The sequence below is a fragment of the Paraburkholderia sp. 22098 genome (genome assembly GCF_052045935.1).
Taxonomy (GTDB): Bacteria; Pseudomonadota; Gammaproteobacteria; order Burkholderiales; family Burkholderiaceae; genus Paraburkholderia; species Paraburkholderia caledonica.
Map to the genome: position 1 here is coordinate 515953 of NZ_JBQEPV010000002.1, position 114961 is coordinate 630913.

General features: G+C 63.3%; 98 protein-coding genes (1 of these 98 cut by a window edge). 63 read left to right on the forward strand and 35 right to left on the reverse strand.

Translation table 11 applies throughout. The features are described from left to right. The 5 genes from ACTJLB_RS05660 to ACTJLB_RS05680 all read left to right on the forward strand — a co-directional run. Positions 1-34, forward strand: the 3' portion of a protein-coding gene (locus ACTJLB_RS05660) for an MFS transporter (RefSeq protein WP_440782713.1). The gene continues 1256 nt to the left of window position 1, outside the view; only the last 34 of its 1290 coding nucleotides appear in the window; the start codon falls outside the window, past its left edge; it ends in the stop codon at positions 32-34. Between the two features lie 4 nt (positions 35-38). Further along, complete coding sequence (locus ACTJLB_RS05665; protein WP_440782714.1) at positions 39-1004, forward strand: 2-hydroxyacid dehydrogenase; 966 nt, start codon at positions 39-41, stop codon at positions 1002-1004. A 64-nt stretch (positions 1005-1068) separates the two neighbouring features. Then, positions 1069-2151 carry a LacI family DNA-binding transcriptional regulator gene (locus ACTJLB_RS05670; protein WP_440782715.1) on the forward strand — a complete coding sequence of 361 codons (1083 nt, stop codon included), beginning with the start codon at positions 1069-1071 and terminating at the stop codon, positions 2149-2151. 119 nt (positions 2152-2270) lie between these two features. After that, the gene (locus ACTJLB_RS05675; RefSeq protein WP_440782716.1) at positions 2271-3176 is read left to right on the forward strand and encodes a YhfC family intramembrane metalloprotease; all 906 of its coding nucleotides are present in this window, start codon (positions 2271-2273) and stop codon (positions 3174-3176) included. A 100-nt stretch (positions 3177-3276) separates the two neighbouring features. Continuing rightward, positions 3277-3642: a DUF3022 domain-containing protein gene (locus ACTJLB_RS05680; protein WP_020070234.1), complete on the forward strand. Its 366-nt coding sequence runs from the start codon at positions 3277-3279 to the stop codon at positions 3640-3642. A 5-nt stretch (positions 3643-3647) separates the two neighbouring features. On the opposite strand, the gene ACTJLB_RS05685 is transcribed toward ACTJLB_RS05680, so the two are convergent. Beyond that, on the reverse strand, positions 3648-4085 hold the full coding sequence (locus tag ACTJLB_RS05685) for a PGDYG domain-containing protein (protein ID WP_440782717.1): 438 nt from the start codon (positions 4083-4085) through the stop codon (positions 3648-3650). A 187-nt stretch (positions 4086-4272) separates the two neighbouring features. Beyond that, positions 4273-4791, reverse strand: a complete 519-nt coding sequence (locus ACTJLB_RS05690; RefSeq protein WP_131318955.1) for a Spy/CpxP family protein refolding chaperone — start codon at positions 4789-4791, stop codon at positions 4273-4275. A 199-nt stretch (positions 4792-4990) separates the two neighbouring features. Here ACTJLB_RS05690 and ACTJLB_RS05695 point away from each other — a divergent pair, with 199 nt between their 5' ends. From ACTJLB_RS05695 to ACTJLB_RS05705, 3 genes are all read left to right on the forward strand, one after another. Further along, positions 4991-5875, forward strand: coding sequence for a LysR family transcriptional regulator (locus ACTJLB_RS05695; RefSeq protein ID WP_110405112.1), 885 nt, complete (start codon positions 4991-4993; stop codon positions 5873-5875). 66 nt (positions 5876-5941) lie between these two features. Continuing rightward, positions 5942-6400 (forward strand): Lrp/AsnC family transcriptional regulator, encoded by a 459-nt coding sequence (locus tag ACTJLB_RS05700; protein WP_440782718.1) that lies wholly within the window; start codon positions 5942-5944, stop codon positions 6398-6400. A 506-nt stretch (positions 6401-6906) separates the two neighbouring features. Beyond that, on the forward strand, positions 6907-8013 hold the full coding sequence (locus ACTJLB_RS05705) for a saccharopine dehydrogenase family protein (protein WP_110405111.1): 1107 nt from the start codon (positions 6907-6909) through the stop codon (positions 8011-8013). Between the two features lie 102 nt (positions 8014-8115). Here ACTJLB_RS05705 and ACTJLB_RS05710 read toward each other — a convergent pair whose 3' ends face one another. Together ACTJLB_RS05710 and ACTJLB_RS05715 are read right to left on the reverse strand one after the other, a co-directional pair. Continuing rightward, positions 8116-8736, reverse strand: a complete 621-nt coding sequence (locus ACTJLB_RS05710) for an AAA family ATPase (RefSeq protein WP_408202323.1) — start codon at positions 8734-8736, stop codon at positions 8116-8118. Beyond that, on the reverse strand, positions 8733-8873 hold the full coding sequence (locus tag ACTJLB_RS05715) for a cytochrome bd-I oxidase subunit CydX (protein ID WP_204520943.1): 141 nt from the start codon (positions 8871-8873) through the stop codon (positions 8733-8735). The genes ACTJLB_RS05710 and ACTJLB_RS05715 overlap by 4 nt, the downstream gene beginning before the upstream one ends. 228 nt (positions 8874-9101) lie before the next feature. Between ACTJLB_RS05715 and corA the strand changes: the two genes are divergently transcribed. The 11 genes from corA to ACTJLB_RS05770 all read left to right on the forward strand — a co-directional run bounded on the left by corA (position 9102) and on the right by ACTJLB_RS05770 (position 26207). Next, on the forward strand, positions 9102-10079 hold the full coding sequence (gene corA, locus ACTJLB_RS05720; protein WP_027777171.1) for a magnesium/cobalt transporter CorA: 978 nt from the start codon (positions 9102-9104) through the stop codon (positions 10077-10079). Between the two features lie 352 nt (positions 10080-10431). Then, a complete protein-coding gene (locus tag ACTJLB_RS05725) occupies positions 10432-11394 on the forward strand; it encodes a sugar ABC transporter substrate-binding protein (RefSeq protein WP_020070243.1) in 963 nt (320 codons plus the stop codon). 532 nt (positions 11395-11926) lie between these two features. Next, positions 11927-13522 (forward strand): sugar ABC transporter ATP-binding protein, encoded by a 1596-nt coding sequence (locus ACTJLB_RS05730; protein ID WP_440782719.1) that lies wholly within the window; start codon positions 11927-11929, stop codon positions 13520-13522. After that, positions 13519-14595 (forward strand): ABC transporter permease, encoded by a 1077-nt coding sequence (locus ACTJLB_RS05735; protein WP_020070245.1) that lies wholly within the window; start codon positions 13519-13521, stop codon positions 14593-14595. The genes ACTJLB_RS05730 and ACTJLB_RS05735 overlap by 4 nt, the downstream gene beginning before the upstream one ends. Before the next feature lie 150 nt (positions 14596-14745). After that, positions 14746-15786 (forward strand): LacI family DNA-binding transcriptional regulator, encoded by a 1041-nt coding sequence (locus tag ACTJLB_RS05740; RefSeq protein ID WP_020070246.1) that lies wholly within the window; start codon positions 14746-14748, stop codon positions 15784-15786. 79 nt (positions 15787-15865) lie between these two features. Then, complete coding sequence (rbsK, locus tag ACTJLB_RS05745) at positions 15866-16789, forward strand: ribokinase (RefSeq protein WP_392393327.1); 924 nt, start codon at positions 15866-15868, stop codon at positions 16787-16789. A 480-nt stretch (positions 16790-17269) separates the two neighbouring features. Further along, complete coding sequence (locus ACTJLB_RS05750) at positions 17270-19084, forward strand: methyl-accepting chemotaxis protein (protein ID WP_440782720.1); 1815 nt, start codon at positions 17270-17272, stop codon at positions 19082-19084. Positions 19085-19526: 442 nt separating this feature from the next. Further along, positions 19527-20288: a 2-keto-4-pentenoate hydratase gene (locus tag ACTJLB_RS05755; protein ID WP_440782721.1), complete on the forward strand. Its 762-nt coding sequence runs from the start codon at positions 19527-19529 to the stop codon at positions 20286-20288. An 889-nt stretch (positions 20289-21177) separates the two neighbouring features. Continuing rightward, on the forward strand, positions 21178-23100 hold the full coding sequence (locus ACTJLB_RS05760) for a PrkA family serine protein kinase (RefSeq protein ID WP_013339422.1): 1923 nt from the start codon (positions 21178-21180) through the stop codon (positions 23098-23100). Between the two features lie 123 nt (positions 23101-23223). After that, positions 23224-24495 carry a YeaH/YhbH family protein gene (locus tag ACTJLB_RS05765; RefSeq protein WP_020070250.1) on the forward strand — a complete coding sequence of 424 codons (1272 nt, stop codon included), beginning with the start codon at positions 23224-23226 and terminating at the stop codon, positions 24493-24495. Further along, positions 24492-26207, forward strand: a complete 1716-nt coding sequence (locus tag ACTJLB_RS05770; protein ID WP_020070251.1) for a SpoVR family protein — start codon at positions 24492-24494, stop codon at positions 26205-26207. Before ACTJLB_RS05765 ends, ACTJLB_RS05770 begins: the two co-directional genes overlap by 4 nt. Positions 26208-26370: 163 nt before the next feature. On the opposite strand, the gene ACTJLB_RS05775 is transcribed toward ACTJLB_RS05770, so the two are convergent. Next, positions 26371-27408, reverse strand: a complete 1038-nt coding sequence (locus ACTJLB_RS05775) for a GSU2403 family nucleotidyltransferase fold protein (protein ID WP_440782724.1) — start codon at positions 27406-27408, stop codon at positions 26371-26373. Between the two features lie 269 nt (positions 27409-27677). Here ACTJLB_RS05775 and ACTJLB_RS05780 point away from each other — a divergent pair, with 269 nt between their 5' ends. Then, on the forward strand, positions 27678-28982 hold the full coding sequence (locus ACTJLB_RS05780; protein WP_020070253.1) for an MFS family transporter: 1305 nt from the start codon (positions 27678-27680) through the stop codon (positions 28980-28982). Positions 28983-29030: 48 nt separating this feature from the next. On the opposite strand, the gene ACTJLB_RS05785 is transcribed toward ACTJLB_RS05780, so the two are convergent. The 5 genes from ACTJLB_RS05785 to mdtD all read right to left on the reverse strand — a co-directional run bounded on the left by ACTJLB_RS05785 (position 29031) and on the right by mdtD (position 33511). Next, the gene (locus ACTJLB_RS05785) at positions 29031-29252 is read right to left on the reverse strand and encodes a hypothetical protein (protein WP_020070254.1); all 222 of its coding nucleotides are present in this window, start codon (positions 29250-29252) and stop codon (positions 29031-29033) included. Positions 29253-29396: 144 nt separating this feature from the next. Then, positions 29397-30560 carry a glycosyltransferase family 2 protein gene (locus tag ACTJLB_RS05790; protein ID WP_440782725.1) on the reverse strand — a complete coding sequence of 388 codons (1164 nt, stop codon included), beginning with the start codon at positions 30558-30560 and terminating at the stop codon, positions 29397-29399. A gap of 212 nt (positions 30561-30772) precedes the next feature. Further along, a complete protein-coding gene (locus ACTJLB_RS05795; protein ID WP_020070256.1) occupies positions 30773-30952 on the reverse strand; it encodes a hypothetical protein in 180 nt (59 codons plus the stop codon). Positions 30953-31007: 55 nt separating this feature from the next. After that, on the reverse strand, positions 31008-31928 hold the full coding sequence (locus tag ACTJLB_RS05800; RefSeq protein WP_440782727.1) for a LysR family transcriptional regulator: 921 nt from the start codon (positions 31926-31928) through the stop codon (positions 31008-31010). A 191-nt stretch (positions 31929-32119) separates the two neighbouring features. Beyond that, positions 32120-33511, reverse strand: a complete 1392-nt coding sequence (gene mdtD / locus ACTJLB_RS05805) for a multidrug transporter subunit MdtD (protein WP_020070258.1) — start codon at positions 33509-33511, stop codon at positions 32120-32122. 280 nt (positions 33512-33791) lie between these two features. Here mdtD and ACTJLB_RS05810 point away from each other — a divergent pair, with 280 nt between their 5' ends. Beyond that, positions 33792-35342, forward strand: a complete 1551-nt coding sequence (locus ACTJLB_RS05810) for a methyl-accepting chemotaxis protein (protein WP_440782729.1) — start codon at positions 33792-33794, stop codon at positions 35340-35342. A gap of 181 nt (positions 35343-35523) precedes the next feature. Here the strand turns inward: ACTJLB_RS05810 and ACTJLB_RS05815 are convergent, their stop codons facing one another. Further along, on the reverse strand, positions 35524-35961 hold the full coding sequence (locus ACTJLB_RS05815; protein WP_020070260.1) for a carboxymuconolactone decarboxylase family protein: 438 nt from the start codon (positions 35959-35961) through the stop codon (positions 35524-35526). Between the two features lie 359 nt (positions 35962-36320). Between ACTJLB_RS05815 and ACTJLB_RS05820 the strand changes: the two genes are divergently transcribed. Then, positions 36321-37337, forward strand: coding sequence for an NAD(P)/FAD-dependent oxidoreductase (locus tag ACTJLB_RS05820; RefSeq protein WP_440782730.1), 1017 nt, complete (start codon positions 36321-36323; stop codon positions 37335-37337). Positions 37338-37411: 74 nt separating this feature from the next. Here ACTJLB_RS05820 and ACTJLB_RS05825 read toward each other — a convergent pair whose 3' ends face one another. Next, positions 37412-37648, reverse strand: coding sequence for a hypothetical protein (locus ACTJLB_RS05825; RefSeq protein ID WP_020070262.1), 237 nt, complete (start codon positions 37646-37648; stop codon positions 37412-37414). Between the two features lie 379 nt (positions 37649-38027). Between ACTJLB_RS05825 and ACTJLB_RS05830 the strand changes: the two genes are divergently transcribed. Further along, positions 38028-38522, forward strand: a complete 495-nt coding sequence (locus ACTJLB_RS05830; protein WP_310065096.1) for a DUF421 domain-containing protein — start codon at positions 38028-38030, stop codon at positions 38520-38522. Between the two features lie 21 nt (positions 38523-38543). On the opposite strand, the gene ACTJLB_RS05835 is transcribed toward ACTJLB_RS05830, so the two are convergent. After that, on the reverse strand, positions 38544-39941 hold the full coding sequence (locus tag ACTJLB_RS05835) for an MFS transporter (RefSeq protein WP_204520929.1): 1398 nt from the start codon (positions 39939-39941) through the stop codon (positions 38544-38546). Between the two features lie 232 nt (positions 39942-40173). On the opposite strand from ACTJLB_RS05835, the gene ACTJLB_RS05840 reads away from it, so the two are divergent. Continuing rightward, the gene (locus ACTJLB_RS05840) at positions 40174-40326 is read left to right on the forward strand and encodes a hypothetical protein (RefSeq protein ID WP_164853511.1); all 153 of its coding nucleotides are present in this window, start codon (positions 40174-40176) and stop codon (positions 40324-40326) included. Positions 40327-40518: 192 nt separating this feature from the next. Here ACTJLB_RS05840 and ACTJLB_RS05845 read toward each other — a convergent pair whose 3' ends face one another. Next, entirely contained in the window at positions 40519-40659 is a 141-nt protein-coding gene (locus ACTJLB_RS05845; protein WP_440782731.1) for a hypothetical protein, read from the reverse strand. Positions 40660-41171: 512 nt separating this feature from the next. On the opposite strand from ACTJLB_RS05845, the gene mprF reads away from it, so the two are divergent. From mprF to ACTJLB_RS05885, 8 genes are all read left to right on the forward strand, one after another. Further along, positions 41172-43724: a bifunctional lysylphosphatidylglycerol flippase/synthetase MprF gene (gene mprF / locus ACTJLB_RS05850; RefSeq protein WP_440782843.1), complete on the forward strand. Its 2553-nt coding sequence runs from the start codon at positions 41172-41174 to the stop codon at positions 43722-43724. After that, positions 43721-44998 (forward strand): virulence factor family protein, encoded by a 1278-nt coding sequence (locus ACTJLB_RS05855; RefSeq protein ID WP_440782732.1) that lies wholly within the window; start codon positions 43721-43723, stop codon positions 44996-44998. The genes mprF and ACTJLB_RS05855 overlap by 4 nt, the downstream gene beginning before the upstream one ends. Positions 44999-45549: 551 nt before the next feature. Further along, positions 45550-47223: an amino acid adenylation domain-containing protein gene (locus tag ACTJLB_RS05860; RefSeq protein WP_440782733.1), complete on the forward strand. Its 1674-nt coding sequence runs from the start codon at positions 45550-45552 to the stop codon at positions 47221-47223. Beyond that, entirely contained in the window at positions 47224-47484 is a 261-nt protein-coding gene (locus ACTJLB_RS05865) for an acyl carrier protein (RefSeq protein WP_214883230.1), read from the forward strand. A 40-nt stretch (positions 47485-47524) separates the two neighbouring features. Next, on the forward strand, positions 47525-49384 hold the full coding sequence (locus tag ACTJLB_RS05870; protein WP_440782734.1) for an alpha/beta hydrolase family protein: 1860 nt from the start codon (positions 47525-47527) through the stop codon (positions 49382-49384). A gap of 249 nt (positions 49385-49633) precedes the next feature. Beyond that, the gene (ilvA, locus tag ACTJLB_RS05875) at positions 49634-51205 is read left to right on the forward strand and encodes a threonine ammonia-lyase, biosynthetic (protein ID WP_392393317.1); all 1572 of its coding nucleotides are present in this window, start codon (positions 49634-49636) and stop codon (positions 51203-51205) included. A gap of 253 nt (positions 51206-51458) precedes the next feature. Continuing rightward, positions 51459-52637 (forward strand): 4-hydroxybenzoate 3-monooxygenase, encoded by a 1179-nt coding sequence (locus tag ACTJLB_RS05880; RefSeq protein ID WP_440782736.1) that lies wholly within the window; start codon positions 51459-51461, stop codon positions 52635-52637. Positions 52638-52793: 156 nt separating this feature from the next. Continuing rightward, positions 52794-53045, forward strand: a complete 252-nt coding sequence (locus tag ACTJLB_RS05885; protein ID WP_288824770.1) for a hypothetical protein — start codon at positions 52794-52796, stop codon at positions 53043-53045. Between the two features lie 120 nt (positions 53046-53165). On the opposite strand, the gene ACTJLB_RS05890 is transcribed toward ACTJLB_RS05885, so the two are convergent. From ACTJLB_RS05890 to ACTJLB_RS05900, 3 genes are all read right to left on the reverse strand, one after another. Further along, positions 53166-53435 carry a hypothetical protein gene (locus ACTJLB_RS05890; protein ID WP_440782738.1) on the reverse strand — a complete coding sequence of 90 codons (270 nt, stop codon included), beginning with the start codon at positions 53433-53435 and terminating at the stop codon, positions 53166-53168. An 83-nt stretch (positions 53436-53518) separates the two neighbouring features. After that, positions 53519-53887: a hypothetical protein gene (locus tag ACTJLB_RS05895; protein ID WP_392393315.1), complete on the reverse strand. Its 369-nt coding sequence runs from the start codon at positions 53885-53887 to the stop codon at positions 53519-53521. A 54-nt stretch (positions 53888-53941) separates the two neighbouring features. After that, the gene (locus ACTJLB_RS05900) at positions 53942-54064 is read right to left on the reverse strand and encodes a hypothetical protein (RefSeq protein ID WP_020066184.1); all 123 of its coding nucleotides are present in this window, start codon (positions 54062-54064) and stop codon (positions 53942-53944) included. Between the two features lie 476 nt (positions 54065-54540). On the opposite strand from ACTJLB_RS05900, the gene ACTJLB_RS05905 reads away from it, so the two are divergent. Next, the gene (locus tag ACTJLB_RS05905) at positions 54541-55095 is read left to right on the forward strand and encodes a cytochrome b (protein ID WP_440782740.1); all 555 of its coding nucleotides are present in this window, start codon (positions 54541-54543) and stop codon (positions 55093-55095) included. A 265-nt stretch (positions 55096-55360) separates the two neighbouring features. On the opposite strand, the gene kdgR is transcribed toward ACTJLB_RS05905, so the two are convergent. The 3 genes from kdgR to kduI form a co-directional block, all read right to left on the reverse strand. Then, a complete protein-coding gene (gene kdgR, locus ACTJLB_RS05910; protein WP_440782844.1) occupies positions 55361-56236 on the reverse strand; it encodes a DNA-binding transcriptional regulator KdgR in 876 nt (291 codons plus the stop codon). Between the two features lie 85 nt (positions 56237-56321). Beyond that, positions 56322-57122, reverse strand: coding sequence for a 2-dehydro-3-deoxy-D-gluconate 5-dehydrogenase KduD (gene kduD, locus ACTJLB_RS05915; protein ID WP_408417481.1), 801 nt, complete (start codon positions 57120-57122; stop codon positions 56322-56324). A gap of 63 nt (positions 57123-57185) precedes the next feature. Next, complete coding sequence (kduI, locus tag ACTJLB_RS05920) at positions 57186-58022, reverse strand: 5-dehydro-4-deoxy-D-glucuronate isomerase (protein WP_408163603.1); 837 nt, start codon at positions 58020-58022, stop codon at positions 57186-57188. A gap of 311 nt (positions 58023-58333) precedes the next feature. Here kduI and kdgT point away from each other — a divergent pair, with 311 nt between their 5' ends. Beyond that, positions 58334-59350 (forward strand): 2-keto-3-deoxygluconate transporter, encoded by a 1017-nt coding sequence (kdgT, locus tag ACTJLB_RS05925; RefSeq protein WP_020066177.1) that lies wholly within the window; start codon positions 58334-58336, stop codon positions 59348-59350. A gap of 228 nt (positions 59351-59578) precedes the next feature. Here the strand turns inward: kdgT and ACTJLB_RS05930 are convergent, their stop codons facing one another. Further along, positions 59579-61024 carry an NAD-dependent succinate-semialdehyde dehydrogenase gene (locus ACTJLB_RS05930; protein ID WP_440782742.1) on the reverse strand — a complete coding sequence of 482 codons (1446 nt, stop codon included), beginning with the start codon at positions 61022-61024 and terminating at the stop codon, positions 59579-59581. 326 nt (positions 61025-61350) lie between these two features. On the opposite strand from ACTJLB_RS05930, the gene ACTJLB_RS05935 reads away from it, so the two are divergent. From ACTJLB_RS05935 to ACTJLB_RS05955, 5 genes are all read left to right on the forward strand, one after another. Continuing rightward, the gene (locus tag ACTJLB_RS05935) at positions 61351-61554 is read left to right on the forward strand and encodes a cold-shock protein (RefSeq protein WP_006052818.1); all 204 of its coding nucleotides are present in this window, start codon (positions 61351-61353) and stop codon (positions 61552-61554) included. Positions 61555-61665: 111 nt separating this feature from the next. Next, positions 61666-62046 (forward strand): hypothetical protein, encoded by a 381-nt coding sequence (locus tag ACTJLB_RS05940; RefSeq protein ID WP_440782743.1) that lies wholly within the window; start codon positions 61666-61668, stop codon positions 62044-62046. Positions 62047-62273: 227 nt separating this feature from the next. Further along, the gene (gene hpnJ, locus ACTJLB_RS05945; RefSeq protein ID WP_408128060.1) at positions 62274-63695 is read left to right on the forward strand and encodes a hopanoid biosynthesis associated radical SAM protein HpnJ; all 1422 of its coding nucleotides are present in this window, start codon (positions 62274-62276) and stop codon (positions 63693-63695) included. Next, complete coding sequence (gene hpnI, locus ACTJLB_RS05950; RefSeq protein WP_288824748.1) at positions 63692-64858, forward strand: bacteriohopanetetrol glucosamine biosynthesis glycosyltransferase HpnI; 1167 nt, start codon at positions 63692-63694, stop codon at positions 64856-64858. Before hpnJ ends, hpnI (ACTJLB_RS05950) begins: the two co-directional genes overlap by 4 nt. Before the next feature lie 134 nt (positions 64859-64992). Continuing rightward, a complete protein-coding gene (locus ACTJLB_RS05955) occupies positions 64993-66090 on the forward strand; it encodes a flippase-like domain-containing protein (RefSeq protein WP_440782745.1) in 1098 nt (365 codons plus the stop codon). Here ACTJLB_RS05955 and ACTJLB_RS05960 read toward each other — a convergent pair. Continuing rightward, complete coding sequence (locus tag ACTJLB_RS05960; RefSeq protein WP_440782747.1) at positions 66087-67583, reverse strand: ATP-binding protein; 1497 nt, start codon at positions 67581-67583, stop codon at positions 66087-66089. The two genes, ACTJLB_RS05955 and ACTJLB_RS05960, sit on opposite strands and share 4 nt — an antisense overlap. Further along, the gene (locus ACTJLB_RS05965; RefSeq protein WP_020066169.1) at positions 67584-68243 is read right to left on the reverse strand and encodes a response regulator; all 660 of its coding nucleotides are present in this window, start codon (positions 68241-68243) and stop codon (positions 67584-67586) included. Positions 68244-68652: 409 nt separating this feature from the next. Here ACTJLB_RS05965 and ACTJLB_RS05970 point away from each other — a divergent pair, with 409 nt between their 5' ends. From ACTJLB_RS05970 to hpnK, 3 genes are read left to right on the forward strand one after another with little or no spacing between them, the layout of a single operon-like run. Beyond that, the gene (locus ACTJLB_RS05970; RefSeq protein ID WP_027804334.1) at positions 68653-69003 is read left to right on the forward strand and encodes a hypothetical protein; all 351 of its coding nucleotides are present in this window, start codon (positions 68653-68655) and stop codon (positions 69001-69003) included. A 12-nt stretch (positions 69004-69015) separates the two neighbouring features. Then, the gene (gene hpnI, locus ACTJLB_RS05975) at positions 69016-70389 is read left to right on the forward strand and encodes a bacteriohopanetetrol glucosamine biosynthesis glycosyltransferase HpnI (protein WP_440782749.1); all 1374 of its coding nucleotides are present in this window, start codon (positions 69016-69018) and stop codon (positions 70387-70389) included. Next, positions 70379-71275: a hopanoid biosynthesis-associated protein HpnK gene (gene hpnK / locus ACTJLB_RS05980; protein ID WP_440782750.1), complete on the forward strand. Its 897-nt coding sequence runs from the start codon at positions 70379-70381 to the stop codon at positions 71273-71275. The genes hpnI (ACTJLB_RS05975) and hpnK overlap by 11 nt, the downstream gene beginning before the upstream one ends. 23 nt (positions 71276-71298) lie before the next feature. Here hpnK and ACTJLB_RS05985 read toward each other — a convergent pair whose 3' ends face one another. After that, positions 71299-72222 carry a LysR family transcriptional regulator gene (locus ACTJLB_RS05985; RefSeq protein WP_440782752.1) on the reverse strand — a complete coding sequence of 308 codons (924 nt, stop codon included), beginning with the start codon at positions 72220-72222 and terminating at the stop codon, positions 71299-71301. A 325-nt stretch (positions 72223-72547) separates the two neighbouring features. Between ACTJLB_RS05985 and ACTJLB_RS05990 the strand changes: the two genes are divergently transcribed. The 9 genes from ACTJLB_RS05990 to ACTJLB_RS06030 all read left to right on the forward strand — a co-directional run bounded on the left by ACTJLB_RS05990 (position 72548) and on the right by ACTJLB_RS06030 (position 84784). Continuing rightward, positions 72548-74032 carry a UbiD family decarboxylase gene (locus ACTJLB_RS05990; protein ID WP_440782753.1) on the forward strand — a complete coding sequence of 495 codons (1485 nt, stop codon included), beginning with the start codon at positions 72548-72550 and terminating at the stop codon, positions 74030-74032. After that, complete coding sequence (locus ACTJLB_RS05995; protein ID WP_440782754.1) at positions 74025-74681, forward strand: UbiX family flavin prenyltransferase; 657 nt, start codon at positions 74025-74027, stop codon at positions 74679-74681. Before ACTJLB_RS05990 ends, ACTJLB_RS05995 begins: the two co-directional genes overlap by 8 nt. Continuing rightward, positions 74678-77743, forward strand: coding sequence for a xanthine dehydrogenase family protein molybdopterin-binding subunit (locus ACTJLB_RS06000; RefSeq protein WP_440782756.1), 3066 nt, complete (start codon positions 74678-74680; stop codon positions 77741-77743). The genes ACTJLB_RS05995 and ACTJLB_RS06000 overlap by 4 nt, the downstream gene beginning before the upstream one ends. Then, positions 77740-78561: an FAD binding domain-containing protein gene (locus ACTJLB_RS06005; protein ID WP_392393302.1), complete on the forward strand. Its 822-nt coding sequence runs from the start codon at positions 77740-77742 to the stop codon at positions 78559-78561. Before ACTJLB_RS06000 ends, ACTJLB_RS06005 begins: the two co-directional genes overlap by 4 nt. 20 nt (positions 78562-78581) lie before the next feature. Further along, entirely contained in the window at positions 78582-79127 is a 546-nt protein-coding gene (locus ACTJLB_RS06010) for a (2Fe-2S)-binding protein (protein ID WP_088174380.1), read from the forward strand. Next, on the forward strand, positions 79120-80712 hold the full coding sequence (locus ACTJLB_RS06015) for an AMP-binding protein (protein ID WP_408415270.1): 1593 nt from the start codon (positions 79120-79122) through the stop codon (positions 80710-80712). Before ACTJLB_RS06010 ends, ACTJLB_RS06015 begins: the two co-directional genes overlap by 8 nt. A 5-nt stretch (positions 80713-80717) precedes the next feature. Beyond that, positions 80718-81524 (forward strand): enoyl-CoA hydratase/isomerase family protein, encoded by an 807-nt coding sequence (locus ACTJLB_RS06020; RefSeq protein WP_020066157.1) that lies wholly within the window; start codon positions 80718-80720, stop codon positions 81522-81524. A 46-nt stretch (positions 81525-81570) separates the two neighbouring features. After that, complete coding sequence (locus tag ACTJLB_RS06025) at positions 81571-83319, forward strand: GMC family oxidoreductase (protein ID WP_440782757.1); 1749 nt, start codon at positions 81571-81573, stop codon at positions 83317-83319. A gap of 79 nt (positions 83320-83398) precedes the next feature. Next, positions 83399-84784, forward strand: coding sequence for an MFS transporter (locus ACTJLB_RS06030; protein WP_440782758.1), 1386 nt, complete (start codon positions 83399-83401; stop codon positions 84782-84784). Between the two features lie 48 nt (positions 84785-84832). On the opposite strand, the gene ACTJLB_RS06035 is transcribed toward ACTJLB_RS06030, so the two are convergent. Further along, positions 84833-85744, reverse strand: a complete 912-nt coding sequence (locus ACTJLB_RS06035) for a LysR family transcriptional regulator (RefSeq protein WP_027804331.1) — start codon at positions 85742-85744, stop codon at positions 84833-84835. 159 nt (positions 85745-85903) lie between these two features. Here ACTJLB_RS06035 and ACTJLB_RS06040 point away from each other — a divergent pair, with 159 nt between their 5' ends. Continuing rightward, on the forward strand, positions 85904-86788 hold the full coding sequence (locus ACTJLB_RS06040) for a ProQ/FINO family protein (protein ID WP_440782759.1): 885 nt from the start codon (positions 85904-85906) through the stop codon (positions 86786-86788). A 59-nt stretch (positions 86789-86847) separates the two neighbouring features. Here ACTJLB_RS06040 and ACTJLB_RS06045 read toward each other — a convergent pair whose 3' ends face one another. After that, the gene (locus ACTJLB_RS06045) at positions 86848-88188 is read right to left on the reverse strand and encodes a TAXI family TRAP transporter solute-binding subunit (protein WP_392393297.1); all 1341 of its coding nucleotides are present in this window, start codon (positions 88186-88188) and stop codon (positions 86848-86850) included. Positions 88189-88749: 561 nt separating this feature from the next. Between ACTJLB_RS06045 and ACTJLB_RS06050 the strand changes: the two genes are divergently transcribed. Continuing rightward, a complete protein-coding gene (locus tag ACTJLB_RS06050; protein WP_087754567.1) occupies positions 88750-89496 on the forward strand; it encodes a glucose 1-dehydrogenase in 747 nt (248 codons plus the stop codon). A gap of 160 nt (positions 89497-89656) precedes the next feature. Here ACTJLB_RS06050 and ACTJLB_RS06055 read toward each other — a convergent pair whose 3' ends face one another. Further along, positions 89657-90535: a LysR substrate-binding domain-containing protein gene (locus tag ACTJLB_RS06055; RefSeq protein ID WP_440782760.1), complete on the reverse strand. Its 879-nt coding sequence runs from the start codon at positions 90533-90535 to the stop codon at positions 89657-89659. 211 nt (positions 90536-90746) lie between these two features. Between ACTJLB_RS06055 and ACTJLB_RS06060 the strand changes: the two genes are divergently transcribed. Together ACTJLB_RS06060 and phnX are read left to right on the forward strand one after the other, a co-directional pair. After that, positions 90747-91919, forward strand: a complete 1173-nt coding sequence (locus ACTJLB_RS06060; protein ID WP_440782761.1) for a 2-aminoethylphosphonate--pyruvate transaminase — start codon at positions 90747-90749, stop codon at positions 91917-91919. Between the two features lie 74 nt (positions 91920-91993). Then, the gene (gene phnX, locus ACTJLB_RS06065) at positions 91994-92797 is read left to right on the forward strand and encodes a phosphonoacetaldehyde hydrolase (RefSeq protein WP_392393295.1); all 804 of its coding nucleotides are present in this window, start codon (positions 91994-91996) and stop codon (positions 92795-92797) included. 6 nt (positions 92798-92803) lie between these two features. On the opposite strand, the gene ACTJLB_RS06070 is transcribed toward phnX, so the two are convergent. The 4 genes from ACTJLB_RS06070 to ACTJLB_RS06085 all read right to left on the reverse strand — a co-directional run bounded on the left by ACTJLB_RS06070 (position 92804) and on the right by ACTJLB_RS06085 (position 99489). Beyond that, positions 92804-95770: an Hsp70 family protein gene (locus ACTJLB_RS06070; RefSeq protein WP_440782762.1), complete on the reverse strand. Its 2967-nt coding sequence runs from the start codon at positions 95768-95770 to the stop codon at positions 92804-92806. Continuing rightward, positions 95767-97626 (reverse strand): Hsp70 family protein, encoded by a 1860-nt coding sequence (locus ACTJLB_RS06075; protein ID WP_440782763.1) that lies wholly within the window; start codon positions 97624-97626, stop codon positions 95767-95769. Before ACTJLB_RS06075 ends, ACTJLB_RS06070 begins: the two co-directional genes overlap by 4 nt. Then, on the reverse strand, positions 97623-98186 hold the full coding sequence (locus ACTJLB_RS06080) for a DUF2760 domain-containing protein (protein ID WP_408171534.1): 564 nt from the start codon (positions 98184-98186) through the stop codon (positions 97623-97625). The genes ACTJLB_RS06075 and ACTJLB_RS06080 overlap by 4 nt, the downstream gene beginning before the upstream one ends. A gap of 403 nt (positions 98187-98589) precedes the next feature. Beyond that, the gene (locus ACTJLB_RS06085) at positions 98590-99489 is read right to left on the reverse strand and encodes a LysR family transcriptional regulator (RefSeq protein WP_440782764.1); all 900 of its coding nucleotides are present in this window, start codon (positions 99487-99489) and stop codon (positions 98590-98592) included. A gap of 118 nt (positions 99490-99607) precedes the next feature. Between ACTJLB_RS06085 and ACTJLB_RS06090 the strand changes: the two genes are divergently transcribed. Next, entirely contained in the window at positions 99608-100285 is a 678-nt protein-coding gene (locus tag ACTJLB_RS06090) for an NADPH-dependent F420 reductase (protein WP_440782765.1), read from the forward strand. 120 nt (positions 100286-100405) lie between these two features. Here the strand turns inward: ACTJLB_RS06090 and ACTJLB_RS06095 are convergent, their stop codons facing one another. The 3 genes from ACTJLB_RS06095 to ACTJLB_RS06105 all read right to left on the reverse strand — a co-directional run bounded on the left by ACTJLB_RS06095 (position 100406) and on the right by ACTJLB_RS06105 (position 104330). Beyond that, on the reverse strand, positions 100406-101581 hold the full coding sequence (locus ACTJLB_RS06095; RefSeq protein ID WP_020066141.1) for a substrate-binding domain-containing protein: 1176 nt from the start codon (positions 101579-101581) through the stop codon (positions 100406-100408). 119 nt (positions 101582-101700) lie between these two features. Continuing rightward, a complete protein-coding gene (locus ACTJLB_RS06100) occupies positions 101701-102702 on the reverse strand; it encodes an ABC transporter permease (protein WP_440782766.1) in 1002 nt (333 codons plus the stop codon). Further along, positions 102699-104330 carry a sugar ABC transporter ATP-binding protein gene (locus ACTJLB_RS06105; RefSeq protein ID WP_440782768.1) on the reverse strand — a complete coding sequence of 544 codons (1632 nt, stop codon included), beginning with the start codon at positions 104328-104330 and terminating at the stop codon, positions 102699-102701. Before ACTJLB_RS06105 ends, ACTJLB_RS06100 begins: the two co-directional genes overlap by 4 nt. Before the next feature lie 249 nt (positions 104331-104579). On the opposite strand from ACTJLB_RS06105, the gene deoC reads away from it, so the two are divergent. The 7 genes from deoC to ACTJLB_RS06140 all read left to right on the forward strand — a co-directional run bounded on the left by deoC (position 104580) and on the right by ACTJLB_RS06140 (position 114025). Continuing rightward, entirely contained in the window at positions 104580-105593 is a 1014-nt protein-coding gene (deoC, locus tag ACTJLB_RS06110) for a deoxyribose-phosphate aldolase (RefSeq protein ID WP_408128093.1), read from the forward strand. An 11-nt stretch (positions 105594-105604) separates the two neighbouring features. After that, the gene (locus tag ACTJLB_RS06115) at positions 105605-107992 is read left to right on the forward strand and encodes an aldehyde dehydrogenase family protein (RefSeq protein ID WP_440782769.1); all 2388 of its coding nucleotides are present in this window, start codon (positions 105605-105607) and stop codon (positions 107990-107992) included. 138 nt (positions 107993-108130) lie between these two features. Next, positions 108131-109093, forward strand: a complete 963-nt coding sequence (rbsK, locus tag ACTJLB_RS06120; RefSeq protein ID WP_020066135.1) for a ribokinase — start codon at positions 108131-108133, stop codon at positions 109091-109093. A 34-nt stretch (positions 109094-109127) separates the two neighbouring features. After that, on the forward strand, positions 109128-110201 hold the full coding sequence (locus ACTJLB_RS06125; protein ID WP_204520894.1) for an ABC transporter permease: 1074 nt from the start codon (positions 109128-109130) through the stop codon (positions 110199-110201). A gap of 101 nt (positions 110202-110302) precedes the next feature. Continuing rightward, positions 110303-111307 carry an autoinducer 2 ABC transporter substrate-binding protein gene (locus ACTJLB_RS06130; protein WP_020066133.1) on the forward strand — a complete coding sequence of 335 codons (1005 nt, stop codon included), beginning with the start codon at positions 110303-110305 and terminating at the stop codon, positions 111305-111307. A gap of 60 nt (positions 111308-111367) precedes the next feature. Continuing rightward, the gene (locus ACTJLB_RS06135) at positions 111368-112915 is read left to right on the forward strand and encodes a sugar ABC transporter ATP-binding protein (RefSeq protein WP_204520893.1); all 1548 of its coding nucleotides are present in this window, start codon (positions 111368-111370) and stop codon (positions 112913-112915) included. A gap of 15 nt (positions 112916-112930) precedes the next feature. Further along, positions 112931-114025 carry an ABC transporter permease gene (locus tag ACTJLB_RS06140; RefSeq protein WP_088174397.1) on the forward strand — a complete coding sequence of 365 codons (1095 nt, stop codon included), beginning with the start codon at positions 112931-112933 and terminating at the stop codon, positions 114023-114025. A 111-nt stretch (positions 114026-114136) separates the two neighbouring features. Here the strand turns inward: ACTJLB_RS06140 and ACTJLB_RS06145 are convergent, their stop codons facing one another. Then, positions 114137-114862: a DeoR/GlpR family DNA-binding transcription regulator gene (locus tag ACTJLB_RS06145; RefSeq protein WP_020066130.1), complete on the reverse strand. Its 726-nt coding sequence runs from the start codon at positions 114860-114862 to the stop codon at positions 114137-114139. Between the last annotated feature and the right edge of the window lie 99 nt (positions 114863-114961).

The window sequence follows — 114961 nt, forward strand, 5'->3', positions numbered from 1 at the left end:
GCACAAGCTCGCCACACCGTTGCAAGGAAAATAAGCCGATGAAGAAGATCGTCGCCTGGAAGTCACTGCCTGAAGATGTGCTCGCGTACCTGCAACAGCACGTGGAAGTCGTGCAGGTGGATCCCGCCCAGCATGACGCGTTCGTCGCCGCTTTGCGCGACGCGGACGGCGGCATCGGCGCGAGCGTGAAGATCACGCCGGCGATGCTGGAAGGCGCGACGCGGTTAGAGGCGCTGTCGACGATCTCCGTCGGCTTCGATCAGTTCGACGTCGCCGATCTCACGCGGCGCGGCATCGTGCTCGCGCATACGCCGGACGTGTTGACGGAATCGACCGCCGACACGGTCTTTTCGCTGATTCTCGCGTCAGCGCGCCGCGTGGTCGAACTTGCCGCATGGGTCAAGGCGGGGCATTGGCAGCAGAGCATTGGGCCTGCGCAATTCGGCGTGGACGTGCAGGGCAAGACGCTCGGCATCGTGGGACTCGGACGCATTGGCGGCGCGGTCGCGCGGCGCGCGGCGCTCGGCTTCAACATGAAGGTGCTCTACACGAACCGCAGTGCGAACCGCGAGGCGGAAGAGGCTTACGGCGCGCGGCGCGTCGAGTTGCCGGAACTGCTCGCCAACGCCGACTTCGTCTGTCTGCAGGTGCCGCTCACGCCGCAAACGCGGCACATGATCGGCGCGAAGGAACTTAGCTCGATGAAGAAGAGCGCGATTCTTATCAATGCGTCGCGCGGTGCGACCGTCGACGAAAAGGCGCTGATCGAGGCGCTGCAAAACGGCACGATTCACGGCGCGGGTCTCGATGTGTTCGAGACCGAGCCGCTGCCGGCCGATTCGCCGCTCCTCAAGCTGGCGAACGTGGTGGCGTTGCCGCATATCGGTTCGGCGACGCATGAGACGCGGCATGCGATGGCGCGCAACGCTGCAGAAAATCTCGTTGCCGCGCTGAACGGCACGCTCGCGACCAACATTGTCAATCGCGAAGTGCTGCAAAAGTGAAGAGCGCCGTGAACAAGCGATTGCCTGCCGGCGCATGCGTCTCGTGCTGCACTGCGTGGCTCCAATGAGCACTGCGCCGACCCGCCAGGCCGCACCGCGCCGCGCAACGATCACCGATGTCGCGCGCGAAGCGGGCACCGGCAAAACCAGCATCTCGCGTTATCTGAACGGCGAGATGAGTGTGCTGTCGCCGGAGTTGCGCGCGCGTATCGAGGCCGCTATCGAACGGCTCGACTATCAGCCCAACCAGATGGCGCGCGGGCTGAAGCGTGGCCGCAACCGGCTGATCGGCATGCTGCTCGCCGACCTCACGAATCCCTATACCGTCGAGGTGCTGCAAGGCGTCGAAGCCGCGTGCCACGCGCTCGGCCTGATGCCGCTCATCTGCCACGCGGCCAACGAAGTGGAAATGGAGCGGCGCTATCTGCAATTGCTTACCACGTACCGCGTCGAAGGCGTGATCGTGAATGCGCTCGGCGTGCGCGAGGAAACGCTGCGTCCCGTGGGCGGCGGCGGAATTCCGGCGGTGCTGGTGGACCGCTCCGTCGAAGGACTCGTCGCCGATATCGTCGGGCTCGACAATCGGGCGGCGGCGGAACTCGGCACACGTCATCTGCTCGACGGTGGGTTTCGCGACATCTGGTTCGTCGTGCAGCCGTTCGAGCAGGTCAGCTCGCGGCGGCTGCGCGAGGCGGCGTTCCGCGAGGCCATGGCCGCTCATGACGCGACGGGCCCGCACGCCGCGCGCGGCCATACGCTCGTGCTCGATCTCGCGGACACACAGCAGGCAGATCAAAGCCTCGCGGCGCTGGACCGCGCAATCGACGCGGCGAGCGAGCACGCAGGCGCGGTCGGCCATGCCGCGCGCGTTGCAGTATTCGCGGCGAATGCGCCCGTCGCGTTGCGGCTTGCGTTGCATCTGAAGGCGCGTTACGGCGCGGGCTGGCAGGCACGCGTCGCGTTGCTTTCCATCGACGACCCGGACTGGGCCGAATTGACGGGCGTCACGACCATCCGCCAGCCGACTTACGACATTGGCTACCGGGCGGTCGAGTTTCTGCATGAGCGCATCGAAGGCGTCGAGACCGGCGCGCGCGACTGCCTGTTGCCGGGCGAACTGATCGTCCGCGCGTCCACGTCGGGCTGACGTGACGGACCACGCCTGAGCCGACGTCAGCGCGAGCTTCCAGGCCGACTTTCCGCCGATCTGCGATGATTCGGGCTGCGGCGCGCAGCGGTTGCGCGCCTGTCATCGCAAGGAAACTCATGGTTGTTGCACCGCTTACCCTGTCGAGCCTCGTCCTCGCGACGCTGCTGGTCGCCGCTTTGCCCTTTGTCCTTTACCGCCGCCTGCGCCGGCCGCTCGCGCTAAAGCCGCGCGACGCGATCGCCGGCATCGCCGTGTTCGCATTGTTCGCTATGGTGATCGAACGCGCGTTGAACGACTACATGCTGCATCGGAACGAGGCGACGGCCACGTTCCTGTCGAATCCGCTCGCGTTCGTCGTGTACGGCGCGCTCGCGGCAGGCATTTGCGAGGAAGTGGGGCGCTTCATCGGCATGCGCCTGCTGATGAAACGTGCGGCGGCTAGTGCGGCGGCGAGTGCGGCGGCGAGTGCGACGGCCAGTGCGACGGCCAGTGCGACGGCCAGTGCGTCCGCGGTGGGTTCAACGCCGCAGGCCACGCGCACCGATGACGGCACCGCGCTCACCTACGGCCTCGGTCATGGCGGCGCGGAAGCGTGGCTTGTCGGCGTGCTGGTGCAGATTCAATGGATTCTGTTTGCGGTGCTGGAAAATCGCGGCGAGCTCGACGGTTATCTGAGCAACCTGCCGACCGAATCGTTGATGCGCATCCATCTGATACTCGCCAGCCTGACGCCGCAAACAGCCGGTATTTTTGCGCTCGAACGCGTCGCTGCGCTGATTTTTCAGATCGGCTTGTCGGTGCTGATGTGGCGTGGCCTGCGGGCCGGCTGGCGCGGGATCCTGCCGCTCGCGATCGTATTGCATGCGCTCGTGGACGTGCCCGCCGCACTGTTCCAGGCGCAACTCGTGCCGCTCGCCGCGGTGGATGCCGTCTATGCATTGGGAGCGCTCGTCGTAGCAGGCTTGCTATTCCGGACGTTCAGGCGGCCGGGCGCCGAGCGCATGACGGAACTGCCTCGCTAGCGGTGCCGTGCTTCATAGCCTGTGCTCACAGCCGGCGCTCGCGGTCGCTGCTTTACAATCGGCCGCCTGCTACGGCTGATCACTCTCTTTCGGCACATCCATGGAAGCTTACCAATACGACTGCGCGAATCCCGAGTTCGAGGAACTGGCGCGCGTTATCAGCGATCTCTTTCCAGAGCAGACACAGTTTATCCAGCGGCCGGCCGAAGACGGTACGCCGACGCTTGCGATTCACTGGGTGGCGATGCGCTTCGGCGCGGCCGCACGGCGCATCGTGATGACGGTGGAAATCGCGCCGGCGGCGCTCGCGCGTTATCGCGCGTTGCCCGCGCGCTTGCGGGGCCGCAGCTTCGCGGTGTTGCGCGCGTATGTGGAGGCGAGCATCGGCTCGCTAGAGGAGCAGTATGCGAACGGCGAAGCGGTGCCGCGCGAAGTCACGGTGGATCTCGGCGACGAGTTCGCGTGACGGTTTCAGTCTGCGAAACGGTAGACCTTCGCGAAGCGCGCGGCCTGCACGACGCCGTAATCGCCCGGCGCGTACTGCATGATCCAGTCGCCGGCCGCGCCGCGCAGCACGTCGCCGCCGGTCGCCGAACGGGCTAGCGAGAACGCATCGTTCATCTGTTTTGCGAGCACGACAGCGGGGCGGTTGCGATATGCGCCGGCCTCGCCATGCGTATGCGCTGCGTCGGCCGGAACGTATTTGGCGTCGAAGCGCTCGCGCGAAACGACCCAGCGGTCGCCGGTCGATCCGGTGATCAAGGCGTCGCCAGGCAAGTAGCGATTGGGGCCTTCCAGGCTCATCAGTTCGCCGTGCGTCGCGGCGAATTCGACATTGACCGTTTCGTCTTTGACGACACGCCGGGCAGCGGGGTCATCACGCAGGTCGAGGTTTTTCAGATCGGTCATGATGCAGGCAAAGGGTTGTTGACGGCGACGTCGCGACTTCACGTCGGCTATCGCGGACCTGCATCATGCCAGACGCATCCGGTTGCCGGCCTTTTTAGCACGTCGGGCACGGTGCGGCAAGAACCGCAACGCGCCCTGTGCTGAAGTTGCGCCAGGCGTGTCCCAGATGAGTCGCGTGGCTGCTCAGTTACGGCTTGACCGTGGCGTCGCTCGCCGCGGCTGGCGCCGACTTGTCGCTCTTACCCTTGCCATGATGACGCGGCCGGCCGTCTGCGCCATGTTGACGGAACGTTACATCGGCGAGCTTCTTCTGTTCGGGCGAGAAGCTGTTGTAAAGCGGATCGAATGCGTCCACCAGCTTTTTCATGCCGTCTGCGTGCGCCTGTGCGATGGTGGCGTACTGCTTCATGTCGTCGAGAGCTGACACGCTCGTGGCGGCGCGGCGCTGCTTGAACAGTTCGCCCATCGTCTCGCCGTTGCCGCGCATGACGTCGGCAAACGCCTTCCACTGCGTTTCCTGCTCCGGCGTGATTTTCAGTTGCGAATGTAGATAGGCGATGCGGTCTTCGACATTGCGCTCATGACCGCCTTTCGCGACGGCTGCGGAAGCCGCCGCGCCCGAAGACGCCGCAACCGGTGCGGAAGCTTGTGCGAATGCGCCGCTCATTGCGACTGCGGAGGCCAGCATGACCAGTGCTTTTTTCATCGAAACTCCTGATGTCTATTCGAATTGGAAGTGGGACGAGGCGTGTGGCGAGCGGTCCCGGCAATGCGCCACATTGCGCGCGACAGCACTACGTGCGGATCGCTCAACCTGGCCGTGGGCGCTATTAGTAACACGTTATCCCTACAATGCGGCTCTTATGCGACAAACGCTTACAACCGAAACGAACAGGAAATAGCGGGTGGACAAATTCGTCAGCATGGAGATTTTCGTGGCCGTGGTCGAGGCGGGCAGCCTGACAGCGGCGGCAGAGCGCTTCGAGATTTCGTCGGCGATGGTCGGCAAACACATCCGCTCGCTCGAAGCCCGGCTCGGCACGCGCTTGCTCACGCGTACGACGCGCCGTCAAAGCCTCACGGAGATCGGGCGGCAATACTACGAGCAATGCAGGCGCATTCTCGCCGACGTGAAGGACGCAGAGTCGCTCGCGGAGTCCATGGCCGCCGCTCCGCGCGGCGTGCTCAAGGTGACAGTACCGCTCACCTATGGCGTCGAGATATTTTCTCCCGCGATGACCGACTATCTGAGCGAGTGGCCCGAGGTCACGCTCGAACTCGACCTGTCGAACCGCATGACCGACCTGGTGGAAGAGGGCTTCGACGCCGCCGTGCGCATCGGCCAGCTGCAGGATTCGAGCTTCGTTGCACGGCCGCTAAAACCCTATCGCATGCGGGCTTGTGCGTCGCCCGCGTATCTCGCGCGAGCGGGCATTCCACGTACACCGGCCGATCTCGCGCATCACGAATGCCTCGGTTTTCTCCATTGGGGCCGCGAGGGCGCGTGGCGCCTGGGCGGTGAAAGCGCCGCCGAAAACTCGCTGCGCGCAGGGCGCTTTCGCGCGAACAACGGTCAGGCGCTGAAGGTGGCCGCGTTGCGCGGCTTCGGTCTCGTGTTGCAGCCTGAGGCGCTGCTCGCACGCGAGATTGCCAGCGGAGAACTGGTGTCGGTGCTGGAAGAGCATTTGCCTGAAGGCGCGCCGGTGCATCTCGTCTATCCGCGCGACCGGCGGGCCACGCCGAAGCTCACCAGTTTCATCGACTTCGTGATCGAGCGTTTCGGCGCGTGATGCTTGCCGCCAGACACTGAAGACGCGCGATAATCCGCAGCACTGCGACCACTTTCTTCTCCCTCGATGAGACCTCCGCGCCTCGACCAACTCGACGATCTCGACCGCAACCTGGTAGCGCTGCTCCAGGCGAACGCGCGCGAGAGCGTCGCCAATCTCGCACGCCAACTCGATGTGGCGCGCACCACCGTGATCGCGAGAATCGCGCGGCTCGAGCGCAGCAACGTAATTGCGGGCTACAGCGTGCGGCTCGGCCAGGACGTGCTCGATTCGAGCATCTACGCGTACGTGGGCATCATCATTGCGCCAAAGCATGGGCCGGCCGTGCAGAAGCGCCTCGGCAAGATGCCCGAGGTGCAACTGTTATGCGCGGTGAGCGGCGAGTTCGATTACGTGGCCTGGCTGCGCGCGGATTCGCCGGATCGTCTGAACGATCTGCTCGATCAGATCGGCGGGCTGGAAGGCGTGGAGCGGACTACGACCTCGATCATTCTCGCGCGCAAGATCGACCGCGGGACGGTGTGAAGTGCTCCGTGTTTTTACGCCGTTTTGATGCGTTTTCGACGTTTCGTCGGCGTGGTTCGTCAAAACGTCGAACTTGGTAGTCATTGCGCAGCATTTTGCGTGTATGAACTGTTTTTGCTTCTCCCTAAACTGTCGCTCAAGGGTTCAGCCCGCCGCGCGCCGCGCCTTCATGGGCGGTGCATTCTGAAACTGGAGACAGCGCACAGAAAAGGCCGGACAGGCGCGGAAGCGCTGGCTCGGGTCGACCGCTGTGCATGGGATCAGAGTAAGTGCTTTGCATGGGACTGGAGTAACGCGCTAAAGCGCGAACTCCAGTCGACAGCTAAAGCGCCAACTCTGATCGACAGCTGTGCGTGGGATCAGAGTAAGTGCTGAAGCACTAACTCTGATCGACCGCTGTGCATGGGATCAGAGTAAGCGCTTTGCATGGGACTGGAGTAACGCGCTAAAGCGCGAACTCCAGTCGACAGCTAAAGCACTAACTCTGATCGACAATGGAGAAGAATATGAAAGTTGCCATCGTTGGTGCAGGTTTGATCGGTCACACCATCGCCCATATGCTGCGCGAAACCGGCGACTATGACGTCGTCGCGTTCGACCGCGATCAGCATGCGCTCGACAAACTAGCCGCGCAGGGAATTTCAACCCGCCGCGTGGATTCCGCCGATGCAGCCGCGCTGCGTGCCGCGGTTCACGGCTTCGACGCGCTCATCAACGCGCTGCCGTATTACCTCGCGGTGAACGTGGCCGCTGCCGCGAAGGGCGCGGGCGTCCATTACTTCGACCTGACCGAAGACGTGCGCGCCACTCACGCAATCCGCGCAATCGCCGACGACGCCGATCACGCGTTCATGCCGCAGTGCGGTCTCGCGCCGGGCTTCATCGGCATCGCCGCGCACGAACTGGCGAACCGCTTCACCGAAATTCGCGATGTCAAGATGCGCGTCGGCGCGCTGCCGCAGTTTCCGACCAATGCGCTGAAGTACAACCTCACGTGGAGCGTGGACGGCCTCATCAACGAATACTGCCAGCCGTGCGAAGCGATCCGCGACAGCCGCACGCAGTGGGTGCAGCCGCTCGAAGGTCTCGAACATTTTTCGCTCGACGGCACCGAGTATGAAGCGTTCAACACGTCGGGCGGTCTCGGCACGTTGTGCGAGACGCTGTCGGGCCGCGTCGAGTCGCTCGATTACAAGTCGGTACGCTATCCGGGCCACCGCAATCTGATGCAATTTCTGCTCGAGGACCTGCGTCTTTCGAGCGACCGCGACACGCTGAAAACGATCATGCGCCGCTCGGTGCCGTCGACCGCACAGGATGTGGTGCTCGTGTTCATCACGGTGAGCGGCATGCGCGACGGCCAGCTCGTGCAGGAAGTGTTCACGCGCAAGATCTTCGCAAAGACGATTTGCGGCGTGCCGATGAGCGCGATTCAAATCACCACGGCGGGCGCAATGTGCGCAGTGCTGGATCTGTTCCGCGAAAAGAAGCTGCCGCAACGCGGTTTCGTGCGTCAGGAGCAGGTCTCGCTGCGCGAGTTCCTTGGCAACCGCTTCGGCCAGTTGTATGAAGGTCAGGCGTTGGAATCGCTGCAAAGCGCGGCGACCGTTTAACAAGCTGCGTCTGTCGACAGAAACGAACGCCCCGCATGCGGGGCGTTTTTTCGTTTGCTTCGCCACGCTGCGCTTGCTTGACGTTGCGCCGCGGCACGGCCATCAGACAGGCAGCGGAGGCACCGTTGCCGACGCCACATGCGGTTCGCCGAGAATGCGCACGAGCAGGGCGTCATGATCCGCAGCGCTCGGCGCGGTGTTGTCGAACATCAGCAGATCGCGGCACATGTCGCCGGACGGCACGAAGCGCCGCTGCCGGTACTCGTCCCAATGCGCGAGCTTATAAGCGTCGTTCGGATTGGCGCGTGCCATGATCCGCTGATGCGCCGTCTCCTCCGGCACCTGCACCCACACGACCCGCACAGTGACGTCTTCGCCGATACCGAGCCAGGCGCGATCGAAAAGCCGCCGCTCGCGGACTTCCCGCGAAAGCGGCGCGACTACCAGCGCGCTCACGCCGAGTTCCAGATTGTCGCGCGCGGTTTCGACGAGACCCCGATACTCCGGCTCACGCAGATGCTCGAGGAAAAGCGGGCTGTCCCGATCGTTCGCGTTGCCGGTCAGCATGTGCATTGCGGCTGCGCTATAGCTGCCGTACAACGTGTCCTTGTCCAGCAGACAGAACGGCGAACCCGTCGCTTTCATCAGTGGGCCGATCAGTTTCTTTGCGAGCGTGGTCTTGCCCGTGCCTGCGTGACCGCAAATAAAGATCAGACGGCTCACGAAAATTGACCCTGCGCTTCGATTGCCGTGCGTTGCGACTCGCGCGCAAACTTGCTATTAGCTTGCAGCAAGATTGCATTGGCGACGCCAACGCCCAACGCCGGATCCATGCCGGCAATCCAGGTGATGTAGCACATTGCGGTCTCCTTGGTTTCGCTGTTTGCGACGATCATGAAGAAGAACGCGGCGGCACGCAAGGTCGGATGCGAGCGCCCATGCACGGTATTTGCGGCGCTTAACAATTCGATACATGAGAGCCGCCGACAGCCCTTAACATGACGGCTATCGCACTCCATTCATGCAGATCGGGCTACGCATACGCAACGCGCTGCAACGCCGTTCTGTTCGCTTTCAGGGTAATCAAAATGCTGATCAATTGTGCCGCCTATCAGGACGGCCGGAAACTGGCAGACATCGACATCGATAGCATCAGCGACTATGTGGCCCGCCCCGAATGCTTCGTCTGGGTCGCGCTAAAAGACCCGGGCCCCGGCGAACTCGCGGTTATGAAGCACGAATTCGGCTTGCACGACCTCGCGATCGAAGACGCGCAGAACGGTCATCAGCGTCCGAAGATCGAAGAGTACGGCGAGTCACTGTTCGCCGTGATGCATACCTTGGAGATGGACGAGGATTGCGAACTGCTGATCGGCGAAGTAGACGTATTCGTCGGAGCTAACTACGTGCTGTCGGTGCGACGCGGCACCCGCGCGGGCTTTCAGAATGTGCGCGCGCGCTGCGAGCGCGAGCCGCAGTTGCTCAAGGCGGGCGCGGCGTTCGTGCTGTATGCGCTCGCCGACGACATTGTCGACCGCTATTTTCCGATCGTCGAGGCGATGAACACCGAAATCGAAGCGATTGAAGACCGCATCTTCGAGCGTAACGACTCGGCGGGCTCGCGCGCGATCATCCAGGATCTGTATTCGTTGAAGCGGCGCCTCGTAATTCTTCAGCATCACATCGCGCCGTTGCAGGAGGCGATCAGCAAGCTGACGGGCGGTCGCATTCCGAGCGTGTGCGAAGGCATGCAAGCTTACTTTCGCGATGTTTACGATCACCTTGACCGGATCGTGCGCATCATCGACGGACGGCGGGAAATGGTCGTGACCGCGGTGCAGGTGAACCTCGGCATGATCTCGCTGGCGGAGAACGAAGTGACCAAACGGCTCGGTTCGTTCGCCGCGCTGTTCGCCGTGCCGACCATGATCGCCGGTATCTACGGCATGAACTTCCAAAACATCCCCGAACTGCATTTCCGCTACGGCTATCCGCTGTGCCTTGCGATCATGCTGACCGTCGACGTCATCCTTTACTTGCGTTTCCGTAAGGCCGGCTGGCTCTGACCCGACGCACGCCAATGTGCGGTCCCCGCTTGCATGCGGCGCAATAAAAGTCCAGCATAGGCGGCCCGCCGACTGCCGAAGTTGCAGCCGGCGGCAAAACCGTCACGCGCGGACCGAGCGAGGACCTATTGCTACACACCATCAGTACAGACGCACGGCTCACGCTTCGGCGCGAGGCGAGGGGCCGACTGCGTCTGGCTGGCAGCACACTGCAGTTTGTGCGTGCCGGTGCACTCCACCACCACGATTCGTTGACAATTCAGTCGCAGTGCGCTGAGAATGAGTCCCGCAAACGTTTGCGCGTAACTAAAAATACGGTTCGACCTTGAACCGACAAACCCAGGAGATATGCATGAGCAACCGCATTCGCCGCCGCATCGTCGCGGCCGCAATCCTCGCCACCGCTAGCACCGCCTTGCCGTTTTCCGCCGCCTATGCCCAGAACGCACCCGCGCATAAGCCGAAAGTCGCGCTGGTGATGAAGTCGCTCGCCAACGAGTTCTTCCTGACCATGGAAACCGGCGCGAAGGACTACCAGAAGCACAACTCGTCGCAGTTCGACCTGATCACGAACGGCATCAAGGACGAGACCGATACGGCGAACCAGATTCGCATCGTCGAACAGATGATCGTCTCGAAGGTGGACGCGATCGTGCTGGCTCCTGCCGATTCGAAAGCGCTCGTGCCGGTCGTCAAGAAGGCCGTGGACGCGGGCATCATCGTCGTGAATATCGACAACCGGCTGGACCCGGACGTGTTGAAGTCGAAGGACCTGAACGTGCCGTTCGTCGGACCGGATAACCGCAAGGGCGCGCAAAAGGTCGGCGACTACCTCGCGAAGAAGCTGAAGGCGGGCGACGAGGTCGGCATCATCGAGGGCGTCTCGACCACCACCAATGCGCAGCAGCGCACTGCTGGCTTCAAGGACGCGATGCAGACCGTCGGCGCGAAGGTCGTCTCGGTGCAGTCGGGCGAATGGGAAATCGACAAGGGCAATGCAGTTGCGTCGGCCATGCTCAACGAGTACCCGAACCTGAAGGCGCTGCTCGCAGGCAACGACAACATGGCGATCGGCGCGGTCTCCGCGGTGCGCGCGGCGGGTAAGCAAGGCAAGGTGATGGTAGTCGGTTACGACAACATCAACGCGATCAAGCCGATGCTGAAAGACGGCCGCGTGCTCGCCACCGCCGACCAGTACGCCGCGAAGCAGGCCGTGTTCGGTATCGATACCGCGCTGAAAGCCTTGAGCGAGCACAAGAAGCAATCGCAGTTGTCGGGCGTGGTGGAAACGCCGTGCGATCTGGTGACGAAGTAAGCGTCGCCGACCCCGACCCTGATCGACTGGGCAGGGCGCGCGGAGTCGCGCTGACGAGGTGACGCGAACGCGGCTGGAATCTCGGCGTGAACGGGTCTGGTAGTGGCTGTAGTGGTGGCTCGGAGTGACGACAGTCAAGCGGACGGCGGGTGTGCCAGGTCTCAGTGAAAGCCGAGGCGGAAGCAAAGCCGACGGCAGAGCAAGGCCGAGGCAAAGACCGCAGCCGCGCCACCACGAAGCTACATCCAGGCCACGACCAGGCCACAACCAGGCCAAACCACGCCACCAGCGCCGCCAAAAACAACGACTCCGCGCTTACTTTTCAATAGACGCTCAATAGCCGCTCAAGAAACCCGCCGGGCCGCCGTTAATTCAGAGGTAAGCGTCATGACGGCGGCTGCGCGGCGGAGGGAGCGCAGCCTTAGCGCCTGCGCATTCCGCGCACTGGGCCGGCATTGACCACACGGCGCCGGACGCGCCCTCGTCGAGCCAATCGTACGAGGCGCGCCTGACGCGGTGAAACAGGATCGCGATGGATTCAACCGACCACGACGCCTTGCCTGCCATTCTGTCCGTTAGCGGCATTGGCAAGACTTACGCCGAACCCGTGCTCGCCGACGTGTCATTGTCGTTGCGCGCCGGCGAGGTATTGGCGCTCACCGGCGAGAACGGCGCCGGCAAGAGCACGCTGTCCAAGATTATCGGCGGTCTTGTCGAACCGACCGCCGGCACCATGCGCCTCGCCGGCCAGCCTTACGCGCCGGCCAGCCGTACCGAAGCCGAAGCGCTCGGCGTGCGGATGGTGATGCAGGAGTTGAACCTGCTGCCGACGTTGTCGGTGGCGGAAAACCTGTTTTTGAACCGCTTGCCGCGCGCGGGCGCGTTCAGCTTCGGCTGGATTGACCGGCGCAAGCTGCGTGAAGACGCGCGGCACGCGATGGCGCAGGTCGGGCTCGACGCGATCCATCCGGATACGTTAGTGGGCGAACTCGGTATCGGCCATCAGCAGATGGTGGAGATCGCCCGCAATCTGATCGACGATTGCCGCGTGCTGATCCTCGACGAGCCAACGGCGATGCTGACCGCGCGCGAAGTCGATCTGCTGTTCGAGCAGATCGACAGGCTCAAGGCACGCGGCGTCGCGCTGGTCTATATCTCGCACCGGCTCGAAGAGCTGGCGCGAGTCGCCGAGCAGATCGCGGTGCTGCGCGACGGGCGCCTCGTGCACGTCGACGCGATGGCCAATCTGACGAGCGACGAAATCGTCACGTGGATGGTCGGCCGCGAACTGGGCGAGCAGATCGATCTCGGCGTGCGCAATATCGGCGCGCCGCTGCTGAAAGTGGATCGGCTCACGCGCGGCAAGGTCGTGCGCGACGTGTCGTTCGAAGTCCGCGCAGGCGAGATTTTCGGCGTCAGCGGTCTGATCGGCGCGGGCCGCACGGAGTTGATGCGGCTGATTTATGGCGCCGATCCGAAAGACAGCGGCACGGTGGCGCTGGCCGCCACGCCGGGTGCGCCGCCCACGCCGGTGCGGATCGATTCGCCGTCGGACGCGGTGCGCGCGGGGATCGCGCTCATCACCGAAGACCGCAAGGGCGAGGGCCTGCTGTTGCCGCAGCCGATTGCGGCCAACGTGTCGCTCGGCAACATCGGCAGCGTGGCGCGGCACGGCATCGTCGATGCAAAGCGCGAAAACGCGCTGGCGAAAAAGCAGATCGACGCAATGCGGATTCGCAGCTCCGGACCGGGGCAGATTGTCGGCGAGCTGTCGGGCGGCAACCAGCAGAAGGTCGTGATCGGCCGCTGGCTCGCGCGCGATTGCCGCGTGCTGTTATTCGACGAACCTACGCGCGGCATCGACGTCGGCGCGAAGTTCGATATTTATGGCTTGATGGGCGCGCTGGCTCGTGAAGGACGCGCGCTCGTCGTGGTGTCGAGCGACCTGCGTGAGCTGATGCTGATCTGCGACCGGATCGGCGTGATGTCCGCAGGAAGCCTGACGGGTGTGTTCGAACGCGATACATGGTCGCAGGACGCGTTGCTGGCGGCCGCTTTTGCCGGCTACCGCAGCCGCGAAGCGCTGTTGCACACACTCGATACCAATGAAGCAGGGAGTTTGTCATGACCGATCAATCGTTGCGCGAAACGTCGGGCGCAAAGCAGGGCGGAGCGGCTGCAAACGGCGACACCAATGCAAGCGGGAACGTGAACGCGGTCCCGGCCGATCCATCCGCGCCCCTCGCGAGCGGCAAGCCGGCCGGCACGCGGCTGGGATTTTCGAATTACCTCGGTCTTGCCGGCGCATTGCTCGGCATGATCGTGTTGTTCTCGCTGCTCAGTTCGCACTTTCTGACGTACGACACGTTCAGCACGATCGCCAATCAGATTCCGGATCTGGTCGTGATGTCGGTGGGCATGACCTTTGTGCTGATCATTGCGGGCATCGATCTGTCGGTCGGTTCCGTGCTCGCACTTGGCGCGTCGGTGGTGAGTGTGGCGGCGCTGAAGTGGGGCTGGGGCCCGTTGCCGTCGGCGCTGCTCGGCGTCGCCGCCGCGGCGCTGACCGGCACGATTACCGGCGCGGTCACGGTCGGCTGGCGGATTCCGTCGTTCATCGTGTCGCTCGGCGTGCTGGAAGCCGCGCGCGGCCTCGCCTATCAGATGACGAATTCGCGCACCGCGTACATCGGCGACGCGTTCGATTTCCTGTCGAACCCGATCGCGGTCGGCATCTCGCCGGCGTTCCTGATCGCGGTGGCGGTGATGGTGATCGCGCAACTCGTGCTGACGCGCACGGTGTTTGGCCGCTATCTGGTCGGCATCGGCACCAACGAAGAGGCCGTGCGGCTCGCGGGCGTCAATCCGCGGCCTTACAAGGTGATCGTGTTCGCCCTGATGGGCGCGCTCGCCGGCCTTGCGTCGCTATTCCAGATTTCGCGTCTGGAGGCGGCCGATCCGAACGCGGGTGTCGGCGTGGAACTCCAGGTGATCGCGGCGGTCGTGATTGGCGGAACCAGTCTGATGGGCGGGCGTGGTTCGGTTATCAGTACATTTTTTGGCGTGTTGATCATTTCGGTGCTGGCGGCCGGGCTCGCGCAGATCGGCGCGAACGAGCCGACCAAACGCATGATTACGGGCGCGGTGATCGTGGTGGCAGTGGTGCTGGATACATACCGCAGCCGCCGCAAGCGTGCCTGACACCGGAAGATTAGCGCGTGTCGGGCGGTTGCAGGGCTGTTTGCAGTAAAGCGTAAGAATTGACGAGTGTGACGTGCCTTCGATAAGGGTGTCTTGCAGGTCGGCAGTAAGCATGACCGGCGGGAAAAACAGGCGGGAGAGCAACAGGTTATGGCGACGATCAAGGATGTAGCGGCCGTGGCGGGCGTGTCCTTCACCACGGTGTCCCACGTGGTGAACAACTCGCGTCCCGTGTCGGCAGACGTGCGCGCGAAGGTCGAGCACGCCATTCGCCAGCTTCACTATGTGCCGTCGGCGGTGGCCCGTTCGCTGAAGGCGCGCGCTACCGCGACCATCGGACTCGTCGTGCCGAACAGTACGAACCCGTATTTTGCGGAGCTCGCGCGCGGCATCGAGGACGGTTGCGCCCGCAACGGCTACTGCGTGTTCTTCTGCAATTCCGACGACGACCCAGCGAAGCAGCGCAATTATCTGCGCGTGCTTCAGGAAAAGCGGATCGACGGACTGATCGTCGCGTCTGCCGGCGACGACGCGGTACTCGCACAGACTCTCGCCGACGCGCGCGAGCCGCTCGTGATCGTCGACCGCAATATTGAAGGCGTGAATGCCGATCTCGTGCAGATCGACCATGAAAAGGGTGCGTATCTGGCTACACGTCATCTGCTCGAACTTGGACATGTGCAGATCGGCTGCATCAGCGGGCCGGTCGAGACGGCGGTGAGCGCCATGCGGGTGCACGGCTTTATCCGCGCAATGACCGAGCGCGGCATCGAGATTCCGCCCAATGCGATCGTCGAAAGCGATTTTTCGGGCACCGGCGGGCATCGCGCGGCCGCGCAGCTGTTCGACACGCTCAAGCCGTCGGCTATTTTTGCGTGCAACGACATGATGGGCATCGGCGCGTTGCGCGCCGCGGCGGAGCGCAATATCAGCGTGCCGCGCGACTGTTCGATCATCGGTTTCGACGACATCGAACTCGGACGCTTCACGTATCCGGCGCTGTCGACAGTCGGGCAATCGGTGCGCGCGCTCGGCGACATGGCCGCTCAGACGCTGATCGAACGCATCGCGGGCAAGTCATCGGCGAGCGCGCGGCCAGCCGGTCGTCGACGTGTGGTCTCGCCGCGGCTCATCGTGCGTGAATCGACGTCGGCATGGGCTGGCGCGGGAAAACGCGATCTCGCGGCTTGAGCGCGGGTTGCCGGCTTGGACGTGTGTCGAGCCGCCATGTACTTCGGCAGGTTAGAAAGCTGGATTTCGGGAGAAGCGAGTGTCAAGTAACGAAACGCGTGCACGCGTGGCAGTAGTCGGCAGTCTGAACATGGATCTCGTCGCGCGCGCGCCGCGTTTGCCGCATCCCGGCGAAACGCTGGCCGGCCGCACGTTCGCGCAGGTCGCGGGCGGCAAGGGCGGCAACCAGGCGGTGGCCGCGGCCAGACTCGGCGCGCAGGTGTCGATGCTCGGCTGTGTCGGCGCGGACGCGAACGGCGCCCAGTTGCGTGCGGGGCTCGAAGCGGAAGGCATCGACTGCGCGGCGGTCGAGACCGGCCGCGAGGCGACGGGCGTCGCGCTGATCGTCGTCGACGATGCGAGTCAGAACGCGATTGTGATCGTAGCGGGCAGCAATGGCGAAGTGACGCCTGAAACTATTGCGCGTCATCAAGCGGTTCTGGCCGCCGCTGACGTGGTGATCTGCCAGCTCGAAACACCACTCGACACGGTGCAAGCGGCGCTGGCCACGGCGCGGCGGCTCGGCAAGACGGTCATTCTGAATCCGGCGCCGGCCACAGGTCCGCTTCCCGCCGAGTGGCTGCCGCTCATCGACTATCTGATACCGAACGAACTGGAAGCGGCGACGTTGACCGGCTTGCCCGTCGGCTCGCCCGAAGAAGCGGCCACTGCGGCTGCCGTGTTGCGCGCGGCCGGCGCGCGCAACGTGCTGGTGACGCTCGGCCCGCGCGGTGTGCAGGCGGCGCTGGAAGGCGCGGCGCCGGCCTTGTACGACGCGCCGAAGGTCAAAGCCGTCGATACGACGGCGGCTGGCGACACGTTCATCGGCGGTTTCGCCGCGCAACTCGCGCAGGGTGCGAGCGTGGATGCGGCGATCCGCTTCGCGCAGCGCGCGGCGGCGCTGTCGGTCACGCGGGCGGGCGCGCAGCCGTCGATTCCCACGTGGGCCGAGGTGGAAGGCTGAGTGTTGGGATGAGGGCGGCGCCGGGCTGCTGGTGTCGATCCTTGCATGCCATGCTGCGATGTTCGGCGCGTGCGGCGCTTGTTGAGTATGCCGTGCACCCGCGCTTGGCACGCTTTCACGCCGCCCCGGTTTCTTGCTCGCGCGGATCTGCTAATCCGCCGAGCGGCCGAACCAGCGAGGGCCAAAAGCCGATTGCCGAGCCCGTCGGCCGATTAAATAGTTAGCAGCTAGCCAGTCACCACTTCACCATTCCCCGCTTCAACGCTAAACCCCAGCCTCAGTCAACCCGGCTGCACGCACCACATCCCATCTCCTGCACGACGCCCCCGCGCGATCTTCCTTGCATTTCTTGCTAACTTCCGGCAACCGCCTTTCTTCATACTAGAAGCGCTTCAAGTATCCCGCTTACGTGCCGTAAACGAGGCTAATAGAGCAAGGCGTCTAAGCGCGCGCTCTCATCCGTCTACTACAGGAACAAGCATGTTGAACAAAGGAATTTCGATCAAGGCGCGGATCGGCCTGACGATGGCTTTTCTCGCGGCGCTGCTCGTCGGCATCGGCGCGTTCGGTCTATTCGGCATGGGCCGTTCTAACGACGCGTACAAGGATACCTTCATGAACTCGATGCCGAGCGCGGTCAACATCGGCAACGCCGAGTTGTTCGCGGCGCGCGAGCGTCTCGCGCTCGACCGCGCAGCGTTCATGATGGGTACGCCGGAAGTCACGGCGACGCTGGAGCGCGCGCGCGGCATGCGTGCCACGTCCGACATGTGGTGGAAAAAGTACATGGACCTGCCGCGTGAGCCGGAGGAAGAACGCCTCACGCAAGTCGTGGTCGGCAAGCGCGATGCACTGCATCAACAAGCCGAAGCGTTCTCAGCCATCGTTACGGCTGGCGATCAGAGCAAGTTGATCGACGGCGCGAAACGCATGCAGGCGGCCTACAACGAACTCGCGACTGCCGACGAGGCGCTCAGCAAATATCAGTTCGATCAGGCCCGGCAGGGTTTCGAGTCCGCGCAGTCGAGCTTCGAGATGTTCCGCATGGTCAGTCTCGGCGCGCTCGTCGCCGGTGTCCTCGCGGCGCTGCTGTCGTATGTGGCGCTCAGCCGGGCAATCGCCCGCCCGCTCGCCGAGGCGTTGGGTCATTTCGACGCGATCGCCGCGGGCGATCTGCGCCGTCAGGTCGTCATCACGTCGCGTGACGAAATGGGGCAGGTGCTCGAAGGTATCGGGAAGATGCAGCGCAGTCTCACCGAAACGGTGCGCGCGGTGCGTGGCGGAAGCGAGTCGATTGCTACCGCCACGCGCGAGATCGCGGCCGGCAACATTGACCTGTCGTCGCGCACGGAAGAACAGGCGTCCGCGTTGCAAGAAACGGCGTCAAGCATGGAACAATTGACCGGCACCGTGAAGCAGAACGCCGAGAACGCCCGCCAGGCAAGCTCGCTCGCGGCCAATGCATCGGAAATCGCCAACAAGGGCAGTGCGGTCGTCGGCCAGGTGGTCGGCACGATGGGCGAGATCAACCAGAGTTCCGCGAAGATCGCCGACATCATTTCGATCATCGAAGGAATCGCGTTCCAGACCAACATCCTCGCGCTGAATGCGGCCGTGGAAGCCGCCCGTGCCGGCGAAGACGGGCGCGGTTTCGCGGTCGTCGCAGGGGAAGTGCGCAGCCTTGCGCAACGCTCGTCGGCGGCAGCCAAGGAAATCAAGGAGCTGATCGATACGTCGGTGGACCGCGTGCAGTCGGGCTCGGCGCTCGTCGACGAAGCGGGTCGCACGATGACCGAGATCATCGGCGCGGTGCAGCGCGTGACCGACATCATGGGCGAAATCGCCGCGGCCTCTGAAGAGCAGAGCAGCGGTATCGACCAGGTGGCGCGCGCCGTCACCCAGATGGACGAAGTGACGCAGCAAAACGCCGCTCTCGTCGAAGAAGCGGCCGCAGCGGCGTCTTCTCTGGAAGACCAGGCCGGCAAGCTGCGCGGCGCGGTCGCCGTGTTCCAACTGCAAGACGGTGGCGCGCAGATGCCGGGCGGCTCGCTGCCCCGGCATCTGCCGACGCCGGCACGGGTTGCCCCGGCTGTGCCGCGGTCGGCGCCTCGTGCAGCCCCGCGAGCAAGCGCAGCGGCGCCGGTTCAGCATGTAAGCGCTGCTCCCGCGCCTTCGACAGCAGCCGCGCCGGCACCCGCGCCTGCAGCACCAAAAGCCGCTCCCGCGCCGCGTGCGCCTGCCAAGGCTGCGGCCGTCGCGAGCGCAGGCAGCGATCAGGACTGGGAAACGTTCTGACCTGACGTCCAAGGTAGTGGCCCGTACGCCGCTCGGGCCGCGGGAACGTGCGCTGCAATGATCGTTCCCGACGCGTCGGCTGCAAAAGCCTTGGCGGCTGAGCCGCCTGCAAAAAAAGACCGCGCTTGCTTATGTAAGCGCGGTTTTTTTATGGCGTGTGCATTAAGTCGCGTTTGTCGAGCGGCCGACGCCCTGGCGGGCTTCACGATCCGGTACATTGACGGGCGCGGCTACGGTAATTCGTGACCGGATCGCGGCTGTCGGCTGTCGGCGACGCTGCGGCTGCTGTCCGGCCCCGAGGGGCGCTGCCGCGCAAACCGCCACGCGGCGAAGTGTCGCCCAGCAACGTCTCGTCGCCGCTTTACTACTCTTGATCGCCGCGAACCATCGCTAACCACCGCGCTGCAGTAGCCGTTAAATGCGCCAGCCACAAAGGACCGACATGACGCCACACGACCTCGCGCACCGCCTCGTCGAAGCACGGCGGCAGCATCGCCCGATCGACGGGCTCGTGCCCGAACAGATGCCGCCGGACGCCGCCACCGCTTACGCGGTCCAGCAGGCGGTCATCGAGGGTCTCGGCGACTCCACTGGTGCGTGGAAGATCGGCGCGAAGGTGCCCGGCGGAGCCGCCTCTGGCGCGCCGATCCCCGCTTCGCTGGTACTGCCTTCGCCCGCGCGAGTCGCTCACGCGGGCTTCTTTCGCGTGCTGCTCGAGCTCGAGATCGCGTTCCGCTTCTCCGAGGCGATCGAGCCCCGCGGCCGTGCCTACGCGCGCGACGAGGTCCTCGCGCTGGTCGGCGAAGTGCTGCCGGCCATCGAGATCGTCGATAGCCGTTTTGCGGAATGGCCCAACATCGCGCCTCTTGCCCAACTCGCCGATGCCCAGAATAACGGAGCGTTGATCACCGGCCACCCGGTGCCGTACGCGGGACTCGCGCGCGGCTTCGATTTTGTTTCGCCAGAACTGGAACTGAGCTTCGACGGCAATTCGCTCGTGCCGGACGCGACCGGTAATCCCGCGGGCGACCCGCGCGAACTGCTAGTGTGGTTCGTCAACCATTGCGCCGCCATGGGCATCACGATCGAGCCGGAGTGGACGTTGACCACGGGCTCTTATGTCGGTGCGCACAATGTGGGCAAACCCGGCGTTGTGCGCGGCCATATCGACGGACTCGGAGAGGTCGAGATCGAACTGACCTGAAGCCGTGACACTGTGTGATGTGACACGGTGCCCGTTTCTATCCGATGTCGTTCTTGTAACGGCGCATTACAAACACCACGTTTAACGGCTGCCATGGGCGGCCGTTTTACATTTGATGCGTCTTCGCTTACTGCTTAGCCGTATACCCTATTGAACCGTTTGAATGCCGCGCCGTTATCCAGTTAACGGAGAGCGAAGGGACAGCGAAGAGAGAGCGAACAGCGAGCGAACTGCGCGGCCGCGAGCGGTAAGAAACATACATGCGCGATACCGGTGGCGCACATTCTGCAAGAGTGTGAGTGAGTGGGAGCGATGCAGGCAACCATGTCGTCGACGCGGTTATGTCAAAGCGGCGAAGCAGGGAAAGCGTGGCTCGATAACGAAGCACGGAGAGCGGCACAACGATTTCTGAGTGGATGTGAATCGCGATGGAACAAAAGCTCGCGTACATGGACGAACAGCATGGAAGTACGCCGGCGAGCCGCACATGCAACGGCGGTCGACAGACATGTAACAGATGCGAAGACATGTAGACCAAACGCATGTCCATGCGTTAGGAAGGAAAGTGCGATAGCAAAAAGAGCGGGGACGTAGCGCGAATTTTGCAAGGCGCTGGCTTCGAGGTACGCGGTGTGCGGGTGCAGCCATCGCGTGAACGCAAGTGTTGGAGTGGCTTGGTGAGCGAGCTGTTCGATCGTTCGACGCGCAAGATTGTAGGTCGTCGAAACAAGCTTTCCAAGTGATGAATGTTGGGAGGCGAATGCGGCGCGATTTTCGCAACGTAGTTCGTGAAAAAAAATTTAAAAGGGTTTAGGATGAATTCGAGCGATGTCGTTTCCGAATAGCGCGCCGCGCACGACATCGGTCTAGACTTCGGCGAGGAGGTAGCATGGATATCTACAGCAGTTTCGCGACCCGCTTCGAGAAAACACGAGAGGACGAACTCTCGCTCGAGGAGTATCTCGCGCTCTGCAAAGACAATCCCGCCGCGTACGCCACGGCTGGCGAACGCATGTTGACGGCAATCGGAGAACCCGAACAGATCGATACTCGCAACGATCCGCGTCTGTCGCGTATCTTCGCGAACAAGGTCATCAAGGTATACCCCGCATTCCGTGAGTTCTACGGAATGGAAGAGGTGATCGAGCAGGTGGTCGCCTACTTCCGGCACTCGGCCCAGGGGCTCGAAGAGAAGAAGCAGATTCTGTATCTGTTAGGCCCGGTCGGCGGCGGTAAATCGTCGATCGCGGAACGCCTGAAGCAGCTCATGGAGCGCGTGCCGTTCTACGCGATCAAGGGCTCGCCCGTGAACGAATCGCCACTCGGTTTGTTCGACTACGACGAGGACGGTCCGATCCTCGAAGAGCAATACGGCATACCACGCCGCTACCTGAAAAGCATTCTGAGCCCGTGGGCGGTCAAGCGCCTGCACGAGTACAACGGCGACATCCGTAAATTCCGCGTGGTGCGGCGCTATCCGTCCATTCTGCGGCAAATCGGTATCGCCAAAACGGAGCCTGGCGACGAGAACAATCAGGACATCTCGTCGCTCGTCGGTAAGGTGGACATCCGCAAGCTCGAACAGTATGCGCAAGACGATGCTGACGCATACAGCTACTCGGGCGGCTTGTGTCTCGCGAATCAGGGCCTGCTCGAATTCGTCGAAATGTTCAAGGCGCCGATCAAGGTCTTGCACCCGCTGCTCACCGCAACCCAGGAAGGCAACTTCAAGGGCACGGAAGGCTTCGGCGCGATTCCTTTCGACGGCGTGATTCTCGCGCACTCGAACGAGTCGGAGTGGAAGGCGTTCCGCAACAATCGCAACAACGAAGCATTGCTCGACCGGATCTTCGTCGTGAAGGTGCCGTACTGCCTGCGCTACTCGGAAGAGATCAAGATCTACGAGAAGCTGTTGCGCAATTCGTCGCTCGCCAATGCGGTATGCGCTCCCGGCACGTTGAAAATGATGGCGCAGATGTCGGTGCTCACGCGCTTGCAGGAGCCTGAAAATTCGAGCCTCTTCTCGAAGATGCAGGTCTACGACGGCGAGAATCTGAAGGACACCGATCCGAAGGCGAAGTCGTACCAGGAGTACCGCGACTTCGCAGGCGTGGATGAAGGGATGACCGGCGTGTCGACCCGCTTCGCGTTCAAGATTCTGTCGCGCGTGTTCAACTTCGATTCGACCGAAGTCGCGGCGAATCCGGTGCACCTCATGTACGTGCTCGAACAACAGATCGAGCGCGAGCAGTTCCCACCGGAAACCGAGCAGAAGTATCTGTCGTTCATTAAAGACGTGCTTGCCTCGCGCTACGCGGAATTCATCGGTAAGGAGATTCAGACCGCTTATCTGGAGTCGTACTCCGAGTATGGGCAGAACATTTTCGATCGCTATGTGACGTATGCCGACTTCTGGATTCAGGATCAGGAGTTCCGCGATCACGACACGGGCGAGAGCTTCGACCGCGCGGCATTGAACGCCGAACTGGAGAAGATCGAGAAGCCCGCCGGCATCAGCAACCCGAAGGATTTCCGCAACGAGATCGTGAACTTCGTGTTGCGCGCGAGAGCTGCGAATGCAGGGAAGAATCCTGCATGGATCAGCTACGAGAAGCTGCGCGTGGTGATCGAAAAGAAAATGTTCTCGAACACGGAGGAGTTGCTGCCTGTCATCTCGTTCAACGCCAAAGGCTCGGCGGAAGAACAACGCAAGCACGAAGACTTCGTCAACCGGATGGTGGCGAAGGGCTATACGCCGAAGCAGGTGCGCTTGCTCTGTGACTGGTATCTGCGCGTGCGCAAGTCGTCATGATCCGCATTGCGTGCCGCCCGCGCGGTCCGACCGCGCGGGCACCCTGCGAGGCGCAAGCTGCATGGACATAGCACTGGACCATGCAGCGTACGTCTCGCGACGAGTCGACAAGGGAGACGAGGCGTGCTTCATCAAATCATCGACCGCAGGTTAGCAGGCAAGAACAAAAGCATTGCAAATCGCGAGCGTTTTTTGCGTCGCGTTAAGAACTATATTCGTCGCGCCGTTTCGGAAGCGGTGCGCGACCGCAGCATCAAAGACATACAGAACACGCAGAGCATTACGATTCCGCGCAAGGACATCGCAGAGCCGTCGTTCCGTCACGGGCCGGGCGGCCGGCGCGAAATGGTGCATCCGGGCAACTCCGACTACATCCGCGGCGACAAGATTCAGCGTCCGCAAGGCGGTGGCGGCGGAGGCGGTGGCGGCCAGGCCAGTAACGAAGGCGAAGGGCAGGATGACTTCGTGTTCGAACTGAGCCGCGAAGAGTTCATGCAGTATTTCTTCGACGACCTCGAATTGCCGCGGCTCGTCAAAACTCACCTGATGGCCGTGCCCACGTGGAAGAGCATTCGCGCCGGCTGGGCTGCCGAAGGCACGCCGAACAATATCGACGTGGTCCGTTCGCTGCGCAGCGCGCTGGGCCGCCGCATCGCACTCGGCGCGCCGCTCGTCAATCAGTTGCACGAGATGGAGCGGCAACTCGAGGTGATGAAAGCCGACCCCGACGACCGTCGCGAAGACATCAAACTGCTCGAAGAGGAAATCCACCACTTGCGCGGGCGCATCTGGCGCATTCCGTTTATCGATCCGTTCGATTTGCGCTACGTGAACCGCGTGAAGCAGCCGACGCCGTCCAGCCAGGCCGTGATGTTCTGTCTGATGGATGTGTCGGGTTCGATGGATGAGCAGCGCAAGGATCTGGCGAAGCGCTTTTTCATCCTGCTGTACCTGTTCCTCAAGCGCAACTACGAAAAGATCGAGGTGGTGTTCATCCGCCACCACACGCGCGCGGAAGAGGTCGACGAAGACACTTTCTTCCATTCGACGGAAAGCGGCGGCACGGTCGTGTCGAGCGCGCTCGAACTGATGCAGAAGGTCATGGACGAGCGCTATTCGCCGACTGAATGGAACATTTACGGCGCGCAGGCGTCGGACGGCGACAACTGGACCGACGACTCGCCGAAGTGCCGCAAGATACTCTCGGATGACATCCTGGAGAAGGTGCGCTATTTTGCGTATATTCAGGTGACGCCCGAAGAGCAGAATCTGTGGCTCGAGTATGCGCAACTGGCGTTGAGCCAGCCGCATATGGCGATGAAGAAAGTCGAAACCGCGGCTGACATCTATCCGGTGTTTCGCGAGTTGTTCGAGAAGCAGGTGGCGTCGTCATGACGGACAAGCACTTGCACAACGAAGCGCGCGGCTATCAGCCGGAGCGTGGGAAAGGCGTGCCGCAGCGTCAGTCGGGGCATGCCGAGGCAGCGGCGGACGCGGTCCGACCCGTCGCAGCCGGAGCAGTCGACAACGCTGAAGCACGGGGACACACCGGAACGCCCACTGAGGGGCAAAGGGAAGTCCGTATGAACGTAGCCGATAGACGGCCTCTGCCGTGCCCGTCCGACTGGACCTTCGAGTTGATCGAAGAGTACGACTCGCATATTGCCCGTGTTGCAGAGCAATATGAGCTCGACGTGTATCCGATCCAGCTGGAACTCATCAGCGCTGAACAGATGATGGACGCTTATGCGTCCGTCGGCATGCCGGTGAATTACCGGCACTGGTCGTTCGGCAAGCACTTTCTCTCTACCGAAAAAAGCTACCGTCGCGGGCAGATGGGGCTCGCGTACGAGATCGTCATCAATTCGAACCCCTGCATCGCGTATCTGATGGAAGAGAACACGATGACGATGCAGGCGCTCGTCATCGCGCATGCGGCGTATGGGCATAATTCGTTCTTCAAGGGCAACTATCTGTTCCGGCTGTGGACGGATGCGCATGCCATCATCGATTACCTCGTCTACGCGAAGAACTACATTGCCGAGTGCGAAGAGCGCTTCGGGCTCGACCGTGTCGAAGAACTGCTCGATTCGTGTCATGCGCTAATGAACTACGGCGTCGATCGCTATAAGCGTCCGCAGAAGCTGTCGCTCGAAAAGGAGTTCGCCGCGCGCCGCGAGCGCGAGGCGTACCTGCAGTCGCAGGTCAACGAACTGTGGCGTACGCTGCCCACGCGCCATACGCCGTTGCCCGAGGAAATCGAGGAGCGTTATCCGCCGGAGCCGCAGGAAAATCTGCTGTATTTCGCGGAGAAAAACGCGCCGTTGCTGGAGCCGTGGGAGCGCGAGGTGATCCGCATCGTGCGGAAGGTCGGACAGTACTTTTACCCGCAGCGGCAGACGCAGGTCATGAACGAAGGCTGGGCCACGTTCTGGCACTACACGCTGCTCAACACGATGTACAACCAGGGCAAGCTGGAAGACGGCTTCATGATGGAGTTTCTCCATTCGCACAGCAATGTGGTTTATCAGCCGCCCGTCACGAAGCCTTACTACAGCGGTATCAATCCGTACGCGCTAGGTTTTTCGATGATGAGCGATATTCGCCGCATCTGCGAAAACCCTACCGACGAAGACCGCAAGTGGTTCCCGGAACTGGCCGGCAGTCCGTGGCTTCCCGCCATGCACTACGCAATGCGCAATTTCAAGGACGAGAGTTTTGTCGCGCAGTATCTGTCGCCGCATCTGATCCGGGAAATGCGTCTGTTCTCGGTGCTCGACGACGACATGCGCGACGCGCTCGAAGTCTCCGCGATTCACGACGACAGCGGCTATCAATATGTGCGCCAGGCGTTGTCGCGGCAGTACGACATGCATCATCGCGAGCCGAATATCCAGGTGTGGTCGGTGAATACGCGTGGCGACCGCAGTCTGACGCTGCGGCATTTCATGAGTGACAACCGGCATCTTTCGTCCGATAGCGACGAAGTGCTCAAGCACATGGCGCGTTTGTGGCAGTTCGACGTGTATCTCGAAAGCGTCGATGAAAACGGCACGGTCAGGAAGCGTTACGAGTGCCGCTACGTGCCGCCGGCTGTGAGGGCGTAAAGGGGCGGTTAGGGGCGCTTAGGGGCGCTTATGGGTCTCTTGGGCGCGCCCGCCGCTATTGTGGCCGGCGCGCCTGTCTCTTTGTGGAGTCCGAAGTCGAGCCTGGCTTTCCCCACGGGTGAGTCGTGACGGTCGGCGCGCGAATCTGGTTACGGGTTATGGCTTACCCTTGGGCGCCCAAATCAGCCAGAAAATCCCGCGCTCGCTCCGACAAGCCCGGGGCGAGGTTCAACGCCTGAGTGGCCGCCGCTGCGACCCGAGCGCGCGCGTTCTCCTCCAGTTCGTCGGCGGCTGTCGTCAGCCAGTCTGGAAACTTCTCCGCGAGCGCGTCGATCAATACCGCGGCTTGCCGCCGGTCCTTGTCTGCCTTGACCGCACGCGACGGGTCGCGAAGCGTGCTGACGATAAGCTTGTGAAGCGCAAATCTGGCGGGGTCGGGCAGCATCACCGGCACCACGTGTTCCTTGCCGAGGATAAAGCCGCGCGTAGGGTTCGATACCAGATACCTGAAGTAGGGAAGCCCTGTCGCGTGGGCGCGCAAGTGCGGCAAGGCCTTCGTCTCGTAAGCCTCGGTACCCGGCACGAGTAAGTCCACCTTGAGGGGTTGTCCCCGCGCCTTGAACGACGTGGACGGCTTTCGCGAGTCCAGTTCCGGCACCTCGAGAAACGGAATACCGCTATCACGAAGGATGTCGAGAAAGCTGCGCTCTTCGGGGATAGCCACCGAAATGCTGCCGGTGCTGCCAATGTCGATGTCTTCCGTCCTGTAATTCCCAGGCAGCCGGACTCCCAGGCTGTTCAGAAGCGCGCCAAAGGCGTGGGAGCCGACCAGCACTCCGCCGTGGCTGAAAATTCCCGCATTGAAGAGCGTTGCCAGCGTGAGCGCCGAAGAGTTGTCCGCGGCGGCAAAGTTGGCCTTGCGCAGTATCTGGACCTCGGCGGCAAGCACGCGCATCTCCGCGCTCTCGAGCAGTTTCGCCTCGAGCGCAGCCTCGGTAGCAGGCTCGCCGGCGCGGCCCAGCGACGTTTCCTTATGCTTTCCCGATGCCAGATAGACGCGCCAGTAGGTGTACGTTTTCCCGTCGACGGTCTTCTGGGCGGCCGATCCCGGAGAGTGCAGGGGAATGTGGCCTTGTGCGCTGGCGCGCTCGGTGACGGACGAATACAGCGTTTGCAGTGCGTCGTTGTGGAAGCTGGCCATGGCTGGCGTCTCCTTATACCCTGTGATTACACATTAAGGTATAAATAGACCGGCGTCAAATTTATACCTCATGATCCAACCACGAGGGATAAATCGCAAAACTGACTTAAAGCCGCGGGACCGGTCGGCCAGCGGCGCGCGCCGTAGCGCTTGCCAACAATCCCCCAACTTCCACTTGCGATTCTGTAAAATTCGCGCACGCTGAAAACTGCGTGCTGAAGGCGGCGCCATGACCGCCGCCTCCGTTCAAGAGACAAGGAAGACACAACATGACCGACCTCACAGACCACAGCGTGGCCTCCGCCCACGACACACGGCGCCGCATCTTCGCGATTGTCGGCGCGTCATCGGGCAATCTCGTCGAATGGTTCGACTTCTACGTCTATTCGTTCTGCGCGCTTTATTTCGCCCCCGCATTCTTTCCGAGCGGCAACACTACGACACAATTGCTCAACACGGCCGGCGTGTTCGCGGCGGGCTTTCTGATGCGCCCGATCGGCGGCTGGTTTTTCGGCCGTCTCGCCGACAAACATGGCCGCCGCATGGCAATGATGGTGTCGGTGTTCATGATGTGCGGCGGCTCGCTCGTGATCGCCGTGTTGCCCACGTACGCGCAGATCGGTGCGCTCGCGCCTGCGCTGCTGCTAGTGGCGCGCCTGTTCCAGGGACTGTCGGTGGGCGGCGAATACGGCACGAGTGCGACCTATATGAGTGAAGTCGCACTCAAGGGACGGCGCGGCTTCTTCGCGTCGTTCCAGTACGTGACGCTGATCGGCGGCCAGTTGTGCGCGCTGCTCGTGCTGGTCGTGCTGCAACAAACGCTCTCCACCGCGGAGCTCAAGGCATGGGGTTGGCGAGTGCCGTTCGTGATCGGTGCGGTGGCCGCGTTGATTGCGTTGTATCTGCGTAAATCGCTCGATGAAACCACCACCGCCGCGACGCGTCAGCGCAAGGAAGCGGGCACGCTGCGCGGCCTGTGGAAGCACCGCGTCGCGTTTATGACGGTGCTCGGTTTCACCGCGGGCGGCTCGCTGATTTTCTATACGTTCACCACGTACATGCAGAAGTATCTGGTGAACACGGCGGGCATGAGCGCCAAGACGGCAAGCAATGTGATGACCGCGGCGCTCTTCGTCTACATGGTGCTCCAGCCGGCCTTCGGCGCGTTGTCGGACCGCATTGGCCGCCGCAATTCGATGCTGTGCTTCGGCCTGTTCGCGACCATCGGCACGGTGCCGCTTCTGCACGCGCTCAAAGACGTGACGAGCCCCTATGCGGCGTTCGCGCTCGTCGTGCTGGCGCTCGCGATCGTGAGCTTCTATACGTCGATCAGCGGCCTGATCAAGGCGGAGATGTTCCCGCCGGAAGTGCGCGCGCTCGGCGTCGGTCTCTCGTATGCGGTGGCCAATGCTATTTTCGGCGGCTCGGCCGAATACGTGGCGCTGTGGCTCAAGTCGGTCGGTAGCGAGTCGATGTTCTACTGGTATGTCACGCTGCTGTGCGCCATCGCCGGGCTCGTCGCGTTGCGCATGCGCGATCCGTCGAAAGAAGGCTATCTGCGGCACGAACCGTAAGTCTCCCGACCCACGCGCGCGCTTTCCACAAGCGCGCCGCGCACCTGCTCAGGACACCACGATTTCGGTGCCGAGCACGTGCAGCAGATCGCGCAGCGCTTCGGCCTGCGCCATTTTCGCGTCGCTGCGCAAATGGATCCGCACGGCTCGCCCGGCAATTCCGTCAACGGGTTGGGCGAGCCATAACTCCACCGCAAGCCCTAAACCCTCCGGCTGATTGACGGCAACCGGCTCGATCACGCGCGGCTTGAAACAGGCACTGTCGGACATGGCGAATCACCTCGAAGCTGATGACGTGTCCGGCTCATCGTAATCAGCGGCGTGCGCGAGTCCAAGCAACAAATACGTGTTTGCTAAGCAGAGGATGCTTAGCAGAAAAAACGCTGACCGCGCATGCCGGCGAGCCACGGACGATCAGCCGGGCTCGGTCGTATCGGCGGCCAATTCCGCGACGAAATCGCTCACTACCGCGCCGGTTTCGCCGCTCAAGGCCGCCGACGCGACAGGAGCGACCGGACTGACAAGAGCGACCGAACCCACAGGCGCGACAGGCGCAGCAGAGGCGGCGATCGCCACGGCCCGATCGCGCGCGCTCATTGCGGCTCGCGACAGCATCAACAAATGGTAGTAAAGCCGCGCGCTCAAGCCATAGTGGTACGCAAACAGATGAGCAAGCGCGATCTTGAAGCCGAGCCGCGCCTGACGGTTCCTCGCATGTACCGACACCACGATGGGAGCGAGCCGCCGCAGCGCGAGCTTGCGTGAAGGCTCCAGTTGCGGCGGCAGCTTCAGCATCTTGACGAACGCGTAAGCACTGAGCGTGGCCGCCGACGCCGTGCCGCGCGTGCTCTGCGAAATGGACGTCGCGGTTTTGCGATACACCGACACGTAATCGTGCAGATAAAACACCTCGCGCGCCGCGAGGCAAAGTTCGGTGCCGAATACGAAATCGCAGCACACGCCGTACTGTTCCTTGTAGCCGATGCGTTTCACGAGCCGCGCGTCGGCCATCCAGCCGTTGTTCGGGAACATCTGAATGAGACCGGTCCTGCCGGGCAGCGGTTGCAACCCTTCGGCCTCCTTTGTACGGCGGAACGCCGCATTGAGCCGTACGCTCGCCTCGACGTCGATCGCGCCGGAATGATCAGCCTCATACTGCGCGCCGAACGCGGCATCGAGCCGTGGATGCAGGTGCCAGAGCGACACCAGTTTCTCGACGCCGTCGGTGGCAAGCAGGTCGTCGTCGTGAATCAGCATAATCCTGTCGCCGCGCGCGCGCTGGAAGAGGCTCGCGACATTGCGCGCCTGCCCGAGCGGCGGCTCGTTCCTCGTATAGCGGATGCGCCGCTCGTTCCTGTAACGCGACGCGATGAGTTGTTCGATGCGCGCATCGGTCGAGTCGTCGCCGATCACGATTTCGACATTGCCGTAGGTCTGCGCAAGACACGAGTCGATGCACTCGACGACCAGCTCCGGCCGGTTGCACGTCGGCAGGCAGATCGACACTCTGGCGGACTGGATGGCGGACTGGATGGCGGACTGGATGGCGGACTGGAAAGAGGGCGAGGGAATGAACATGGGCGTCGCCTTTGTTATCTGTTGAAGGGGCGGCAGCCGGTCTGCCTGGTCGCATACGTCGCTGCAAGCAGAAAAATAGTTCATCACGCCGAAAAAATATTCGGTAAAAAAACGGAAAAAATGTCTGGCGTATGAAAGGCGGTGGAAGGGAAAAATTTATGCAGCTTTGCCGCGCAAATGCAGCAAAGCCGCTTGTAGACCCACGCTTAATTTCAACCCACTGACGGTTCGCCTTCGCCCGGCTTCTGGCCGGGGCGATCGGCTGGCGACTGATCGCGTCCTTCGTCGCCGCGCTCCGGCAGCTTGCTTTTCTCGTTGTCGCTATGCACTGCCGGCTGCGGATGGGCGATGTCGTCTGGCTTATCGCCGGTTTGCTGCTTGGTGTCGGCCATGGCTTTCTCCTTGTGAAGACTCATCATGTGGAGCAAAGCCCGGGCCTGCGCGCGTTCAGTCGGTCTGTCCGGCGCCCGTCAGCGAAATAATGAAGTCAAGGAATGCCCGCACCTTGGCCGGCGGATGGTGTCGTGACGGGTACAGCGCATACAGCGGATAAACCTCGTCGCCCCACTCGGGAAAGAGTTCGACGAGCTTTCCGCTCGTCACAAGCGACTCGGCGCCGAGCGAGAGAATCTGCGCGACCCCCTGGCCTGCGGTGCATACGCTGTGCAGCGTGCCGACGTCGTTCACCGTCAGCCGGCCTTGAGGCGTGACGACCATTTTCCTGCGGCCGCGATGAAACTCCCACGTGAACGGATAACCGGTGAGCGGATCGCGAAATTTGATGCACGCATGCGCGCCGCTCTCGAGTTCCGCGGGGTTGGCCGGATGTCCGTGTTTCTTCAGATACGAAGGCGCGGCGACTGTGAGAATGCGCGTGTCGAGCACCTTGCGCGCGATCAGCGACGACACCGGCGGCTCGCCGAAGCGGATCGCGACGTCGAAACCGTCGCCGACCATATCGCCCAACTGGTCGCGCGTGATCAGTTCGAGTTGCAGATCGGGGTGTCTGTCGACGAAACCGCCCAGTCTGGGTCCGAGCACCAGCCGCGAAAAGAACGGGTCCATGTTGACGCGCAGGCGGCCGCGCACTGCTGTCGCGCCTTGCGCGGCCGAGGCTGCCGCTTCTTCGAGACCGCTTAGCAGCGGCACGATCTGTTCGTAGAAGCGCCGGCCCTCGTCGGTGAGCGTAACCGAGCGGGTGGTGCGGTCGAACAGCCGGATACCCAGGCGCGCCTCGAGCCGCGCGACGGAGCGGCTCACACCCGACTGCGACATGTCGAGCGCCACGCCTGCCGCCGCGAAACTCCCGCAGTCGACGATCGCTGTCAGCACGCCCATGCCGTTCAGCATGCGCTCGTCAAATGGCATCTGTAAGTCCTTTCTTATTCGTGAACGGCGTCCATGCTAACGCGAAACGCCGTGCCGGAACCCGAGCGAGAACAGAGCGGAATCGGCTTATGCGTATCGCATCAACAGCCTACAACCAGGCAACAACCAGGCAACAACCAGGCAACAACCAGGCAACCAGGCAACACGACGAGCGCGCAGCGACGCTTCCTTCAACGCCCGACGCCCTGGCTGGCCGGCGCACGCACGCGGGGCGCGGTGTCGAGGTGACGGAACACCCATGCCGACATCAGCGTGATCGCGCCGACGCACACGAAGCTCAGCCGGAAGCCGAGCGCGGCCGAGCCCCATTGCGCGGAAAAGAGTTTCACGAGGCCGCCGCCAATGGATACGCCGAGGCCGATTGCCAGCATCTGCACCATTGAAAACAGGCTGTTGCCGCTGCCGGCGTCTTCATGCGAGAGGTCCTTGAGCGTGACGCTGTTCATCGCGGCGAACTGCATCGAGTTGGCCGCACCGAACACCGCCAGAATCACTATCTCGACGAAAAGCGGCGTGCCGCGCGTGATCAATGCGAAGGCAACAATGGACGAACCCACGACCAGCGTATTGACCAGCAGAAACAGGTCGTAGCCAAAGCGTCGCACGAGCGACGCGATCCAGCGTTTCACGATCGTGCCCGCGAGGGCCGCGGGCAGCATCATCAGACCGGAATGCAGCGGCGTATAGCCTAGTTCCAGTTGCAACAGTAGTGGCACGAGGAACGGCACGGCGCTCGAGCCGATGCGGCATACGAGATTGCCGATCAGACCCACGCTGAAGTTCGGCTCGCCGAAGAGCGCGAGCTTGAAGAGCGGGTTGCGCCGCCGTCTTGCGTGCGGGATGTAAGCGAGCGCGCTCACTGCCGCCAGCGCGAACAATGCCGCCGACCACGCAGCCTGGTGGGTCGGCGCGGGGGCGTCGACGGCCAGCGAAAAGGCGATCATGCATAGCGACAGCAACCCGCAGCCGATGAAATCGAACGGCGGCGCCTGCCTCTCACCGTGCGATGGAAGAAAGCGCTGCACCGCGTAGAGACCCGCGGCGCCGATCGGCACGTTGATCAGAAAAATCCAGTGCCATGTGATTGCCTCGACGAGCCAGCCGCCGAGCGTCGGCCCGGCGATCGGGCCCAGTTGTCCCGCGACCGAAATGAACGCGAGCGCGGAGACGTATTGTTCGCCGGAGACGCTGCGCAGCACGGCAAGGCGTCCGATAGGCAGCAGCATCGAGCCGCCCACGCCTTGCAGCACGCGCGCGATCACGAGTTGGCCGAGCGTATGCGCGCTCGCGCAACAGACCGAGCCGATCACGAAGATCAGGATTGCGGCGAAATAGACGCGCCGCGTGCCAAAGCGGTCGGCGAGCCAGCCGGATGCGGGCGTGAGCATCGCCATGGTCAACGTGTAGGCGACCACGATCGGCTGCATCGCAAGCGGCGCGACGTGCAGGCTGCGCGCGATCGACGGCAGCGCCGTATTGACGATCGTGGTGTCGAGCGACTGCATGAAGAAGCCGGCGGCGACGATCCACAGTAGCGCGGTATGCGACGAATCCCTGGTCATGTGATGGCGAATGGTCGGCGCACGGCGCCCTTGTTTGAGGTTTTGTCAGCAAACGCTTCAATGATATGGGCATCGCGACGGCGCGGGAAGTCCGGCGAGTTTTCCTGACGGCGGCGGGGCGCGTGAGCCGGGCAGTGTCGCGCCCACGCCACCCGTGTCGATTTTGTTTTTTGACGTGAGCCCGCATCGTTATAATTTTCCATATACGGTACATTGTTTCATATAGGGAACAAATGCCGCATGAAGAAAATAACGATCACCGGGGAAGAGACACACCGTCATGACCAGAAAGCTCACCATCAATCTACGCATCGCAATCACGATTGCATTCCTCGGCGCGCTGCTTGTTGTCATTGGCGCGCTTGGCATTTTCGGCATGGCCGAAAGCAACCAGGCACAGCGCGAGGCGTACAACGTACATTTCGCGTCGGTGGTGGCGCTCGGCAAGTCGGGCACGGCCATGTCGCGGGCGCGCTTCGGGCTCGACTGGGCAATGAGCAATCCGCACTCGCCGCAACTGAACGCGCAACTCGAACGCGCGCGCATGTTGCTCGGCGAATCTGATACCTGGTGGCGCAGTTTCCGCGATCTGCCGAAGACGCCCGAACTGCAACGCCTCACCGACAACCTCGACGCAAAGCGTACCGCCGTGCGTCGCGACGGCATCGACCGGTTGATGGACGCAATCCGCACCGGCGACGCGAGCTGGATGGACGAGACGCGCGCGAATCGGCTAATCGCTTTGTACACCGCGATGAACGGGAGCCAGGGCGCATTGGAGGGCTATCTGAACCAGCAGGCCGCCGACGCCAACGAGCGCTCCGCCGCGCTCTTTCATGGATTGTTGAGTGCGAGCATCGGCAGCGTGCTGATCGGTCTCACAGTCGCATTTTTCAGTTGGCGCACGTTGCGCCGCGCGATCATGGACCCGCTGCACGCCGCGCTTCGCCAGTTCGATGCGATTGCCGCAGGCGAGCTGACGACGCGCGTCGCGATCCGTTCGAACGACGAAATGGCGACACTGCTGCGCGGACTCGCGTCGATGCAGGACAAGCTTCGCGCGACGGTGACGAGCGTGCGCGCGGGATCGCATTCGATCGCGTCGTCGACACAGCAGATCGCGGCGGGCAATCTCGATCTGTCGCAGCGCACGGAGGAGCAGGCGGCGTCGCTGGAACAAACCGCCGCGGCGATGGAAGAGTTGACCTCGACCGTCCAGCTCAATGCCGAGCATGCGCACCATGCGAGCGAGCTGGCCACCAGCGCGTCGGAAATGGCCGTCCAGGGGCGCGATTCAGTGGGAGGCATGGTGGAGACGATGCACGCGATTCATGCCGGGGCCGCGAAGATGACGGGCATCATCGCTGCCATTGAAGGCATTGCGTTCCAGACGAACATTCTGGCATTGAACGCGGCGGTCGAAGCGGCGCGTGCGGGCGAAGAAGGACGCGGCTTCGCTGTCGTGGCCGGCGAAGTGCGCAGTCTCGCGCAACGTTCAGCGGCCGCCGCGAAGGAAATCGGCTCGCTGATCGCCGAGTCCAATTCGCGCGTGGAAAGCGGTGCGGCGCTTGTCGATCGCGCGGGCAGCACCATGCGGGAAATAGAAGCCGCGATCCAGCGCGTGGCGCGCATCGTCGGAGAAATCGCGGCGGCTTCCAAAGAACAGAGCGAAGGCATCAAACAGGTGAGTCTCGCCGTCACGCAGATGGACGAGGTGACCCAGCAGAACGCGGCGCTCGTGGAGGAAAGCGCGGCGACTGCAAACTCGCTCGCAGATCAGGCGCGGCAGTTGAGCGAATTGACTGGGGCGTTCAAGGTCGCGCTCGCTTGAATTGCGTTGATGTTTGATCGCTTGCGACGGCGCGAAGCGGGCGCATTGCAAACCGCTTGATGCCACTTGATGCCACGGCTGCCCGCTCACGCTTCGCGTTGCGATTCACTGCTTTATTCACTGCTTCACTGAGCCAGATGAGAACGCGAAGCGCGGTGCAATGCATTCGCGCAACCAGCGCTCATGCAGGCATCTTGCGGAATGAAATGGCGAAGCGGTTCCACGCGTTGATCGCCGAAATAAGCAGCGTCAGGTCGACCAGTTCTTCGTCGCCGAAATGCGGACGCACCGCTTCCCACACGGCGTCGGGCACATGGTCGTGCGAGACGAGCGTGAGGGCTTCCGTCCATTCCAGCGCGGCGCGCTCGCGATCGGTGAAGAACGGCGTTTCGCGCCAGGTGACGACGGTGGCGAGGCGCCGGTCCGTTTCGCCGGCTTTGCGGGCGTCGGCAGTGTGCATGTCGACGCAGAAAGCACACCCGTTGATCTGCGATGCGCGCAGGCGAACCAGGTCCGCGAGCGACTTTTCTATCGACGATTTTCCGATGCGTTCTTCAAGACCCAGCATGGCTTTGATAGCGGCGGGACCGGCTTTGTAGAAATCGAGACGTTGTTGCATGATTCACTCCTTGGCGTTTAGTGGAACGCATCAGTGATGCGATGAGTGAATACTAGTCGCAGCACTGGCTTTGCAAAATGGCCATTTTTGGCGATTTTCAGGTAACCACTTTCGCGTTGTGACAACCGGTGGGCGGCTCGCCGAGCGTCCTTGCTCACTGTAATGGCATCGTTGCCGCGCCTACGGCGATTCGGTATGGTGGGTCACTGGTCCCATCGAAGAGATACTGAATGACGTCCGCCGCCGAGCCTCCATCACCAACGGGCTCAGAATCAGCTTTGCAGTCAACTCCGCAGCCAGTTTCACAGACTGCTTCCAAGCCGGTATCGGAGCCGCCCTCTGAATCCATCCGTTCCGATGTGCTGATCGTCGGAGCGGGCCCCGTTGGCCTCTTTGCCGCTTTCGAAGCCGGGGTGATCGGGTTGTCCTGCCAGATAGTCGACGCGCTCGGCAAGATTGGCGGCCAATGCACCGAGCTGTATCCGGACAAGCCGATCTACGATATTCCCGCGATTCCGTCCTGTACCGCGCGCGAACTGGTGGACCGCCTGCTCGCGCAATGCAAGCCGTTCGATGTTCCCATTCATCTCGAACAGCGGGTCGAATCGGTCGAACAACGCAGCGACGGCCGTTGGACCGTGCGGACCGATCGCGGCCTCGTATTCGACGTCGCCGCAATTCTGCTTGCGGCCGGCAACGGCGCCTTCGTGCCGCAGAAGTTACCGCTTGCGGAAGCCGCGCCGCTCGAATCGCGCTATGTGCATTACAGCGTGCAGCGTCTCGCCGATTTCGCCGACAAGACCGTTGTCGTGGCAGGCGGCGGTGATTCCGCGCTCGACTGGGCGCTTGCGTTGCGCAAGGTCGCGCGGCGCGTCACGCTCGTGCATCGTCGTAATGGCTTTAGCGCGGCCGACTCCAGCGTCGAGTTGATGCGGCGCGCAGTGGAAGCAGGGGAGATGGATTTTATCGTCGGCGCGATTTCGGGGCTTACTGTTGCAAGCGATGAGAAAGCCGATGCGCTCAAATCCATCACATTGCGACATATCGAGGGTGAAACTGAACTGCAAACCGAACAGCTCGTCGTGCTGTACGGACTGGTCGCCGATCTCGGTCCAATCGGGCAGTGGGGCTTGAGCATTCACGGCGGCCGTGTGGACGTGGATACATCCAACTACGAAAGCTCGCGACCAGGCATTTTTGCGGTCGGCGACATCGCCAATTATCCGAACAAGCAGAAGCTCATTTTGTCGGGCTTTCACGAGGCGTCGCTCGCGCTGAGAAAGGCCTATTCATACGCGTATCCGGACAAGAAACGCGTGCATGTCCATTCGAGTTACGACGCAAAACTTGCGGAGAAGGTCAGCGCGGCAGGATAACGTCGCGCACACGCTTGCAGAAGACCCGATTGCGATCGCTGGATCGCACCGGGTCTTTTTTACATCACGACGCGCTATTTTCCCGCAGGCTGACTTGCGGCAGCCGCGGCGCTTGCGGCCTTGTCTTTTTTCTTCGCTTCATGATGGCCTATCGCACAGCCTGCCGCTGCGCCGGCCACGCCGTGACCGCCCGCAACATGGCCACCGACGCCGCCGACAACCGCGCCCTTGGTGCAGCCTTCGGCGTGCGCTGCAGTGTGCATGAAAGCGAGTGACGCCACGAGAGCCGTGGCAAGAGATGCGCGTTTCAATGGAAGCTCCTTGTGTTGTTGATCCAATCGTAAGTGGTCCAAGCAATTGCGGGACCTGACGAGTGACAGCGGTCCGAAAGCTTCGGGCAAAAGATTGGTGAACATCACGGCAGAGGTGCGATGTGTCGCACGGCATCGCGATGCGAGCGTCATCTCACGAACTGCGGCGTTGCGAACGGCATGCGGTTTGCTGAACGCTGACATGCGCGGAGAAGTTGCCGATGCCGCCTGGCTTTACTCCCGTGCATTCAACTGTCTGATCGTCGGGTTTGACGCAGCAGGCTACGTGCGCTCGACCCTCTCACGTGGCGTCGTCACCCGTTTCACAGAACACCTCAAAAAGACAGGCGGCGCGAGACCGCTACAAGGAGGACAAACAATGATGGACGCGATCTATCTGCTATTCGGGCAAGGCAGGGATCTCGACCCGCTGCAGATGAGCTTGCGCGCCTTCGTGGTGTTTCTCGTCACGCTTGTGCTGATCAGGATTTCAGGCCGGCGTTCGTTCGGCAAACGCTCGCCGTTCGATTCGGTCGTGGTGATTCTGCTCGGCGCGACGTTGGGCCGTGCGATTGTCGGCGCATCTCCGTTCGTTGCGACGGTTCTCGCGTCGTTGATGATCGTGGTGTGTCACCGTGTCCTTGCATGGGCGTGCGTGCGATCTTCCGTGATCGAGCGGCTCATCGGCGGCGTCGAGCGTGAGGTCTACCACAACGGTGCGTTCAACGAACGGGAAATGAAAGCCGCGCTGATGACACGGAACGATGTATGCGAAAGCGTGCGCCAGAAAACCGGCTCGCGGTCGATGGACAAGGTGGCGGCCGCCATTCTCGAACGCAATGGCGACGTGAGCGTGATCCATAAGGACCAGTGAGCAGGCGGCCGATGCTCGGTGTCAGCCGCGGCCGCCGCGCGAGATTTCCTCGCCGGCGCGAGGCGGCAGGCGCAGCGTAACGGGAATGGACGCAAAAGAGCACAGTCCGACCACCAGAAACGCGGGCCAAAAATCCGACCACATGATGGCTTCATGGCCGTGCAGCAAACGCGAAATCTGCAACACGATGCCGCCGACCGTCACGCCGAGGCCGAGGGACATCTGCTGCACGACGCTGCCCAGGCTCGTTGCGCGTCCGACGTCGCGGCTCGCGATTTCGGCATAGGTCAGTGAATTGAGACTCGTGAATTGCAGCGCGGGAAAGAAGCCGCCAAGCAGCACGACCACCCAGATGATCCACGTTGGCGTACCAGGAAAAAACAGTCCGCAGGCCGCGATCGAAACGCCCGACAGCGCGGCATTGACCACCAGCACGGAACGAAAGCCATAGCGATGCAGCACGCGCGACGCAACCGTGCGCATGAACATCCCGCCGAATGCGGACGCGCAGGTGATCAGCCCCGATTGAAACGCGCTCATGCCGTGACCTTCCTGCAGCATCAGCGGCAACAGGAACGGCAGTGCACCGAGGCCGATGCGGAACAACGACCCGCCGAGCACGCTTGCCTGAAACGTCGGCACCTTGAAGAAGCGCAAGTCGAGCAGCGGCAGCCGGGCGCGCAGCGCATACGCGACATACAGGGCAAGCAGGACAGCGCCCACCGCGCACATGCCGAACGCGTCGAGGTTGGAAATCAGTTCGCCGCCAATTAGCGACAATCCCAGCAGAAGCAGCACCGCGCCCGCCGCCGACAGAAAAAAGCCGATCCAGTCGAGCGGGCCCGGGTGCGGCTCGCGCGTGTTCGCAATGTGTTTGTTTGTCAGATAGATGCCGAGAATCCCGATCGGCACGTTGATGAAAAAAATCAGACGCCAGTGCAGATAGGTCGTGATAAAGCCGCCGAGCAGCGGACCGGCCGCGGGGCCGAGCATCGCGGGCACGCTCAGATAATTCATCGCGCGGATGAAATCGGTTTTGTGCACGACCCGGAAAATGATGATTCGCCCGACCGGCACCATCATCGCGCCGCCGACGCCTTGCACGAAACGCGCGAGGGTAAAGGTGGCAAGCGAGTTGGAGGCCGCGCACAACAGCGACCCCGTGACGAAGATGCCGATGGCCGTACGAAACACCGTGCGTGCGCCGAAGCGGTCGGCGAGCCAGCCGCACACCGGAATGAATACGCCGAGGCCGAGCACGTAGCTGGTCACCGCGATTTTGAGCGTGACGGGGTCGCGCCCGAAGTCGCGCGCCATGGCGGGCAGGGCGGTGACGATCACGTTTGCGTCGACGCTTTCCATGAACATCGCGCACGCGACGATCAGAGGCGCAATAAGGGCTTTCTCGGCGACGGTCATGGAGGAGGCCGCGGCGGGCTGTCGCGGGCAAAAGGGTCATTATTGCACCTGTACGGTGCGGTTTGTTAATACTGCCCGCTGCCATTGCGCCCTTTTTTGCCCCGGTCGGCTGTGCGAGACAGGTCCACGTCCGTGACTCTTGCGCAACATGTTTGTTTTTTGTTGCGCTGCGCAATAAGAAGACTATAATCGGGTTATTCCCTAGGTAGAAACCCTATACAGGAGCCCGACCATGAACACCGCCTCTAACACTGCATCCGCTCGTAACACCGTCGCCACCAACGGTAACTGGCTCGCAAAGCTGCGCGCACTCGCGCTGCACGCGCTGAATCTGCATCTGCAAAACTGCGCTGTGATCGCTGAAGCGCATCGCCGCCCGCAGTAAGGCTCGCGCGCTGGTGCCCGCGCCTCGAACGCCGGGTGCAAGCTTGCTTGCGCCGCGCTCACGCTTTCCGCAGATACGGCTCGGTAAAGCGAATGTCTTCGCAGGCCGATCAGAGAGAATCAAGCAGAAACAAGCGGCGCATTTGCGCCGCTTGTGCTTTGTGCGTCTGCTAATTCGTAGTTTGTGTCCCGCTCATTCACCCGAGCGACGCGGTACTCGCGCAAGCGTTTGACGCACTTTCGTTGCTCGCGCTGACAAAACGCTCATCACGAGCGCGGTCGACACCAGACCGACCAGATACAAGCCCGCCATCATCCAATCCTGTTCTGCCATCATCGTTCTCCAGTCAAGTGCCTCGTTCTTGCGGCTAACACGTCGCATCTCGTGAGGCTGATGCTTGCGATTACGGCAGATGCGGCGAAAAGCTTAACCGGCGCTATTCGCGCCCACGAAGTTTTCCCACTGAGATCCACCCGGCGGATATGCACGTTTAACCCACGCTAGTACGCGCGCAAAGCCGCTACAGCAGCGTTCCGTTCCGGCAATTTGCGAATCTTCGTTCGCGGCGCCGGATAAGCGTTTAAACTTCAGCCCCCTGGATTCAACACCCGCCGACCGGGCGCCAGAACGCTTCGCGAAGCCCGTCCGTTGCACACAATCGGCCCAGGTTAAACCCCGGCGCCAAGGCCTGCACTGTCAACCTTTTAACCTGTCTGCCGTTATCCAGTTGTAATCGCCGAACTGGCGACCTTGCGGCAGACGGCCCGTCGCCGCGACAGCTCCACGCAAGGCCCGCATTGACCATGTTCCATCGATATAAGAATAATTTCGGCCGCATAGGCGCGATGTTCGTTCGTGCATCGAAGACCTCTCGCATCAGGGGATTACTCTCGCCCGTTTTCGCGCTTGCAATCTGCGCGCTGCTGCTTGTCGTGCTCCAGCATCTGTCGCAGGCCGTCGATTACCGCTCGGTCATGCACGAACTGCGCCGGCTGACGGCCGGCGAGTGGACCGCCGCGCTCGCCGCCACCGCGCTGAGTTATGTGGCGCTGGTCGGTCGCGATGCAGTCGGCCTGCGCTATCTGGGCGCGGCCGTGCCTCGCGCGGCGCTCTGGATCGGCGCAACGGCGGGCTCCGCGCTCGGCAATGCCACCGGCTTCGGCGCATTGACTGGCGGCGCGGTGCGCGCCCGCGTGTACGGCGTGGCGAATATCACGCCCGCACAGATCGGCCGCATGACCGTATTCACGAGCGTTTCGCTCGCGCTCGCACTTGTACTGATGACGGCGCTCGGCATGGTGTGCGTAGGCGGCAGGCTTGCCCCGATGCTGCATCTGTCGCCCGCCACCGTCCGCTGGGTGGGTGCGTTGCTGCTGGTTGCGCTCGGTCTGCTGTGCGCCGCATGCCGCGTCGAAACACGCTCGGTCCGCACACGCTGGCAGTGGCTGTCGTTCGACATTCCCGCTCGCCGCGATCTGCTTGAACAGGTGGGGCTTGCGGTGGTCGATGTAGTCGCCGCCGGCCTCGCGCTGTGGGCGCTGCTGCCGCACGCCGACGTGAGCTTCGTCACGTTCATCACCGTCTATGCCGCGGCCATGCTGCTCGGCATGATCGGCCATACGCCCGGCGGCGTCGGCGTATTCGAAGCGGCAATGGTGTTCACGCTGAACGGAAGTGTGGCCACGCAGCAGATGGTCGCTGCGTTGCTCGCTTATCGTGCGATCTATTTTGGCGTGCCGCTTGTCGTTTCGGCTGCGCTGCTCGCCGGTTTCGAAGGCCGCGCGTTGAAAGGCCGCCTGCCGTTGCGGCACGCCGCGGGTGCGTCGAGACTTGCGCCGCTCTTCCTGAGCCTCGTCACGTTCGTGGTCGGCGGCATGCTGGTGATCTCCAGCGCAACGCCCGCGTTCTGGCAGCGTCTTCATATTTTGCGCGACGTGCTGCCGCTGTGGGTTCTGGAAAGCTCGCAGATGCTGTGCAGTGTGCTCGGCGTGCTGTTGCTGTTCGTGGCGCGCGGTCTGCTAAGGCGTCTCGACGCCGCCTGGTGGATGACCCTGGCTCTCGCCGTGGCGAGTCTCGCGCTGTCCTTGACCAAGGGTCTCGCATTCGTCGAGGCAGGTGTGCTGTGCACGTTGATCGTGCTGCTGCTTGCAACGCGCCGGCGTTTCAATCGTCACTCGTCGCTGTTTGCGGAGCGCTTCACGGCCGGCTGGCTCGTGTCGGTGGCGATGGTGCTGATGCTCGCCACGTGGGTCATGCTGTTCGCTTTTCGCGATGTTCCCTATACGCGCGACCTGTGGTGGCAATTCGCTTTCGACGAACGCGCGCCGCGTGCGCTGCGCGCGACGCTGGCCGCGAGTCTGTTTGCGGCGACGTTCTCGTTCTGGCAGTTGCTGCGCCCCGCGCCGGGCCACTTCGTGAAGCCGGCGCCCGAAGATTTGCACGACGCGGCGCGCATCGTGCGTGCGCAGGAGCGCAGCGACGCCGGTCTCGCGCTGATGGGCGACAAGAGTTTTCTGTTCTCGGAATCGCGTGAAGCTTTCCTGATGTACGCCAAATATGGGCGCACGTGGGCCGCGCTGCACGATCCGGTCGGGCCGCGCGAAGAGTGGGCGGGCCTCATCAGCAAGTTCGTCGCGCTCGCGCATGCGCATGGCGGACGCGCGGCGTTCTATCAGGTGCGCGCCAACGCTTTGCCGTTGTACCTCGACGCGGGCCTTTCGCTGATGAAGCTCGGCGAGGAAGCCCATGTGGTGCTCGACGATTTCGATCTGAAGGGTTCACACCGCGCGCATCTGCGCTACGCGCTCAAACGCGGCGAGCGCGACGGCTTCACCGTCGAAGTGATCGATCAGGCGAATGTACCGGCGTCGCTCGAAACGTTGCGCGGCATTTCCAACGGCTGGCTCAACAGCCGCGACGCGCGTGAGAAGAGCTTTTCGGTCGCAGCCTTCACGGACGAATACCTCGCCGCGCAGTCGGTCATGCTGGTGCGCCAGAACGGCGAGCCGGTTGCCTTCGTCACGTTCATGACGACCGACCTGAACACCGAGGCGACTGTCGGCGTCATGCGTCACGTGGAAAGTGCGTCGCCGTATGCAATGGAATATCTGTTCACGCAGCTGGCGTTGCATCTGAAACAGGCCGGATTCCGCTCGCTGAGTCTCGGCATCGCGCCGCTCTCGGGTATGCAGCCGACGCCGCTCGCGTCTCGCTGGCATCGGGTTGCGGGCATCGTGTGGCGCTTCGGCGGCCGCTTTTATAACTTCCGCGGACTGCGCGCTTTCAAGAGCAAGTTCCAGCCGCATTGGGAGCCGCGCTATCTCGCGGCGTCGGGTTCGGTAGGCGTGGTTTTCACGCTCGCCGACCTGTCATTGCTGGCAGGAGGCCGGCGTTCATGACCTTGCATTCGTTTTTCAGGCTTGCTGTCGTAGCAGGCCTCGTCAGTTGCAGCACGCTCGCCAATGCGGCGTCGACCACCATTCCCGGCGGCCGCTACGGCAACGTCACCGTCACGCAGCCGGTGGGTCCGTTGCGTGGCTTCGTGGTGCTTTACTCACAGGCAAGCGGCTGGAGCGCGGCCGATCAGCAGAGCGCCGAGGCGCTCGCCAAGGCCGGCGCATTGACCGTTGGCGTGGATACGGCACGGTATGCGGCGAACCTCGCGACGGATCTGGCGCAGAAGAAGGAAACCTGCAATCAGCTCGTGGGCGACGCCGAAGCGTTGAGCCATCAACTCGAACGGCAATCGCAGTCGAGCCACTATTTCGCGCCGATCGTCGCGGGCACCGGGCAGGGCGCGACGCTCGCCATGCAGGTGCTCGAACAGGCGCCTTCGAACACGATTGCAGGCGCTGTTTCCGTGGATGCCGAGCCCACGCTCGATCGGCGTTTCCGGCTTTGCCCGCCGGATGCAACCATCATTCGCGACAAGATTCCTGGCTTTGTAGAAAAAGCGTCGACGGGCAACGCCGATCGCGCGCGGCTCGTCACGTTGATTGCGCCGCATCTGCAAACCGTATCGGCCCATGACGACGACGTCTCCGATCTGCCGTTGATCGAGTTGCCGGCGGCGCATCCGAACGGCTTGATGGCGATCGTGATTTCCGGCGACGGCGGCTGGCGCGATCTCGACAAGACCATCGCGCAGGCCTTGCAGAAAGACGGCGTGTCGGTGATCGGCTGGGACAGCCTGCGCTACTTCTGGAGCGAGAAGCCGCCCGCGCAGACGAGCCGCGACCTCGCACGCGTGATGCAAACGTACGGCGCGCGCTGGCACGCGCAGCATGTCGCGCTTATCGGCTATTCGTTCGGCGCGGACGTAATGCCTTTCGCATACAACCGCTTGCCCGACGCGTTGCGCGCGAAGGTGTCGCTGATTTCGCTGCTCGGCTTCGCGCCGGACGCCGACTTCCAGATCCGCGTAGGCGGCTGGCTCGGCATGCCCGCAAGCGATAAGGCGTTGAAAGTGCGTCCCGAGTTGACCCGCGTGCCGCCCGCGATCGTGCAGTGCATCTACGGCGCGGACGAGGAAGACACGCTGTGTCCCACGCTAACGAAGACCGGCATCGAGGTGATCCGTACGTCGGGCGATCACCACTTCGGCGGCGACTACAACGCGCTCGAACGACGCATTCTCGCCGCGTTCAGGAAGCAGAGCGGCGTGCAAGACTGATTGTTCAAACGGCGCGTCATGCGCCGTTGTTGCATGGGTGTTTCGTCGACGCTGTAGCGAGGTTTCATCAGCGTTGCGCTGCCTCGTCGTTCGAGCGTCCCGTTCTGGGCGTCCGCCTCACATATCCCCGCAGCCATCGCTGCCGGTTCTTCAAAAACGCGTGTGGATCATCAGCGCGTTTTTCTCCTCAGCGCTCGAATGCGACGCGCACCCAATCATCGCCGCGTCCGCGTCCGCAGCCAGCGCGACGCGCGTTCTCGCGCACGCTCGATCGCGGTGTGAGAGCGTTATCGTACATATACCGGCGCGGCCGGATCCTATGATCATTCCAAATCCTTCGGCGGCCGGCTGCATGAGTATTTGCTCGCGCAACTGACGTTGCAAGGCGCCGTTTTCGTTCATCCTGGTTACGACATTCTGCTGCGGTAACTCAGTGCGCCACCGCGCACTGAGTCCGCGCGGCAGTGTGTGTCCGACATGACGGAGAACCGCTTTCGCCCGGTTGCCGACCGTGCGCGGCGGGACCGTGCATGTGCAACGCGAGGCCGTGAATGCTGGATTCCTTTTTCTTCGACACTGCCGCGAGCGAGCCCGAGCGGCCCGCGCTCTGGGTCGACGAACACTTGTATTGCTACGGCGAACTCGCTTCGCGTGCGAGCCGTATCGCGGCCGGACTGACATCGGCAATGCCCGCCGACGGCGTTCGCCGTTGTCTGCTTTTCGCACACCGCAGCGTCGCCGCCTATGCGGGTTTGCTCGGCGTCATGAAGGCGGCCTTCGCCTACGTGCCGCTCAATCCGACGCTGCCCGCCGCCCGTATCGCGGCGGCCGTCGAGCAGTCCGAGGCGCCCGTGCTGCTGGTCGATCGCCGCTGCACGGCGTTGCTCGATGAAGTGCTCATGCTGATAGACGAGTGCCCCCAAATCTTTTTCATCGACGATGAGGAAGATCCCAGTGGCATGGATGACTCGCCAGCAGATCGCCGCGTGGCGGATCTGCCTCGATTGCCGAATTCATTGTGCGTCCACCCTGGCCGCGCCGTTGAACGGGCGCTGAACGATCACGCATACGTTCTCTTCACGTCGGGCTCCACCGGCGCGCCGAAAGGCGTGCCGATCGCGCACGCGAACGCCTGCGCCTACGTCGCTGCGCAACTTCAATTGCTCGGCCGGCTGCCTGACGCACGTTATGCACAGTTTTGCGAACTGTCCTTCGATCCTTCGGTGCACGACATGTTCGTGTGCTGGGCGAACGGCGCCTGCCTGTACGTGCCGAAAACGGTCGAGCCGATCTACAACGCGGCTTTCATCCGCGAACATGCGATCACGCATTGGAACAGCGTGCCCTCGGTGGCTGCCTTCATGCGGCAGTTGCGCAAGCTCGCGCCCAACCAGTTCGCGAGTCTGCGCGTGACGTGCTTCGGCGGCGAACCGCTGCCCGTGTCACTCGCGCAGGCATGGCAGCAGGCGGCGCCGCAGAGCCGCATTTTTAACCTCTATGGACCGACGGAAACGACCGTCGCGTGCACCGCTTTCGAAGCCACGCCGCAATTTCTCGCCGATGCAACGCACGCCGTCATGCCGCTTGGCCAGGCCTTGCCCGGCATGGAACTGCTGATCGTCGACGCAGCTTTGCAGCCGGTCGCACAAGGCGAGAGCGGTGAATTGCTGATCGGCGGCCCACAGGTCGCGGCAGGCTACCTGCGCGCGGACGACCCCAACAATTGCCGCTTCGTCACAAGGCGCTATGCGGGCTTGCGCTCATCGCACTGGTACAGAAGCGGCGATGCCGCGCGCGAGGTGGCGCATGAGGGCATCGTCTTTCAAGGGCGTCTCGATACGCAAGTGAAGATTCGCGGCAACCGCATCGAGATCGAGGAAGTCGAGCAGGTGGTTCAGACGAGTAGCCGCGCCGCGCTTTGCGCGGTGATCGCATGGCCGGTCGATGAAGCAGGCCGTGCTCACGGCTTGCTTGCGTTCGTGACGCACACGCCGGTCGACGTCGCGCAGATTCTGCATGCATGCCGTCAGCGCCTGCCGGCCTACGCGGTGCCGCAGCGAGTCATCGCGCTCGACGCAATGCCGCTGAACGCAAACGGCAAGATCGACAGAAAAGCGCTCGCGGCTCATTGCGCGAGCGGCGATGCGTTCACCTTACGGACACACAGCATCCGCGACGGCGACGTTCGAGTGCCGCGCGAGAAATTCACGCAATCGGGGAAATGAATGAAACATCATGTGCGTCGCATTCTCGAGGAGACCGCCTGCCTCGATGTCGAAATCGATACGCTAGGCGATAACGACGATCTATACGCTGCCGGTTTGTCGTCGCTAGGCACCGTGCGGGTGATGCTGGCCGTCGAAGAAGCGTTCGCGATCGAGATTCCGGGCGCGCTGATCACCCACGACATGTTCGCGAGCATCGCTGCGCTGGCCGGCGTGATCGCGCAACTCGTGCCGGAGGAGTCGATTGCAACGCGAAGCTGAGGCTGTGCTCCGGCAATCTCTGGCAGCGGTCACGAGCACGATGAGACCGGTTGCATTCAACGGCTGTTCGGGATGGCTGCATGGGCCGGCCGCTTTGCAGCCCGACATGGGCGTGGTGCTGTGCAATCCGTTCGGCTATGAGGCGCTTTCCGTGTATCGCGGCTGGCGCGAACTCGCGGACGTGCTGGCCGCACGCGGTGCCGTCGCGTTGCGTTTCGACTATCCCGGCACGGGCGACTCGGGCGGCAACGAGGAAGACCCGCTGCGCTGGCGTGCATGGATCGACAGCATCAAGGCCGCGGTTGAATTTCTGCGTGCGGAAACCGGCGTGAAGCGCGTCACGCTGTGCGGTCTGCGCGTGGGCGCCACACTCCCCGCACTCGCTGCGCAAGAGCTGGGCGGCGTCGACAACCTCGTACTGTTGATGCCCGTGATTTCCGGCAAGGCATACATACGCGAACTGGAGCTTCAGCAACATACGTGGCTCGCCGCCCAGACCGCGCTCGGATTGCATCTCGACGAAGAGTTGCCGCACACCGTCGGCGCGCACGGCTTCAGGCTCTATCCGGACACGCTCGAACTGCTTGCAAAAGTCGATCTTGAACGGGCTGCGGAGTGTGGCGCTCCGTGCGGCAGCGCGGCTGGCACCGGGCTTGCCGCGCGCCGTGTGCTGTTGCAGGATCTGGCCGGCAGCCCCCGCTTGAAGCGGCTCGCCGCTCGTTACGAGGCGCTCGGCGCGCAAGCGGACGTGCAGTTCTTCGGCGAATACAGTAAGTTTCTGACCGATCCGAGCTACAGCGAGCCGCCTCGCCGTGCGTTCGACAGCGTGCTGCAATGGCTCGGCGCCGGCACTGCGCCAGCGCCGCTTCCCAAGGTGGAAGTGCTGGACGCCGCGGCATCGGCGAGTATCGCTTTTGCGCACGGGCGCGAGACGCCGGTCGTGTTCGGCGGCTACGTCGGTGTGCTGTGCGAACCGCAGCACGCGCTCGGCGCAGCGCCCGCTGTTCTCTTCGTCAACACGGGCGGTGTGCACCGGATCGGCGACAGCCGCTTCACCGTGCTGATGGCTCGGCGGCTCGCGGCGCAGGGCATCGCATCGCTACGCATGGATCTGAGCGGTCTCGGCGACAGCCTGCGCCGCGACGCAACGCTTACGCTCGACGCACTCTATTCGACCTACTCGATCGACGATGCCTGCGCGGGCGTCGACTGGTTGACAGCCGCTGGCTACCCAAAGGTCGTTATGGCCGGCGTCTGCAGTGGTGCTTATGTGAGCCTGCATACCGCGCTCGCGCATTCCGCCGTGGTCGGTTGCGCGTGCATCAATCTGCCGTTTTTCAAGTGGGGCGGCGCTCGTGTGCGGCCGGGTGCGCAGTACGTCGCGCCGAGCGAGGTGTATCGGCGGGCGATGCGCAATCCGCGCAAATGGCTGCGCTTGCTGAGCGGCCAGGCCAATACTCGCGCGATCACCGCCGAGCTCGCGCGCAGATGGTCGGCGCGCGTCGCCGCACGCGTGGGTGCGGTGCTTGAGACGCTCGTCGGCGAGCGAACGCCAGGCAGCGCCATCCGCAGACTCGTGCTCGATCTGGAGCGCAAAGGCGTGCAAACCGCGCTGCTATACGGAATGCTCGACGACGGCCTCGACGAACTCGACATCCACTTTGGCCCTGACGGAAACCGGTTGCGCAAGCTGAAGAATCTCTCGGTGCAGAAGATCAGCAAGGTCGATCACGCGCTCTTTTCACGCTGCGCGCGCGAAGCGATGATGGCTCAGCTGGATTCGTTTCTGCGCGAGCGCATACTCGGCGCGCGCTCCGGATCAATGGCTTTTGCAGGCGGATTACGCGTTCCACAGCGACGGGCAAAACCGCGGCGGAATCTGAAACCGCAACGTCCTTGAGAGATCGTAGATCGCAGCTTACGGCACCGCCATTGACAAACCTCGACAAGTCAACGATGATCGGCCACATGAACTGCCTCGACATCCGTATTGCGCTGATTATTAGCATCATTCATCGAATGGTGGGTTAGCGCGCGTCTGATAGCAGTCACACATAACCCGCCCCACGAGGCGGGTTTTTTTATGTCCGCCTGCTCCCGCCTCCTGGTCGCTTTCCGATGCTACGCGCTTGCCGCACAGGAGCTTGCCTTGCCGTCACACCAACTCGAACAGGTCGCCGAAACGGCTGACAGCGTCGCGCTTCGACACGACTATCTGAAGAAAACCCTCACCGCACGCGTCTACGACGTGGCGCGCGAGACCGAACTCGAACGTGCGCCGCAACTGTCGGCGCGCCTGCGCAATCCGGTCTATCTGAAGCGCGAGGACAACCAGCCGGTGTTCTCGTTCAAGGTGCGCGGCGCGTACAACAAGATGGCACATATCCCGGCCGAGGCGCTCACGCGCGGCGTGATCACCGCGTCGGCGGGCAATCATGCTCAAGGCGTGGCGCTCTCTGCGGCGCGCATGGGCGTGAAGGCGATCATCGTGGTGCCGGTCACCACGCCGCAGGTCAAGGTCGACGCGGTGCGCGCGCATGGCGGCCCGACCGTCGAGGTCGTGCAGTTCGGCGAATCGTATAGCGATGCCTACGGCCACGCGGTGCAACTGCAGGAAGAGCGCGGGCTGACCTTCGTGCATCCGTTCGACGATCCGTATGTGATTGCCGGGCAAGGCACGGTTGCCATGGAAATCCTGAGCCAGCATCAGGGCCCGATTCACGCGATCTTCGTGCCGATCGGCGGCGGCGGACTCGCGGCGGGTGTCGCGGCGTATGTGAAATCGGTGCGTCCCGAGATCAAGGTGATCGGCGTGCAGACCGACGACTCGTGCGCGATGGCCGCATCGCTGAAAGCCGGCGAGCGCGTCACGCTAAACGAAGTCGGCCTGTTCTCCGACGGCACCGCGGTGAAGCTCGTCGGCGAAGAAACCTTCCGCCTGTGCAGCGAATATCTCGACGACGTGCTGCTCGTGAACACCGACGCGCTGTGTGCCGCGATCAAGGACGTCTTTCAGGACACGCGCAGCGTGCTCGAACCGGCGGGCTCGCTCGCTGTGGCGGGCGCCAAACAGTATGCGGAGCGCGAAGGCATCGAGAACCAGACGCTGATCGCGATTACGTCGGGCGCGAACATGAACTTTGACCGCATGCGTTTCGTGGCCGAGCGCGCGGAAGTGGGCGAAGCGCGCGAGGCGGTGTTCGCAGTGACGATTCCCGAAGAGCGCGGCAGCTTCAGGCGCTTTTGCGAACTGGTCGGCACGCGCAGCGTCACCGAATTCAACTACCGGATCGCGCAGGCCGAGTCCGCGCACATTTTCGTGGGCGTGCAGATCCGGAACCGCAGCGAATCGGCGCAGATCGCGGGCGCGTTCGAGGCGCACAATTTCGCCACCGTCGATCTGACGTTCGATGAGCTCTCGAAGCAGCATATCCGTTACATGGTCGGCGGCCGCTCGCCGCTCGCGCACGACGAACGCCTGTTTCGCTTCGAGTTTCCCGAGCGGCCGGGCGCGCTGATGAAGTTTCTTTCATCGATGGCGCCTGACTGGAACATCAGCCTTTTCCACTACCGTAATCAGGGCGCGGACTACAGCTCGATTCTCGTCGGCATTCAGGTGCCGCAGACGGACAACGCGGAGTTCGAGCGCTTCCTCGCCACGCTCGGTTATCCGCATTGGGAAGAGACGCACAATCCGGTGTATCGGCTGTTTCTTGCCTGAACGCTGCGATCGAAATCGCGCTCGGGGTTTACCTTGAGTGTCCGTTGGGTGCGGGCTCGGACCGCATGGCGAATGGCCGCGCCGCGAGCGGCGTCAGTAGGGCGTCGCGCGGTATTGGCGCAATTCAGTAGCGCTTCAAGTCCAGATGCCTATCGCAAAAATGGATAGAGGGTATCTCGCATATCGCGTTGCGCGATAGCAGGGACGATCGTCAAACTGGGCGCAAATCAAACTTGCACTCAGGAGACACATCATGCGCACCCAGGTTGGCATCATCGGCGCCGGGCCCGCGGGCCTGCTTCTTTCACATCTTCTTCATTTGCGCGGTATCGAATCGGTCGTGCTCGAGACGCGCACGCGTGAGCAAATCGAATCGACGATTCGTGCCGGCGTGCTCGAGCAGGGCACGATGGATCTTCTCAGCCAAGCCGGCGTCGGCGAGCGCATGAAGGCGGAAGGCGCGCTGCACCATGGCTTCGAACTGGCGTTCGAGGGCAAGCGTCGGCGGATCGATCTCACCGGACTGACCGGTCATTCGATCACCGTCTACGCTCAGCACGAGGTGATCAAGGATCTCGTCGCGGCGCGCGTCGCCGCGGGCGGGGCGTTGCGCTTCGGCGTAACGGACACGTCGGTGCACGGCATCGATACCGACAAGCCGTCGATCCGCTATCGTCACGAAGGCGAAGCGTGCGAGTTGCAATGCGACTTCGTGATCGGTTGCGACGGCTCGCAAGGCGTGTCGCGCGCGGCAATTCCGCAGGCATTGCGACGCGACTTCGAACGCGTGTACCCGTTTGGATGGTTCGGTATCCTGTGTGAAGGGCCGCCGTCGTCGGACGAACTCATTTACGCGCGCCACGATCGCGGCTTTGCATTGATCAGCACGCGCTCGGCCAACGTTCAGCGTATGTATTTTCAGTGCGACCCGAAGGACTCCGTCGACAACTGGTCGGACGATCGCATCTGGGCGGAACTGCACGCCCGGGTGGACTCGCACGACGGCCAGCACGTGGTGGACGGCAAGATCTTCCAGAAGAACATTGTCGGCATGCGCAGCTTCGTGTCGGCAACGATGCAGCATGGCCGGCTCTTTCTCGCGGGCGACGCCGCGCATATCGTGCCGCCAACCGGCGCGAAAGGGATGAACCTTGCCGTCGCCGATGTGCGTCTGCTCGCGAAAGCATTGAACGCGTTCTATGTCGAGAACCGCACCGACCTGCTCGACGGCTATAGCGAAACAGCGCTCAAGCGCATCTGGCGTGCGGAGCATTTCTCATACTGGATGACGAGCATGATGCACCGTATTGAAGGCGCGTCGGCGTTCGAGCGCCAGCTTCAGGTGGCGGAACTCGAATACGTGACGACTTCTCGCTCGGCGGCTACCGTCATGGCAGAGAATTACGTCGGCGTGGCCGTGCCGCAGGACTGAGCGCGGCGCGACCGCTCCCGATTGTCGGCGCAACCGCAACACTGAATTCAGGATTAACGGATTTATCCTGTGTCGCTGCGCGCCTACACTGCCTCCATCGCTGCAGGCAAATCCCGTTTGCAGCATACGCAGAAGACATGACCGGAGGTGGTCAAAATGAAATCACTCATTCAGGCTGTTGCAATTGCTGCGGTGCTTGGCGCACCGATCGCTTCGTTCGCGCAGCCGTCTGCGCAAGCTGCGACGCAGGACACGCAGGCTGTGCAAACCGAGGCCGCAGGTCAGCAGGGCTTCGCGCGAGCCGATAACAGCGGCTATGGTTCGGGCAGCCACGGCACCTGGCAAGCGGGCCGCGGCGGTGACGTTACGTTCAGTTCGTACTCGCCGCCGGTGTACAACGCGCGGTAAGCGGCTGAAAAGCGGTTGCGGAAAAGGTTTTGAAACAAGGCCCGCAACGCAAGTGGTAGAAACATGACCGGTGAGACGCCGGTCGAGAAGCGCGCAACGCATCAAGTGTTGCGCGCTTTTTTACTTCTGCGACGCATTTCCTTGCGGTGTGCGCAACAGGGTCAACTCGTTGCGTAGCAACGCGAGCAGATCATCGTCGGTGGGACGCGTGCCCCAATGCCGCGCGCCCGCCACCGACGCAATCGCGGTCCACGAGTGCGGTGGGAACCATTCGCGAACGAGTGTGCCGTCCTGCCGCAAACATAATTGGCCGGTCTGCTCGCTGTATTCCGCGCAGACGAGCATGCCGTCTACCTGCGCGGTGACTCGCCGTAGATCAGTGCGTAGCAAGCTGTCGCTCCTGCAAAGTGCTGACGCGCAAAACGATGCCGCGCGGCGCGATGTTTATCGACAATAACGCCGCGCAGCAAGCGTCAATCATCGCCGCCGTGGCCGTGCCACTCACCATGGCCGCGGCCGTGGCCACGCCAGTCGCCGTGCGGACCGCGCGCGTCACGCCATTCACGTTCGCGATGACGTTCTTCCCACTCGCGTCGCTCCCAGTAGCGGTGGCCGTCGTAGTAGCGCTCGCCATACCAGCCCGGGCTCACGACCACGACCGGTGGCGCCGGCGCATAGACGGGCGGCGGAGGCGGCGCATAGACAGGTTCGGGCGCATACGCGACACCGGGCACGCCGATGTTCACGCCGACGTCGACGTGAGCAAGCGCGGCGGTAGACGCGCCGATACCAAGACCCGCGACGATTGCAATGGACAGCAAACGGTTTTGTGTTCGATTCATGTGGGGGTTCCCGCGTTTTTATGATTGAGCGTGGACGGTCCGTGTGTGCCGCGATCAGTAACGATCGTGGTAACGATAATGGTCGTGATAACCGCCGCCGTCCGGGACCACGATGCAACCGCTCAGTGCAGTGCCGAGCGTTACCGCCAGAATGGCCAGCGCGAAAATTCGTTTCATGAGAGTTGCTCCTTTTCCTGTTGATCCGAACTCTACTGAGAGGCGGAATTACCGTTGTGTTCGTGTGTAACAGGACGTGTCGATAGCATTGCGCGAAAGCAATGCACGGCACGTGGGCAGGCGAGGGTGAGCAAGGGCGTTGAAATGAACTGCGATGTGGTGCGCGCGACAGGCAAGCCGTTGAGCGTGTTGCGAAAACGCCGGGTGATTGCGGATTCAACCAGTTGCGGCGCGTTGAAGCTTCGCTGCCGCCGACACCGGCAAGCGGCCATCATGACGTGGAACCGCGCGTATGCCCCGCGGATACATTCGGTTGCAGACTGGCGCTTCGTGTCGAGCCTTGGCGCCGTTCACGCCTGAGCGGAAATGGCGCGCGGTGCGACATCAGCTTTTCTTAAGATTCGCGCCGTAGCATACTGGCTCCCATGCGGCCGCGAAACGCGGCTCCCCACGACGCTTTCGAAACGGCCCCTCTCATGCGCATGCAATCTGTCGATACCCGTTCGCACCTTTATGCGACCGGCTATGATGGCGTCGCCAAGTTCCTTCACTGGCTCGTGGTCGTGCTGATTACGGCGCAATTCATAATCGGCTGGACCATGCCTGACATTCACAAGGGCACCCGGCCCGATGGACTAATCGCGTGGCATCTGGGAGTGGGCGCGACCCTGGTCGCGGCCGTGATTCTGAGAATCGTCTGGCGACTCACGCATCGGCCTGGGCCCGCACCTGTGTCGCCATTGCTTCGCACCGTTTCGCATGTCACGCATGGTCTGCTGTACCTTGCGCTCGTCATCGTGCCCGTGCTGGGATGGGCGAATGCATCGTCGCGTGGCTGGTCGGTAAAGCTCGCCGGTCTGCTGCCTTATCCGTCGATTTCGCCTGTGGGCTCGAGCGTCGGTCATGAAATGGGCGACATCCACGGTTATCTTGCCTGGGCGTTGCTGGCCCTGATCGGTTTGCATGTCGCCGGCGCGCTTTATCATCGCTTCATTCTCAAGGATCTGGTTTTGCAGCGAATGCTGCCTTGAGCGAATCGTGCGCCTGAGTATCGGCGCAGGCTTAGCGCTATTCATGTGTCGCGCTTGCCGATACGCCGACCATTTTGCGCAACGCGACCGCGACGGCGCGTGGCGATTGCCGCCTCGTGCTTGATAAGCACATGAGCAACAGGTTTCCGCCGAACAGCCATCAGCAGACTTCCCGCAGCATGCAAGTTCGAGCCCGCGTCGTTGCGCAACGTGCGCGATTTCATCTGCGAGTGCAGCCGCGCGCTGCACTCGCATCCGCATCCGCTTAGCCGGGCTGCACAGCCGCGTGCTCGGGCGCGGCCTCCTCACGATAGCCGAGCCGCGCCGAAATCGCCTGGCCCGATTGCTTCAGCAGCGCGACGTAGTGCGACTTGGTATCGGCGCCGCAGCGCATCGTCGGAAACGAAACCGACAGTCCCGCGATCACTCGGCCGAAACGGTCGAAGACAGGCACCGCGAGACACTGCAAGCCTTCCTCCTGTTCTTCGTTGTCCTCGCCGTAGCCTTGCTCGCGAACGCGCGGCAAAATGCTCAGCACGGCATCGGCCGACGACAACGTCTTTTGTGTCGACTTACGGAATTCGACGTGAGAAAGCACCTCACGCGCGTCGGCCGGGTCCATCCATGCGAGCAGCACTTTGCCGATTGCAGTGCTATGCAACGGATTGCGCCGGCCGATGCGCGACTGCATGCGCAGTCCATAGTCGGCGTCGATCTTGTGGATGTAGATGATCGCGTCTTCGTCGAATGCGCCCAGGTGCACCGCCTCGCGAGTCACCGCGCCGATGCGGCGCATTTCCACATCGGCTTCGCGCACCAGATCCACGCTTTCGAGCGACTTCGCGCCCAGCTCGAATAGCCGGATGGTCAGGCGATAGCGCTCGGTCTCGACTTCCTGCGTGACGTAGCCGAGCGCCTTCAGCGTCTGAACCACGCGGTGCACGGTGGTCTTCGACATGCCGAGACGTTGCGACAACTCGCTGATGCCGATCTGTCCGCTGTCGCCGATCGCGGCGAGAAGAGCGAACACGCGGCCAATGGACGAAGCCGATTCGCCTTTGTCGTTGCCGCACTCGACGCTTTCTACGTCGTGCGCGAGGGATGCGGGGTCGACCTTGCGCTGTTTGCCGGTTGCTGCCATTTCCGTGATTCCCTGATCGAACTCTTTTCTGTACTGCGTGTTGACGAACGCCCGGAGCATACCGTCTCGCGCGCTTTTTGCGGAGTCAGCGCGCGAGCCATCCGCCGTCTACTGCCAGTGTATGCCCGTGCACGTAGTCCGACGCGGACGATGCGAGGAATACCACCGGACCGGCGAGATCGTCCGGCGCGCCCCAGCGGCCGGCCGGGATGCGGCTCAGGATTTCATCGTTGCGCTGCGCGTCTTCGCGCAAAGCTGCCGTGTTCGCCGTCGCCATATAGCCCGGCGCGATTGCGTTCACGTTGATGCGCTGCGCGGCCCATTCGTTTGCGAGAAGACGCGTGAGACCGAGCACGCCGCTTTTGGCCGCCGTGTAGGACGCGACGCGTATGCCGCCCTGGAACGACAGCATCGACGCGATGTTGATGATCTTGCCGCCGCTTTGTTGTTTGACGAACTGCCGGGCGGCGGCCTGGGCGAGAAAGAAGAGGCTTTTCAGGTTGAGGTCCATAACCGCGTCCCAATCGTCCTCGGTGAAATCGAGCGCGTCCTGGCGGCGAATTATGCCCGCGTTGTTGACGAGGACGTCGATGCGTCCGAACGCTTCGACGGCAGCGCGCACGATGTCCTCGACCGGCGCGGTGGACGACAGATCGGCTCGCACGTCCGCGAATCTTCGGCCGGTCGCTTCGACACGCGCCGGCGTGTCGCCCGCATCGGCCCGCGATACGCCGACAATATCGCAGCCCGCCTGGGCAAGCGCGAGCGCCATGCCGGCGCCAAGGCCGGTGTTGCTTCCGGTGACGATGGCCACCTTGCCGCCGAGGTCGAACGGATTTGCCGCAGAGCGGTTGATTGCCGGAATAGTCACAATGTCAGAGCCCATGTGGTGTGTTGCATATGCGAAGGTTTCGATCGCGGCTGTGGCTGATACACGCGAAGCACATGCTCAACGCAGATCGCGCACGGCGATGTGGTCCATGTCGCTGAATACCTGATTCTCGCCGACCATGCCCCAGATGAACGTGTAAGCCTGCGTGCCGACGCCCGAGTGAATCGACCAGCTCGGCGAGATCACCGCCTGTTCGTTATGCACGACGATGTGCCGGGTCTCATTCGGTTCGCCCATCATGTGAAAGACGGCGGCGTCGTCGGCGACATTGAAATAGAAGTACACCTCCATGCGCCGCTCGTGCGTATGGCAGGGCATCGTGTTCCACAAACTGCCGGGTTCGAGCTTGGTCATGCCCATCGAAAGCTGGCACGTGGGCAGCACCTCCGGCACGATGAACTTGTAGATCGTGCGGCGGTTGCTCGTGGCTGCGTCGCCGAGCGTTTGCGGCGACGCCTCGCCAAGCGAGATCGTGCGGGTCGGGTGCGATTCGTGGGCGGGCGCGCAGTTCAGGTAGAACCTGGCCGGCCGCGACGCGTCGCTGCTGCCGAATGCAACCGACTGCGCGCCGCGCCCGACGTAGATCGCTTCCTCATTGCGCACGGTGTAGCGCGTGCCGTCCACATCGACCCAGCCATCGCCGCCAATGTTGATCGCGCCGAGCTCGCGCCGCTCCAGCAGATAGTTGACGCCGATCGACTTGCCGAGCGAACCGGGCACTTCGACCGCTCGCGCGACCGGCCATGCGCCGCCCACGATGATCCGGTCGATGTGGCTATAGGTGAGCCGCAGCGCGTCGCGCTCGAACACCTGGTCCACGAGGAACTCCTTGCGCAATCCGGCGGTATCCAGCGTCTTGGCGTATTCGCTGTTTATGGCCTGCCTCACTTGCATGCTCGCTTCCACGGTCTGTCTCCGATGATTGGCTCGACCTCGCGCATTGCTGCACGGGCGATGTGTGTGGCATCGACTGTAGCGCGTTATTCGCGGTTTCGGAACAGTGGTCCACAAATTTTCAGCGGCTCGCTACTGATCTGCTGGGATGACTGTCACAAAGCCGGGTAAACGATTACCTTCGCAATCAAAATAATCGGAACGACGTTCCTTTCGCGATGCTATATTGCGCCGAAAGGGAGCAGTCGGCGCAAGACCGGTTCTTATCCTGATTCACCCGAAAACTGGACGCGAAGTCCACGGAGGAGACAATGAAGCTCAAGAAGGCCATCGACCGTATTCCTGGCGGGCTGATGCTGGTGCCGCTGCTGCTTGGCGCCTGCGTTCATACATTCGCGCCGGGCGCGGGCAAATATTTCGGGTCGTTCACTAACGGATTGATCGCCGGCACCGTGCCGATTCTCGCCGTGTGGTTCTTTTGCATGGGTGCGACGATCGACTTGCGGGCCACGGGCACCGTGCTGCGCAAGTCGGGCACGCTGCTCGTCACGAAGATGGTGGTCGCGTGGATCGCGACGCTCGTCGCGTCGCATTTCATTCCTATCGACGGAATCAAAGGAGGGCTCTTTGCCGGGCTCTCCGTGCTGGCCATCACCACGTCGATGGATATGACCAACGGCGGTCTCTACGCGGCCGTGATGCAGCAATACGGTACGAAAGAGGAAGCGGGCGCGTTCGTGCTGATGTCGGTCGAGTCGGGGCCGCTCGTGAGCATGATCATTCTGGGCGCAACGGGTGTCGCTTTCTTCGAGCCGCGGCTCTTCGTCGGCGCGGTGCTGCCGTTTCTGATCGGCTTTGCGCTCGGCAATATCGACAGCGACCTGCGCGAGTTCTTCGGCCGCTGCGTGCATCCGCTGATTCCGTTCTTCGGCTTTGCGCTCGGCAACGGCATCGACCTCAACGTGATTGCGAAGAGCGGCATGGCAGGCGTGTTGCTGGGTCTCGCGGTGATCGTCGTGACGGGCATTCCGCTGATTCTCGCGGACCGCTGGATCGCGGGCGGCAATGGCGCGGCGGGACTCGCGGCGTCGTCGACGGCGGGCGCGGCGGTAGCGAATCCGGCGATCATCGGCGAGATGATTCCGAGTTTCAAGCCACTCGTGCCGGCCGCGACCGCGATGGTTGCGACCGCGTGCCTCGTCACCGCGATTCTGGTCCCGATGCTGACCGCGCTATGGGTGCGCAGGCATCACGCGCGCGACACGCTGCGCGAGGAGTTGCTGGCGCCGGCTGCGCCGCCGCTGAAGGAGAGCGATATGCATGTGTGAGGAGCGCTGACGGGCATGATGTAAAGCGCGGTGCATGCGCGCGCTTTACATCGCTTCGACTGCGTGCCGCAGCAGCAGATATTTCGCCTGTGTATTGGCCGCCGAGCGTCGAGCCGACGCGTCTGCCGCTGCATCGATCAGCAATGGAAATAAAAAAGTCCGCGAGCGTAACCTCGCGGACCCTGTACGTCTAGCAACGATCGGGCGCAGCTTGCCCGACCAGATGCCTTAGGACGACATCACCGTCACGGACTTCGTGACCAGATACGCTTCCATTGCTTCCGGTCCGCCTTCGGAGCCATAGCCCGAATCCTTCACACCGCCAAACGGCATTTCCGGCGTGGGCGTGGCGGGCTGGTTGATCCACAGCATGCCGACTTCGAGTTGCTGCGACAGCAGATGCACGTTGCTGAACGACTTCGTGAACGCGTAACCGGCGAGGCCGAACGGCAGACGGTTGGCTTCCGCGATCGCTTCTTCGAGTTTGTCGAAACCGCGGATGGCTGCGATCGGGCCGAACGGCTCGTTGTTGAACACGTCGGCTTCGAGCGACACGTTGGTCAGCACGGTCGGCGCGAAGAAATTGCCCTTCGAGCCGACGCGCTCGCCACCCGTCTCGATCTTCGCACCGGTCTTGCGCGCGTCGTCGAGCACCTTGCTCATGGCCGTCAGACGGCGTGCATTGGCGAGCGGGCCGAGCGTCGTGCCTTCCGCGAGACCGTCGCCGAGCTTGAGGCCTTCGGCGTGCTTGACGAGCGCCGCGGCGAACTCTTCGCGAATGCTGTTGTGCACGAGAAAGCGGGTGGGCGAGATGCAGACCTGGCCCGCATTGCGGAACTTCGCGCCGCCCGCTGCCTTGACGGCGAGCGCCACATCGGCGTCTTCAGCGACGATCACCGGCGCGTGACCGCCCAGTTCCATCGTGGCGCGCTTCATGTGCGCGCCGGCCAGCGAGGCCAGTTGCTTGCCGACCGGCGTGGAGCCGGTGAACGTGACTTTGCGGATGACCGGATGCGGAATCAGGTAGCTCGAGATTTCGGCCGGATCGCCGAACACGAGACCCACCGTGCCCGCCGGCACGCCTGCTTCGACGAAAGCCTGCAGCAGGCCAGCCGGCGACGCAGGGGTTTCCTCCGGCGCCTTCACGAGGAACGAACAGCCGCTCGCGAGCGCCGCGCTCAGCTTGCGTACGATCTGGTTGACCGGGAAGTTCCAAGGCGTAAAGGCGGCGACCGGACCGATCGGCTCCTTCAATACGAGTTGCTGCGCGGCGAGATTGCGCGAGGGCACGACGCGGCCATAAAGGCGGCGGCCTTCGTCGGCGAACCACTCGATGATGTCCGCCGCGGCCAGCACTTCGATCTTCGCTTCGGCGAACGGCTTGCCCTGTTCCTGCGTCATGAGACGGCCAATGTCCGACGCGCGCTCGCGCACGAGCGCGGCTGCCTTACGCATCACCGCGGCGCGCTCATGAGCCGGCACCTTGCGCCATGCTTCGAAGCCGCGTTGCGCCGCTTCCAGCGCGCGATCGAGGTCGGCGATGCCTGCGTGCGCCACCTTGCCGATCACCTGGCCGGAAGCGGGGTTGACGACGTCGATCGTCTTGCCGCTGGCGGCATCGCACCATTCGCCGTTGATCAGAAGTCGGGTATCGGTATAGCTCGAAATTGCCATGCTGGTTCCTGTAAATGGGAAAACGACAGGCTGCGCGGCGTTCGGAGAAATGAGCCGAACCCGCGCTGCCGAGAATGGACTGCCGATAACGAACATCTTAGCTGATTGTTTCCAAACGCACCGGCGGCGGGCGCATTCGAACGGGCGAGGCACGCCTCTTGCTCAGCATGTTTCGGGGACCATGGAACTTCGCTGCCTGACAAGGGGGGAAGGTTCGTGGAGCAAGCGCAGTCGCTGCGACACCGCGCAAACAGGCGTACAGTCGAGCGGCAGTCCCCGCCCGAGAATTGCCAGTTTAGTCAACCAGATGCACATGAGGAATCGACATGCCTACCGGTACAGTGAAGTGGTTCAACGACGCGAAGGGCTTCGGCTTCATCACACCCGACGACGGAGGTGAAGACCTGTTTGCCCATTTCTCCGAGATTCGCTCGGAGGGCTTCAAGTCGTTGCAGGAAAACCAGAAGGTCAGCTTCGAAGTGAAGCAGGGGCCCAAGGGCAAGCAGGCAGCGGATATCAAGCCCATCTAGAGTCAAGCCCAGCACGCGAGACGATAGCGAAGCGGCGGCGGCCGGCTTGCGCTCCCGGCGCATGGCCGGCACGTCGATCGGCGCCGCGTGCCCCGCGCATGCGAGGTTCGTGTGGACAGACAATCCGCTTATAAGGAAATCGACGCCAACGGCGGCGAAGCGTATGCGAAGTTCTTCGCTGCGCAAAATCCGGAGGCACCGCTCACACCGTTTTGTCATCGCTATCTGTTTGAAAAGGAACAGGCGCGGGCCAATGACGAGCGCGGCTTCGCCCTGAAGTCGCTTGCGCAAATGGAGTCCTCGTCCCATGTGGCGCAGGTGGCGGCCAGCGCGTCGCGCGACGCCGCCAATGCCGCGCATACCTCCGCAACGGCCGCGCGGCGCTCCGCATTCTGGACGATGATCGCGGCCATTGCGTCGGCCCTCGGCGTCGCCGTGAACGCCGCACTCAATCTTGGCTGGCTCGATTGGGCACGACACTTCGCGCGTTGATCCGGCTTTCGTTTCCGGTAGTTCGCAGGTCATTAGTAAGCATGCCGAAACCTCCTGTTCATGCGAGCGCGACAACGTCCGCTCGCGTCATTCTGCTTAAGGTTTCCTTCAGCTTTGCTCCGTAGCATCTGCGCGAATACATGTCTCTGCTCGCCCGCGGCGAGCGCCCCTCCGACAGTTGTTCGACAGAAAACAGAAAGCGCCTGTTCAAGGTTGCTGGAGCATCCATGAAAACTCTGTTCTTGCAGGCGCCGTCATATGACGGCTTCGATGGTGGCGCCGGTTCGCGTTATCAGGCAAAGCGTGAAGTCCGCTCGTTCTGGTATCCGACGTGGCTTGCGCAACCGGCGGCACTGGTTCCCGGCAGCCGCGTGCTCGACGCACCCGCCGATGGGTTGTCGGTCGACGCCACGCTTCACATTGCGCAGCAATACGATCTGGTGATCATTCACACCAGCACGCCGTCTTTCCCGACCGACGCGCTTTTCGCAGAAGACCTGAAAAAGCGCAAGCCGTCGCTGCTGGTCGGCATGGTGGGCGCAAAGGTCGCCGTAGATCCGCACAACTCGCTCACGGCGAGCGAGGCGATCGACTTCGTCTGCCGCGAGGAATTCGACTTCACCTGCGCGGAGATCGCCGCGGGCAAGCCATTCGCGGAGATTCTCGGCCTCAGCTATCGCGCGCGGGACGGCTCGATCGAACACAATGCAGCGCGCCCGATCCTCGAGGACATGGACGAGTTGCCGTTCGTCGCACCCGTCTACAAACGCGATCTGACGATCGACAACTACTTCATCGGCTATCTGAAGCACCCGTATGTGTCGATCTACACGGGACGCGGCTGCCGCTCGAAGTGCACGTTCTGCCTGTGGCCGCAGACAGTGGGCGGGCATCGCTATCGCACGCGCTCGGTCGAGAACGTGCTTGAAGAAGTGAAGTGGATTCGCGACAACATGCCCGAAGTAAAAGAGATCATGTTCGACGACGACACCTTCACCGACTTCAAGCCGCGCGTCGAGGAGATTGCTCGTGGTCTCGGCAAGCTCGGCGTGACATGGTCGTGTAACGCGAAAGCGAACGTGCCGTACGCCACGCTCAAGATCATGAAGGAAAACGGCCTTCGGCTGCTGCTCGTCGGCTACGAATCCGGCGACGATCAGATTCTGCTCAACATCAAGAAGGGTCTGCGTACCGACATCGCTCGGCGCTTCAGCGACGACTGCCGCAAGCTCGGCATCAAGATTCACGGCACGTTCATTCTGGGTTTGCCCGGCGAGACTCAGGAGACCATCCAGAAGACGATCGAATACGCGAAGCAGATCAATCCGCACACCATCCAGGTGTCGCTCGCCGCGCCGTATCCAGGTACTCGCCTTTATGAGCAGGCGGTTGAAAACGGCTGGCTCGAACAGAACAAGGTGATCAACCTCGTCAGCAAAGAAGGCGTTCAGCTCGCCGCTATCGGCTATCCGCATCTGTCGCGCGAAGAGATCTATCACCAGCTCGAAAACTTCTACAAGCGCTTCTATTTCCGTCCGTCGAAAATCTGGGAAATCGTGCGCGAAATGCTGACCAGTTGGGACATGATGAAACGGCGCTTGCGCGAAGGCGTCGAGTTCTTCCGATTCCTGCGCGCACACGAGGCGTGAACGCCGCGCATTGGATCGCGGCCGCGATTGCTTATGCATGCGCCGCGTGCGCGGTTTCCGGCGTCGGCTACACGCTCGTGGCGAGCGTGCTGATCGGGCGGTTTTTTGCGCGTGCGGTTGCCGAACCGGGCAGCTTCCCGGATATAACGGTCGTGAAGCCGCTGCACGGCAGCGAAGGCGCGCTGCTGCGCAATCTGTCGAGTTTCTGCGAGCAGAACTACGCTGGCGCCGTGCAATTCGTTTTCGGCGTGCACGACCCGGCGGACCCGGCATTGCAGGCCGTCCACGAATTGCAACGCCTGTATCCACAGGCCGACATCACGGTCATTTCCGACAGCGGCCTGTACGGCCCCAATCGCAAGATCAGCAACATCGTCAATATGCTGCCGCACGCGCGGCACGACGTGCTTGTGTTTGCCGATAGCGATGTCGGCGTCGGGCCCGACTATCTGCGCCACATCGTCGGCGAACTGGAGAAACCCGGCGTTGGACTCGTGACGTGCGCGTATCGCGGCGAGCCCGATCCCGGCTTCTGGCCGCGCCTGTCGGCAGCCGCGACGCACTATCAGTTTTTGCCGGGGGTCGTGACCGGCATCGCGCTCGGTCTTGCGCGACCCTGCTTTGGACAGACGATTGCGATGCGGCGCGCCACGCTCGACAAGATCGGCGGCATGCTGCCGTTCGCACGTCATCTGGCGGAAGACCACGCGATAGGCGAAGCGGTACGCGCAATCGGCGAAAAAGTGGCGATTCCGCCGTTCACCATCTCGCACGCTTGCGTGGAGGCAAGCGCGGCGCAACTCGTCTCACACGAGTTGCGCTGGAGCCGGACGATCCGCAGCGTCGATCCGCTCGGCCATCTCGGCTCCGCGTTGATGCATCCGCTTGCGTTCGCATTGCTCGCGGTGGTGTTCTCGGGTGGCGCTTCATGGAGTTGGGGGATCGTGGCGCTTGCGCTGTTTGCGCGCTTCGCATTGAAGCTTTGCGCCGATCGCGCATTGCAGCAGGCGCACGGCGGGCTGTGGCTGCTGCCGATATGGGATATCGTGTTGTTTGCGATTTTCGTGGCGAGCTTCGGCTCTTCGCGCGTGATCTGGCGGGGCTTCAGCTTCGAGGTGGACGGTGACGGCCTGCTGTCGCCCGCGCGGGACGAGTCGCGCTGAATCACAATGAGCCGCGAACAGATCGCGGAAGTAGAGGAGGTTAGGGCAGCAATGACGCGCAGGTCTTCCGAATCGAACGATGAGCGGCCAGTCCCTTGCACCACCCGCGCAACCCGCACGCGCGAGGTCTTCGCATGATGAAGCATTTAGGCCGCGTCGCCGCGCTCGCGGGGCTCACCGCGTCGCTGTGGCTCGTCTGGCAGGACAACCCGGGTGCGGTGCTCAGCGCATTGCGCGCGGCTGGCGCTGGTCTCGTGCTCGCGGCGCTTGCCCATGTACTGCCGATGCTCGCCAATGCCTGCGACTGGCGCTCGCTGATTCGTGGCGCAAACCGGCCGCACATTGCGAACATGCTGCACCTCGTGTGGGTGCGCGAATCCGTCAATAGCATGTTGCCGGTCGCGCGCATCGGCGGAGAAGTGGTGTCTTTTCGCATGCTCAGGCGTTGGGGCGTGCGGCCGTCGACTGCGGTGGGGAGCATCATCGTCGACATGCAGCTGACCGTGATCAGCCAGTTGCTCTTTACGATGGTCGGCATCGGCTTTCTTTTCGCACATGCCCATTCCGACACGCTGCGGTTCGCCGGGCAACTCGCGTGGGGTGTGGTCGTGCTGACGCCGCTGCTCGTGTTGTTCGCCCTCGTGCAGCACGCCAGTCCGTTCGAGCGCATGACGCGCGCGCTCAATCACATGACGAGCGGCAAGCTCGCCGCGCTCGTGGGGCAGTCCGCGCAGATCGATCGGGCAATCAAGCTGATCTGGCGACGCCGCGGCGTAGTGCTGCGTTATCTGTTTTTCTGGCAGCCGCTGCAGTGCTTTTTGACGTCGCTCGAAATCTGGCTCGCGTTGTATTTTCTCGGCGCGCGAGTGACGCTTGTCGAAGCCGTGGTAATCGAGTCGTTGATCCAGGCAATCAGCAGCGCCGCGTTCTTCGTGCCGGGTGGTCTCGGCGTGCAGGAGGGCGGCTTCGTCCTGATCGGCGGCGCACTCGGTCTCGATCCGTCGACCTGTCTGGCGCTTGCGGGCGCACGCCGGATTCGCGATCTGCTGATCTTCGTGCCGGGGTTGATCGCCTGGCAGTTTGCCGAGACGTCAAAACGCGATCGCGCGCACACTTCGACGCTGCGGGCGAACCGGGCAAAGCATCGTCGCGAGCGCGGCAGCGCCGTTCACAGCCCGCAGCAGGCACCCCTCGCCGAAGGCAGCGTCGCGGGGGACACGAACCGCCGCTAGCCGACTGGCTTCAAAGATCTGACAGAGGCCGCCGTATAAGCGGGGAACGATACGTCGACGGCAAGCCCGCGGCCGTCAAGCCCAGTGCCGAATCGCACGGTGGCGCCGAAGTGTTGCGCGATGCGCGCGACAATCGACAGGCCGAGGCCGCTGCCGGTCGCCTGGTTGCCGGTTGCGCGGAAGAAGCGGTCCGTGAGACGCGCCAGATCTGCTGGCGCAACGCCTGGGCCGTCGTCGCGCACGCTCACCAGAATGCGTTCGGATAGCGGCTCTTTCGCTGGTTCTTGCAGCGGCTCTTTCAGCGGCTCGTTCAGTGGCGCCAGAACCTGCTGTTTCTCACGCCGCACCGCGATCTCGATCGTGCCGCCGTCGCTCCCGTATTTGATCGCGTTATCCAGCAGATTGTCGAAGAGAATGCCGATCAGCACGGGCTCCGCATTGATCTCCGCGCGCATGTCGCAGTTCAGCGTCACGCGAATGTTTTTCTGCTGCGCATTGCCCGCGTTCGCGAGCAATGCGCTCTTCGCGACGGCGCCAGGCGCGAGCGGTGCCGTTGCCATTTTCTCCTGCATGTCCAAGCGCGCGAGCAATAGCAATTGTTCGGCGAGCCGCGCGCTTCGATCCACGCCTTGCACGACGCGCTCCATGGCGAGCCGCTGACGTGCGGGGTCCGGTTCGGCCAGCGCGACTTGTGCCTGAACCTTGATCGCGGCGAGCGGCGTTTTGAGTTCATGCGCGGCGTCGGCAGTGAACGCGCGTTCCCGTTCGAGCGAATGCAACAGGCGCGAGAGCAGCAGATTGATCGCGTCGACGAGCGGCCGCACCTCGATCGGCACATGGCCGATATCGACAGGCTCGAGGCGATTGATGTCCCGCGAACGGATCGCATCGGAGAGCATGCGCAGCGGCGCGAGACTCCAGCCGATGCTCCACCACACGAGCAGTGCCAGCACCGGCAACGCGATCAAGGCAGGGCGCGCAATGCGGCTTGCGACGCCGCTCACCAGATCGCTGCGGGTGTTGGCCTGTTCGAATACGCGGACCGTGTGCCCGAGCGGCGTGTCCCGCAGCGTGAACGAGTGGTATGTCTGGCCACCGAGCACGACGTCCTGCACGCCGGTGACAGGCGGTACCGGCAAATCCCACGCGTTGAGCGCACGCAAGGGCGGGCTGCCGGCAATCACGTCGCCATTGCGCGCGCGCACCTGGAACAGTGCGTCGCGCGGCAGCGAATCGTCGTCGTCGGTGTCGTTCGCACTTGTTTCCCCGCCTCGTTCTTCCTCACGCACGTCGATGTGCGCATTGGCGAGCGTGGCGAGATTCGACTGGTCGAGCAACGCGAGCATCTGTGCGACTTCCGCGAGCCGGGCTTCCTCCCACTCCGCGACTTCGCGTGTGGCCTGGCGATAGCTGGACGCGAGAGCGATCGCCCAGACGAGCCCAATGCTGGCGAGCACGAGCAGCATGAGCCGCCGGCGAATGGATGCGCTCATCTACTGTTTCTCCACCACGTAGCCAATATTGCGCACGGTTCGTATGAGGTTTGCGCCGAGCTTCTTGCGCAGATTCGACACGTGTACCTCGATCGCATTGCTTTCAATCTCCTCCTGCCATCCATACAGGCTTTCTTCGAGACGCGAGCGCGATTGCGGAATGCCCTGATTCGTCAGCAACTGGATCAGGATCGCCCATTCGCGCGACGTAAGCGATACGCGTTTGCCGGCCACCTCCACAGTTTGCGACGCCGGGTTCACTGTCAGCTCCCGATAGCGGATCAGCTCCACACTGCGGCCCTGCGCGCGTCGCAGCAGCGCACGGCAACGCGCGATGAGTTCGGTGAGGTCGAAGGGCTTGCCGAGATAATCGTCCGCGCCTGCTTCGAGACCGCCCACGCGGTCCACCACCGTGCCGCGCGCGGTCAGCACGAGCACCGGCACGTCATTGCCGGCGTCACGCAGCCGTCTGAGCAGGTCCATGCCAGACACGCGCGGCAGGCCGAGATCGAGCACGACGAGCGCATAGCTCGTGGTGTCGAGCGCGAGACTGGCCTTGTGGCCGTCTCGCGCCCAGTCGACAGTGAAACCTGCTTGACGCAAACCTGCTTCGATCCCGCAGCCGATCAGATCGTCGTCTTCAACGAGAAGTACACGCATAGGGCAGAAATTCCGTAGATGTTTTTATGGTGGGACGGTACGCATCGAATCAACCCAGCGAATGAACCCAGCGGCTGCAGCTTCCAGCGTCAGCCATGCGGTCCGCTAGCAGCGTTATACCGCGTTTTGCTTAAGGTTTCCTTCAGCTTGAATCGATACCATCGCTCATCAACGGCTTACTGTTGTATTGGCAACATGAATTCGCCAAATGAACATGTGACATGAGCACGCTGCATTGCCCTCTGTTGTCGGAATACCGAAACGAAATCGTAAGTACATCGACGGAATTCACGGCAGATGCCTCGCCATGGTGACCGTTATTCTTCTTGCTGACGATTGCGTCGAAGAGTGGGCGCTGCTGGCTTGCGAGAAGCCGCACGATGCGTTCATCAGGCCACGAAACGAAGCCATGAAGCCAGCCACCGTCGATATGCTGCGAGCCCATCTCATGGTGGCCTCGCTCACGGCTCTCGCAGCCGACGTGCTCGCCTGTGTGACGGTAGCGGCGCTGCCGGGCGCGCAGCATCTGTTTGTCTCCGCGGCTTTCCGGTTCGCCGCGCTCGCCATGGTCGCGGGCGGCGTGATCGTGGCCCGCCAGGTTGCCCAAGCCGCATTCCACCTTGCCGTTGCAGATCGCTACGCGAACGTTGCGGGCCTCTACGCGAGGCCAGTCGCCGTCGCCCCGGATTGTCCGCGGCTTTGGCTCGTCATCTTGCATCTTCGCCTTACTGGGACACCGTTCGTCTTGCGCGGACACTGACGGAATCCGCCAATGGTTGCGCACGCATTCACTGCAGGCGAATGGATTCTGTTCGCCGTCTGCATCGCGGCGTCGCTGTATACGCTGGTTGCGGCGGTCGCAATGCCATTCTCTACCGTTCGTGGCCGCGCCGCGTTGGACCACGGCGATCTTTCGCCGGCCGCTCCCGCAGTCGATCCCAGAAGCCTCGTGCACGGTGCGAAGTTCGGCGCGCGCGCCTCGTGCCGAACCGATCCGTTGCCGCATGCGGGCGTGAGTGTGCTCAAGCCGCTGTGCGGCGCCGAGCCGCGCCTCTATGAGAATCTGCGGACGTTTTGCGAGCAGCGGTACACGAATTTCCAGCTTGTTCTTGGCGTGTGTTCTCCCGACGATCCCGCGATTGCCGTCGTGCGTCGTTTGCAGGCTGCGTATCCGTTGCTCGACATCGAGCTTGCGATCGACACGCGCGTGCATGGCAGCAACCTGAAAGTCAGCAATCTGATGAACATGGTCGAGCGCGCGCGTCACGACGTGATCGTGATTGCCGATAGCGACATCGCCGTGCGGGCCGATTATCTGGAGAGCGTGGCAGCGCCGCTTGCTGACCCACGCATCGGCGTTCTCACCTGTCTGTATGCCGCGCAAGGTGTAGGCGGTTTCTGGCCGCGCGTGGGCGCGCTATTCGTCAACGAATGGTTTGCGCCATCGGTACGCGTTGCGCACATGGCGGGTTCGCGGCGCTTCGGTTTCGGCGCCACGCTTGCGTTGCGACGCGCCACGCTCGAACGGATCGGCGGTTTCGAGGCCCTTAAGAACTGTCTTGCCGACGACTACTGGCTAGCTGAGCACGTGCGCGCGCTGGGCTTGCAAACGGTGCTCTCGCGCGTGATGGTGGCCACCGATGTGACCGAACCCACCTTTGCAGAACTGTGGCAACGCGAGACGCGCTGGTTGCGCACGATACGTTCGGTGAATCCGCTCGGTTTCGCTTTTCTGTTCATCACGTTCCCGGTTCCCTGGCTCGTGGCCGGCGCGTGTCTGACCGCTGTGTTCGCCACCGGCGCGAACGGTGGCCCGTTTGGCTGGGGCTCGCTCGTCGGCGCGGCCGGCACCATGGCGGGACTGGCCGCGCGTTTGATGCTGCATCTGCGCGCCGCGCGCCATGGAATCGCATTGCGGTGCCCATTTCCCGGTGAAACAGCGGACTCGCTCGGGCGTGCGTTCTGGCGCGATCTTCCGCTTCTGCCGTTGCGCGATACGTTGCTGCTGTCTCAATGGCTCGCTGCCGCTTTCGGTTCACATGTCACGTGGCGTGGCACGCGCGTTCGGGTCGGAAGCTCGCGTTCGACCGCGCGCACGAGGCCATTGCGCTCGATGGACGTGATGGAGGCATCCGATGGCCGCTGAGGTGGATGTACCACAGCCGCAAGCATTAAAGCCGCCTGCATCCGGACCGCAAGCATTCGAGCCGTGCACCGAAAGGCCTCGCGCGTTGATCATCACCGCCGACGACTTCGGCCTGCATTCTCGTGTGAATCTGGCCGTCGAACAGGCGCACCGACAAGGCGTGCTCACCGCCGCCAGCCTCATGATCGGTGCGCCCGCCGCAAACGATGCAGTCCAGCGCGCGCACGCAATGCCGCACTTGCGCGTGGGACTCCATCTCGTTCTCGCCGACGGCGACGCTGTATTGCCGCGCACCTGCATTGGGGCATTGCTCGATAAGCATGGCCGTTTCGGCGACAACATGGTTCGCGACGGCGTGCGGTTCTTCTTTCTGCCGCATGTACGGGAGCAGTTGGCGCGCGAAATTCGCGCGCAGTTCCAGGCGTTTGCCAGGACCGGCCTCGCGCTCGATCACGTGAACACGCACAAGCATTTTCATTTGCATCCGACCGTGCTTGGCTTGATCCTCGAGATTGGCCGGGAATTCGGCATGAAGGCGATGCGTTTGCCGTTCGAGTCGAATGCGCCGCTGTGGCTCAGGCCGTGGATCGCGCTCGTCAAGGCGCGGCTCGACCGTGCAGGCATCTTTCACAACGACTATGTCGTCGGCATCGCGGGCAGCGGCCGCATGGACGAGGCCGCGTGGCTCACGGCGCTCGCTTCGTTAAGCGGCGGGGTCGCAGAAATATACTGTCATCCCGCCATTGCAGGCGAGCGCGCATTGACCGACGGCATGCGCGATTACCGCCATGCCGACGAACTGCAGGCACTGCTTTCGCCGGACGTCGCTCGCGCCATTCGGGCCTTCGGCGCAAGGCTCGGCGGCTTCGTCGATGTGTCCGAATAATTGAAGGTTCGCGCCTCGCGTGGTTATTCGATCGAGGCATCCATCTCCGACGCGCTCGACACCTTGCGCAACTCATCGGCGATTACCGACACGAGCGCATCCGCCGCCGCATTCAAGGGCCGCCGCGGATGCGTTACGCACACAATGTGCCGCACGATGCGCGGCGCGAGAATCGGATACGCGCGCAGGCTGCCCTGACTCACCGCGCGCTGCACCGCGATGCGCGGCAGGATAGTCGCAAAGCGCGTACTCTCCACGAGCTTCACGATCGTGCTCAATACGTCGATTTCGAAGCGCGGTGCGAGCAGCACGTCCTCGTGCTGGGCGGCCGTATCTAGCACGCCGCGCAGGCCGTGGCGCTTTGTCGGCAGCACGAGTTCCAGTTCGGGAAGCTGTGCGAGTTCGATCGCGTGAGGCAGCTCGGGGCCGTTCGCGGCGCTCGTCACGAGCACCATTTCTTCATCGAGCAGCGGCTGTGCGTCGAGCGAGAGACGCGCGCGCGGTTTGTTGATGAGCGCCGCGTCGAGCTGACCGCCCGCCACCCAGTCGATGAACGTCGCGCTGTAGCCGTCTGCCACCGTTACTTCGACATGCGGATAGCGCGCGTGAAAGCGCGACAACGCATCGGCGAGCACGCTTTCGGTCACCGACGCAATCAGCCCGATCGACACATGCCCGGTCACCACTTCGTCGCGCTGTACGAGTTGCTGACGTGCATGCGCGAGGTCGCGCATGATCGGCAGAAAGAGGCGATACATCAGCCGCCCGGCCGCGGTCGGCGCCATGCCATGCGCGTTGCGCTCGAATAGTTGCTGATGCAGTTCCTCTTCGAGTTTGCCGATTTGCATGCTGAGCGCGGGCTGCACGATATTCAGCCGTTTAGCGGCGCGGGTGACGGAGCCGTCCTCGAACAGCGCGATGAAATATTGGATTTGCCGGAGGTCCATGTTGATATGAGTAAAACATCAGCAAACGTAATGAGCGGGGCGCGGCTTATCAGAACACGCGCAGCGGACCGGACGGCACGCCATCAACAAGGGTGAACAGACTCGTGCATATGCCCTTGCATACGGATGGTTGATTGATAACCCGCCTACAAACTGCTGTCATTGGTGCTAACACCCATATCATCGGGAATGATTCAAAGCATCAATATTCCATATTAGAAGTTATACGCGGATCTCGTTACGCTTTCATCATCAACTGGCGCTCCGTTCCGGCATGAAGCGGAATTCAAGCGGGGCATGAAGCCAGTCATCGATGGAGACGCAGATGAATACACGTGATGCCGCCCCGCACGAAACCTCAGACCCGAGCTGGGCCCGCAAAGGCGGAGCCCTTGCTTTGCGCGACTGGCTCGCGCATCTCGCGTGCAGCGGACGCCTCGCGACGATCGACCAAGCCGTCGCGCTGGAACACGAACTGGCGGCGATTGCCAAGCGCCTGGACGGCAAGCAGGCGGCATTTTTCACGCGACCAGGCGGTTATCGCGTGCCGGTGGTGAGCGGCTTCATGTCCCGGCGCGCATGGATCGCGGAAGCGCTCGGGGTGGACGAAAGTCAATTGCTCGCGCGCTTTAGCGATGCTGCGGAGCATCCGCTCGCATCGCGACTCGTGCCACGCGACGAAGCGCCGTGCCAACAGGTCGTACATACGAAGAATATCGATCTTCACGCGCTATTGCCGATTCCTACACATAGCGAACACGACAACGGCCCGTACATTACCGCCGGCCTCGTGATTGCGCGCAATCCCCGTACTGGCGTGCAGAACGTGTCGATCAACCGGATTCAGGTGCACGCTGCGGACCGCATGGCGATTCTGCTGTTGCCGCGTCATCTTCACGCATTCCAGAAAGCGGCAGAAGCGGCCGGTGACGCGCTCGACGTGGCCGTTGCGATAGGCGTCGATCCGCTCACGATGCTTGCGTCGCAAGCTATTTCTCCAATCGACTCCGACGAACTGGAGATCGCAGGCGCGTTGCATGGCGCACCGCTGCCGGTCGCAAAATGCGTGAGCAACGGAGTACATGTACCGGCTTTCGCTGAAATCGTGATCGAGGGCCGCATCTTGCCGAACGTGCGCGAGATGGAAGGGCCGTTCGGCGAGTTCCCGAAGTACTACAGCGCACAGGAAGCGCGCGAAGTGATCGAGGTCACCGCCGTTACGCATCGCACGGACCCCATCTTTCATACGATCGTGCCCGCCGAGATGGAGCATTTGCTGCTCGGCGCAATTCCACGCGAGGCGACGCTGCTCGCGCATCTGCAACGCAGCCATCCGAACGTGAAGGATGTGCACCTGTCGGTGGGCGGAGTGTGCCGTTATCACCTGTGGGTGCAGTTCGAGAAGAAGCGTGAGGGCGAGGCGAAGAACGTGATTCTGTGCGCATTCGGCGCGCATTACGACATCAAGCAGGTGGTCGTGGTCGATACGGACGTGGACGTGCACGATCCCGCCGAAATCGAATGGGCAATTGCCACGCGCTTCCAGGCGGATCGCGATCTCGTCGTGATCGAAGGCGCGCAAGGCTCGCCACTCGATCCGTCGACTACCGTCGGCCAGCCCGAGGACGCACCGGCGTATCTGCAGGGCATCAGCGCGAAGATGGGACTCGACGCGACGCGTCCGGTTGCCTATGCGTCGCACGTGTTCACGCGCGTGCGGATTCCCGGTGAGGATACAGTGGATCTGAACGCACTCGTCGCGGCGGATAACGCCGCGTTCGACGCTTATCTCGGTGACGGTCATGTCTGAAGCGACGCTCGACACCACCCGGCACGATCTGCGCGCGGCTCGGACGCAGCGCATCGTCGTCGGCATTTCAGGCGCTAGCGGCGCGCTGATCGGCGCGCGCCTGCTCGCTGCATTGCGCCGTCTCGGCACACACGAGACGCATCTGATCGTGTCGGCATCGGGCGCGGTCACGGCTGCACAAGAACTCGGCATGACCCGTGGCGACCTCGATAGTCTGGCCGACGTGGTCTACAACGTGCGCGATATCGGCGCGGCGGTGGCGAGCGGATCGTTCATCACGGCCGGCATGGTGATCGCACCGTGCTCGATGAAAACGCTCGCCGCCGTGGCGAACGGTTTCGCCGACAACCTGCTGACGCGCGCCGCCGACGTGATGCTCAAGGAGCGTCGCCGCCTCGTCATGGTCGCGCGCGAAACGCCGTTGAATCTCGCGCATCTGCGCAATATGACTCACGCGACCGAGATGGGCGCGATCGTGATGCCGCCGGTGCCCGCGTTCTACGCGCATCCAAAAACAATCGAAGACGTGATCGATCACACAGTCGGGCGCATTCTCGATCTGTTCGGTATCGAGCACGGCGAGATCGCCCAACGCTGGAGCGGCCTCGCCGACGAATTCGCGCAACGGCAAGCGGGAGGCGAGCAATGAACCAGCGCGATCTGGTAAATACCGCCGATGCGGCCACACAGGACCGCGAGGCCGACGCCGCGCAAGGCGGGCAGCGTCATGTAGGGCGCCCGATGCAGCGTCTCGAAGATCCCGCGATTCTCACGGGCCGGGGCCGCTATGGCGACGACATCGGCGTGCGTCCCGGCACGCTGCACGCGGCGGTCTTGCGCTCGCCGCACGCGCATGCGGAACTGCTTGCAATCGATACGCAAGCGGCGGCACAACTGCAAGGCGTGCGCGCGATTCTCACGCGTGACGATCTGCGCGCATGGTCGCGCCCGTTCGTGGTCGGCGTCAAATCGCCGATGGAGCAGTGGGCGCTCGCGATGGACCGCGTGCGGTATGTCGGCGAACCGGTGGCGGTCGTGCTGGCCGAAACGCGCGCTATCGCTGAAGACGCACTCGATCTCATCAAGGTCGAATACGCGACGCTGGAACCTGTTACGTCGATCGAGGAAGCTGTCGAGGATAACTCCGCGGTGCTGCACGAGAAGGTGGGCAGCAACGTGATCAGCGACCGGCATTTCCGCTACGGCGAGCCCGAGGCGGCGTTCGAAAAAGCACCGCATCGCGTGAAACTGGTCGCGCATTATCCGCGCAATACGTGTGCGCCGATCGAATGCGGCGTGGTGATTGCCGAGTATCTTGCTGGCGACGAAGGCTATGACGTCACGTCGAATTTTATGGGCCCGTTCTCGCTGCACGCGGTCATGGCGATGGCCTTGAACGTGCCGGCGAATCGTCTGCGTCACAAGGCGCCGCGCGATTCGGGCGGAAGCTTCGGCGTGAAGCAGGCGGTGTTTCCGTATGTGGTGCTGATGTGCCTCGCGTCGCGCAAGGCCGGCGCGCCGGTCAAATGGGTCGAGGATCGGCTCGAGCATTTGAGTGCGGCGACGTCCGCCACGGCGCGCCTTTCCACCCTCGAAGCGGCGGTCGAAAACGACGGGCGCATCACCGCGCTGTCCTACGATCAACTCGAAGACTGCGGCGCATATGTGCGTGCGCCGGAGCCCGCCACCTTCTATCGCATGCATGGGTGTCTCACGGGCGCCTACGCGATCGACAATCTGCTCGTGCGCAACCGCGTCGTGCTGACCAGCAAGACGCCCACCGGACTCGTGCGAGGGTTTGGCGGACCGCAGGTGTATTTCGCGCTCGAACGGCTCATGCAGCGGATCGCGGTCGAACTCGGGCTCGATGTGCTCGACGTGTATCGCCGCAACTTCGTGCGCGCCGATGCGTTCCCGCATCGCGCTGCGGCAGGCGCGCTGCTCGATTCCGGCAACTATCAGGAAGCGTTGCGCCGCGCGCTCGACGAAGGCGGCTACGACGAACTGCGTGCCCGCCGTGAGGCCGCACGTAGCGAAGGGCGCTTGTACGGCATCGGCTTCTCGGCGATCGTCGAGCCGTCGATCTCGAACATGGGCTACATCACGACCGTGATGCCCGCTGAAGCGCGTCGCAAGGCCGGTCCAAAAAGCGGCGCGATTGCCAGCGCGACGGTCAGCGTGGATCTGCTCGGGGGCGTCGTCGTGACAATCGCATCGACGCCTGCGGGCCAGGGCCACATGACGGTATGCGCGCAGGTGGTGGCCGATGTGCTCGGCATTGCACCGCACGAGGTGGCCGTCAACGTCGAATTCGATACGCACAAGGACGCGTGGTCGGTCGCCGCGGGCAATTATTCGAGCCGCTTTGCCGGCGCGGTCGCGGGCACTGTGCATCTCGCGGCCATGCGTGTGCGCGACAAGATCGCGCGCATCGTGTCGAAGCAACTGAACTGTGCGCCGCAAGATGTCCGCTTCGAGGGCGGCCGCATCTTCGCGCAAGGCGCGGAGGATCGTGCACAGCCGTTTGGCCGGGTCGCCGCGAATGCGCCGCATTGGGCGCCCGCGTTGCTGCCCGAGGGCGAAGAGCCCGGATTGCGCGAGACGGTGTTCTGGAATCCGCCGAACATGGCGGCGCCCGATGAGAACGATCGCGTCAATACTTCGGCAGCCTATGGTTTTGCGTTCGACATGTGCGGGGTCGAAGTGGATCGCGCAACGGGCCGCGTGCGCATCGACCGTTATGTGACCGCACACGACGCTGGCACGTTGCTCAATCCCGCGCTCGCCGACGGCCAGATTCGCGGCGCGTTCGCGCAAGGACTCGGCGCGGCGCTGATGGAAGAGTTCCGTTATGGCGCGGACGGCAGCTTCCAGTCGGGCACGCTTGCCGACTATCTGATGCCGACCGCGTGCGAAGTGCCCGATCCGGTGATCGTGCATCTGGAAACACCGTCGCCGTTCACGCCGCTCGGAGCGAAGGGACTCGGCGAGGGAAACAACATGAGCACGCCGCCATGCATCGCGAATGCGGTGGCCGATGCGCTCGGCGTCGACGACATCCGTTTGCCGCTTACGCCTTCGAAAGTCATGGCGCTGATCGGCATCGACGACCCCGAGCCCTCGCGCCCTGAGTTGCGCGAAGCGCCCGCGCCGAAGAACCCGGCGATGTCAGGCAGCGGCAAGGCGCTGACCGCGCAAGGCAGTGTGGATCTGCCCGCAACGCCCGAAGCCGTGTTTGCCGTGCTGCTCGATCCGAACGCGCTCGCGAAGGTGATTCCCGGCTGTCACGCACTCGAAACCGAAGGTCCGAACCAGTATCGCGCGGACGTGACGGTGGGTGTCGGCATGATCAAGGCGCGGTTCGAGGCAAAGATCGGTTTGTCGGAGATCGACGCACCGCACCGTTTGCGCCTCGCGGGCGCGGGCATTTCGTCGCTTGGCAGCGCACGCGGCAGCGGTCTTGTCGAACTGACGCCTATCGCGACCGGCACGCGTCTTTCGTACGACTACGAGGCGCAGGTCTCGGGCAAGGTCGCGGCGGTCGGCGCGCGCATGCTGGAAGGCGCGGCGAAAGTTGTGTTGCGTCAACTGTTCGAATCGCTGGGACGCCAGGCCGCGGGCAAGCCGCTCGACGCGTCTGCCCACAGTTCTGGTGAGGGCGGCGGTTCGTGGCTGTCGCGCTTGTTGGCCCGCTTCAGGAGACAACGATGAAACCCGCGCCGTTCGATTACCTGCGCGCAATGAACGCGCAACATGCGCTCGACGCACTGGCGCAACACGGCGAAGACGCACGCGTGCTCGCGGGCGGCCAATCGCTGATGGCCGTGCTGAACATGCGGCTCGCGCAACCGCGCATGCTGATCGACATTTCGCGCACCGGCGAACTGGACTCGGTGCGCGTCGACCGCAAGGCCGGTTCTTTGACGGTGGGCGCGGCGGCGACGCAAGGCAGCGTCGAATGGCGCGCGTCGCTACGCGATGAAGTGCCGTTGCTCGCAATGGCCTTTCCGCACATCTCGCACTTTCAGATTCGCAATCGCGGCACCGTGTGCGGCTCGATCGCGCATGCGGACCCGAGTGCCGAACTGCCGCTCGTGCTGAGCGCGCTCGGCGGCGACGTGATGCTGCGCTCGAAAAAGAAGCCACGCGTGCTTTCGGCGGACGCGTTTTTTCAGGGCATGTTGATGACTGCACGCGAGCCCGACGAACTCGTCGAAGCGGTGCGGTTTCCGCTAAAGCGAGACGGCGAGCGTTATGGCTTCGCGGAATTCTCGGCACGTCATGGCGATTTCGCGATTGTCGCGTGTGCCGCAGTGGTCACCGACGATGCCATCCGTCTCGCCGTGGGCGGCGTGGCGGACCGGCCGGTGGTCGAGCAATGGCCGCGTCTGTCCGGCGACGATTTGCGCGGGGCGTTGAACGATTTGAGCTGGAAGCTGGGCGCGCAGGACAACGCGCATATCAGTGCGAGCTATCGCCGGCATCTGGTCCGGCAACTCGGATGGCGCGTGATAGAGGAGGCAAAGTGAGCAACACATCCAACGGAAAAATGGCAGACGGCCTGCCGCAAGTCGTGCGGCGAGACGAACGGCAGTGCGTGACGCTGACGTTCAACGGCCGGGAACGGAGCGCGTATTGCGAGCCGCGCGATCTGCTGTCCGACTTCATCCGTCACGAACTGGGGGCGACTGGCACTCACGTAGGCTGCGAGCACGGCGTCTGCGGTGCGTGCACCGTTCACGTAGGCGGCGTTGCCGCGCGGTCCTGTCTGATGCTGGCCGTGCAGGCGCAAGGGCAGCGCATCGACACTGTCGAAGGTCTTGCGCCAGACATGGTGCTCGGCGATCTGCAGGAAGCGTTTCAACGCCATCACGCATTGCAATGCGGGTTTTGCACGGCGGGCATCCTGATGTCGTGCGCCGACTATCTTCAACGCGTGCCCGATCCGAGCGAAGCGCAGGTGCGTGACATGCTGTCCGGCCACTTGTGCCGCTGTACCGGCTATACGCCGATCGTCGCGGCCGTGCTCGATGTGGCCGCGCGCCGCCGGCAACGCAACGTGACGGGCGACGCGCTGGAGGCGAGCCATGCTTGATCTCGGGCGTACATTTTTGCAAAGCGTCGAGCGCAGTCCAAACGCGTTGGCACTCGTGGACGGCGAGCTTTCACTCACGTATGCGCAGTGGCACGACATCATCGTCGATGTGGCCGACGGTCTGCGCGGACTTGGCCTCGCGCACGGCGACCGCTTGCTTGTAGTGCTACAAAACCGCTGGGAAATGGCGACGCTGCACTGGGCGTGTCAGTTTGCGGGCATTGTGATCGTGCCGTTGAACTGGCGGGCAAAACCCGAAGAGCTCGATTACTGCGTGAGCGACGCGGGCGCGAAGGCAATCGTCTACGAGCCGGTGTCGGCGGAGGCGGTGATGCAAAGTCCTGCAGCGCAACAGGTGCCGCGTATCGGACTCGACGTTGCGCCCGGGCGCAGCGCGGGCTTCGACAGCCTGCTCACAAAAGTTGCCGGCCGCGCGAACTCCGACGCGGATGCACATGCCGTCGCGGACGACTACTCGCTGATTCTCTATACGTCGGGTACGACGGGCAAGGCGAAGGGCGTGCCGCGGCGTCATCGGCAGGAACGCGCGGCAGCGCTCGCGCATGTGGCGCAAAACCTCTACCGTCATGGCGAATGCACGCTCGGCGTGATGCCGCTTTATCACACGATGGGCGTTCGCTCGCTTCTCGCCATGGCACTCGTGGACGGCACGTTCGTTTGCGCGCGTCGCTGGAATGCGGGTTTCGCGCTCGAGGCTATCGCGCGTCACAAGGTCACGTGCCTCTATCTCGTGCCGACGCTGTATCACGACCTGCTTGGCGACCCTGCGTTCGCGTCGACGGATACGTCCACGGTGACGAAGCTCGGCTTCGCCGGCGCGCCGATGAACGATGGTTTGCTCAAACGGCTCTCGGCGGCATTCGAACCGCAACTGTTCGTTAATCACTACGGCTCGTCCGAGGTCTACACGTTCAGTATCGACCAGGACGCGACGAAAAAACCGGGCAGCGCGGGGCGCGCGGGCATCAACACACGTCTGCGGGTCGTGAAGCTCGACGCCGGTACGCCCGACGATTTCGCGGACGTCGGCGAAGAAGGCCAGATCATCGTCGACCTGCTGGGCGACGAAGCGTTCGAAGGCTACTGGAACCGGCCGGACGCGAACGCCAAATCGCTGCGCGACGGCTGGTACTTCACGGGCGACACGGGCTATATCGACTGCGATGGCGATCTGTATGTGTCCGGCCGCGTCGACGACATGATCATCAGCGGCGGCGAGAACATTTCCCCGGTCGATATCGAGTCGGTGCTCTCGCTGCATCCGGCCGTGGACGACGTCGCGGTGGCCGGCGTGAAGGACGAACGCTGGGGCCAGCGCGTGGTGGCCTTCATCAAACGGCGTGAATACGTCGACGCCGAAACGCTCGATGCGTATTGCCGCACGTCGGACCTCGTCAACTTCAAGCGCCCGCGCGAATACGTGTTCGTGGACGATATACCGAAGTCGCCGGTCGGCAAGATCTTGCGGCGCAAGCTGTCCGCGGGCGAATACCTGACAGACGAGAGCGATCGCCAGCGCGGCAACGAAACGATTCAGAAGCAAACCGAAATCAACAAGGAGTGATTCTCATGACCGAGCTTACCCACAGCGGCCAGAGCCTGCTGCAAGACCTCGACGGCTTTTCGATCGAGATCGACGCCGAACGCGAGCGCGCCGACATCGTTCTGCACCGGCCGCCGTTCAACGTGATTTCGATGCACGCGCGGGATCAGTTGCGCGCAGCCTTCGAGGCACTCGACGAAGACGAGCGCGTTCGCGTGATCGTGGTGCGCGCGAAGGGCGAGCATTTTTCGAGCGGCGGCGATATCAAGGGCTTCCTGGAAGCGTCCCCGGAACACGTGTCGAAGCTTGCCTGGAATATCGCGGCGCCGGCGCGCTGCTCGAAGCCGGTGATTGCCGCCAATCGCGGCTTCTGCTTCGGCGTGGGCTTCGAATTGTCGCTCGCCTGCGACTTCCGGATTGCGACCGACACCACTTTCTATGCGCTGCCTGAACAGAAGCTCGGACAGATTCCCGGCTCCGGCGGATCGGCGCGCTTGCAGCAAATGGTCGGCATAGGCCGCACCAAGGACATTGTGATGCGTTCGCGCCGCATTCCGGGCAAGCAGGCATACGAGTGGGGCATCGCGGTCGAGTGCGTGGCCGACGCGCAACTCGAAGCGGCCACCGATGCGCTCGTCGACGAACTGCGTGCGTTCTCGCCGCTCGCGCAGCGAACCGCGAAGAAGCTGCTCAACGATACCGAGGACGCGCCGCTGTCCATCGCAATCGAACTGGAAGGACATTGTTATAGCCGCTTGCGCACGTCCGACGATTTCCGCGAAGGCGTCGAGGCGTTCCATGGCAAGCGCAAGCCGGTGTTTCGCGGCAGTTGAACAACCGCGGTGCCGTAGCACATAAAACGATTCAGGAGACACGCAGATGGAATACTTCGATTACGTGATTGTCGGTGGTGGATCAGCGGGGTGCGTGCTCGCGCAGCGCCTCTCCGCGGTCCCGTCGCTGCGCGTCGCGCTAATCGAAGCCGGCGCGGACACGCCGCCGGGCCGCGTGCCCCCGGAGATTCTCGACAGTTATCCACTGCCGGTGTTTTGCGGCGACACGTACATCTGGCCTGAATTGACGGCGCGAGCCACGCGCGATTCGGCGCCGCGAGTCTATGAACAGGGCCGCGTGATGGGCGGCGGCTCCAGCATCAATGTGCAGTCGGCCAATCGCGGTTTGCCGCGTGACTACGACGCGTGGGCGGCGAACGGCGCGAGCGGCTGGGGCTGGCAAGACGTGCTGCCGTATTTTCGCAAGCTCGAACGCGACGTCGATTTCCCGGACGGCGAGTTGCACGGCAAAGAAGGACCCGTGCCGATCAGGCGCATCATGCCTGCCGATTGGCCGCCCTTTTGCAACGCGTTCGCCACCGGCTTGCGCAAGAACGGTGTCGCACCACTGCACGACCAGAATGCCGAATTCGGCGACGGCTTTTTTCCCGCCGCATTCTCGAATCTCGACGACCGCCGTGTGTCCACGGCAATCGCGTATCTAGACGAGTCCACGCGCAAGCGCACCAATCTGCATATCCATGCCGATCTGCGAGTGGAGCGCATCGTGATGGAAGGGCGCGTGGCGCGCGGTGTGGTCGCGCTCGCACGCAACGGCGAGCGCGTTCGTTTCAACGCGAACGAAGTCGTGTTGTGCGCGGGTGCGCTGCAGTCGCCCGCGATGCTGATGCACGCAGGCATCGGCCCCAAAGAGGAGCTGAATGCGCTCGGCATCGACTGTGTCATCGATCTGCCGGGCGTGGGACGTAATCTGCAGGATCATCCGTCACTCACGTTCTGCCATTTTCTCGCGCCGCAATTGCGCATGCCGTTGTCGCGGCGACGCGCGAGCATGATGGCCGCACGTCTGAGTTCGGGCATTGCGGGCGGCGAAGCGTCGGACCTGTATCTGTCGAGTGCGACCCGCGCCGCCTGGCACGAACTCGGCAACCGGCTAGGCCTCTTCTTTCTCTGGTGCAACCGACCCCACTCGCGTGGCCGCGTGCAACTCGTTAGCGCCGATCCTGCCGCGCCGCCGCGCGTCGATCTGAATCTGCTCGACGACCCGCGTGATATTGCGCGGCTCGCCTGTGGCGTGCGGACGCTCGCGAAAATCGTCGCGGCCTCGGGGCTCGGAGAGAACTCCCGCGACTTCTTTCCCGCTGCGTTTTCCGCGCGGGTAAAAGCGCTGAGCCGGGTCAGCGCGGGCAATGCGCTGCTCACGTCGCTGCTCGGCCGTCTGCTCGACGGCCCCGCGCCGCTGCGGCGCATGTTGATCGAACGCTTCTTCACGCGTGGTCAGCGGCTCGGGGATCTGCTCGCCGATCAGGCCGCGCTCGAGGATTTCATTCGCGCGAACGTGTTCGGCGTCTGGCATGCGAGCGGCACCTGCCGCATGGGCGACGCCAGCGATCCGGCGGCCGTCACCGATACGGCGGGCAGCGTGCGCGGTGCACAGGGCTTGCGCGTCGTGGACGCGTCGTTGATGCCGCGACTGCCGTCTGCGAATACCAACATCCCGACCATCATGATGGCTGAGAAGATCGCCGACGCAATACTCGCGCGGCGCCTTCCCGGGCATGCGGACATTGCGAGCCGCGCCGATTATCGCCACGCATTCCTCAAGGTTTCTTAACACCACCCAAGCACGCGAAAGAACGTGCGCCAAATCGCGGACGATCGAGAGACGTCCGCAGACAGTCAAGGAGATGACGATGTCCTTAGCAGCGCAAAATAGCGCCGCCTTGCCCGCGATAGATCAGCGGCAAGTGATGGGTGCAGTATTCGCCTCGTGCCTGGGTTGGGCACTGGATCTGTTCGACCTGTTCGTGTTGCTGTTCGTCGCGCCAGTGGTCGGGCGGCTGTTCTTTCCATCCGATCACGCGATGCTGTCGCTCGCCGCGGTTTACGCGTCGTTTGCGGTAACGTTGCTGATGCGCCCGCTCGGTTCGGCCTGGTTCGGCTCGTATGCGGACCGCCATGGACGCAAGGGCGCGATGATCATCGCCGTGGTCGGCGTAGGCCTTTCCACTGCTGCATTCGGCGCACTGCCGACCGTGGCGCAGGTCGGTCTCGCCGCGCCGATCATCTTTCTCGTGCTGCGTCTCGTGCAGGGCGTGTTCGTGGGCGGCGTGGTGGCGTCGACTCATACGATCGGCACCGAATCCGTCGCGCCGAAATATCGCGGCGCGGTATCGGGACTGATCGGCGGTGGCGGAGCAGGGCTTGGCGCGTTGCTCGCGTCGCTCACGTATCTCGCGATGTCCACGCTGTTCCCCGGCCAACTCTTCGAAGTCTGGGGCTGGCGCTGCATGTTCTTCACCGGCATCGTCAGTTCGGTGCTCGGGTTGTTCGTGTTCAGCAGCCTCGAAGAATCGCCGCTGTGGAAAAAGCTCGCGGCTGAAAAAGCTGCCAAGGCCGCGGCTGCCTCCACGTCGGAGGTGAAGGCGCCAGTCGAAGTAGTGCGCTCTCCGGTGCGCACGCTGTTTTCGCGGGACTACCGCTCGATCCTCCTGGTCAATCTGCTGCTGACGGTAGGCGGCGGCAGCGGTTATTACCTCACGTCGGGTTATCTGCCGACTTTCCTGAAAGTGGTGACCCACGCGCCGAACGGCGCCGCCGCGGCGATCCTGATGCTGTGCAGCGTAGCGGTGGTGATTGCATCGGTCGCCGCGGGACACCTGAGCACCTTTATCGGCCGCAAGACAGCGTTCGTGTGGCTCGGGCTGATTCGTCTCTTCGCGTTGCCCGCGCTGTTCCTGCTGTTGCCGGGCGCATCCAGCATCACGATGGTCGGCGTCTATGCGGTGATTCTCAGCGCGCTCGGCAGTGCCGGCTACGCGCCGATTCTGATCTTCCTGAACGAGCGCTTTCCCACCGCCATTCGCGCGACCGGAACCGGATTGTCGTGGAATATCGGCTTCGCTATCGGCGGGATGATGCCGACGGCGGTCTCGCTCGTCGCAAAAGATGCGAGCCAGTTGCCATTGACGCTCGCGATCTTTGTCGGCGCGATCAGCGTGATCTTTCTGATCGGCGCGTTCATCGTGCCGGAAACGCTCGGCAAGCTCGATCAGGGTGCGGTTCGCGAACCGGTATGAAGCACCGGCAGCACGTTAGCGTTTCGTTTGCTGCGAAGACCACGGCGCTCAGGCGAGCGCCGTGCCGGTCGTCACCCGGCGGATCTCTTCGGTGATGATGTCGATGAGCGCCAGCGCGGCCGGGCCGAGCGGGCGCTTCGGATGACTCACGAGGATAATGTGCCGCACGATGGGCGGCGAAGTGATTGCACGCACGCACAGCACCCCTTGATCGACTTTGCGCTGCACGACGACGCGCGGCAGGATCGTCGCCACGCTGCTTTGTTCGACGAACTGCACGATCGTGTTCAGCAGGTCGATCTCGAACTTCGGCTTGATTACCACATTGGCTGCGAGGAGCGCGGCGTCGAGCACGCCGCGCAAGCCGTTGCGCCGTGTGGGCAGCACCAGTTCCACGTCGGCGAGCGCGGCAAGCTCGAGTGTCGGCGGCAGTTGCGGACCGAGCGCGGCGCTCGTCACGAGCACCATCTCTTCGTCGAGTAGCGGCACGACGTCCAGTGTCAGGCGTCCACGCGGCTTGTTGATGACGGCTGCGTCGAGCCGACCCGCTTCGACCGCGTCGATCAGTTGCGCGCTGAAGCCGTCCGCGACCGATACCTCGACTTGCGGGAACATCGCGTTGAATCTTGCGAGGGATTCCGGCAGCACGCTTTCCGCCTCCGACGACACCATGCCGAGCGCGACGCGGCCAGTGACGATCGCATCGCGCCGGCTCAACTGCTCACGCGCGCGCTCGATGTCGCGCATGATCGGCGTGTAGAGGCGATACATCTGGCGCGCGGCGTCGGTCGGCGTCATGCCGTGCGGCCCGCGTTCGAACAGCTTCTGATGCAGCTCGGCTTCCAGCTTCGAAATCTGCATGCTGAGCGCCGGCTGCACGATATTGAGCCGCTTGGCTGCCCGCGTGACCGAGCCGTCCTCGAAAAGTGCGATGAAGTACTGGATTTGCCTGAGGTCCATGAAGCGCGAGTGCCAGCCGGAAAAATATGCCTGAAATGCCGAGTGTAATCGCAAGCCGGTGCAAAGCTCGCGGCGGCGGCCCGGACAGCGTTGCAACGCCGTCACGAAGGTCTTACCGAGCGCTGCTACAATCTCGTCTTTCTCGATTGGTTGTGCGCTATGGGTTTCGAACAACTTGCTGAACTGAAGAAGCAACTGGCCGCGGCACGCGCCCAGTCTGCGCCTGCCGCAAAGGCCGAGGCCCGGTCCGGCGCAAAGGCCGAGGGCAGGTCCGACGCACGGCGCGATGCCAGGAATGACGGCAAGCCTGGTGCGAAGCCCGCCAAGCCTTCCAATGCGGCGCACTCCGCGAACTCCGGCGCAGCGCCGGGCGCGAAGGCGGACCGGCGGCCTGGCGGCAAGCCGTCGCATCAGCGCCGTGGCGGCGGTCCCGGCGCTGGCGCCGGCGCGGCAAGGCCCGCAGCGGCGCCCGCGGCAGACGCCAAACCGGTCGATCCGGTGGTGAAGTCCATCGGGCGTCTGCAGAAGCGTTTCCCCAATGCGTTCCCGAAGAACCCGGCGCCGAAGCTGCCGCTGAAGGTCGGCATCTTCGAAGACCTCGTGGTGCACGCGAAGGATTTGTCGCTGAACGAAGCTGAACTGCGCGACGCGATCAAGACCTGGTGTCGTGGCAGCCGCTACTGGAAGTCGCTGGTCGAAGGCGCGGCCCGCGTGGATCTAACGGGCGCCGAGGCCGGCAAGGTGACGGCGCAGGAAGCAGCGGGCGCGCAACGTTTGCAGGCCCATCGCGCTGCGAAGAGCGCGAAGGCGGCGGCTGCGTCGGCCGATTCGCAGAAAGAAACGCCTGCCGCAGGTTCCGTCGATCCTGCCGCGCCGGTTCAAGAAGCCGCTCAGGACGCTCGGAAGGACGCTCCGCACGAAGCTTCACAGCCAGGCGACCAGGAGAATGCGCAACCCGGTTCTCCGGATGCGTCGCCTGAAGACAAAGTTGCTGCGCAATCCGCCAACGTGTCGGAGACCACTCCGACCGACCCTGAAGCCTGAATGACGTAAAGCCGGCCACCTGAAACTCACGGTGGCCGCTTATCACCGTGGCCACTCACTCAGTGCGCCGCAGCCGCAAGTCTCGCGCGCACGAATCCGACGTGTTCGCGCAATACATAGAATGCGTCCGCATACGCTAACGGCATGCGCAGCCGATTTAGCGATTCCTCGATCTGATCTAGTTCCGCGAAGAGCCGCTTGCGCTCCTCGTCGGTTGTCTGCGCGAGCGCGCCGCGCTCGATCGCAATCAGCGAACCGTAATAGCGGTAGATGCGCGAACGCACTCGCCACGCATACAGCGCCGGGATCAGCCGCATCGCGGGAAAGAGCAATACGGCCACCGGCAACAGCAACACGAGCGTGCGGTCGCCGATGCTTGCGAGCCAGAACGGCAGCGTCCGGTACAGAAAGCTCTTGCCCGTGCGGTAGTAGCGTTGCGCGTCTTCGCTGATCTGATACTCATGCGCGATCGGGCTTGGGAATTGGCCCGCACGCTGTAACAGGCCCGGCATGCCGTGCACTTCCTGCGCCGCTTCGATCAGCAGATCGGAGATTGCCGGATGCAGATCGGTTCGCGCCACCAGTTCGACCGTCGGGCTGATCAGATGCACGGTCTCAGGCGGGATCTTGTGCCGCAGATCGAGCACGCCTGGCGGCAGATCGATCTGATCCAGATACGGAAAGAGCCGCGTATAGGCGCTGGCTTCGTCGAAATTCAGCACCGAAATGCCCGGCACGCGGAGCAGACGCAGCATCAGCCCGCGCGTGGCGGAATCGCCGCTCAGGATCGCCGCGTCCACTTCGCCCTTGACGAGTTGCGTGGCCGCTTGCAGACCGTCGCTCGGCATGAGCGTTGTGTCGCCGCCGGGTTCGATGCCGTTTGCATCGAGCAGCTTGAGCGCGAGCAGCCGCGTGCCGCTGCCTTCGCGGCCCACCGCGATGCGTTTGCCTTCAAGTTGGGACAGCTGCGTCACGCCCGTGCCGCGATAAAACACGACCACGGGGACATAGAAGACACTGCCAAGCGACATCAGCGACGACGTATCGAGCCCGTCCGCCACGCCGCCCTGGACGAGCGCGAGGTCGACGTGCTGCTTCGGGTCGAGCAGGCGCTTCAGGTTCTGCACGGAGCCGTCGGACTCCAGCACCTTCAGCGTCACGCCGTTTTGCGCGAGGATCTTTTTATATTGATCGGCGGCGATGACAAACGAACTGTCGTGCGGTCCGGCGCTCAGCGTGATCGTCTTCGGCGGAGCGGGGTCGACGATCCAAACGATCAGCGAGACCATGAGCAGGATCACCGCCGCCACGACGATATAAGGCAGCGTGTGATCGCGCCACTCGGCGTGCGGAGCATCGCGAGGGAACTGCGGAGGACGATGCGGACGCTGCGCTTTCATAGGCGTTTCGTGCGATTGCCGGGATAGGGCATTGTCCACCGCAGCAGGCAGAGTTGTCGTCGGCAGTTTGCTCTATTGACGACGAGGTGCGACCCGATGCGCAGCGCAGGCGGCCAGGCGGCCAGGCGGCCGAGTCGAGCCCGCGCAGTTGCCGAATTTCCGCAAAAGTCCTTTAATCGGTCAGGTAGCCAATCGTTCCTCAAGCAGTGACTACGCTAGCAAGGAGACGATCGTGTTGTCTGGGGCATTGGATACTCTGGGTGCTTTAGCGGTGCTGTTGAGCATCGCCATGCATATCGTGCTCGGGCGCAAACGCTGAAGTCGCGCCGTCAGGCCGGCAAACCATCCCCTTACAGTCCGCTTGCCGTTCGTTCGGCGATTGTTCGGCGATTGTTCGGCTGTCCCGACGTATCTTTTCGCCGCGAGCCGCTTTATCCGCATGGTCGCCTTGCTTACATTGTGACCAGTGCCAGCGCCGCAGCAGTTCTGCTGAAACAGCGTGAATGCCGCGAATCGTCGCGGCAGCACTCAGGCGCTACTCCAACTCAAGGACATACGATCATGAGCAAGCTCGCAGGCAAGGTTGCAGTTGTAACGGGTGCATCGAAAGGTATTGGCGCGGCGATCGCAAAGAGTCTGGCCGCGCACGGCGCGTCGGTGGTGGTGAACTACGCGTCGAGCAAGGCCGGCGCCGACGACGTGGTCGCCGCCATCACCGCCGCCGGCGGCAAAGCGGTAGCGGTGGCAGGCGACGTGTCGAAAGCCGCGGATGCGAAAGGCATTGTCGACGCAGCGGTGGAGACGTATGGCCGTCTCGATATTCTCGTCAACAATTCCGGCGTGTACGGGTTTTCGACGATCGAAGAGATCACCGAAGAGCATTTCCATAAGCACTTCAATGTGAACGTTCTGGGTCTGCTGCTGGTCACGCAGGCAGCGGTCAAGCATCTGGGCGAAGGCGGCAGCATCGTCAACGTGAGTTCGGTTGTGAGCCGCATCACGCCGCCGGGAAGCGCTGTTTATACGGCGACGAAGGGCGCGGTGGACGGCATCACGGGCGTGCTTGCGAAAGAACTCGGGCCGCGCAAGATTCGCGTGAACTCGGTGAATCCGGGCATGGTTGCAACCGAAGGCACGCATAGCGCGGGCTTTATTGGTTCTGACCTGGAAACGTGGGCGGTGAGCACGACGCCGCTCGGCCGCATCGGCCAGCCGGACGACATCGCCGAGGTCGTTGCGTTCCTCGCCTCCGACGAAGCACGCTGGCTCACCGGCGAAAGCCTGATCGCAAGCGGCGGATCACGTTAAGAAAAACAGCGCGCGCTTTAACGTGGCGCGCGCCGTTGATTCGGACACCGATTCGAATGCGTCGTATAGATTGAATAGAAGCAGCACGAAGGAAAGCGGCGCAGAAGGTCGCTGAAAACGCCGCTAACAAAGCGCCGCTAACAAACGCCGCTTGCCGCTGTCACACAGTCATTGCTTCGATGCCCGGCAACTGCACAGCAAACAACGCATCGAGCAGATTCGACCCCGGCCGCTCCGCGAGCCGCGTGAGCGATTCGATCATCCGCACCTGGCAATCGTCGAGCGGGATCATCCGGATACGCCGCGACTGGTTGAATTCCGCCCGGGCAATCACACCGACGCCCATGCCCTGAGCCACCGCTTCTTCGAGCGCCTCGCGGCCGTCCACGTACATGACCGGCTCCACTTGCAGCGACTCGCGCACCAGTTCGATCTCCAGCAGTTGCTGCGTGACCGATTGCGGCTCGCGAAAGATCATCGGCTGCTGCACGAGTTCGCGATAGCTCAGCTTGCGCTTTTTCGCGACCGGATAGCGCACCGGCACCATGGCTACCAGCGGATCGCGCCGCAACACGCGCGATTCGAGCCGGCTGTGCACCTGCGGCGCGGCGGTAATGGCCGCGTCCACCGCGCTCGACAGCACCCGCTGCATGCAGTCCGCCGCGTTGGCGATGGACAGCGTCACCACAATGCCCGGATGCAGCGTGCGAAACGCGCTGATTAGCGCGACCGCGAGATCCGGTGCGTCTGCCGCAAGCGACAGCGAACCTGACTCCAGCCCGCCGGCCGATTCGAGCAATTGCCGCGCGTCGCGCTCGCAGCTGAGCATATGCCGCGTCACGCTGAAGAGGCGCAGCCCGAGTTCGGTGGTTTCGACACCGCGCGGTCCGCGCTCGAACAGCTTCACGCCGTAATCCTGCTCCAGTCTGCGCACGTGATCCGACACCGCCGGTTGCGAAAGCGACAGCGCCTGTGCCGCCCGTGAGAATCCGCCGTGTTCGGCCACCGCATGAAACGCCCGCAATTGCGCGTATTGCACGTAAGCCTCCGTGGCATTGGAATGGGCTAGGTATAAGTATTTACGATATGGGCATCGATTATATCGATTTTACCGATGCATGGCGTTTCGGTACTGTAGGCGCTATCCAAACCAGCAAGACTGGAGTTCCGGCATGGAAAGCGCGACTGGCAGTTCCCCGACGAAAGCGCAAACAGGCGCCACAGGCGCGCCGTCACGGGGCAACCCCGCGATGGACCAACCGTCCCAAGGCGAACCGTATCTGCTGACGCCAGGCCCGTTGACCACCGCTTTGTCGACGAAGCAGGCAATGCTGCGCGACTGGGGCTCGTGGGACGGCGATTTCCGCGCGATGACCGCTCACCTGCGCGGCCGGCTGCTCGACATCGCCGGCGACGAAGCCGGCGAATACGATTGCGTACCGTTGCAAGGCAGCGGCAGTTATTGCGTCGAAGCCATGCTGGGCAGCCTGGTTCCGCGCGACGGCCACGCGCTCGTGCTGGCCAACGGCGCGTACGGCAAGCGCATTGCGACCACGCTGCGCTACCTCGGCCGCGCGCACACGGTGCTCGACAAGGGCGATTATTTGCCGCCGCGCGCCGCGGAAGTCGAACGCATGCTCGACGCGGACGCGAGCATTACGCATGTCGTCGCTGTGCACTGCGAAACGAGCTCGGGCATTCTCAATCCAATCGAGGAAATCGCCGCGGTCACGGCGGCCAAAGGGCGCAAGCTGCTGATCGACTCGATGAGCGCATTCGGCGCCGTGCCGCTCGACGTGCGCAATATTGCCTGCGAGGCGTTTGTGTCGTCGGCGAACAAGTGTATCGAGGGCGTGCCGGGCTTCGGTTTCGTGATCGCGCGCAAGAGCGCGCTAGAGGATGCGCGCGGACGCAGTCATTCGCTCGCGCTCGACGTGCACGATCAGTGGGACGTGATGAACCGCACCGGCCAGTGGCGCTTCACACCGCCGACTCATACGGTGGCCGCGTTTATCGAGGCGCTGCGTCTACACGAACTCGAAGGCGGACAGCCGGCGCGTCTCGCGCGCTATGCGAACAATCGCGACGTGCTGGTCGCGGGCATGCACGAACTCGGCTTCGAGCCGCTTCTAAACGCGCGCTGGCGCTCGCCGATCATCGTGACGTTTTTCTCGCCGGCGCATCCTTCGTTCAGTTTCGAGCGGTTTTATGAATTGATGAAGCAGCAGGGTTTCATCATCTATCCGGGCAAGCTGACGGTGGTGGAGAGCTTTCGCATCGGCTGTATCGGGCAGGTCGACGAGCATGTGATGCGCCGCGTCGTAAAAGCGTGCGCAAGTTCTCTGCGAACGATGGGCGTCAATCACGCCGCGCCGCCCACGGCTGCGCTCGAAGAGCGCAAGGTGCTCGCCGAGGCCGCTTGAATTACCTGCAGCGACCTGACAACAACCTGGCCGCAACGTAGTCCCACCAACGCGGCAATACGAAACGGAAGTCAATGAAACACGTTAAAGCAGTGATCTTCGACTGGGCCGGCACGGTGGTCGACTATGGTTCGCTTGCGCCGATGGGCGCGTTCGTCGAAACGTTCGAGCAGTTCGGCGTATCGATCACGATCGACGAAGCGCGCGGACCGATGGGCATGGCCAAGCGGCCGCACATCGCGGCGCTGATGGCGCTGCCACGCGTCTCGCGGGCATGGGCGGACAAGTATGGGCATGCGCCTCGCGAAGAGGACATCGACGCGGTCTACAACGTCTTCGTGCCGAAAAACATTGCGGTGGCCGCGAGCTATAGCTCGGTGATTCCGGGCGTCGCCGAAGTGGCGAGCGCACTGCGCCGCGACGACATCCGCATCGGCACGACGACCGGCTACACGCGCGAGATCATGGCGGAGATCGTGCCGGGCGCGGCGGCGCAGGGCTTTTCGCCGGACAGCATCGTCTGCACGGGCGATACGCCGGAAGGGCGGCCGTCACCCTACATGATCTACAAGACGCTGCCGGAACTCGGCGTGTGGCGCGCGAAAGAGGCGATCAAGGTCGACGATACCGAGGTCGGTATCGAGGAAGGAATCAACGGCGGCACGTGGGCCGTTGGCGTGGCCGTGAGCGGCAACGCGTTCGGGATGGCAGAAGACGATGTGAAGGCGCTCGCGCCCGCTGACTTTGCGCGGCGCCGGGACGCGGCGGTCGAAAAATTGCGGGCTGCGGGCGCGCATTACGTGATCGACAGCGTCGCGGATCTGATGCCGGTCGTTCACGACATCGACGCGCGGCTCGCGCGAGGCGAGCGGCCCTGAGCGCCGTTAGTTCGAGATCAGTTTCAGTCCCGCCGGCAACGACTCGCCGAACACGCGGCCTTCGTCGGCGTTATCCAGTTCGACGTTTTCACTGACCATCGTGATCCACGCTCGCGGCGCGCTCGCCGCTTCGAGTCTGCGCAGCACGGCGTGGCGCATCTCATCGGGCAGATCGCGCGAACGGTCGCCCGTCATGCGCGCGATCTGGACCGCGGCGAAGGCGGCCGGGTCCACCTTCTTCCAGTCGAGCGCGAGAATCGCATCGAGCCACTGACTCGCGACGTCAGCCGGCACGACGCTGTGCGCGCTGCCATAGAACGGCCGGCGCGCGCCGATGCGCCCGACCGCCCACCAGCCTTGATGATTCTCCGAAGGCTTCTGCAAACGCGCGAGCACCGATTCGCCGAGCTCGATCTTGCGCGCGACGGGAATGCGTTCGAGCGACGCGCTCAGGCGAAGCATATCGGCGGTGCCTGTTTTCGACACGTCGAACGGCAGCTTGTGACGCGATTGCGCGGCCGTCTGCAGATAGTGCATTGCATCGAGCACGCGCAATTGCGCGCCTTCGTCGAGGCCGCCCGCGGCGCGGCGCCAGAGCGTCCACCATTCGGACCACACCTGGCTTTCCTGGACGTACTGAATACCGTCGTCGAATAACGACCACAGTTGCTCGACGCGCCATTCGTCGAGTGGATAGCCAAAGCCCGGGCGTACGCAGTAGCCCGCCAGATTGAGCCACAGCCGCTCGTGATCCGCCGAGCGGCGGCGCCTGCGCGCGCGTTCCCAAAGGGCGCCGAACAGTTCACGCAGCAGCGCGCTGTTCCAGCTTTCCCGCGGGCCCAGCAACTGTTCGAGTTGCGAGCGCAAGCGCTTCACTTCCTTCTTGTCGACGTTTTGCGAGCGCGAGCCGAAGCAGCGGTCGATCTGCTCGATGGCTTCGTCAAGCCGTGGATGCCGTGCCTGCGTAGGATCGTCGGAAAGGTTCACCTGCGCGTCTTCGCGGCGCAGCTGGAATTCGAGCAGCCAGCGCTCGGCGGGATTGTCGCGGTCGATGCAGTGAACTTCGAGCGTGCCGACCTCGGTGAGCGACGTGGCGATCCGCACGGCGGTCTCGCGCGCGCTGCCGGCGCCGCGCGGCGGCACGATGGTCGCGATGGGCGGCAAGCGGACGAAGTCGGCGCCTGAGAGATCGGCCAACTCGCCGGGCGCATAGACAGTGTCCGCACTCGACGACACGAGGTGAAAGCGCACCGGATGCCCGAGGCGCAGCGCGAACGTTCGCTCGGCGATCAGGATTTCGTGGCCTTCTTCGGTGCCGCGCGGCAGCAGACAGATACCGCGTTGCGCGGGCTGCGAATCCGGCTTGTCGCCGGCGGGTTCGTCGAGTACGAGGAAGTAGCTGCGCGGCGAGCCGCCGCCGATTTTCGGCGCGCCGCCCGCCCGCGCAAGGCTATAGGCGACCGCGCCGCGCGCGACGGCGACATCGGGATTGTCGTTATGCAGCACGTTAACCGGCTCGCCGCGCCACGTGCCCAGCGTGGTCGCGAGGCGCTGCGTCAATGCGTGCGCACGAAAGACGCCGCCGTTCAGCAGCAGGGTGTCGGGCACTGGGAGTGGCGGCGGCCCGCCAGCAATGGATGCGGGTTCGACGTCCGAGACACCCTGTGAGGCGGCAGCGGGGCCGGCGCCTGCATCGTTCTGAACCCACCCCAAAGCCTTGCGCGACTGAGCCTTGAAGCGGCTCAGAAAAGCGGCGATATGGCGCGTGACGGCGGCATCGGTCGCATAGGGCAAACCGAATTCAACTATCGCGCCGCGTGGCCGACCCGGCCGCTCGTGCGACCCAACCACCGGAAAGAATCCGTCGACGATCACGCGCTCCACTTCATCGCGCGTGATCTGAGCCGTGCGCGCGCCGCCGACAAGCTTCGAGCCCGCGCCGAGCAGCGTGATCGACGCCGTGTCGGGCGCTTGCGGTCCCAGTAGTAGCTCTTTAGCACCGCGGCAACGCTCGACGAGTTGCGAAAGATTCGCCGCCGACAAACGTGTGCGCTCGCCGCCGCCCGCGAGGCGCGCTTCGACCAGATGCGCGAGCGCGAGGTCCATGTTGTCGCCGCCGAGCATCAGATGGTTGCCCACGCCAATCCGCGCGAGTTGCGGTTCGCCGTCCGCCATGCCGACTTCGATCAGCGTGAGATCGGTGGTGCCGCCGCCCACGTCGCAGATCAACACGAGCCGCGTATGCGCGAGTTCCGCCCCGAGCCGTTCACGATGATGGAACAGCCAGTCGTAAAACGCCGCTTGCGGTTCTTCGAGCAGCCGCAGCGAGGGCAGGCCGGCCATGCGCGCCGCCTCTACGGTCAGCGCGCGGGCGCCTTCGTCGAACGAGGCCGGAACCGTGAGCACCACGTCCTGGCGTTCGAGCGGCGCGTCGGGAAAGCGTTGATTCCACGCCGCGCGCACGTGCGCCAGATAGCTCGCGCTGGCTTCGACCGGCGAGACCTTGTGAACGTCGTCGGCGGCGCCCCAAGGCAGGATTGGCGCAACGCGGTCGACCGATGCATGCGACAGCCAGCTTTTCGCGCTCGTGACGAGCCGCCCCGGAACCTGAGCGCCCAGCAGCCGCGCGAGCCGGCCGATTACAACGGGCTGCGCGTCGGCGCCATCGCTCGACAGCTTGCCGGTGTTGTTCGCGTGTTGACTTGCGCTTCGACCCGCGCGCCGACCCGCATCTCGCGACGAAGCCGATTCGCCGTCGCTCCACGGCAATTGCAGATCGCCCGCGCTCAACTCGCCTTGCGCGGGGTGATACCGGACCGACGGCAGCAGCGGACGCGCGGCGACTTCGCCGGGACTCACAAGCTGTTCGATCTCGAACACGCGAATCTCGTCGGATCCGGCTTCTGCATAAGCCAGCACCGTGTTGCTCGTGCCGAGATCGATGCCGACGCTGTACCGCTTCATCTCACTCATGCATTCGCGTTGCCGCGCACGTCGAACTCGACTTTCCAGCGCTCGTCGCTGCCGCGCGGCACGGCTTCGAGTTCGAGCGTGCCAGCTTCCGTCACGCGCGCGTGCAGCTTGACCGGCACCACTTCACCGGCTGTGCGGCCCGCGGCGGGCAGCGTGGCCTGGATCTCCTCGAGTTCCTGCAACTCGTCGGGACCCCAGAAGTCGAGCAGCGTTCCAACCTGATCCTGACGACGCACCGACGACCCGAAGAACCGGAAGTGCACCGGCTCGCCGACGACGAGCCCGAACTCCTGCGCGGGCAGTTCGGCGTCGGTCCCTTCCTCCATGCCGAAGGGGGCGACGCACAGCGCCTGGATCGGCGGCTCCAGTCCTGGCACGGCTGGCATCGCCGACTCGATTGCAATGTAGTAAGCCCGCGCCGTGCCGCCGCGAATCCGCACGCCCTGACCGCGTCGCACGTAGCCGTAGTAGGCCGCGCCCCGCGCAACGGCCAGATCGAGATCGGCGCCTTCGAGCAGCCGCGCAGGCGCTGCGCCCTCAGCCGCGAGCCAGCCGTTGAGCGTGCCCATGATGCGTTCGACGAGCAGCGCCGACTTGAACACGCCGCCGTTGAACAGCACCGCCGTGGGATGCAGGAAGCTCGCGCTTTGCGCGGCGTCGTGCGATGCCGTCTCGCCCAGACCCTGGAGTTCCGCGAGCGCGCCGACCTGACGGGCGAGGAACGCGGCCAGGTGCCGCGTGATGCCCGCGTCCTGCGCATACGGCAAACCGAGTTGCGTGAGACCGGCACGGGCGCGGCTCACCGGCCGTGCGCCGCTGTCCACCTGCGGGAAAAAGCCGTCGAGAATGGTCTGCGTCAACTCCGCGCGCGTGAGCTCGGTGCGGATCGATCCGCCGATCAGCTTCGAGCCGCGGCTCGGCACGACGAGCGGCACGGTGTCCGTGGCCGGGTCGCTCAGCAGCGTTTCCTTGGCCGAGCGGCATGCATAGGTGAGGGCGCGCAACTGCCACGCGTCGGCCTGAGTGCCCTGAGTTGCGAGTTTGCGGGCGACCACGTGCGCAAGCGCGAGGTCCATGTTGTCGCCGCCCAGCAGAATGTGTTCGCCGACCGCCACGCGATGCAGTTCCAGATTGCCGTCGCGCTCGATGACGGCGATCAGCGACAGGTCGGTGGTGCCGCCGCCCACATCGACCACCAGAATGATGTCGCCGACCTTGACCTGCTTGCGCCACTGGCCGCCGCTTTTCTGAATCCAGCTATACAGCGCGGCCTGCGGTTCCTCCAGCAGCGTCATGCGGCCGTAGCCGGCGGCCTCGGCGGCTTCGGCGGTCAATTCGCGCGCGGCCGGGTCGAACGATGCGGGAATCGTGACCGTGATGTCCTGCTCGCGAAACGGCGCGTCGGGGTGCAGATGGTCCCAGGCTTCGCGCAAATGCGTCAGATACCGCACCGAGCTCTCGAGCGGCGACACGCGTGCGACTTCGGGCGGCGCATCGTTGGGCAGAATCGCCGCGCGGCGATCGACGCCTGGGTGGCACAGCCAGCTTTTCGCGCTCGACACGAGCCGGATCGGCGTGGCCGCGCCGCGGCTGCGCGCGAATTCGCCGACGGCGAACTCGCGCTCGCCGGTCCACGGCAGGTGCAGGTCGCCGGGAGCCAGCTCATCCGGGTGCGGCAGATACAGGAACGAGGGCAACAGATCGAGGTCGGCAATCGCGCCGGGCCCGGTCAGCTGGGCAATGGGCAGCACCGTCAGCGCGGTCTTCTCGCCGTCGCTTGCGCTCGTGTCCACATACGAGAGTGCGCAGTGCGTCGTGCCGAGGTCGATGCCGATGGAGTAGCGCGCGCCGCTCATAGCTCCACCTCGGCCGGCGCGATCACCTTCGCGTTGTGGCTTTCCGCGAGCTTCGGCAGACGCACTTCTTCGACGCGCCAGCCGCGATGGCTGATGTTGCCGCTAAACGGCGCCTTGCCGACGACGTTGCCGGTCAGGCGAATCGCGCTTGCGTCGAAACCTTCCTGAAGCGTGACGCGGCTGCCTTCGGCTTCGTCGCGCACCGGGCGGATCGTAAAGTGCTCGCGCAGCGTCGCGCGGCAACCTTCATGGACGAGGCGTGCGGCGGCGCCGATATCGGCGTCGCTGAAACGCTTGATGTCTTCCTCGACGAAGTCGATGAAACGGGCGTCGCGTTGCAGCAGGCCGAGCAGTTGCAGCGCAGCGTCGGGGTTGGCTTCCTTCAGCGACGGCGCCGGCTGCGCAGCGGGCGCGCTCGCCTGCGGCCGTGTCTGGGCAGCCGTGTCGCCGTCACGCACGCGCAGCACCCCGGCGGCGAATTCGCCGTCGCCGAGAATGCGGAAAAACGCGCTGACGGCCAGTGAAATCCTGCCGAGGAAGGACGGGTTCGAATCGGTCATAAATGCTCCTGAGATGCTCTGTTAAAGGACGAGCTGTCCCGAGTGCGCCACACGCGACGCGCCGGCATGGCCAGCGTCGCGCGATGTCTGGGCGCGCCGCGTGGCGGCGGCCGGTGCGCAATGGCTTCCCGTGTCGCCGCGCTTTGCGCGCGCAAAACCCGTATTTTGCCTTGTGCGGCGCCCAACGCGGGCAAAGCCGGGGATTCTCGCGGGCAATGCAGCGAGATTGGCGGCTTTCCGGGGCGCGTTGGGGTGCCGCATGGCGCCTGCACTGAAGGCCCGTTTAGCGGGTATTTGCAAGGCTACGTGCAGACTTGAGTTCCCGGGATTCGATATGAGGCCGGTGAGAAGCCACCGTTAGAGCCCATTGCGCCCCGGTGGGTTCTTCGCACGCTTCGGGTTCTCAAGCGGTAGAAGGCCCAAACTCCGCAACCACCTGGTCGATGAACGTGCGCAGCTTCGGCGTCACGCGGCTCGCCGGAAACACCACGTGCATGGGCCGCGGGTGCGCTTCATAGCCGTTCAGAAGGCGTACCAGACGGCCCGCCGCAAGGTCGTCCCGCACGGCAACTTCGGGCGCGAGCATGATCCCCGCGCCGTTGAGCGCGGCCGCGACCAGCGCTTTCACGTCGTTGGCCTCGAAGCGGCCTGCAACCGGCACGACGTGCTCACGCCCGGCATCGTCGATAAAACGCCATTCGGTGGCGGCCGGCATGCTCGTGAAGGCGAACGCGAGGCACTCGTGCGCGGCGAGCGCCTCGGGCGTCGCGGGCTCACCACGCTTCGCGAGATAAGCCGGCGATGCGCACGCGACCAGCCGGTACGGCATCAACGGCCGCGCGATCAGCGTCGAATCGGACAGCGTGCCGAGCCGGATCGCGGCCTCATACGCCTCGTCGATCAGATCGACGAAGCGGTCGGTCAGCGTCAACTCGACCCGCACGTCGGGATGCGCTTCCAGGTAACGGGTGATCATCGGGGCGAGGCAGCAGGCGCCGAACGTGACAGGCGCGGTGATCCGCAGACGCCCGCGCGGCGAGGCCGACAATTCCTGCGCGACCGACTCCGCCGCTTGCGCATCCGCGAGCAGCGCCTTACAGCGTTCGTAAAAAATCTGGCCAATCTCGGTGAGACTCTGACGGCGCGTCGTGCGATTCAGCAGTCGCGCGCCGACGCGCTCTTCGAGCATGCCGACATGCTTGCCGGCCATCTGCGACGAGATGCCGAACGCGAGCGCGGCTGCCGCGAACGAGCCGCTCTCGGCGGTTTTGACGAACACAGCCATGCTGGTGAGCCGATCCATGCACATTCCCCACTGTTGCTTTCGACACTCGTCATTATTTGCGCATTTATCACGCTTGAGTTTTGAATCATAGTGCCTGTCACCGATGAGCGGGTGTTCACCGGAGCCATTCTCAGACATGCATGGAGTGTGGAACATGAAGATAGGTATTCTCGGCGCGGGCTTTCTCGGCCGCGCGCTGGCGACCGTCGCACAGCGTCACGGCCACGAAGTGATGATCGCCAACTCGCGCGATCCGAACACCCTGATCAGCACGGCGGCGGCGCTCGGCTGCGCGACGGGCACCGCACAGGAGGCGGCGAAGTTCGGCGACGTCGTCGTGGTGTCCGTGCCGTTCGGCCAGATCGGTCATCTGCCGGTTGCGGCACTCGACGGCAAGATCGTCATCGACACCTGCAATCACTATCCGGACCGCGACGGTCCGATCGAAGCACTGCAAAACGGTGTGACGACGACGAGCCAGATGCTCGCCGCCGCGCTGCCCGGCGCGAGAGTCGTGAAGGCGTTCAATGCGATTCTCGCGAAAGATCTCGAAACGGCCGGCACGGCGCCCGGCACGCCGAACCGCCGCGCGTTGCCGCTAGCCGCCGACGATCAGCAAGCGCGGCACGTGGTGAGCGAACTGGTCGATCAGTTCGGCTTCGATCCCGTCGATGCAGGCCCGCTCGCGGACAGCTGGCGCTTCGAGCGCGCCAAACCGGTGTACTGCATCGCGCACGACCGGGCGGGCATGGTCGCAGGCCTCGCGGCCGCCCGGCGAGATGTGGAGTTGCCGCATGGGTCGTGGCGGCATTGATGTTCCGTGGAATGGATCAGCCAGGCTACGCCTGCAGCGGTGCAGGCACGACCCGATCCGCATGCTGCGTCACCTGATCGCCCAACCTTGCGGGCGATCACGTGACGCGCTGACCGCAGTTCATCCGCAAGCCGGCTTGGCCTTCTTGCACGCGTCCGCGAGTTGCGGCGGCGGGTCTTTCTTGAACACCGTCTTGTAGGCTTCGAGCACCGTCGATTGAACCACCGGCAAAGACTGCACGCCGATCCATGCGGGCGGCGTCTGTCCGATCAGCGCTTTCATCATCGCCATGGCTTCGGCCACGCCCTGATCGTACGGACGCTGCGAGCCGGTCGCCTTCAGCGGTCCGCCCTTGGCGATCTCGATCGCCGACTGAAGACCCAGATCGACGGTGGTAACGGGAATGTTCACGCCTTGCGCGCGCATCGAAGTCAGTGTGTCGAGCGCCGGTTGATCCCACACGGCGAAGAGCCCCTTGACGTCCGGATTTCCCGTCAAAAAGTCGCCCGCAATCTGGCCGACCTTCGACGGGTCCGTGAAGTCGACCTGCTTGATCTTGATGTCCGGGCGGTTCTTCTTCATCCACTCGTTGACTGCCTTCGTGCGCTCCTTCGTGCTGAAGTAGTCGACGCCGAAATTGACGAGCCCGATCGTCGCGCCCTGCGGCACGCACGACGCGAGCACTTTGGCCGCGATCTGGCCGTTGCCTTCGCTGTCGGCGGAAATCATCGACGCGTATTGCTCAGGATGCTTGAGCCCGGTCGGCACGTTGTCCATGAACACGAGCTTGATGCCGGCGGCGGAGACCTTCTTGTAGGTCGCAGCGGTCGCGGTGCCGTCGACCGGAATCGAGATGATGCCGTCGGGATGACGCTGGATCGTGTTCTCGATATCCGCAATCTGCTTGTCGACCTGATACTCGGCCGACGCAGTGCCGATCACGTCGACGTCGTACTTTTTCAGCGTGTCGGTAATGCCTTGCACCTGCAGTTGCGACCAGTCGAGGTTCATCGTCTGCATCGAAATGCCGACCTTGAATTTGCCCGCTTTCACTTTGGCCGCCTCGGCGGCGGTGAGCTGGACGGCGTCGACCGAAGCGGCTTTCTCGCCGTTCGGTCCCTGGCCGACAATCGACTTCGGTCCGATCGATCCCGCTTGAAGACTGCTCACGCATTGCGCGCCGGCGCTGGCGCAAGCCAGTGCGGCGGCCAATGCGGCGCTCACAGTCACGACGGCCGCCACTGACGAACTCACGCCACGTGCCGCCCGGCTTGTCGAGCCATGACAATGTTTCATGTTCTCCTCCGTTGGTCTTTACGTCTGTATTGAGTCGGGGTTAAGTCTCCTGCCGGTCGGGCAACCTCACGCGCGGTTCGCGCCGGGGTCCGCGTTTCACGAGTGATCGGCGTGCCTCGTCACTTCTTCGTAAATGCGACTGCTGCAACGATGATGATTCCCTTGATGACAAGCTGTAGCGACGAACTCACGCCCAGCAGCACGAGTCCGTTGTTCAGCGTGCCGATGATGAGACTGCCGAGCAGCGTGCCGAGCACGAAACCGCGTCCGCCGAACAGGCTGCATCCGCCGAGCGTGACGGAGGCGATCACGTCGAGCTCGAGTCCTTGCACCACGTCGGGCCGCGCTGCATGCGAGCGCGCAGACAATACCAGCGCCGCAAGTCCGGCCAGCACCCCGGTGAGAATGAACGCGATGGTGGTCACGCGACGGATGTCGATGCCCGAGTAGCGCGCGGCCGTCGGATTGCCGCCTGCCGCATAAACTTGGCGGCCGAACACGCTGTAATGCAGCAGCAGAATGCCTGCGATGACCGCGAGTACCGTCCAGATGATGGGCACCGGCACGCCCGCAATATCGCCTTCGCCGAAGATCGCGATGAACGAGTCGTTGGTGATGATGACCGGCTTCGTGGTCGTGACGAGCAGTGCAAGTCCGCGTGCGGCGCTCAACGAACCCAGCGTCACGAGAAAGGACGGAATGTTCAGGCGCGTGGTCACGAGTCCGTTGATCGCGCCGACGAGCGCGCCCGTGCCGATGCCGGCTACTGCACCGATCAACCAGTGATCGCCGATGTACGCCATCGCGAGCGCGGCGGACATGCCGGACAACGCGAGCGACGAGCCGACCGACAGGTCGATCTGCCGCGCGATGATCACGAACGTCATGCCGATGGCGATGATCGACACCAGCGCGGTCTGCCGGCCGATGTTCAGGAAGTTGTCGATCGAGAGAAACCACGGCGACGCGAAACTGAACACCACCAGCAGCACGGCGAATGCGATATAGAGCGCATACGGCCGGTCGCCTTGCAGCAGCAGTTGCGCGATGCGTCGCGCGCGGCTGCGCGGCGCCGAAGCGGCCTGCCGTTCAGCCGTCAGCGGCGAAGCGGAGTCGTTCATGTTGCGTGAGCCCCGTGGGGAGTCCCTTCGCGAGACTCGGTGGATGAGCGGGAAAGTTGCAGCAGGTGATGCAGCGCCTCGGCGTTCGCGAGCGACGCGCGCGCGACGGTCTTGACGATGCGGCCGTCTGCGACGATCGAAATGCGGTCGCACAAGCGCAGTAGTTCATCCAGATCCGAGGACACGACGAGCACGCCGGTGCCGTCGCGCGCCGCCTGATGAATCACGTCGTAGATTTCCTCTCTCGCGCCGACGTCGACACCGACCGTCGGTTCGTCCAGCAGAAGGAGCCTCGGCCGCGGATGGTTCCATTTGGCGAAGACCACTTTCTGCTGATTGCCGCCCGACAGGAGTCTGACGGGCGTCGAAGCGCCTGGCGCCTTGACGGAGAACGCCTGCATCGCGGTCTTTGCCTGCGATACCGCGGCCTGGCTGCGCAACCAACCCCAGCGCGAAAACTGCGGCAGGCGCGGCAAGGTGAGATTGCGTTCGATCGAATGATCGAGAACCAGCCCTTCAAGATGACGGTCCTCGGGCACGAGGGCAACGCCGAGCCTGATCGCCTCGGCGGGCTTCAGTTGGGAACACGCTTTACCGTCGATCGCGATGGTGCCGCTCCCGATCGCGCGAAGTCCGAAGATCGTTTCCAGGATCTCGGTGCGTCCGCTGCCGATCAGCCCCGCGAGGCCGTGTATCTCGCCTTGTTCGACGTTCAGATCGACGTCTTGCAGACGGTCGTTACAGACGCAGGACATGTTCAGCGCCGGTGTAGTCGAAGCACTGGCCGCCGCTGAAGCTGGTAGAGACGTTGCCGTGCCGGCCGGCGCAGCGGTGCCTTCAACGGCGTTTGCCTTTGCCTGCAAGGCGGCATGCTTCGGCCCGACGATTGCCGCGACGAGTCGTTTCATGTCGGTTTCCGCGACCGGGAACATGCCGGCATTGGCGCCGTCGCGAAACACCGTGACACGCTGCGCGATACGGAACACTTCATTCAGCCGATGTGTGACATAGATCACGCCCACACCGCGCGCCGTGACCGTGCGAATCGCGTCGAAGAGAATCTGTTCCTCACCGCCGCTTAGCGCCGAAGTGGGTTCATCAAGAATCAGCACGCGCACGTCGCCCATCAGGGCTTTGCAGATTTCGGTCATCTGCCGGTACGCAAAGGGCAGGGCGCCGACGGGTGTGCGCGGATCGAGCGGAATGCCGTGTGACGTGAGAAACGCGCTGACCGTCGCCATCAACTGGCGATTTTTGACGAAGCCGAGGCGGGTGCGAGGTTCGCGCCCGAGCATGAGATTTGCGCCGACCGACAGCGATTCGACGAGGCTCAGGTCCTGATAGACGACTGCCACTCCAGCCTCACGCGACTGCGCGGGCGAGTCGAACACGACCTGCTCGCCGGCAATTTCAATGACGCCTTCGTCGTACGCATGGACGCCGCTGAGTATCTTGATCAGCGTGGATTTGCCCGCTCCGTTTTCGCCCAGCAGCGCGTGGACTTCTCCGGGCAGGACTTCGAGATCGACGCGGCGCAGTGCCTGTACGCCGGCAAACCGCTTGGTGACGCCGGCCACGCGGATCAATGGCGTGCGGGGCGATGAAGCGAGCGCGACCGGTTCACTCATCTGGCTTGTCTCCTTCGTCGGCGCAACGAAATTCTATTTGTGGCTGCCGCGATGCGCCCTAGGTGTGTTGTGATCTTCGCATCATGGATTTGGTGCGTCAATAACATTTACGGCGTCACACCCCGTCAGATCGTTAAAATGTGATGATCGACGCGTAACGCTTGTGATAATCCTGTCATGCGAGGTAGCATAGACACGAGTCATTCGCCGGCGCCTCGTTGTGCCGTGCACCAAAATTCCGGACGCCTCATGCCTGATCCTTCTTTCTCGCCGTCGTCTTCGGTCGTCGCATTGCGCGGCGGGCCGCTCGTTCATCCGGTACGCAACCCGGGCATGCCGTTCGACGCGTCATGGCTCGACGGTCTGCGCGTCAACCAGTCGGCGGTCGAGCGCCGCACGGCGACGCTCGCCACGCGCCGCACCGTCAAGAAAGACGCGCAGGCCGCCTGGCTGCTCAAAGCCGTCACCTGCATCGATCTCACGACACTCAGCGGCGACGACACCGAAGGCCGCGTGCGGCGCCTATGTGCGAAAGCACGCCAGCCCGTTCGTGCCGACCTTCTCGAAGCGCTCGGCATGACGCCGCAGCGCATCACGACGGGCGCTGTGTGCGTCTATCACCGCTTCGTCGGCGCGGCCGTGGATGCGCTCAAGGGCAGCGGCATTCCGGTCGCGGCGGTGTCGACCGGCTTTCCGGCCGGACTGATTCCGCATCCGCTGAAGCTGAAGGAGATCGAGGCCTCGGTTGCGGACGGCGCGGCGGAGATCGACATCGTCGTCACGCGTGAATATGTTCTCACCGGCAACTGGCAGGCGCTTTACGACGAAGTTCGCGAATTCCGCGCGGCCTGCGGTCCCGCGCATCTGAAAGCCATTCTCGCGACCGGCGACATTCGCACGCTGTCGAACATCGCGCGCGCGTCGATGGTCTGCATGATGGCCGGCGCCGACTTCATCAAGACATCCACTGGCAAGGAAGGCGTGAATGCGACGCTCGACGTGTCGCTCGTCATGGTGCGCATGATCCGCGAATATCACGAGCGCACCGGCGTGCCGATCGGCTTCAAGCCGGCAGGCGGCGTGTCGAGCGCGAAGTCGGTGCTGTCCTATCAGATTCTGATGAAGGAAGAACTCGGCCGCGCCTGGCTCGAACCGGAGCTCTTTCGCATCGGCGCATCGAGCCTGCTTGCCGACATCGAGCGGCAGCTCGAACATCACGTGAGCGGCCGTTATTCCGCTTTCAACCGTCACCCCGTAGCCTGAAGCAGACCACCATGAGCGTAGCGGAGTATTTTTCTTCGATGGATTACGGTCCCGCACCCGAGGACGATCAGCCCGCGCGCCAATGGCTCGCGCAACATGAAGCGCGTTTCGGGCATTTCATCGGCGGCGCGTGGCATGCGCCGGCGAGCGGCGCGCAGTTCGTCTCTCATGCGCCCGCAAGCGGCGAGCGACTCGCCGATATTGCGCAAGGCGACGCGGCCGATATCGACGCCGCGGTAGCCGCCGCGCGCGCGGCGCAGCCGGGCTGGCTAGCGCTCGGCGGCAAGGGGCGCGCGCGGCATCTGTATGCGCTCGCTCGCATGGTGCAGCGGCATAGCCGGCTCTTTGCGGTGCTCGAAGCGCTCGATAACGGCAAGCCGATACGCGAGACGCGCGACCTCGACGTGCCGCTCGTCGCGCGTCACTTCCTGCATCACGCGGGTTGGGCGCAGTTGCAGGACAGCGAGTTCGCGGATCATGCGCCGCTTGGCGTGATCGGCCAGATCGTGCCGTGGAATTTTCCGCTGCTGATGCTCGCATGGAAGATCGCACCCGCTATCGCAACGGGCAATTGCGTCGTGTTGAAGCCGGCCGAATACACGCCGCTGACCGCGCTCCTGTTCGCCGAACTCGCGCATCAGGCCGGCCTGCCGGCAGGCGTGCTGAACGTCGTCACTGGCGACGGCTCGACGGGCGCAGCGTTGGTCGAGCATCCGCAAGTCGACAAGATTGCGTTCACCGGTTCGACCGAGGTTGGCAAGCTGATCCGCTCGGTCACGGCGGGCTCGGGCAAATCGCTGACGCTCGAACTCGGCGGCAAATCGCCATTCATCGTATTCGACGACGCCGACCTCGACGGTGCGGTCGAAGGCGTGGTCGACGCCATCTGGTTCAACCAGGGGCAAGTCTGCTGCGCAGGCTCGCGATTGCTGGTGCAGGAAGGCATCGAGGCACGCTTCATCGCAAAGCTCAAGCGCCGCATGGAGACACTGCGTGTGGGTCCGTCGCTCGACAAGAGCATCGACATGGGCGCGATCGTCGATCCGGTGCAACTGGAGCGGATTCACTCGCTCGTCGAAACCGGGCGGCGCGAAGGTTGCGCGATCTGGCAGGCAGCGGATACCGCGTTGCCCGCCAACGGCTGCTTTTATCCGCCAACGCTCGTCACTAACGTTGCGCCCGCATCCACTCTTGCACAGGAAGAGATCTTCGGTCCCGTGCTCGTCACGATGAGCTTTCGCACGCCCGATGAAGCCATCGCGCTCGCGAACAATTCACGCTATGGACTCGCCGCCAGCGTTTGGAGCGAAACGATCGGCCGCGCGCTCGACGTCGCGCCTCGGCTCGCGGCGGGCGTCGTCTGGGTCAACGCGACGAACCTGTTCGACGCGGCCGTCGGTTTTGGCGGGTATCGCGAATCGGGCTATGGCCGCGAGGGCGGACGTGAGGGCATTCACGAATATCTGAAACCGCGTGCGTGGCTCAATCTTCCGAAGCGCCAGCCGGTTAGCGCGGCGACGAATGCGAGCGACGATCGTCAGGTTTCGAACCTTGCGTTTATCGACCGCACGGCCAAGCTCTTTATTGGCGGCAAGCAGGCGCGTCCGGACAGCGGCTATTCGTTGCCGGTTCATGCGCCCGATGGAACGCGGGTCGGCGAAGTGGGCGAGGGCAACCGCAAGGACATTCGCAACGCGGTGCAAGCGGCGCGGGCGGCGCAAAAGTGGTCGCAGGCGAGCACGCATAACCGTGCGCAGGTGCTGTTCTATCTTGCGGAGAATCTGGCGGTGCGGGCAGACGAATTCGCGCATCAACTGACGGTGCGAAACGGCGCAACGGATGCCGCGGCGCACGCGGAGGTGGAAGCCTCGGTCACGCGTCTCTTCACCTACGCGGCGTGGGCCGACAAGTTCGATGGCGCAGTGCATACGCCGCCGCTGCGAGGTGTTGCGCTGGCCATGCACGAGCCGCTCGGCGTGATTGGCATCGCATGTCCGGACGAGGCGCCGTTGCTTGCTTTCGTTTCGCTCGCGGCGCCGGCGCTGGCAATGGGCAATCGCGTGGTGGTGCTGCCGGGCGAGGCGTGTCCGCTCGCGGTGACGGACTTTTATCAGGTCGTCGAGACGTCCGACGTGCCCGGCGGCGTAGTGAACATCGTCACGGGCAAACGGGAAGCGCTGCTGCCGGCGCTCGCCCGGCACGACGACGTGGACGCGGTATGGTGCTTCGGCAGCGCGGCGGATGCGACGCTGATCGAGCGTGAGTCGGTCGGCAACCTGAAGCGCACCTTCACCGACTACGGCCGCCAGTTCGACTGGTTCGACCGTGCAAGCGAGGGCCTGCCGTTTCTGCGTCAGGCCGTGCAGGTGAAGAACATCTGGATACCGTACGGAGACTGACCGCGCAGCCAATGCACGCCAACCAGAAAATGGAGGAGACAACGTGCTGAACACTCATTACCTGCTGTTGAAGAACGAGATGGTGCGGCACGCGCCGCATCGCGCTGCGATGAACACCTCGCGAGGAGGGCTGCGTTCATGAGCTCGCAGCCACAACAGAGCGGACGTGTCGTCATTCTCGGCATCTACGTGACCGATCTGACGTTTCGTGCGGCGCGCATGCCGCTCGTCGGCGAGACCATTGCCGGCTCCGCATTTGCGATGGGGCCAGGCGGCAAAGGCTCGAACCAGGCAGTCGCCGCGGCACGCGCGGGCGCCGAGGTTGTGTTCTGCACGCGCATCGGCAACGACGCGTTCGGCTCCATTGCACAAGCAACGTGGGCGCGCGAAGGCATTACGGCGCGCGCCTCGGTGGTCGAAGGCGTCTCCACGGGCGCCGCGCATATTTTCGTCGACGACACCACCGGCATGAACGCCATTATCGTTGCTGCGGGCGCGGCGGGGACGCTGAGCGCGGCCGACGTCGATGCCATCGAAGCCGATATAGCGGGCTCGCGCGTCTTCGTCACGCAACTCGAACAGCCGCTGGCGGCCGCGCGGCGCGGCCTGGAAGTGGCACGCAAGCATGGCGTCACGACCGTCTTCAACCCTGCGCCCGCATTGCCGCTCGACGACGACATCTTCCCGTTGTGCGACTACATCACGCCGAACGAAACCGAAGCCGCCGCGCTGACGGGCGTGCCGATCGCGAACGTCGACGATGCGCGGCGTGCAGCCGACGTGTTGCTCGCGAAAGGCGTCGGCACCGTGATCGTGACGCTCGGCGAGGGCGGCGCGTTGCTGCATGATGCAACCCAATCGATATGGTTGCCTGCGTTCCGGTGCGGTGCGGTGGTCGAAACCGCCGGCGCGGGCGACGGCTTCACAGGCGGCTTTGCGGCTGCTCTCGCGCGCGGCGAGGACGCGATTTCCGCCATGCGTTTCGGCTGCGCGCTCGCAGGCATATCGGTCACGCGCGCGGGCACGGCGCCTTCAATGCCGACGCTCGCCGAAGTGAACCGTGTACTGAGCGAGTCGGCTCAACCAGCGCAGGCTTCGTAATCATTCGTGCCGTGTCAGGGAGATCGTCAGCGCCATGAAGTCTTCGTTTGCTGCGGGAAAACTGTTCGCCGACCGGCAACTGAATTTTCTGCTGATCGTCAACGTGCTCGTCGTGCTGGTCGCGACGTGGCTCTCGCGCGGCCAGTTTGTAGACATCGACAATCTTCAGTCGATGGGCGGCCAACTGCCGGAACTCGGCTTGCTCGCGCTCGGCATCATGCTCTCGATGGTGTCGGGCAACGGCGGCATCGACCTGTCCGGTGTCGGGCTCGCGAACCTGTCGGGCATGGTCGCCGCCATGCTGGTGCCGCGCCTCGTCAACGGTGACGATTCGCCGGTGCTGTACACGTCGCTCTTCTGCGCGATCGTGCTCATGATGGGGCTGCTCGGCGGCCTGCTCAACGGCGTGGTGATCGCGCGCCTCAGACTCACTCCGATTCTTTGCACGCTCGGCACGCAGTTGCTGTTTACCGGCTTTGCGGTTGTGATCAGCAACGGCGCGTCGGTGCATGTCGATTATGTCGAGCCCTTGTCGGACATCGGCAACGGCACCGTGTTGCAGGTGCCGATTGCGTTCTGCATCTTTCTTGCCGCAGTGATCGTTCTCGGGTGGCTGCTCAAGCGCAGTCCATTCGGCCTGCGACTCTATCTGATGGGCACGAATCCGAAGGCCGCGTTCTACGCGGGCATTCCGCGCGCGCGCATGCTGATCACCACTTACGCGATGTGCGGCGTGCTGGCTTCGCTCGCCGGCCTGATCAGCGCGACGCATACGTCCAGCGCGAAGTGGGACTACGGCAACTCGTATCTGCTGATCGCCATCCTGATTGCGGTGATGGGCGGCGTGAATCCGGCAGGCGGCCATGGCCGCATTATCTGCGTGTTCTTCGCGGCGACGGTGCTGCAGTTTCTGTCGAGCCTCTTTAATCTGCTGGGCGTGTCGCAGTTTTTCGGCGACTGCGCGTGGGGCTTTTTGCTGCTGCTGTCGCTGGCGTTCGCCGGCGGTGAACGCGTGCGGGCGATCTTCGGTCTGGGCGGTGGAGGAGGCTCCACCCAGCCCGCGAAGACCCCGGCTTCCGGCAGTGCGGGCGCGACGCAGAGGCGGTAGCGCATAGCGGGTTTTCGGTAAAGGCGGACAGGTTGCCCTGCCTGTTCGCGACGGCTGACACGGCCAGCACGGGCGACATCGAACGATAAAGGAGACTTTGCATGAAATTGACTCGACTGGGCGCCGCGCTCGCAGCAGCCGCTCTTACGGTGGGCGTGATCGCCGCGGCGCAGGCCGCGACCAACGAGACGATTGTCACGGTCGTCAAGGTAACGGGTATCAACTGGTTCAACCGGATGGACGAAGGCGTCAAGGAGTTCGCGAAGGACAACCCCGGCGTGACCGCGTACCAGACGGGCCCCGGCCGGGCGGACGCGGCACAGCAACTGAAGATCATCGAAGACCTGATCGCGAAGAAAGTGAACGCGATCGCCGTCGTCCCCTACGATCCGCCGACGCTCGAACCGGCGCTGAAGAAGGCGATGGATCGCGGCATCAAGGTGGTCACGCATGAAGCGGACAACGCGAAGAACACGATGGTCGACATCGAAGCCTTCGACAACACCGCTTATGGCGCCGGTCTGAACGAACGCCTTGCTTCGTGCATGCACAACGAGGGCAAGTGGGCCGTGCTGGTCGGCTCGCTCGGTAGCCGCTCGCAGGTCCAATGGGCCGACGGCGGCATCGGCAACGCGAAGGCCAAATACGCGAAGATGAATCTGGTCGAGCCGAAACTCGAAACCAACAACGACGGCGAGCGCGCCTATGAAGTCGCAAAAGAAGTACTGCGCAAGCATCCGGACCTGAAGGGCTTCCAGGGGTCGTCGTCGCTGGACGTGATCGGCATTGGCCGTGCGGTCGAAGAAGCGGGCATGCAGGGCAAGATCTGCGTGTACGGTACGGGTCTGCCGACCGAGGCCGGCAAGTTCCTCGAAAGCGGCGCGATCAACGGCATTGCGTTCTGGGATCCCAAGCTCGCCGGCATTGCGATGAACAAGGTCGCGAAGATGCTGGTGGACGGCAAGACCGTGGAGAACGGCGCGGATCTCGGCATTCCGGGCTACACGAAGGTGACGGTCGCGAAGGGTCCGGGCAAGGGCATCATCGTGCGCGGCCAGGGCTGGGTGAATGTCGACAAGTCGAACTACAAGCAGTATCCGTTCTGATTCCGTTGTTCACTTCGGGGCGCGTCCGGTGGGCGCGCCCCGGCACCGCGACCGATCATCATGAATCAACAAGACGTATCTTCTGCGCCGTTGTCGCAACCTTTCCTGGAAGTGGTCGGCGTGCATAAGCGCTTTACCGGCGTACATGCATTGCGTGGCGTGAGTCTCTCTTTCCAGCGCGGGCAGATCTATCACCTGCTCGGTGAAAACGGCTGCGGCAAGAGCACGCTGATCAAGATCATTTCCGGCGCGCAACCGCCGGACGAGGGCCAACTGGTTATCGAAGGCGTGCCGCACGCGCGGCTGTCCGCGCTCGAAGCGCTCGCCGCCGGCATCGAAACCGTATATCAGGATCTGTCGCTGCTGCCCAACATGAGCGTCGCCGAAAACGTCGCGCTCACGTCGGAGCTTGCGACACACGAAGGACGGCTCGCGCGTACCTTCGATCGCCGCGTGCTCGCCGCCACCGCCGCGCGCGCGCTCGAAGCCGTGGGCCTGCCCGGCAACAGCGAGTTTCAATCGACGCTGATCGAGCAATTGCCGCTTGCGACGCGCCAGCTCGTCGCCATTGCCCGCGCGATTGCGAGCGAGGCGAAGTTCGTCATCATGGACGAGCCCACTACGTCGCTCACGCAAAAAGAAGTCGACAATCTGATTGCAGTGCTCGCGAACCTCCGCGCGCAAGGCGTGACGGTGCTGTTCGTGAGTCACAAGCTCGACGAGTGCTACGCGATCGGCGGCGAAGTGATCGTGCTGCGCGACGGGCAGAAAATGGCGCAAGGGCCCATTGCCGAGTTCACCAAGGCGCAAATCAGCGAACTGATGACGGGCCGCCATCTGTCGAATGAACGTTACCGCGAGAGCGCGCATGCGCAGGACATCGTGCTCGACGTGCGCGGCTTCACGCGCGCAGGGCAGTTCAGCGACGTCTCATTCAAGCTGCACGGCGGCGAGATTCTCGGCGTGACCGGGCTGCTCGATTCCGGGCGCAACGAGCTTGCGCGCGCGCTGGCGGGCGTCGCACCGGCGCAATCGGGCGACGTGCTGCTCGACGGGCAGCAGATCGCGCTGCGCACGCCTTCCGACGCGAAGCGCCATCGCATCGGCTATGTGCCCGAAGACCGCTTGAACGAGGGCCTTTTTCTCGACAAGCCGATTCGCGACAACGTGATCACCGCGATGATTTCGAGCCTGCGCGACCGCTTCGGGCAGATCGACCGCACGCGCGCTCAAGCACTCGCCGAACAGACCGTGAAGGAGTTGCAGATCGCAACGCCTGGTGTCGACAAACCGGTGCAGTCACTGTCGGGCGGCAACCAGCAACGCGTGCTGATCGGCCGCTGGCTCGCCATCGATCCGCGCGTGCTGATTCTGCATGGACCGACGGTGGGCGTGGACGTGGGCTCCAAGGACATCATTTACCGGATCATGCAGCGGCTGTCGCAACGCGGTATAGGCATCATTCTGATCAGCGACGACTTGCCCGAACTACTTCAGAACTGCGACCGCATTCTGATGATGAAAAAGGGCCGCGTGTCCGCCGAATATCGTGCCGACGAACTAAGCGAAGCCGATCTGTATCACGCGCTGCTTTCCGAAGCGGCATAGAGGACGTCAACCGCCATGAACTCGCGCATCCCGTCGCGCATCGATCCGCGCACCGACCCGCCCAGCGCATCGCCAATGAAGCAGACCATGACCACTCCCACCGTCGTCGAAATCGCGCCGAGCGTCGAAGCGCCAGGATTGCGCACGCGGCTCGCGCGCAACCCCGAGTGGTTTACCGTTGCGCTGATCGTGGTGACGTGCCTGATCGTCGGCGCAATCAATCCACGATTTTTCCAGTTCGCAACGCTGTTCGACCTGCTGCATTCGGCGACCACGATGTCGCTGTTCGCGCTCGGCACGCTCGTCGTGCTCGCATCGGGCGGCATCGACGTGTCGTTCACCGCGATCGCCGCACTGACCATGTACGGCATCACGAAAGCCGTGTTCGCCTGGTGGCCGGACGCGCCGTTCGCACTGATCCTCGTCACCGGCGCGCTCGGCGGCGTCGTGCTCGGCATGGTGAACGGACTGCTCGTGCATCGGCTGAAAGCGCCTTCGCTGATCGTCACGATCGGCACGCAATATCTCTATCGCGGGCTTTTGCTGACGTTCATCGGCACGACGTTCTTCATGAACATTCCGCACAGCATGGATCGATTCGGACGAATTCCGCTGTTTTTCTATCACACCGCGGACGGCTTGCGCGCGGTGCTGCCCGTGTCGGTTCTCGCGCTGGTCGCGGCGGCGGTCGTCACATGGTGGCTGCTGAATCGCACGATGATGGGCCGCGCCGTCTATGCGATGGGCGGCTCGCTCGCGATCGCCGAGCGGCTCGGCTACAACCTGCGCGCGATCCATCTGTTCGTGTTCGGTTATACAGGCATGCTCGCGGGCATCGCGGGCATTCTGCACGTGTCGAACAACCGCCTCGCGAATCCGTTCGATCTGGTGGGCTCCGAACTCGACGTGATCGCCGCAGTCATTCTCGGCGGCGCCCGCATTACGGGCGGCACGGGTACGGTGGTGGGGACGCTGCTAGGCGTGGTGCTGGTCACGCTCATCAAGAGCGTGCTAATTCTCGTCGGCGTACCGAGCACCTGGCAAAAGGTGATTATCGGCGCGTTTATTCTGCTTGCCGGAACGCTTTTCGCGTTGCAACGCAAGCGCTGAGCGTCTTTTTGGCTGGGCACGCGCTGCGCTTCTCATGTATCGAAGCGCAGCGCAGTAAGTGAGAACGCAAGGGAAAACGCAGCGGACGCATAACGAGACGTAACGTGTGCGCTATCTGCGCTTGCGGTGCTCCTGGCCGCGCTCGGTGATGATCGAATCGAAGTCGTCCACCTGCGAGAACCGCACGGCCTTGACGACGCCGAACTTGCTCATGTCCACCACCAGGTGTCGTTCGACGGCGCTCGCCATTGCGGCCTGCTTCAACGCGACTTCGTGAAAATTCCAGCACGTGACTCCGCGCGCGGGGTCCACGCCGCCTGCTGAAATAAACGCCTTGTTGATGCCCATGCGGCGCAGCATCTCCAGGCTTTCCTCGCCTGCAAACGAATCCGACGAAGGCACGTACACGCCGCCTAGCAGGATCATCCGCACATTCGGCTTGCGCCGCAAAATCTCCGCCACGTTCAACGAATAGCAGACCACTGTGACATGTCGCTCGGGCGGAATGAGCCGCGCGAGCGTGGTGAGCGTCGTGCCGCAGTCGATAAAAAGCGTTTCGTTGTTGCCGATAAGCCCCGCGGCAATCGACGACGCCTCCGCCTTGGCCTGCGCGAAGTGGTCCTTTTCCTGTTCGAGCGAATAGCCGGCGTTGTTCGGTACGTCGGTCGCGCTGACGATGTAGCCGCCGAGATACGTGAAGCGATCCGAGTTGGCCGCGATGTCGCGGCGCACCGTCATTTCGGACACGCCCAGCAAAGCCGCGGCGTCGCGCAGACGCATCACGTTTTGCCTCGTCAAGGCATCGGCGAGAGCGCGAAGACGATCGGGTTTCGGCATGGGAATCCTGGCGCGTGGGCAGTGTGAGCGGCGTTATATTTGAATCAGAACTGCTGAAAGAATTATAACAACTGGCCGGTGCTACGGCGAGCGCGCAAG

What these genes read in the sequence shown, in the direction of transcription:
- ACTJLB_RS05665 (WP_440782714.1), top strand. Translation starts at nt 39, where the DNA reads ATGAAGAAGATCGTCGCCTGGAAGTCACTGCCTGAAGATGTGCTCGCG.
- ACTJLB_RS05670 (WP_440782715.1), top strand. Translation starts at nt 1,069, where the DNA reads ATGAGCACTGCGCCGACCCGCCAGGCCGCACCGCGCCGCGCAACGATC.
- ACTJLB_RS05675 (WP_440782716.1), top strand. Translation starts at nt 2,271, where the DNA reads ATGGTTGTTGCACCGCTTACCCTGTCGAGCCTCGTCCTCGCGACGCTG.
- ACTJLB_RS05680 (WP_020070234.1), top strand. Translation starts at nt 3,277, where the DNA reads ATGGAAGCTTACCAATACGACTGCGCGAATCCCGAGTTCGAGGAACTG.
- ACTJLB_RS05685 (WP_440782717.1), bottom strand. Translation starts at nt 4,085, where the DNA reads ATGACCGATCTGAAAAACCTCGACCTGCGTGATGACCCCGCTGCCCGG.
- ACTJLB_RS05690 (WP_131318955.1), bottom strand. Translation starts at nt 4,791, where the DNA reads ATGAAAAAAGCACTGGTCATGCTGGCCTCCGCAGTCGCAATGAGCGGC.
- ACTJLB_RS05700 (WP_440782718.1), top strand. Translation starts at nt 5,942, where the DNA reads ATGAGACCTCCGCGCCTCGACCAACTCGACGATCTCGACCGCAACCTG.
- ACTJLB_RS05705 (WP_110405111.1), top strand. Translation starts at nt 6,907, where the DNA reads ATGAAAGTTGCCATCGTTGGTGCAGGTTTGATCGGTCACACCATCGCC.
- ACTJLB_RS05715 (WP_204520943.1), bottom strand. Translation starts at nt 8,873, where the DNA reads ATGTGCTACATCACCTGGATTGCCGGCATGGATCCGGCGTTGGGCGTT.
- corA (WP_027777171.1), top strand. Translation starts at nt 9,102, where the DNA reads ATGCTGATCAATTGTGCCGCCTATCAGGACGGCCGGAAACTGGCAGAC.
- ACTJLB_RS05725 (WP_020070243.1), top strand. Translation starts at nt 10,432, where the DNA reads ATGAGCAACCGCATTCGCCGCCGCATCGTCGCGGCCGCAATCCTCGCC.
- ACTJLB_RS05730 (WP_440782719.1), top strand. Translation starts at nt 11,927, where the DNA reads ATGGATTCAACCGACCACGACGCCTTGCCTGCCATTCTGTCCGTTAGC.
- ACTJLB_RS05735 (WP_020070245.1), top strand. Translation starts at nt 13,519, where the DNA reads ATGACCGATCAATCGTTGCGCGAAACGTCGGGCGCAAAGCAGGGCGGA.
- ACTJLB_RS05740 (WP_020070246.1), top strand. Translation starts at nt 14,746, where the DNA reads ATGGCGACGATCAAGGATGTAGCGGCCGTGGCGGGCGTGTCCTTCACC.
- ACTJLB_RS05750 (WP_440782720.1), top strand. Translation starts at nt 17,270, where the DNA reads ATGTTGAACAAAGGAATTTCGATCAAGGCGCGGATCGGCCTGACGATG.
- ACTJLB_RS05755 (WP_440782721.1), top strand. Translation starts at nt 19,527, where the DNA reads ATGACGCCACACGACCTCGCGCACCGCCTCGTCGAAGCACGGCGGCAG.
- ACTJLB_RS05760 (WP_013339422.1), top strand. Translation starts at nt 21,178, where the DNA reads ATGGATATCTACAGCAGTTTCGCGACCCGCTTCGAGAAAACACGAGAG.
- ACTJLB_RS05770 (WP_020070251.1), top strand. Translation starts at nt 24,492, where the DNA reads ATGACGGACAAGCACTTGCACAACGAAGCGCGCGGCTATCAGCCGGAG.
- ACTJLB_RS05775 (WP_440782724.1), bottom strand. Translation starts at nt 27,408, where the DNA reads ATGGCCAGCTTCCACAACGACGCACTGCAAACGCTGTATTCGTCCGTC.
- ACTJLB_RS05780 (WP_020070253.1), top strand. Translation starts at nt 27,678, where the DNA reads ATGACCGACCTCACAGACCACAGCGTGGCCTCCGCCCACGACACACGG.
- ACTJLB_RS05785 (WP_020070254.1), bottom strand. Translation starts at nt 29,252, where the DNA reads ATGTCCGACAGTGCCTGTTTCAAGCCGCGCGTGATCGAGCCGGTTGCC.
- ACTJLB_RS05790 (WP_440782725.1), bottom strand. Translation starts at nt 30,560, where the DNA reads ATGTTCATTCCCTCGCCCTCTTTCCAGTCCGCCATCCAGTCCGCCATC.
- ACTJLB_RS05795 (WP_020070256.1), bottom strand. Translation starts at nt 30,952, where the DNA reads ATGGCCGACACCAAGCAGCAAACCGGCGATAAGCCAGACGACATCGCC.
- ACTJLB_RS05800 (WP_440782727.1), bottom strand. Translation starts at nt 31,928, where the DNA reads ATGCCATTTGACGAGCGCATGCTGAACGGCATGGGCGTGCTGACAGCG.
- mdtD (WP_020070258.1), bottom strand. Translation starts at nt 33,511, where the DNA reads ATGACCAGGGATTCGTCGCATACCGCGCTACTGTGGATCGTCGCCGCC.
- ACTJLB_RS05810 (WP_440782729.1), top strand. Translation starts at nt 33,792, where the DNA reads ATGACCAGAAAGCTCACCATCAATCTACGCATCGCAATCACGATTGCA.
- ACTJLB_RS05815 (WP_020070260.1), bottom strand. Translation starts at nt 35,961, where the DNA reads ATGCAACAACGTCTCGATTTCTACAAAGCCGGTCCCGCCGCTATCAAA.
- ACTJLB_RS05830 (WP_310065096.1), top strand. Translation starts at nt 38,028, where the DNA reads ATGATGGACGCGATCTATCTGCTATTCGGGCAAGGCAGGGATCTCGAC.
- ACTJLB_RS05835 (WP_204520929.1), bottom strand. Translation starts at nt 39,941, where the DNA reads ATGACCGTCGCCGAGAAAGCCCTTATTGCGCCTCTGATCGTCGCGTGC.
- ACTJLB_RS05840 (WP_164853511.1), top strand. Translation starts at nt 40,174, where the DNA reads ATGAACACCGCCTCTAACACTGCATCCGCTCGTAACACCGTCGCCACC.
- ACTJLB_RS05845 (WP_440782731.1), bottom strand. Translation starts at nt 40,659, where the DNA reads ATGGCAGAACAGGATTGGATGATGGCGGGCTTGTATCTGGTCGGTCTG.
- mprF (WP_440782843.1), top strand. Translation starts at nt 41,172, where the DNA reads ATGTTCGTTCGTGCATCGAAGACCTCTCGCATCAGGGGATTACTCTCG.
- ACTJLB_RS05855 (WP_440782732.1), top strand. Translation starts at nt 43,721, where the DNA reads ATGACCTTGCATTCGTTTTTCAGGCTTGCTGTCGTAGCAGGCCTCGTC.
- ACTJLB_RS05860 (WP_440782733.1), top strand. Translation starts at nt 45,550, where the DNA reads ATGCTGGATTCCTTTTTCTTCGACACTGCCGCGAGCGAGCCCGAGCGG.
- ACTJLB_RS05865 (WP_214883230.1), top strand. Translation starts at nt 47,224, where the DNA reads ATGAAACATCATGTGCGTCGCATTCTCGAGGAGACCGCCTGCCTCGAT.
- ACTJLB_RS05870 (WP_440782734.1), top strand. Translation starts at nt 47,525, where the DNA reads ATGAGACCGGTTGCATTCAACGGCTGTTCGGGATGGCTGCATGGGCCG.
- ACTJLB_RS05880 (WP_440782736.1), top strand. Translation starts at nt 51,459, where the DNA reads ATGCGCACCCAGGTTGGCATCATCGGCGCCGGGCCCGCGGGCCTGCTT.
- ACTJLB_RS05885 (WP_288824770.1), top strand. Translation starts at nt 52,794, where the DNA reads ATGAAATCACTCATTCAGGCTGTTGCAATTGCTGCGGTGCTTGGCGCA.
- ACTJLB_RS05895 (WP_392393315.1), bottom strand. Translation starts at nt 53,887, where the DNA reads ATGAATCGAACACAAAACCGTTTGCTGTCCATTGCAATCGTCGCGGGT.
- ACTJLB_RS05900 (WP_020066184.1), bottom strand. Translation starts at nt 54,064, where the DNA reads ATGAAACGAATTTTCGCGCTGGCCATTCTGGCGGTAACGCTCGGCACT.
- ACTJLB_RS05905 (WP_440782740.1), top strand. Translation starts at nt 54,541, where the DNA reads ATGCGCATGCAATCTGTCGATACCCGTTCGCACCTTTATGCGACCGGC.
- kdgR (WP_440782844.1), bottom strand. Translation starts at nt 56,236, where the DNA reads ATGGCAGCAACCGGCAAACAGCGCAAGGTCGACCCCGCATCCCTCGCG.
- kduD (WP_408417481.1), bottom strand. Translation starts at nt 57,122, where the DNA reads ATGGGCTCTGACATTGTGACTATTCCGGCAATCAACCGCTCTGCGGCA.
- kduI (WP_408163603.1), bottom strand. Translation starts at nt 58,022, where the DNA reads ATGCAAGTGAGGCAGGCCATAAACAGCGAATACGCCAAGACGCTGGAT.
- kdgT (WP_020066177.1), top strand. Translation starts at nt 58,334, where the DNA reads ATGAAGCTCAAGAAGGCCATCGACCGTATTCCTGGCGGGCTGATGCTG.
- ACTJLB_RS05930 (WP_440782742.1), bottom strand. Translation starts at nt 61,024, where the DNA reads ATGGCAATTTCGAGCTATACCGATACCCGACTTCTGATCAACGGCGAA.
- ACTJLB_RS05935 (WP_006052818.1), top strand. Translation starts at nt 61,351, where the DNA reads ATGCCTACCGGTACAGTGAAGTGGTTCAACGACGCGAAGGGCTTCGGC.
- hpnJ (WP_408128060.1), top strand. Translation starts at nt 62,274, where the DNA reads ATGAAAACTCTGTTCTTGCAGGCGCCGTCATATGACGGCTTCGATGGT.
- ACTJLB_RS05955 (WP_440782745.1), top strand. Translation starts at nt 64,993, where the DNA reads ATGATGAAGCATTTAGGCCGCGTCGCCGCGCTCGCGGGGCTCACCGCG.
- ACTJLB_RS05960 (WP_440782747.1), bottom strand. Translation starts at nt 67,583, where the DNA reads ATGAGCGCATCCATTCGCCGGCGGCTCATGCTGCTCGTGCTCGCCAGC.
- ACTJLB_RS05965 (WP_020066169.1), bottom strand. Translation starts at nt 68,243, where the DNA reads ATGCGTGTACTTCTCGTTGAAGACGACGATCTGATCGGCTGCGGGATC.
- ACTJLB_RS05970 (WP_027804334.1), top strand. Translation starts at nt 68,653, where the DNA reads ATGAAGCCAGCCACCGTCGATATGCTGCGAGCCCATCTCATGGTGGCC.
- hpnI (WP_440782749.1), top strand. Translation starts at nt 69,016, where the DNA reads ATGGTTGCGCACGCATTCACTGCAGGCGAATGGATTCTGTTCGCCGTC.
- hpnK (WP_440782750.1), top strand. Translation starts at nt 70,379, where the DNA reads ATGGCCGCTGAGGTGGATGTACCACAGCCGCAAGCATTAAAGCCGCCT.
- ACTJLB_RS05985 (WP_440782752.1), bottom strand. Translation starts at nt 72,222, where the DNA reads ATGGACCTCCGGCAAATCCAATATTTCATCGCGCTGTTCGAGGACGGC.
- ACTJLB_RS05990 (WP_440782753.1), top strand. Translation starts at nt 72,548, where the DNA reads ATGAATACACGTGATGCCGCCCCGCACGAAACCTCAGACCCGAGCTGG.
- ACTJLB_RS05995 (WP_440782754.1), top strand. Translation starts at nt 74,025, where the DNA reads ATGTCTGAAGCGACGCTCGACACCACCCGGCACGATCTGCGCGCGGCT.
- ACTJLB_RS06000 (WP_440782756.1), top strand. Translation starts at nt 74,678, where the DNA reads ATGAACCAGCGCGATCTGGTAAATACCGCCGATGCGGCCACACAGGAC.
- ACTJLB_RS06005 (WP_392393302.1), top strand. Translation starts at nt 77,740, where the DNA reads ATGAAACCCGCGCCGTTCGATTACCTGCGCGCAATGAACGCGCAACAT.
- ACTJLB_RS06010 (WP_088174380.1), top strand. Translation starts at nt 78,582, where the DNA reads ATGGCAGACGGCCTGCCGCAAGTCGTGCGGCGAGACGAACGGCAGTGC.
- ACTJLB_RS06015 (WP_408415270.1), top strand. Translation starts at nt 79,120, where the DNA reads ATGCTTGATCTCGGGCGTACATTTTTGCAAAGCGTCGAGCGCAGTCCA.
- ACTJLB_RS06020 (WP_020066157.1), top strand. Translation starts at nt 80,718, where the DNA reads ATGACCGAGCTTACCCACAGCGGCCAGAGCCTGCTGCAAGACCTCGAC.
- ACTJLB_RS06025 (WP_440782757.1), top strand. Translation starts at nt 81,571, where the DNA reads ATGGAATACTTCGATTACGTGATTGTCGGTGGTGGATCAGCGGGGTGC.
- ACTJLB_RS06030 (WP_440782758.1), top strand. Translation starts at nt 83,399, where the DNA reads ATGTCCTTAGCAGCGCAAAATAGCGCCGCCTTGCCCGCGATAGATCAG.
- ACTJLB_RS06035 (WP_027804331.1), bottom strand. Translation starts at nt 85,744, where the DNA reads ATGGACCTCAGGCAAATCCAGTACTTCATCGCACTTTTCGAGGACGGC.
- ACTJLB_RS06040 (WP_440782759.1), top strand. Translation starts at nt 85,904, where the DNA reads ATGGGTTTCGAACAACTTGCTGAACTGAAGAAGCAACTGGCCGCGGCA.
- ACTJLB_RS06045 (WP_392393297.1), bottom strand. Translation starts at nt 88,188, where the DNA reads ATGAAAGCGCAGCGTCCGCATCGTCCTCCGCAGTTCCCTCGCGATGCT.
- ACTJLB_RS06050 (WP_087754567.1), top strand. Translation starts at nt 88,750, where the DNA reads ATGAGCAAGCTCGCAGGCAAGGTTGCAGTTGTAACGGGTGCATCGAAA.
- ACTJLB_RS06060 (WP_440782761.1), top strand. Translation starts at nt 90,747, where the DNA reads ATGGACCAACCGTCCCAAGGCGAACCGTATCTGCTGACGCCAGGCCCG.
- phnX (WP_392393295.1), top strand. Translation starts at nt 91,994, where the DNA reads ATGAAACACGTTAAAGCAGTGATCTTCGACTGGGCCGGCACGGTGGTC.
- ACTJLB_RS06070 (WP_440782762.1), bottom strand. Translation starts at nt 95,770, where the DNA reads ATGAGTGAGATGAAGCGGTACAGCGTCGGCATCGATCTCGGCACGAGC.
- ACTJLB_RS06075 (WP_440782763.1), bottom strand. Translation starts at nt 97,626, where the DNA reads ATGAGCGGCGCGCGCTACTCCATCGGCATCGACCTCGGCACGACGCAC.
- ACTJLB_RS06080 (WP_408171534.1), bottom strand. Translation starts at nt 98,186, where the DNA reads ATGACCGATTCGAACCCGTCCTTCCTCGGCAGGATTTCACTGGCCGTC.
- ACTJLB_RS06085 (WP_440782764.1), bottom strand. Translation starts at nt 99,489, where the DNA reads ATGGATCGGCTCACCAGCATGGCTGTGTTCGTCAAAACCGCCGAGAGC.
- ACTJLB_RS06090 (WP_440782765.1), top strand. Translation starts at nt 99,608, where the DNA reads ATGCATGGAGTGTGGAACATGAAGATAGGTATTCTCGGCGCGGGCTTT.
- ACTJLB_RS06095 (WP_020066141.1), bottom strand. Translation starts at nt 101,581, where the DNA reads ATGAAACATTGTCATGGCTCGACAAGCCGGGCGGCACGTGGCGTGAGT.
- ACTJLB_RS06100 (WP_440782766.1), bottom strand. Translation starts at nt 102,702, where the DNA reads ATGAACGACTCCGCTTCGCCGCTGACGGCTGAACGGCAGGCCGCTTCG.
- ACTJLB_RS06105 (WP_440782768.1), bottom strand. Translation starts at nt 104,330, where the DNA reads ATGAGTGAACCGGTCGCGCTCGCTTCATCGCCCCGCACGCCATTGATC.
- deoC (WP_408128093.1), top strand. Translation starts at nt 104,580, where the DNA reads ATGCCTGATCCTTCTTTCTCGCCGTCGTCTTCGGTCGTCGCATTGCGC.
- ACTJLB_RS06115 (WP_440782769.1), top strand. Translation starts at nt 105,605, where the DNA reads ATGAGCGTAGCGGAGTATTTTTCTTCGATGGATTACGGTCCCGCACCC.
- rbsK (WP_020066135.1), top strand. Translation starts at nt 108,131, where the DNA reads ATGAGCTCGCAGCCACAACAGAGCGGACGTGTCGTCATTCTCGGCATC.
- ACTJLB_RS06125 (WP_204520894.1), top strand. Translation starts at nt 109,128, where the DNA reads ATGAAGTCTTCGTTTGCTGCGGGAAAACTGTTCGCCGACCGGCAACTG.
- ACTJLB_RS06130 (WP_020066133.1), top strand. Translation starts at nt 110,303, where the DNA reads ATGAAATTGACTCGACTGGGCGCCGCGCTCGCAGCAGCCGCTCTTACG.
- ACTJLB_RS06135 (WP_204520893.1), top strand. Translation starts at nt 111,368, where the DNA reads ATGAATCAACAAGACGTATCTTCTGCGCCGTTGTCGCAACCTTTCCTG.
- ACTJLB_RS06140 (WP_088174397.1), top strand. Translation starts at nt 112,931, where the DNA reads ATGAACTCGCGCATCCCGTCGCGCATCGATCCGCGCACCGACCCGCCC.
- ACTJLB_RS06145 (WP_020066130.1), bottom strand. Translation starts at nt 114,862, where the DNA reads ATGCCGAAACCCGATCGTCTTCGCGCTCTCGCCGATGCCTTGACGAGG.